The organism is Microbacterium sp. NPDC079356 (assembly GCF_049545465.1).
Classification (GTDB): Bacteria; Actinomycetota; Actinomycetes; order Actinomycetales; family Microbacteriaceae; genus Microbacterium; species Microbacterium gawkjiense.
The window spans coordinates 55,248-169,462 of sequence record NZ_JBMWDN010000002.1; the positions used below are offsets into that span (position 1 = coordinate 55,248).

General features: G+C 70.9%; 99 protein-coding genes, 3 tRNA genes, 1 other RNA gene and 1 pseudogene (1 of these 104 only partly in view). 46 read left to right on the forward strand and 58 right to left on the reverse strand.

Translation table 11 applies throughout. The annotated features are described in order from the left end of the window. Nucleotides 1-40 precede the first annotated feature (40 nt). The 4 genes from ACPEH0_RS05110 (at nt 41) to ACPEH0_RS05125 (ending at nt 4,611) form a co-directional block, all read left to right on the forward strand. A complete protein-coding gene (locus ACPEH0_RS05110; RefSeq protein ID WP_366213912.1) occupies nt 41-2,704 on the forward strand; it encodes a transglycosylase domain-containing protein in 2,664 nt (887 codons plus the stop codon). Next, entirely contained in the window at nt 2,701-3,669 is a 969-nt protein-coding gene (locus tag ACPEH0_RS05115; RefSeq protein WP_366213911.1) for a metallophosphoesterase, read from the forward strand. The genes ACPEH0_RS05110 and ACPEH0_RS05115 overlap by 4 nt, the downstream gene beginning before the upstream one ends. A gap of 16 nt (nt 3,670-3,685) precedes the next feature. Further along, nucleotides 3,686-3,759 (forward strand) — tRNA-Pro (locus ACPEH0_RS05120). 87 nt (nt 3,760-3,846) lie between these two features. Further along, a complete protein-coding gene (locus ACPEH0_RS05125; RefSeq protein WP_366213910.1) occupies nt 3,847-4,611 on the forward strand; it encodes an HAD-IIB family hydrolase in 765 nt (254 codons plus the stop codon). A gap of 6 nt (nt 4,612-4,617) precedes the next feature. Here ACPEH0_RS05125 and ACPEH0_RS05130 read toward each other — a convergent pair whose 3' ends face one another. From ACPEH0_RS05130 to sigJ, 4 genes are all read right to left on the reverse strand, one after another. Further along, nucleotides 4,618-5,256: a thymidine kinase gene (locus tag ACPEH0_RS05130; protein ID WP_366213909.1), complete on the reverse strand. Its 639-nt coding sequence runs from the start codon at nt 5,254-5,256 to the stop codon at nt 4,618-4,620. Nucleotides 5,257-5,265: 9 nt separating this feature from the next. Further along, on the reverse strand, nt 5,266-6,816 hold the full coding sequence (locus tag ACPEH0_RS05135; protein ID WP_366213908.1) for a malate:quinone oxidoreductase: 1,551 nt from the start codon (nt 6,814-6,816) through the stop codon (nt 5,266-5,268). 135 nt (nt 6,817-6,951) lie between these two features. Next, nucleotides 6,952-8,022 (reverse strand): aspartate-semialdehyde dehydrogenase, encoded by a 1,071-nt coding sequence (locus ACPEH0_RS05140; RefSeq protein ID WP_366213907.1) that lies wholly within the window; start codon nt 8,020-8,022, stop codon nt 6,952-6,954. Between the two features lie 121 nt (nt 8,023-8,143). Beyond that, the gene (sigJ, locus tag ACPEH0_RS05145) at nt 8,144-9,046 is read right to left on the reverse strand and encodes an RNA polymerase sigma factor SigJ (protein WP_366213906.1); all 903 of its coding nucleotides are present in this window, start codon (nt 9,044-9,046) and stop codon (nt 8,144-8,146) included. A 64-nt stretch (nt 9,047-9,110) separates the two neighbouring features. Between sigJ and ACPEH0_RS05150 the strand changes: the two genes are divergently transcribed. After that, on the forward strand, nt 9,111-9,854 hold the full coding sequence (locus ACPEH0_RS05150; RefSeq protein WP_366213905.1) for an SDR family oxidoreductase: 744 nt from the start codon (nt 9,111-9,113) through the stop codon (nt 9,852-9,854). 18 nt (nt 9,855-9,872) lie between these two features. Here the strand turns inward: ACPEH0_RS05150 and ACPEH0_RS05155 are convergent, their stop codons facing one another. Continuing rightward, complete coding sequence (locus tag ACPEH0_RS05155) at nt 9,873-11,159, reverse strand: aspartate kinase (protein ID WP_366213903.1); 1,287 nt, start codon at nt 11,157-11,159, stop codon at nt 9,873-9,875. Between the two features lie 141 nt (nt 11,160-11,300). Here ACPEH0_RS05155 and ACPEH0_RS05160 point away from each other — a divergent pair, with 141 nt between their 5' ends. Continuing rightward, complete coding sequence (locus ACPEH0_RS05160) at nt 11,301-12,692, forward strand: threonine/serine ThrE exporter family protein (RefSeq protein ID WP_366213902.1); 1,392 nt, start codon at nt 11,301-11,303, stop codon at nt 12,690-12,692. Between the two features lie 21 nt (nt 12,693-12,713). Further along, complete coding sequence (locus ACPEH0_RS05165; protein ID WP_366213901.1) at nt 12,714-13,112, forward strand: DMP19 family protein; 399 nt, start codon at nt 12,714-12,716, stop codon at nt 13,110-13,112. Here the strand turns inward: ACPEH0_RS05165 and recR are convergent, their stop codons facing one another. Next, nucleotides 13,113-13,706, reverse strand: a complete 594-nt coding sequence (gene recR, locus ACPEH0_RS05170; RefSeq protein WP_064003041.1) for a recombination mediator RecR — start codon at nt 13,704-13,706, stop codon at nt 13,113-13,115. A 3-nt stretch (nt 13,707-13,709) separates the two neighbouring features. Beyond that, nucleotides 13,710-15,848 carry a DNA polymerase III subunit gamma and tau gene (locus tag ACPEH0_RS05175; protein WP_366213899.1) on the reverse strand — a complete coding sequence of 713 codons (2,139 nt, stop codon included), beginning with the start codon at nt 15,846-15,848 and terminating at the stop codon, nt 13,710-13,712. A gap of 93 nt (nt 15,849-15,941) precedes the next feature. On the opposite strand from ACPEH0_RS05175, the gene ACPEH0_RS05180 reads away from it, so the two are divergent. Continuing rightward, a complete protein-coding gene (locus tag ACPEH0_RS05180; RefSeq protein ID WP_366213898.1) occupies nt 15,942-17,048 on the forward strand; it encodes an FAD-dependent oxidoreductase in 1,107 nt (368 codons plus the stop codon). Nucleotides 17,049-17,050: 2 nt separating this feature from the next. Here ACPEH0_RS05180 and ACPEH0_RS05185 read toward each other — a convergent pair whose 3' ends face one another. The 5 genes from ACPEH0_RS05185 to ffs all read right to left on the reverse strand — a co-directional run bounded on the left by ACPEH0_RS05185 (nt 17,051) and on the right by ffs (nt 23,973). Further along, the gene (locus tag ACPEH0_RS05185; RefSeq protein ID WP_366213897.1) at nt 17,051-19,669 is read right to left on the reverse strand and encodes a glycoside hydrolase family 65 protein; all 2,619 of its coding nucleotides are present in this window, start codon (nt 19,667-19,669) and stop codon (nt 17,051-17,053) included. A gap of 46 nt (nt 19,670-19,715) precedes the next feature. After that, a complete protein-coding gene (locus tag ACPEH0_RS05190; RefSeq protein WP_217531024.1) occupies nt 19,716-20,438 on the reverse strand; it encodes an HAD family hydrolase in 723 nt (240 codons plus the stop codon). Between the two features lie 31 nt (nt 20,439-20,469). Further along, a complete protein-coding gene (locus ACPEH0_RS05195; protein ID WP_366213896.1) occupies nt 20,470-21,693 on the reverse strand; it encodes an acetate kinase in 1,224 nt (407 codons plus the stop codon). Next, entirely contained in the window at nt 21,690-23,825 is a 2,136-nt protein-coding gene (gene pta / locus ACPEH0_RS05200; RefSeq protein ID WP_064003032.1) for a phosphate acetyltransferase, read from the reverse strand. The genes ACPEH0_RS05195 and pta overlap by 4 nt, the downstream gene beginning before the upstream one ends. Before the next feature lie 51 nt (nt 23,826-23,876). Next, nucleotides 23,877-23,973, reverse strand: an RNA gene (ffs, locus tag ACPEH0_RS05205) — signal recognition particle sRNA small type. Nucleotides 23,974-24,064: 91 nt separating this feature from the next. Here ffs and ACPEH0_RS05210 point away from each other — a divergent pair. The 3 genes from ACPEH0_RS05210 (at nt 24,065) to ACPEH0_RS05220 (ending at nt 28,587) form a co-directional block, all read left to right on the forward strand. Next, nucleotides 24,065-25,096 (forward strand): AAA family ATPase, encoded by a 1,032-nt coding sequence (locus ACPEH0_RS05210; RefSeq protein ID WP_366213894.1) that lies wholly within the window; start codon nt 24,065-24,067, stop codon nt 25,094-25,096. A gap of 76 nt (nt 25,097-25,172) precedes the next feature. Beyond that, the gene (locus tag ACPEH0_RS05215) at nt 25,173-26,357 is read left to right on the forward strand and encodes a DUF58 domain-containing protein (RefSeq protein WP_366213893.1); all 1,185 of its coding nucleotides are present in this window, start codon (nt 25,173-25,175) and stop codon (nt 26,355-26,357) included. Further along, on the forward strand, nt 26,347-28,587 hold the full coding sequence (locus ACPEH0_RS05220) for a transglutaminase TgpA family protein (RefSeq protein ID WP_366213892.1): 2,241 nt from the start codon (nt 26,347-26,349) through the stop codon (nt 28,585-28,587). The genes ACPEH0_RS05215 and ACPEH0_RS05220 overlap by 11 nt, the downstream gene beginning before the upstream one ends. A 55-nt stretch (nt 28,588-28,642) precedes the next feature. Here the strand turns inward: ACPEH0_RS05220 and ACPEH0_RS05225 are convergent. The 3 genes from ACPEH0_RS05225 to ACPEH0_RS05235 all read right to left on the reverse strand — a co-directional run bounded on the left by ACPEH0_RS05225 (nt 28,643) and on the right by ACPEH0_RS05235 (nt 30,091). After that, a tRNA-Ser gene (locus tag ACPEH0_RS05225) sits at nt 28,643-28,734 on the reverse strand. Between the two features lie 60 nt (nt 28,735-28,794). Beyond that, a complete protein-coding gene (locus ACPEH0_RS05230) occupies nt 28,795-29,571 on the reverse strand; it encodes an isocitrate lyase/PEP mutase family protein (RefSeq protein WP_366213891.1) in 777 nt (258 codons plus the stop codon). Nucleotides 29,572-29,644: 73 nt separating this feature from the next. Beyond that, nucleotides 29,645-30,091 (reverse strand): SRPBCC family protein, encoded by a 447-nt coding sequence (locus tag ACPEH0_RS05235; RefSeq protein WP_064003028.1) that lies wholly within the window; start codon nt 30,089-30,091, stop codon nt 29,645-29,647. Between the two features lie 148 nt (nt 30,092-30,239). Between ACPEH0_RS05235 and ACPEH0_RS05240 the strand changes: the two genes are divergently transcribed. Continuing rightward, nucleotides 30,240-31,040, forward strand: a complete 801-nt coding sequence (locus ACPEH0_RS05240) for a hypothetical protein (protein WP_366213890.1) — start codon at nt 30,240-30,242, stop codon at nt 31,038-31,040. A gap of 19 nt (nt 31,041-31,059) precedes the next feature. On the opposite strand, the gene ACPEH0_RS05245 is transcribed toward ACPEH0_RS05240, so the two are convergent. After that, on the reverse strand, nt 31,060-31,578 hold the full coding sequence (locus ACPEH0_RS05245) for a GNAT family N-acetyltransferase (RefSeq protein ID WP_217530854.1): 519 nt from the start codon (nt 31,576-31,578) through the stop codon (nt 31,060-31,062). A 92-nt stretch (nt 31,579-31,670) separates the two neighbouring features. Between ACPEH0_RS05245 and ACPEH0_RS05250 the strand changes: the two genes are divergently transcribed. The 5 genes from ACPEH0_RS05250 to ACPEH0_RS05270 all read left to right on the forward strand — a co-directional run bounded on the left by ACPEH0_RS05250 (nt 31,671) and on the right by ACPEH0_RS05270 (nt 39,250). Then, on the forward strand, nt 31,671-32,903 hold the full coding sequence (locus ACPEH0_RS05250; RefSeq protein WP_366213889.1) for an ROK family transcriptional regulator: 1,233 nt from the start codon (nt 31,671-31,673) through the stop codon (nt 32,901-32,903). Between the two features lie 109 nt (nt 32,904-33,012). Beyond that, nucleotides 33,013-34,374 (forward strand): extracellular solute-binding protein, encoded by a 1,362-nt coding sequence (locus tag ACPEH0_RS05255; protein ID WP_217530850.1) that lies wholly within the window; start codon nt 33,013-33,015, stop codon nt 34,372-34,374. 4 nt (nt 34,375-34,378) lie between these two features. Continuing rightward, nucleotides 34,379-35,323: a carbohydrate ABC transporter permease gene (locus ACPEH0_RS05260; RefSeq protein WP_359919472.1), complete on the forward strand. Its 945-nt coding sequence runs from the start codon at nt 34,379-34,381 to the stop codon at nt 35,321-35,323. Beyond that, a complete protein-coding gene (locus ACPEH0_RS05265; protein WP_366213888.1) occupies nt 35,320-36,210 on the forward strand; it encodes a carbohydrate ABC transporter permease in 891 nt (296 codons plus the stop codon). The genes ACPEH0_RS05260 and ACPEH0_RS05265 overlap by 4 nt, the downstream gene beginning before the upstream one ends. Nucleotides 36,211-36,253: 43 nt before the next feature. After that, nucleotides 36,254-39,250, forward strand: coding sequence for an alpha-mannosidase (locus ACPEH0_RS05270; protein WP_366213887.1), 2,997 nt, complete (start codon nt 36,254-36,256; stop codon nt 39,248-39,250). Nucleotides 39,251-39,262: 12 nt separating this feature from the next. Here the strand turns inward: ACPEH0_RS05270 and ACPEH0_RS05275 are convergent, their stop codons facing one another. From ACPEH0_RS05275 to ACPEH0_RS05290, 4 genes are read right to left on the reverse strand one after another with little or no spacing between them, the layout of a single operon-like run. Further along, the gene (locus ACPEH0_RS05275; protein ID WP_366213886.1) at nt 39,263-40,342 is read right to left on the reverse strand and encodes a DNA glycosylase AlkZ-like family protein; all 1,080 of its coding nucleotides are present in this window, start codon (nt 40,340-40,342) and stop codon (nt 39,263-39,265) included. Nucleotides 40,343-40,374: 32 nt separating this feature from the next. Next, entirely contained in the window at nt 40,375-41,106 is a 732-nt protein-coding gene (locus tag ACPEH0_RS05280) for a sulfurtransferase (protein ID WP_217530842.1), read from the reverse strand. 41 nt (nt 41,107-41,147) lie between these two features. Continuing rightward, nucleotides 41,148-42,086: an aldo/keto reductase gene (locus ACPEH0_RS05285; RefSeq protein ID WP_217530841.1), complete on the reverse strand. Its 939-nt coding sequence runs from the start codon at nt 42,084-42,086 to the stop codon at nt 41,148-41,150. Between the two features lie 35 nt (nt 42,087-42,121). Then, nucleotides 42,122-42,484 carry a winged helix-turn-helix transcriptional regulator gene (locus ACPEH0_RS05290; RefSeq protein WP_359919481.1) on the reverse strand — a complete coding sequence of 121 codons (363 nt, stop codon included), beginning with the start codon at nt 42,482-42,484 and terminating at the stop codon, nt 42,122-42,124. Between the two features lie 107 nt (nt 42,485-42,591). Between ACPEH0_RS05290 and ACPEH0_RS05295 the strand changes: the two genes are divergently transcribed. The 3 genes from ACPEH0_RS05295 (at nt 42,592) to ACPEH0_RS05305 (ending at nt 45,441) form a co-directional block, all read left to right on the forward strand. Continuing rightward, nucleotides 42,592-43,452 (forward strand): NmrA family NAD(P)-binding protein, encoded by an 861-nt coding sequence (locus ACPEH0_RS05295; RefSeq protein WP_217530839.1) that lies wholly within the window; start codon nt 42,592-42,594, stop codon nt 43,450-43,452. 75 nt (nt 43,453-43,527) lie between these two features. Then, nucleotides 43,528-44,568, forward strand: coding sequence for an LLM class flavin-dependent oxidoreductase (locus ACPEH0_RS05300; protein ID WP_217530836.1), 1,041 nt, complete (start codon nt 43,528-43,530; stop codon nt 44,566-44,568). A gap of 48 nt (nt 44,569-44,616) precedes the next feature. Beyond that, nucleotides 44,617-45,441, forward strand: a complete 825-nt coding sequence (locus tag ACPEH0_RS05305; RefSeq protein WP_217530835.1) for an HAD-IIA family hydrolase — start codon at nt 44,617-44,619, stop codon at nt 45,439-45,441. Nucleotides 45,442-45,454: 13 nt separating this feature from the next. On the opposite strand, the gene ACPEH0_RS05310 is transcribed toward ACPEH0_RS05305, so the two are convergent. After that, a complete protein-coding gene (locus ACPEH0_RS05310) occupies nt 45,455-45,952 on the reverse strand; it encodes a DUF427 domain-containing protein (protein ID WP_217530833.1) in 498 nt (165 codons plus the stop codon). Nucleotides 45,953-46,024: 72 nt separating this feature from the next. Between ACPEH0_RS05310 and ACPEH0_RS05315 the strand changes: the two genes are divergently transcribed. Beyond that, a complete protein-coding gene (locus ACPEH0_RS05315) occupies nt 46,025-46,654 on the forward strand; it encodes a helix-turn-helix transcriptional regulator (protein WP_064003012.1) in 630 nt (209 codons plus the stop codon). Between the two features lie 7 nt (nt 46,655-46,661). On the opposite strand, the gene ACPEH0_RS05320 is transcribed toward ACPEH0_RS05315, so the two are convergent. Then, the gene (locus ACPEH0_RS05320; RefSeq protein WP_366213885.1) at nt 46,662-48,872 is read right to left on the reverse strand and encodes a serine hydrolase; all 2,211 of its coding nucleotides are present in this window, start codon (nt 48,870-48,872) and stop codon (nt 46,662-46,664) included. Between the two features lie 145 nt (nt 48,873-49,017). Between ACPEH0_RS05320 and ACPEH0_RS05325 the strand changes: the two genes are divergently transcribed. The 4 genes from ACPEH0_RS05325 to cydC are packed head-to-tail and all read left to right on the forward strand — an operon-like array spanning nt 49,018 to nt 54,810. After that, nucleotides 49,018-50,445: a cytochrome ubiquinol oxidase subunit I gene (locus ACPEH0_RS05325; RefSeq protein WP_217531018.1), complete on the forward strand. Its 1,428-nt coding sequence runs from the start codon at nt 49,018-49,020 to the stop codon at nt 50,443-50,445. Between the two features lie 9 nt (nt 50,446-50,454). Next, on the forward strand, nt 50,455-51,489 hold the full coding sequence (cydB, locus tag ACPEH0_RS05330) for a cytochrome d ubiquinol oxidase subunit II (protein WP_217530831.1): 1,035 nt from the start codon (nt 50,455-50,457) through the stop codon (nt 51,487-51,489). A gap of 22 nt (nt 51,490-51,511) precedes the next feature. After that, nucleotides 51,512-53,152 carry a thiol reductant ABC exporter subunit CydD gene (gene cydD / locus ACPEH0_RS05335; RefSeq protein ID WP_366213884.1) on the forward strand — a complete coding sequence of 547 codons (1,641 nt, stop codon included), beginning with the start codon at nt 51,512-51,514 and terminating at the stop codon, nt 53,150-53,152. After that, nucleotides 53,149-54,810, forward strand: coding sequence for a thiol reductant ABC exporter subunit CydC (cydC, locus tag ACPEH0_RS05340; RefSeq protein ID WP_366213883.1), 1,662 nt, complete (start codon nt 53,149-53,151; stop codon nt 54,808-54,810). The genes cydD and cydC overlap by 4 nt, the downstream gene beginning before the upstream one ends. A gap of 4 nt (nt 54,811-54,814) precedes the next feature. Here the strand turns inward: cydC and ACPEH0_RS05345 are convergent, their stop codons facing one another. Next, nucleotides 54,815-56,353 carry an SDR family oxidoreductase gene (locus ACPEH0_RS05345; protein ID WP_217530825.1) on the reverse strand — a complete coding sequence of 513 codons (1,539 nt, stop codon included), beginning with the start codon at nt 56,351-56,353 and terminating at the stop codon, nt 54,815-54,817. Between the two features lie 190 nt (nt 56,354-56,543). Here ACPEH0_RS05345 and ACPEH0_RS05350 point away from each other — a divergent pair, with 190 nt between their 5' ends. Then, a complete protein-coding gene (locus ACPEH0_RS05350; protein ID WP_423719440.1) occupies nt 56,544-57,974 on the forward strand; it encodes an MFS transporter in 1,431 nt (476 codons plus the stop codon). Here the strand turns inward: ACPEH0_RS05350 and ACPEH0_RS05355 are convergent. Genes ACPEH0_RS05355 through ACPEH0_RS05365 form a run of 3 tightly spaced genes read right to left on the reverse strand, consistent with a single transcriptional unit; the run spans nt 57,969 to nt 61,152 of the window. Further along, nucleotides 57,969-58,586, reverse strand: coding sequence for a GNAT family N-acetyltransferase (locus ACPEH0_RS05355; protein ID WP_366213881.1), 618 nt, complete (start codon nt 58,584-58,586; stop codon nt 57,969-57,971). The two genes, ACPEH0_RS05350 and ACPEH0_RS05355, sit on opposite strands and share 6 nt — an antisense overlap. After that, complete coding sequence (locus ACPEH0_RS05360; RefSeq protein ID WP_366213880.1) at nt 58,583-60,493, reverse strand: helicase HerA-like domain-containing protein; 1,911 nt, start codon at nt 60,491-60,493, stop codon at nt 58,583-58,585. Before ACPEH0_RS05360 ends, ACPEH0_RS05355 begins: the two co-directional genes overlap by 4 nt. 5 nt (nt 60,494-60,498) lie before the next feature. Next, nucleotides 60,499-61,152: a phosphatase PAP2 family protein gene (locus tag ACPEH0_RS05365; RefSeq protein ID WP_253035417.1), complete on the reverse strand. Its 654-nt coding sequence runs from the start codon at nt 61,150-61,152 to the stop codon at nt 60,499-60,501. 179 nt (nt 61,153-61,331) lie between these two features. Here ACPEH0_RS05365 and ACPEH0_RS05370 point away from each other — a divergent pair, with 179 nt between their 5' ends. After that, nucleotides 61,332-62,042: a DUF3105 domain-containing protein gene (locus tag ACPEH0_RS05370; RefSeq protein ID WP_366213879.1), complete on the forward strand. Its 711-nt coding sequence runs from the start codon at nt 61,332-61,334 to the stop codon at nt 62,040-62,042. Beyond that, a complete protein-coding gene (locus ACPEH0_RS05375) occupies nt 62,039-62,725 on the forward strand; it encodes a DUF305 domain-containing protein (RefSeq protein WP_217530814.1) in 687 nt (228 codons plus the stop codon). Before ACPEH0_RS05370 ends, ACPEH0_RS05375 begins: the two co-directional genes overlap by 4 nt. A gap of 66 nt (nt 62,726-62,791) precedes the next feature. Here ACPEH0_RS05375 and ACPEH0_RS05380 read toward each other — a convergent pair whose 3' ends face one another. The 3 genes from ACPEH0_RS05380 to ACPEH0_RS05390 form a co-directional block, all read right to left on the reverse strand. Next, entirely contained in the window at nt 62,792-63,763 is a 972-nt protein-coding gene (locus ACPEH0_RS05380; RefSeq protein ID WP_217530811.1) for a carbohydrate ABC transporter permease, read from the reverse strand. Beyond that, on the reverse strand, nt 63,763-65,100 hold the full coding sequence (locus ACPEH0_RS05385) for a carbohydrate ABC transporter permease (protein WP_217530809.1): 1,338 nt from the start codon (nt 65,098-65,100) through the stop codon (nt 63,763-63,765). Before ACPEH0_RS05385 ends, ACPEH0_RS05380 begins: the two co-directional genes overlap by 1 nt. 110 nt (nt 65,101-65,210) lie before the next feature. After that, a complete protein-coding gene (locus ACPEH0_RS05390; protein ID WP_217530807.1) occupies nt 65,211-66,545 on the reverse strand; it encodes an ABC transporter substrate-binding protein in 1,335 nt (444 codons plus the stop codon). A gap of 265 nt (nt 66,546-66,810) precedes the next feature. On the opposite strand from ACPEH0_RS05390, the gene ACPEH0_RS05395 reads away from it, so the two are divergent. Next, nucleotides 66,811-67,851 (forward strand): LacI family DNA-binding transcriptional regulator, encoded by a 1,041-nt coding sequence (locus ACPEH0_RS05395; RefSeq protein WP_366213878.1) that lies wholly within the window; start codon nt 66,811-66,813, stop codon nt 67,849-67,851. Between the two features lie 77 nt (nt 67,852-67,928). Here ACPEH0_RS05395 and rplL read toward each other — a convergent pair whose 3' ends face one another. The 3 genes from rplL to ACPEH0_RS05410 form a co-directional block, all read right to left on the reverse strand. Continuing rightward, complete coding sequence (gene rplL, locus ACPEH0_RS05400; RefSeq protein WP_018186979.1) at nt 67,929-68,309, reverse strand: 50S ribosomal protein L7/L12; 381 nt, start codon at nt 68,307-68,309, stop codon at nt 67,929-67,931. 50 nt (nt 68,310-68,359) lie between these two features. Continuing rightward, nucleotides 68,360-68,848 (reverse strand): 50S ribosomal protein L10, encoded by a 489-nt coding sequence (gene rplJ, locus ACPEH0_RS05405; RefSeq protein ID WP_064002996.1) that lies wholly within the window; start codon nt 68,846-68,848, stop codon nt 68,360-68,362. A 324-nt stretch (nt 68,849-69,172) separates the two neighbouring features. After that, nucleotides 69,173-70,267: a hypothetical protein gene (locus ACPEH0_RS05410; RefSeq protein WP_366213877.1), complete on the reverse strand. Its 1,095-nt coding sequence runs from the start codon at nt 70,265-70,267 to the stop codon at nt 69,173-69,175. Between the two features lie 286 nt (nt 70,268-70,553). Between ACPEH0_RS05410 and ACPEH0_RS05415 the strand changes: the two are divergent. From ACPEH0_RS05415 to ACPEH0_RS05440, 6 genes and pseudogenes are all read left to right on the forward strand, one after another. Then, nucleotides 70,554-70,760: pseudogene (locus ACPEH0_RS05415) on the forward strand (sugar kinase); the annotation flags it as partial. 66 nt (nt 70,761-70,826) lie between these two features. Next, nucleotides 70,827-71,504, forward strand: a complete 678-nt coding sequence (locus ACPEH0_RS05420) for a YqaJ viral recombinase family protein (RefSeq protein WP_366213876.1) — start codon at nt 70,827-70,829, stop codon at nt 71,502-71,504. Nucleotides 71,505-71,633: 129 nt separating this feature from the next. After that, nucleotides 71,634-73,313, forward strand: coding sequence for an MDR family MFS transporter (locus tag ACPEH0_RS05425; RefSeq protein ID WP_366213875.1), 1,680 nt, complete (start codon nt 71,634-71,636; stop codon nt 73,311-73,313). Between the two features lie 10 nt (nt 73,314-73,323). Beyond that, nucleotides 73,324-73,800 (forward strand): MarR family winged helix-turn-helix transcriptional regulator, encoded by a 477-nt coding sequence (locus ACPEH0_RS05430; RefSeq protein ID WP_217530797.1) that lies wholly within the window; start codon nt 73,324-73,326, stop codon nt 73,798-73,800. A 125-nt stretch (nt 73,801-73,925) separates the two neighbouring features. Next, nucleotides 73,926-74,957 (forward strand): NADP-dependent oxidoreductase, encoded by a 1,032-nt coding sequence (locus ACPEH0_RS05435; protein WP_366213874.1) that lies wholly within the window; start codon nt 73,926-73,928, stop codon nt 74,955-74,957. Then, nucleotides 74,957-75,235 (forward strand): acylphosphatase, encoded by a 279-nt coding sequence (locus tag ACPEH0_RS05440; protein WP_253035406.1) that lies wholly within the window; start codon nt 74,957-74,959, stop codon nt 75,233-75,235. Before ACPEH0_RS05435 ends, ACPEH0_RS05440 begins: the two co-directional genes overlap by 1 nt. Nucleotides 75,236-75,239: 4 nt before the next feature. Here ACPEH0_RS05440 and ACPEH0_RS05445 read toward each other — a convergent pair whose 3' ends face one another. The 9 genes from ACPEH0_RS05445 to ACPEH0_RS05485 form a co-directional block, all read right to left on the reverse strand. Further along, entirely contained in the window at nt 75,240-76,025 is a 786-nt protein-coding gene (locus tag ACPEH0_RS05445; protein ID WP_366213873.1) for an amino acid ABC transporter ATP-binding protein, read from the reverse strand. Further along, nucleotides 76,012-76,680, reverse strand: coding sequence for an amino acid ABC transporter permease (locus tag ACPEH0_RS05450; protein WP_423719421.1), 669 nt, complete (start codon nt 76,678-76,680; stop codon nt 76,012-76,014). The genes ACPEH0_RS05445 and ACPEH0_RS05450 overlap by 14 nt, the downstream gene beginning before the upstream one ends. A gap of 76 nt (nt 76,681-76,756) precedes the next feature. Further along, the gene (locus tag ACPEH0_RS05455) at nt 76,757-77,551 is read right to left on the reverse strand and encodes an amino acid ABC transporter substrate-binding protein (protein ID WP_064002983.1); all 795 of its coding nucleotides are present in this window, start codon (nt 77,549-77,551) and stop codon (nt 76,757-76,759) included. 112 nt (nt 77,552-77,663) lie between these two features. Beyond that, on the reverse strand, nt 77,664-78,704 hold the full coding sequence (locus tag ACPEH0_RS05460) for an NAD(P)H-dependent flavin oxidoreductase (RefSeq protein ID WP_366213871.1): 1,041 nt from the start codon (nt 78,702-78,704) through the stop codon (nt 77,664-77,666). Nucleotides 78,705-78,778: 74 nt separating this feature from the next. Beyond that, a complete protein-coding gene (rplA, locus tag ACPEH0_RS05465) occupies nt 78,779-79,468 on the reverse strand; it encodes a 50S ribosomal protein L1 (RefSeq protein ID WP_311860121.1) in 690 nt (229 codons plus the stop codon). 13 nt (nt 79,469-79,481) lie between these two features. Beyond that, nucleotides 79,482-79,913, reverse strand: coding sequence for a 50S ribosomal protein L11 (gene rplK, locus ACPEH0_RS05470; protein WP_064002980.1), 432 nt, complete (start codon nt 79,911-79,913; stop codon nt 79,482-79,484). Nucleotides 79,914-80,101: 188 nt separating this feature from the next. After that, on the reverse strand, nt 80,102-81,112 hold the full coding sequence (gene nusG / locus ACPEH0_RS05475) for a transcription termination/antitermination protein NusG (protein ID WP_217530788.1): 1,011 nt from the start codon (nt 81,110-81,112) through the stop codon (nt 80,102-80,104). A 107-nt stretch (nt 81,113-81,219) separates the two neighbouring features. Continuing rightward, the gene (gene secE, locus ACPEH0_RS05480) at nt 81,220-81,486 is read right to left on the reverse strand and encodes a preprotein translocase subunit SecE (RefSeq protein ID WP_366213870.1); all 267 of its coding nucleotides are present in this window, start codon (nt 81,484-81,486) and stop codon (nt 81,220-81,222) included. 44 nt (nt 81,487-81,530) lie between these two features. After that, nucleotides 81,531-81,603 (reverse strand) — tRNA-Trp (locus tag ACPEH0_RS05485). A gap of 216 nt (nt 81,604-81,819) precedes the next feature. On the opposite strand from ACPEH0_RS05485, the gene ACPEH0_RS05490 reads away from it, so the two are divergent. Beyond that, a complete protein-coding gene (locus ACPEH0_RS05490) occupies nt 81,820-82,644 on the forward strand; it encodes an ATP-binding protein (RefSeq protein WP_423719422.1) in 825 nt (274 codons plus the stop codon). Further along, a complete protein-coding gene (locus ACPEH0_RS05495) occupies nt 82,572-82,757 on the forward strand; it encodes a hypothetical protein (protein ID WP_366213869.1) in 186 nt (61 codons plus the stop codon). Before ACPEH0_RS05490 ends, ACPEH0_RS05495 begins: the two co-directional genes overlap by 73 nt. Here ACPEH0_RS05495 and ACPEH0_RS05500 read toward each other — a convergent pair. The 7 genes from ACPEH0_RS05500 to gabT are packed head-to-tail and all read right to left on the reverse strand — an operon-like array spanning nt 82,741 to nt 92,236. After that, nucleotides 82,741-84,105, reverse strand: a complete 1,365-nt coding sequence (locus ACPEH0_RS05500; RefSeq protein ID WP_366213868.1) for an NAD-dependent succinate-semialdehyde dehydrogenase — start codon at nt 84,103-84,105, stop codon at nt 82,741-82,743. The genes ACPEH0_RS05495 and ACPEH0_RS05500 overlap by 17 nt on opposite strands. A 20-nt stretch (nt 84,106-84,125) precedes the next feature. After that, a complete protein-coding gene (locus ACPEH0_RS05505; protein WP_366213867.1) occupies nt 84,126-85,586 on the reverse strand; it encodes an NAD-dependent succinate-semialdehyde dehydrogenase in 1,461 nt (486 codons plus the stop codon). Beyond that, nucleotides 85,583-87,148, reverse strand: coding sequence for an APC family permease (locus tag ACPEH0_RS05510; RefSeq protein ID WP_366213866.1), 1,566 nt, complete (start codon nt 87,146-87,148; stop codon nt 85,583-85,585). Before ACPEH0_RS05510 ends, ACPEH0_RS05505 begins: the two co-directional genes overlap by 4 nt. Before the next feature lie 17 nt (nt 87,149-87,165). After that, a complete protein-coding gene (locus tag ACPEH0_RS05515; RefSeq protein ID WP_217530784.1) occupies nt 87,166-88,050 on the reverse strand; it encodes a universal stress protein in 885 nt (294 codons plus the stop codon). Next, nucleotides 88,047-89,405, reverse strand: a complete 1,359-nt coding sequence (locus tag ACPEH0_RS05520) for a flavin monoamine oxidase family protein (protein ID WP_366213865.1) — start codon at nt 89,403-89,405, stop codon at nt 88,047-88,049. Before ACPEH0_RS05520 ends, ACPEH0_RS05515 begins: the two co-directional genes overlap by 4 nt. After that, nucleotides 89,406-90,875 (reverse strand): amino acid permease, encoded by a 1,470-nt coding sequence (locus ACPEH0_RS05525; protein WP_366213864.1) that lies wholly within the window; start codon nt 90,873-90,875, stop codon nt 89,406-89,408. Between the two features lie 2 nt (nt 90,876-90,877). After that, nucleotides 90,878-92,236 (reverse strand): 4-aminobutyrate--2-oxoglutarate transaminase, encoded by a 1,359-nt coding sequence (gene gabT / locus ACPEH0_RS05530; RefSeq protein WP_366213863.1) that lies wholly within the window; start codon nt 92,234-92,236, stop codon nt 90,878-90,880. A gap of 96 nt (nt 92,237-92,332) precedes the next feature. Here gabT and ACPEH0_RS05535 point away from each other — a divergent pair, with 96 nt between their 5' ends. Next, nucleotides 92,333-93,865 carry a PucR family transcriptional regulator gene (locus ACPEH0_RS05535; RefSeq protein ID WP_366213862.1) on the forward strand — a complete coding sequence of 511 codons (1,533 nt, stop codon included), beginning with the start codon at nt 92,333-92,335 and terminating at the stop codon, nt 93,863-93,865. A gap of 356 nt (nt 93,866-94,221) precedes the next feature. Further along, nucleotides 94,222-94,905, forward strand: a complete 684-nt coding sequence (locus ACPEH0_RS05540; protein WP_366213861.1) for an endonuclease domain-containing protein — start codon at nt 94,222-94,224, stop codon at nt 94,903-94,905. A gap of 18 nt (nt 94,906-94,923) precedes the next feature. Here the strand turns inward: ACPEH0_RS05540 and ACPEH0_RS05545 are convergent, their stop codons facing one another. Then, nucleotides 94,924-96,402, reverse strand: a complete 1,479-nt coding sequence (locus tag ACPEH0_RS05545; protein ID WP_217530776.1) for a helix-turn-helix domain-containing protein — start codon at nt 96,400-96,402, stop codon at nt 94,924-94,926. Between the two features lie 122 nt (nt 96,403-96,524). On the opposite strand from ACPEH0_RS05545, the gene aceA reads away from it, so the two are divergent. Both aceA and aceB read left to right on the forward strand, forming a co-directional pair. Continuing rightward, on the forward strand, nt 96,525-97,841 hold the full coding sequence (gene aceA, locus ACPEH0_RS05550) for an isocitrate lyase (protein ID WP_217530774.1): 1,317 nt from the start codon (nt 96,525-96,527) through the stop codon (nt 97,839-97,841). 42 nt (nt 97,842-97,883) lie between these two features. Further along, entirely contained in the window at nt 97,884-99,536 is a 1,653-nt protein-coding gene (gene aceB, locus ACPEH0_RS05555) for a malate synthase A (RefSeq protein WP_366213860.1), read from the forward strand. A 112-nt stretch (nt 99,537-99,648) separates the two neighbouring features. Here aceB and ACPEH0_RS05560 read toward each other — a convergent pair whose 3' ends face one another. From ACPEH0_RS05560 to ACPEH0_RS05575, 4 genes are read right to left on the reverse strand one after another with little or no spacing between them, the layout of a single operon-like run. After that, on the reverse strand, nt 99,649-100,623 hold the full coding sequence (locus tag ACPEH0_RS05560; protein WP_217530771.1) for a glycoside hydrolase family 43 protein: 975 nt from the start codon (nt 100,621-100,623) through the stop codon (nt 99,649-99,651). Continuing rightward, nucleotides 100,620-101,504, reverse strand: a complete 885-nt coding sequence (locus tag ACPEH0_RS05565) for a carbohydrate ABC transporter permease (RefSeq protein ID WP_366213859.1) — start codon at nt 101,502-101,504, stop codon at nt 100,620-100,622. The genes ACPEH0_RS05560 and ACPEH0_RS05565 overlap by 4 nt, the downstream gene beginning before the upstream one ends. Then, nucleotides 101,501-102,478, reverse strand: a complete 978-nt coding sequence (locus ACPEH0_RS05570) for a carbohydrate ABC transporter permease (protein WP_217530767.1) — start codon at nt 102,476-102,478, stop codon at nt 101,501-101,503. The genes ACPEH0_RS05565 and ACPEH0_RS05570 overlap by 4 nt, the downstream gene beginning before the upstream one ends. Next, complete coding sequence (locus tag ACPEH0_RS05575) at nt 102,468-103,769, reverse strand: ABC transporter substrate-binding protein (RefSeq protein WP_217530765.1); 1,302 nt, start codon at nt 103,767-103,769, stop codon at nt 102,468-102,470. Before ACPEH0_RS05575 ends, ACPEH0_RS05570 begins: the two co-directional genes overlap by 11 nt. Nucleotides 103,770-103,928: 159 nt before the next feature. On the opposite strand from ACPEH0_RS05575, the gene ACPEH0_RS05580 reads away from it, so the two are divergent. Then, nucleotides 103,929-104,948: a LacI family DNA-binding transcriptional regulator gene (locus ACPEH0_RS05580; protein ID WP_366213857.1), complete on the forward strand. Its 1,020-nt coding sequence runs from the start codon at nt 103,929-103,931 to the stop codon at nt 104,946-104,948. Between the two features lie 51 nt (nt 104,949-104,999). Then, nucleotides 105,000-106,811, forward strand: a complete 1,812-nt coding sequence (locus ACPEH0_RS05585) for a glycoside hydrolase family 2 protein (protein ID WP_366213856.1) — start codon at nt 105,000-105,002, stop codon at nt 106,809-106,811. Nucleotides 106,812-106,968: 157 nt separating this feature from the next. Here the strand turns inward: ACPEH0_RS05585 and ACPEH0_RS05590 are convergent, their stop codons facing one another. Next, nucleotides 106,969-108,759 (reverse strand): DEAD/DEAH box helicase, encoded by a 1,791-nt coding sequence (locus ACPEH0_RS05590; RefSeq protein WP_217530759.1) that lies wholly within the window; start codon nt 108,757-108,759, stop codon nt 106,969-106,971. An 87-nt stretch (nt 108,760-108,846) separates the two neighbouring features. Between ACPEH0_RS05590 and map the strand changes: the two genes are divergently transcribed. Beyond that, complete coding sequence (map, locus tag ACPEH0_RS05595; protein ID WP_366213855.1) at nt 108,847-109,620, forward strand: type I methionyl aminopeptidase; 774 nt, start codon at nt 108,847-108,849, stop codon at nt 109,618-109,620. Between the two features lie 62 nt (nt 109,621-109,682). Beyond that, a complete protein-coding gene (locus ACPEH0_RS05600) occupies nt 109,683-110,900 on the forward strand; it encodes a pyridoxal phosphate-dependent aminotransferase (RefSeq protein ID WP_311285420.1) in 1,218 nt (405 codons plus the stop codon). Nucleotides 110,901-110,943: 43 nt separating this feature from the next. Here the strand turns inward: ACPEH0_RS05600 and ACPEH0_RS05605 are convergent, their stop codons facing one another. Genes ACPEH0_RS05605 through ACPEH0_RS05620 form a run of 4 tightly spaced genes read right to left on the reverse strand, consistent with a single transcriptional unit; the run spans nt 110,944 to nt 113,778 of the window. Next, nucleotides 110,944-112,080 carry a UDP-N-acetylmuramate dehydrogenase gene (locus tag ACPEH0_RS05605; RefSeq protein ID WP_359919555.1) on the reverse strand — a complete coding sequence of 379 codons (1,137 nt, stop codon included), beginning with the start codon at nt 112,078-112,080 and terminating at the stop codon, nt 110,944-110,946. Continuing rightward, on the reverse strand, nt 112,080-112,499 hold the full coding sequence (locus ACPEH0_RS05610; RefSeq protein WP_217530752.1) for a MaoC/PaaZ C-terminal domain-containing protein: 420 nt from the start codon (nt 112,497-112,499) through the stop codon (nt 112,080-112,082). The genes ACPEH0_RS05605 and ACPEH0_RS05610 overlap by 1 nt, the downstream gene beginning before the upstream one ends. After that, a complete protein-coding gene (locus ACPEH0_RS05615) occupies nt 112,496-112,942 on the reverse strand; it encodes an FAS1-like dehydratase domain-containing protein (protein WP_217530750.1) in 447 nt (148 codons plus the stop codon). The genes ACPEH0_RS05610 and ACPEH0_RS05615 overlap by 4 nt, the downstream gene beginning before the upstream one ends. A gap of 38 nt (nt 112,943-112,980) precedes the next feature. Next, complete coding sequence (locus tag ACPEH0_RS05620; protein ID WP_217530748.1) at nt 112,981-113,778, reverse strand: sulfite exporter TauE/SafE family protein; 798 nt, start codon at nt 113,776-113,778, stop codon at nt 112,981-112,983. Between the two features lie 87 nt (nt 113,779-113,865). On the opposite strand from ACPEH0_RS05620, the gene ACPEH0_RS05625 reads away from it, so the two are divergent. After that, nucleotides 113,866-114,215: the beginning of a lactonase family protein gene (locus tag ACPEH0_RS05625; RefSeq protein ID WP_217530746.1), read on the forward strand. Its footprint extends 685 nt past the window's final position; only the first 350 of its 1,035 coding nucleotides appear in the window; its start codon is at nt 113,866-113,868; the stop codon falls past the right edge of the window.

Sequence of the window (114,215 nt, forward strand, 5' to 3'; positions counted from 1 at the left end):
CACCGAGGCGTCACCCAGCTATCTCCCTTACGATCAGCCTATGCCCCACTCGAAACGCACGGCCACCGGTGTGCTCGGAGGCCTGTTGGGCCTCATCGGTCTGAGCACTGCGGCCGCTCTCCTCGTCACGGCGACCATCACTCCCGCGATCGCCGTTTCCGGCTACGCCGCGACGAGCGCGATCAAGATGTTCGAGAACATGCCGAGCTATCTCAAGATCGAGAAGCTCATGCTGCCGACGACGATCTACGCGAAGGACGACGAGGGCAAGGACGTCAAGCTCACCGAGTTCTACGATCAGAACCGCATCCCGGTCACCTTCGACCAGGTGAACCCGGTGATGTACGACGCGATCCTCTCGAGTGAGGACAAGAACTTCTACACGCACGGCGGCGTCGACCTGCTCGGCACGCTGAGCGCGCTCGCCCGCAACGCGAGCTCCGGCTCGAACCGCGGTGGATCCTCGATCACTCAGCAGTACGTCAAGAACGTCCTGCAGCAGACCTGCGAGGCGAAGGCCGTCGGTACCGAGCAAGTTCAGGCCTGCTACAAGGAGTCCACCGCAAACCGAGGCACGGCGGGCTACCAGCGCAAGATCCAGGAGATGCGCTACGCCATCCAGCTCGAGAAGGAGTACTCGAAGGACGAGATCCTCCTCGGTTACCTCAACATCGCGCACTTCGGCGGGACTGTCTATGGCATCGGCGCGGCCGCGCGGCACTACTTCGACACCACGCCCGACAAGCTGACCATCGGTCAGGCGGCAGTGATCGCCGGCATGGTGCAGGCGCCCAACACGCTCCGCATCGACCGGCCCGACGGCTCGACGACGACCAGCGACGGCACGCCTGTCAACGGCGCCGGTGACGGTTACAAGCTCAGCAAGGCGCGTCAGGTCTACGTCTTGAACCGCCTGCTCAAGGACAAGAAGATCACGCAGGCGGAGCACGACGAAGCCGTGGCCGCCCCCATCGAGCCGAAGATCACGTCGCGCCCGCAGGGGTGTTCCGAGGCTGAGGGGGCCGAATTCTTCTGCGCGTACGTCACGTCGATCATTCGCGGCGACAAGGCGTTCGGTGAGAGCGAGGCGGACCGCATCGCGGCGCTGCGTCGTGGCGGGCTGAGCGTCTACACGACGCTCGACCTATCCCTGCAGGAGGCCGCGAACAAGGCAATCTCCGTCGTCCCCGCGAGCGTCGATTACATGGACCTCGGTGCCTCGGGCGTCCAGGTCGAAGTCGGCACGGGTCGCGTGCTCTCCATGGTTCAGAACCGCCCGTGGGCGGATCAGGCCGACGACAAGACGACCACCCAGGTCAACTACAACGTCCCCGCGCGCAACGGCGGCGGCGGTCACTCGGCCGGATCGACCTACAAGGTGTTCAGCCTCATCAACTGGATGCAGCAGGGTCACTCGGTCAACGAGATGCTCAACGGACGCGTCGGCACCAAGACGGTGCAGACCTGCGACGGTGCGACGCAGACCGTCTACACCGGTGAGGGGACCGGACCCGACGGCCAGCCCCGCATCGGCAACTTCGAGCGCAACCGGGGCTACACCGGCACCGTCGCCCGCTTCACGAAGGACTCGCTGAACTCGGGCTTCCTGACCATGGCCGAGAAGATCCCGGTCTGCACGACGAACAAGGTGGCTGGCGACCTGGGCGTGACGCTCGGCAACGGCCAGCCGCTCGACCAGAACAACAACCCCTACGACGTCCTCGGCTCGCAGGATGTCGCGCCCATCGACATGGCGAACGCGTACGCCGCGATCGCCTCAAACGGCACGCTCTGCGCCGCGAAGGCCATCGACCGCGTCGTCAACGCGGACGGCGAGGAGCAGCCGATCCCCGACACGAAGTGCGAGCGCAAGCTCAGCGAGGACGTCGCGGCAACTGCGGCCTACGTCCTGCAGAGCGTGATGACCGGGAGCGGAACCGGTAGCGGTGCGCGCACGTTCGACGGTGTTCCGATCTTCGGCAAGACCGGCATCCACCAGTTCCTCCACACCTGGATGATCGGCTCGAGCACCGAGGTCACCACCGCGGTCTGGGTCGGCAACGTCAAGGGCCAGGAGCGCCTCGAGAACCACTACGAGAGCGGCTACCGCCTCTCGCGCATCCGCAACTCGATCTGGCCCGCCATGCAGCGCGCCGCGAACGAGGAGTTCGGTGGCTCGAAGTTCCCCGAGCCCTCCACGGAGCTCACCAAGCGCAGCTACGCGCGGCTGCCGAGCGTCATCGGCCTCGACGTCGACGCCGCGACCGACCGTATCGAGGACGCCGGCTTCAGCGTCGTCGTCGGCGAGCCCGTGTCCTCGCCCGAGGCCGAGGGCACGATCGTGTCGCAGACGCCCGGCGCGGGCCGCGTCGTCTCGGGCACGACGGTCACCATCAACCCGAGTGACGGCGAAGGCGTCGTGGTCCCGGGCGTGAGCGGCACCCCGGAGCAGGCGGCGCGGGCACTGTCCGACGCCGGCTTCCGGAACGTCGCGCAGACGTGCGAGGACGACGACGGCGCACCCGCAGAGGGTGTCGTCACCGGCACGGATCCCGCCGCCGGCGAAACCGTGAGCCGCGACGCCACGATCACCATCGAGTACCAGTCCGCCGACTGCGACGGCAACGGTGACGGTGACGGCGGCGGCAACGGGGGCGGCGGCAACGGCCGCGGCAACGGTCCCGGCAACGGCAACGGTCCGTGAGGCCGGCTGGTCACACCGCCCTCACCGCGCTCGGCGCGGTGGGGGCGGTCGGCGTCGCCGCCGGCGTCTGGGGCGTCGGGATCGAGCGGTATCTCTTCACGCTCCGGCGTCATGAGCTGACCGTCCTGCCGCCGGGGAGCCCCTCGGTCACCCTCCTCCACCTGTCCGACGCCCACATGGCGCCGTGGCAGCACCGAAAGCAGCGCTGGATCGCCGACATCGCGGACCGCATCCAACCCGACCTCGTCGTGAACACGGGCGACAACCTGGGGCACGTCGACGGTCTGCGCGGCATCCGGGCGGCGTTCGCGCCCCTCCGCGGCGTACCCGGGTTCTTCGTGCACGGGTCGAACGACAAGGTCGCCCCCAGCGCCCGCAACCCGATCAAGTACCTCCTCGGCCCGTCGGGACCGCAGAACCACGAGTCCTTCACTCCGTCGCTCGACACCGACGCCCTCGACGACTACCTGACGGGCCTCGGCGAGACGCTCATCGACAACACCGCCGCGAGCATCCGCGTCGGCGGTGTCCGCATCGACGGCTTCGGGGTCGACGACGCGCACCGCGACTTCGACGACCTCGACGCCTCCACCCACGCGCTCCGTGCCCTCGGCGCCGGCGCAGACGTCCGCCTGGGGGTCACGCACGCTCCCTACCGACGGGTGCTGGACGCGTTCACGGATGCCGGTGCCGACCTCCTCATCGGCGGGCACACGCACGGCGGCCAGGTCCGCATCCCCTTCTCGAAGAAGGCGCTCGTGTCGAACTGCGACATCCCGCTCGAGAAGGCGCGCGGGCTCAGCTCGTGGACGCACGACGGACGCACGGTGCCGCTGAACGTCAGCGCCGGCCTCGGCCACTCGATCTACGCACCCGTGCGCTTCGCGTGCCGACCCGAGGCATCCGTCCTCGTCCTCCGCGCCCGACGCGCCGACGATTCGCCCGAGGGGCGGTCGGCAGGGTAAGCTTGGAGGGTTGCCACGGGGTGTGGCGCAGCTTGGTAGCGCGCGTCGTTCGGGACGACGAGGCCGCAGGTTCAAATCCTGTCACCCCGACCGCAGAGAGGCTCCGCCGGATTCCGGCGGGGCCTTTCGCATCCCTCCTCGGAGGGGCCATCGCACCTTCCACGGAACCGGAGCCCCATGACCTCTCCCCGCCTCGTGGCCTTCGACCTCGACGACACGCTCGCGCCCTCCAAGAGCGCCATCGATCCGCGGATCGGCGAGCAGCTGCTGCGCCTCGCGGAGCGCGTCGAGGTCGCGATCATCTCGGGTGGCCAGCTGCAGCAGTTCCGCTCGCAGGTCGTCGAGCGCCTGCCCGAAGCGGATGCCGGCCTGCTGGCGCACATCCACCTGATGCCCACGTGCGGCACGCAGTACTACCGCCTCACCGCGGACGGCATCGAGACGGTCTACGCCCTCTCCCTCACCGACGACGAGAAGCAGCGCGCACTCGCGGCCGTCGAGGAGGAGGCGAAGCGCCTGGGCCTGTGGGCCGAGCAGACGTGGGGACCGATCCTCGAGGACCGCGGGTCGCAGATCACCTTCTCGGCGCTCGGTCAGTCCGCTCCCCTCGACGCCAAGACGGCGTGGGACCCGACCGGGGAGAAGAAGAACACGCTGCGCGACGCGGTGGCCGCCCGCATCCCGGACCTGGAGGTCCGCTCCGGCGGGTCCACCTCGGTCGACATCACGCACCGCGGGATCGACAAGGCCTACGGCATGCGCAAACTCGCCGAGCAGACCGGCATCCCGCTCGACGACATGCTGTTCGTGGGCGACCGCCTCGACGAGCACGGCAACGACTACCCCGTCCTCGCGATGGGCGTGACCTGCCACGCCGTCGAGGGCTGGGAGGACACTGCCGCCTACCTGGACGAGCTGATTCCGACCCTGCGGGCCCGCTGAGCCGCCTCAGCGCAGCCTGCCGCCCGACTCGCGCAGGTAGCACCGGGCGCACATCGACTCGTACGTGACGCGGTCGGCGGACAGTTCGTCGATCGCGACCTGGTCGCCGTCGAAGACGAACCGGCCGCCCACCAGCCGCGCGTTGAACAGCGCCTTACTGCCGCAGCGGCAGATGGTCTTCAGCTCTTCGAGACTGTGGGCGAGCTCCATGAGCCGCGCGGACCCCGGGAAGGCCCGCGTCTGGAAGTCGGTGCGGATGCCGTAGGCGAGGACGGGGATGCCGTCGTTCACCGCGATCCGCAGCAGGTCGTCGATCTGATCGGGCACGAGGAACTGGGCCTCGTCGATCAGCAGGCACGCGACGTCGGTGCGCGTGTCGGGGACGAGCGCCGCATCGGCCTCGAGCTGCACCCGCCGGCGATGCTCCGCGAACAGCGCGCGGGCGTCGTCCTCCGGCCCGATGAGGAAGTCGACCTTGCGCTCGACGCCCAGCCTGCTGGAGATCTGGTCGGCGCCCTTGGTGTCGATCTCGGGCTTGGCCAGCAGCACGTGCTGCCCGCGCTCCTCGTAGTTGAAGGCGGCCTGCAGCAGCGCCGTCGACTTGCCCGAGTTCATCGCGCCGTAGCGGAAGTAGAGCTTCGCCACGGATGCGTCTCAGGCGTTGATCTTGAGGGCAGCCGCGGTCGTCTGCAGGACCTCGTGCGCCGTCTCCGGTGCGTCGTTGAGCGTCCGACCGTACGTGGGGATGAGCTCCTTGAGGGTCGGCTCCCACCCCGGCAGGCGGTCGGCGAAGCAGGTCTTCAGCAGACCCAGCATGATCGACGCGCCGGTGGATGCGCCCGGCGAAGCACCCAGCAGTCCTGCGATGGAGCCGTCCGCGGAGCTGACGACCTCGGTGCCGAACTGCAGCACACCACCCTTCTTCGGGTCCTTCTTCATGACCTGCGCGCGCTGACCGGCCTGCAGGAGCTCCCAGTCCTCATCGCGGGCGCTGGGCATGAAGTCGCGGAGCGAGTCGACCTTCTTCGCGTGACCCTTGAGGAGCTCGCTGACGAGGTACTTGATGAGACCGGGGTTGTCGATGGCCACCTTCAGCATCGGCAGGATGTTGCCGGGGCGCACCTGGGCGATGATGTCGGTCATCCGACCGTTCTTGAGGAACTTCGGGCTGAACGTCGCGAACGGGCCGAACAGCAGCGACGCCTCCCCGTCGACGACGCGCGTGTCGAGGTGCGGCACCGACATGGGCGGCGCGCCCACCGACGCCTGCGAGTACACCTTCGCCTTGTGCTGCGCGACGAGCTCGGGCTTGGAGGTCTTCAGCCACTGGCCGCCGATCGGGAAGACCCCGTAGCCCGAGATCTCGGGGATGCCGGAGCGCTGCAGGAGCTTGATGGCCCAGCCGCCGGCGCCCACGAACACGAACCGCGCACGCACCTTGCCGGGAGTGCGTCCGACGGTGTGGCGGTAGGTGACCTCCCACGTGCCGTCCTTCTGACGCTTCAGGTCGCGCACCTCGCGGTTGGTCTCGACGTCGACGCCCTGCGCGGCGAGGTGCTCGAACAGCTGACGGGTGAGGGACCCGAAGTCGACGTCGGTGCCCGCGGGGACACGCGTGGCCGCGAAGGGCTCACCCTTGCGGCGCTGCTGCATGAGCAGCGGAGCCCACTGGTTGATGACGCGGGAGTCCTCGGAGTACTCGATGCCGGCGAACAGCGGCTGCTCCTTGAGCACCTCGTAGCGCTTCTTGAGGAACGCGACATCCTTCTCGCCGCGGACGAAGGTCATGTGCGGCGTCGCGTTGATGAACGTCGACGGCTCGTCGAGCACGCCGCGCTCGACGAGGGCGCTCCACAGCTGCCGGGACTGCTGGAACTGCTCGTTGATCCCGATCGCCTTCGCCGGGTCGATCGTGCCGTCGGGCCCTTCGGGCGTGTAGTTCAGCTCGCAGAGGGCCGCGTGGCCCGTACCCGCGTTGTTCCACGCGTTGGAGGACTCCTGCGCGACCTCGGAGAGACGCTCGAACACGCCGATCTTCCAGTCCGGCTCGAGCTGCTGCAGCAGGGTGCCGAGCGTGGCGCTCATGATGCCGCCGCCGATCAGCAGGGCGTCGTACACCTCCGTCGGACTCGCCGCGGCGGGGCTGCTCGCGGCGGCGTTCTCTGCGGCGTGATCGTCTGCTCCGGGATTGTCAGTCACGGTCATCCAGTCTACGTCGCCCGACCACCGGCGATCGCCGTCGGGGCGCCCCCGGCGGTGCAGGAATCTCGGTTCTTTCCCCAGGTGAAACACGGATGCCGGGTGCCGCCGCGCGGGGACGGGGGCACCCGGCATCCGCCCTCAGACGCGGGCGGTCAGGTTCGCGGCGACGAGCTCGGCGATCTGGACCGCGTTCAGAGCGGCCCCCTTGCGCAGGTTGTCGTTGCTGATGAACAGGACGAGGCCCTTACCCTCGGGCGCGGACTGGTCGGCACGGATGCGGCCGACGAGGCTCGGGTCGGCGCCGGCGGCGGCGAGGGGGGTCGGCACGTCGGCGAGGGCGACCCCCGCGGCGTCGGCGAGGACCTCTCGCGCACGGGCGGGAGTGATGTCGCGCGCGAACTCGGCGTGGATCGACAGCGAGTGGCCCGTGAAGACGGGAACGCGGACGCAGGTCCCGGCGACGCGGAGGTCGGGAAGCTCGAGGATCTTGCGGCTCTCGTTGCGGAGCTTCTTCTCCTCGTCGGTCTCGCCCTCGCCGTCGTCGACGAGGTTGCCGGCGAAGGGGATGACGTTGAACGCGATGGGGGCGACGTACTTCTGCGGCGCCGGGAACTCGACGGCGGCGCCGTCGTGGACGAGACCGATCGCGCCGCCCTGGCCGACCACCGACTCCACCTGGCCGAGCAGCTCCTCGGCCCCCGCCAGACCCGAGCCCGACACCGCCTGGTAGGTGCTGACGGTCAGGCGGACGAGCCCGGCTTCGACGTGCAGGGGCTTGAGCACGGGCATGGCGGCCATGGTCGTGCAGTTCGGGTTGGCGATGATGCCCTTGGGCAGATCCTCGATCGCGTGCGGGTTGACCTCGCTGACGACGAGCGGGACCTCGGGGTCCATCCGCCAGGCGCTCGAGTTGTCGATGACGACGGCGCCCGCCTCGGCGAACCGCGGCGCGTGGGCGCGCGAGCCCGTCGCGCCGGCCGAGAACAGCGCGATCTGGATGCCGGCGGGGTCGGCCGTCGCGACGTCCTCGACGACGATCTCGCGGCCGTCGACCTCGATCGTCGAGCCGGCCGAGCGGGCCGTCGCGAACAGGCGGAGCTCACGGATCGGGAACGCGCGCTCGACGAGGATGTCGCGCATCACCGTCCCGACCTGGCCGGTGGCGCCGACGACGGCGACGGAGAATCCCGAATCGGAGAAGACGGTCATGGTGCGGTTCCTCGGGGGTGCGGCGCCGCGCGACGAGGCGTCGCGACAGGGCGCAGGAGAGCGGGTTCCGGCGATTCTACCGGCGCCGCGGGTGCCGTGATCCGCATGTGTCGCCCGGGCGTCACACCCAGGCGCGCAGCTTGCCGGGGTGGCGCATCATCCAGACGTCCGTGATCCGCTGGCCGTCGGTCGCGAACGTCACGACCGCGGCGACGGCGCCGCCCAGGCGTATCACGAAACCGAGGCCGTCGCCGGTGACCGCCGGCTCGTACACCGCCGCGGGCTGCTTCTGAGCCAGCCCGAGCAGGAACCGCGCGACGTGGTCGGCACCGCGCACCGGCCGCCTGGCCGCGGAGACGACCCCGCCGCCGTCCGAGACGAGGACGACGTCGGGCGCGAGCACGCGGACGAGGGCGTCGAGCCGCCCCGTCGCACTCGCGGCGGCGAACGCGGCCACGACCTCGTCGTGCCGGCTGCGCGGGACGGTGGCCCCCGGGCGGCGGTCGACGTGACGACGAGCGGATGCCGCCAGCTGTCGGCACGCGGCGGGTGAACGCCCCAGCACCTCGGCGATCTCCCCGAACGGCACCGCGAACACGTCGTGCAGCACGAACGCCACGCGCTCGGCCGGGGTGAGGGTCTCGAGGACGAGCAGGAGCGCCGTCGAGACGCTCTCGGCCCCGGCGGCGGCATCGGCGGGGTCGCCGCCGGCGGACTCGGCGGGGACCGGCTCGGGGAGCCACTCCCCCACGTAGATCTCATGGCGCGCCCGCGCCGAGCCGAGCACGTCGAGGCAGATCCGACCCGTCACCCGCATGAGCCAGCCCGCGGGGTTCGCGATCTCCGTCCGCTCGGTGTCGCTGAGGCGCACCCAGCGGACGTACGCCTCCTGCACGGCGTCCTCGGCCTCGGCGAGCGTCCCGAGCATGCGATGGGCCGCGGCGACGAGGATGCGGCGGTGCGCGTCGGCCTGGCCGACCGCGGCATCCGGTCGCGTCGCGGCATCCGTCATCGCGATCTCCATCCCCGGCCTCACATTCGCGGAGGCTGCGTCGTCACCACAGTGACACACCTTCGGAAGGGGAGAGATGAAGATCGCAGTGGCAGGCGGAACGGGCACCGTCGGACGACTCGTGGTGGAGCGGGTGCGCGCAGCGGGGCACGAGCCCGTCGTCCTCTCGCGGGCGGCGGGGGTCGATCTGCGCGACCGCGCGGCGACCGATCGCGCGCTGGTGGGCGTCGACGCCCTGATCGACGCGGCCAGCGTCGGGACCACCCGCGCGACGACGTCGACGGAGTTCTTTCGCGCCGCCTCCGGCACGCTCCTCGCGGCGGCCCGGGCGGCGGGTGTGGCGCACGCGGTGCTGCTGTCGATCGTCGGGATCGACCGCAACCCGAACGGCTACTACGCCGGCAAGGTCGTGCAGGAGGAGCTGTTCGAACGCGGCACGGTGCCCTGGACGATCCTGCGGGCGACCCAGTTCCACGAGTTCGCCGGGCAGGTGGCGTCGCAGGCACGGCTGGGGCCGCTGCAGCTCGCTCCGCGCGCCCGCGTGCAGCCGGTCGCCGCCGCCGAGGTCGCGGCGCGACTGGTCGCCCTCGCCGTCTCGGGACCGCAGGGACGTGCGGCGGACCTCGCGGGGCCCCGCGAGGAACGCCTCGAGCGCATCATCCGGGCGTGGGTGCGACGGGACGGCTCGCGGACCCCCGTCATCCCCGTCGGCATCCCGGGAGCGCAGATGCGCGGCATGCGCGCCGGGCTGAACCTGCCGACCGCGGGGGCGACACTCGCCGGGCCGACCTTCGACGACTGGCTCGCCGCGCAGGGATGAAGCCCGGCGGGGTCGTCGTCAGCGGCCGGTGCCGGCGTGGACGACGGCCTCGGTGTCGCCGTCGAGACCGTACGCGGTGTGCACGACACGCGCCGCCTCGGCGAGGTCGTCACCGCGGACGACGACCGAGATGCGGATCTCGGAGGTCGAGATCATCTCGATGTTGACACCCGTCGTCGACAGCGCCTCGAACAAGGTCGCCGAGACGCCCGAGTGGGTGCGCATGCCGGCGCCGACGACCGACAGCTTGCCGATCTGGTCGTCGTGGACGAGCTTGTCGAAGCCGACCGAGCCCTGGTCGACCGACAGGGCGCGCAGAGCCGTCGACGCCTCTGCCTTGGGCAGGGTGAACGAGATGTCGGTGCGCCCGGTGGCGGCGGCCGACACGTTCTGGACGATCATGTCGACGTTCGCGCCGGACTTCGCGACGATCTTGAAGATCTCGGCGGCCTTGCCGGGGACGTCGGGCACGCCGACGACCGTGATCTTGGCCTGGCTGAGGTCGGTGGCGACACCGGTGACGATGGGCTCTTCCATCTCTTCTCCCTCTTCGTGGTCGGGGGCGGTCATCCCCGGACCGAGAACGTACGTGCCGACACCCGAGCTGAAGGTCGAGCGGGCGTGGATCATGACGCCGTGACGGCGGGCGAACTCGACGGCGCGGATGTAGAGCACCTTGGCGCCGTTGGCGGCGAGCTCGAGCATCTCCTCGGACTGGACCGTCGCGAGCTTACGGGCCTTCGGCACGACGCGCGGGTCGGCGGTGAAGATGCCGTCGACGTCGCTGTAGATCTCGCAGACGTCGGCGTTCAGGGCGGCGGCCAGCGCGACGGCGGTGGTGTCGGACCCGCCGCGGCCGAGGGTCGTGATGTCGCGGGTGTCGCGGCTGAACCCCTGGAAGCCCGCGACGATGACGATCGCGCCCTCGTCGAGCGCCTCGCGCACGCGCACCGGGGTGACGTCGACGATGCGGGCGGCGCCGTGCGAGCTGTCGGTGATCATGCCGGCCTGGCTGCCCGTGAACGAGCGCGCCTCGAAGCCCATCGAGTTGATCGCCATCGCGAGCAGCGCCATCGAGATGCGCTCACCGCTGGAGAGCAGCATGTCGAGCTCGCGCGGAGCGGGCAGCGGTGAGACCTGCGAGGCGAGGTCGAGCAGTTCGTCGGTCGTGTCGCCCATCGCGCTCACGGCGACGACGACGTCGTGACCGGCGCGGCGGGCGTCGACGATGCGCTTCGCGACGCGGCGGATGCTCTCGGCGTCGGCGACGGACGAACCGCCGTACTTCTGGACGATCAGGGCCATGGTCGGATACTCCCGGGTGGATGCCGGGCGCAGCCGGCGGGCGGAGACTCACGCCCGCCGTCCATCCTACGGAGCGGCCCGTACCGCGACAGCCATGTGACGCGGGCGGACCGCCGGGACGGCTCATTTAGGCTGGATCCCATGGGACGACGCCAGCTCTTCACGTCGCTGCAGGCCCTCGTCCGCACTCCCGAGAACTCGGCTCCGCACACCGAGATGCTGCCCGTCATCGACGACGCGTTCGCGGTCGGGGTGCTCGATCTGGCCATCCGCATCGGCGAGTCCATGCTCGCCTCGGGCGCCCCCGCGAGCGAGGTGACGCTCACGATCGTCCGGGTCGCCGGGGTGTACGGCCTCGACCCCGTGCACGTCGACGTCAGCTACAACTCGATCACCGTCGCGCATCACCGCAGCGGCGCCGACCGCCCGATCACGCTCATGCGCGTCGTGCGGAGCCAGGCCCCCGACCACGCCCGTTTGCAGCGGCTGCAGGCCCTCGTCGCGGCGATCCGGAACGGGATGCCGCTGGAGTCCGCGCGCGCCGAGTTCCGGATCGTGCGCCGCACCCCCTTCGCCTATCACCCGCCGGTCATCGTCGGGGCGCAGGCGCTGCTCGCCGTCGGCGTCGCCCTCATGTTCGGCGCGAACTGGCTGGTCATCCTGCTCTCCTTCATCGCGGCGGCGGGGGCGGCGATCACGCAGTTCCTCCTCGGCCGCGCGCACGTCCCGTTCTTCTTCAGCCAGGTCGCCGGCGCCTTCGTCCTGACCCTCATCGCCGCCGTCGCCCCGCGCCTCGAGGCGACGGGATGGATGGCGGCGCAGGACATCCGACCGTCGGTCATCGTCGCCTCGGGCATCGTGCTCATGCTCGCGGGGCTCACCGTCGTGGGCGCCGCGCAGGACGCGATCGACGGCTTCGCGCTCACGGCGACCGGCCGCATCCTCGAACTCACGACCCAGACCCTGGGTGTCGTCCTGGGCATCCTCGCGGGACTCGAGACGGCGCGCGTCGTCGGGGCGGGGATGGACGCCCCGAACGACCCGCTGCCGTTCGGGCCGATCCCCCTGCAGTTCGCGGGCGCCGCGCTCATCGCCGTCTCGGTCACGATCTACAACGGCGCCGGGCTCCGGGTCGTCGCGGTCAGCGTGGCCCTGAGCGTCGTCGCCTGGGCGGGCTACACCGCGGCATCCGCCCTCAGCTTCGAAACCGCGGCCGCCAGCGGCGTGGGCGCGTTCGTGGGAAGCCTCATCGGCATCCTCGCCGCCTACAAGCTGCACGTGCCGTCGGTGGCGATCACGACGGCGGCGATCCTGCCGATGGTGCCCGGCGCGGCCGTGTTCCGCGGCCTCCTCGGCGTCGTCGAGTCCGGGCAGAGCACCGTGACGCTGCTCATGGGCTTCACGACCCTCGCCTCGGCGGCGACCGTCGGGATCGCCCTGGCCGTCGGCGCGTCGCTCGGCATCTACGTCGGTCAGCCGCTGCGCGCGACGCTCGGCACCGTCATCCGCGCCCGCGCGCGCGAGCGGTCCTGAGCTCTCCCCTAGGCTCTCCGCATGAGCTCTGCGAGCGACGCGATCTGGAACCGGGCCGTCGATTTCGACGTCGCCGCGACGCTGGCGGGCGACCTCGCCGCCCGACGGGTCCTCACCTTCCACGGAATGGTCCAGAACGGCGGATTCTGGTACGCGATCGAGGTGCACTCAACCGATGACGAGTTCCCCCTGAACGCGATCGCCGACGGCTACCGCACCCTCGGACTCGAAGCGACCGCCGAGTCCGTGGACCGAGCAGCGTCCGAGTACGACGAGACGGCGGGGATCGGCGACGAAGAGGCGTGGGGCGAGGCCGAGGAGCGTGTGAACGGCGAGTACCGCATCGAGGACGAGGACATCCTCGCGGCCATCGAGCGCACGCTCGCCCAGGAGCCGGAGCTGTTCGCGCCCACCGACTGACTAGACCGCGCGGCGGCCTTCGAAGGCACGCCCGAGGGTGACCTCGTCGGCGTACTCGAGGTCTCCGCCGACCGGGAGTCCCGACGCGAGCCGGGTCACCCGGATCTCAAGGGTGTGGAGCAGGCGGCTCAGGTAGGTCGCGGTCGCCTCGCCCTCGAGGTTCGGGTTGGTCGCGAGGATCACCTCGGTGACGGTGCCGTCGGCGAGGCGCTGCATGAGCTGCGCGATGCGGAGGTCGTCGGGACCGATACCCGCCATGGGGCTGATCGAGCCGCCGAGCACGTGGTACAGCCCCCGGAACTCGCGGGTGCGCTCGATCGCCGAGACGTCCTTCGCGTCTTCGACGACGCAGATGAAGGTGCGGTCGCGACGGGGGTCACGGCAGATGGAGCACTGCGTCTGCTCCGACACGTTGCCGCAGATCTCGCAGAACCGCACCCGCTCACGCAGCTCGGACAGCAGCTGCGCGAGCCGGGAGACGTCGAAGGACGGCGTCTGCAGGATGTGGAACGCGATGCGCTGCGCCGACTTCGGGCCGATGCCAGGAAGGCGGCCGAACTCGTCGATCAGGTCTTGGACGATGCCGTCGTACATGGGTCAGTTGAACCTCGTCGGCGGCGTGTACGGCTCCTCGCGGATGAACCGGGCGCCGAGCAGTTGTCGGACCGCCGCCTCGCCGACCCGCTCGATGCCGCCCGGACGCGGCGCGCGCGGCGGCTCGGCGGTGAGCCGCGTGGGCGGTGGGGTGTGGACCGGGACGGGCGCGTCGGCATCCACCGGCGGCGGCACGTCGTCCTCGTCGTCGTCGGGCGCCTCGGCGGGAAGGACGTCGCCCTCCCGCGGCGCGGTGAGCGTGCGGACCGGCGCGGGGGCCGCATCCTCGGGCTCCTCGTCGACGGCGAACTGCGCGGCGGGCGCACCGTCGTCGGAGGGGATGGGAGCGACCGCCCACTCGGTGACGGGCGCGGCGGCCGCGGGGGCGGTCCGCGGGGCGGCGGACGGCGGACGGGATGCCGCGGGTGCAGCGGCGCCGCCGGGGCCGGACGAGGGCGTCGCGGCCGGCGGGGCCGTCGGGGCGGGCGGGACGTCGGGTCCGACGCCGCCGGGCGGCGGCGGGGTCGGGTCGGTGTCGTGCCGCGTGAGGTACTTCACCCGCACGCCGAGCACCGACAGGATCGCGGTGCGCAGATCCTCGCTCGGCCCCTTGCCCGCGCTCAGCTTCTTGAACGACTGCACGTCGGCGTGGCTCTGGAACGACAGCGTGAGGATGTCACCCTCCGCATATGCCACCGGCCGGGACGCGCTCGCGATCATCCACGACGTGCGGCTGAGGTCTTCGAGCCGGCGGAGGATCTCGGGCCACGAGTCGCGGATCTGCGCGAACGTCACCGGCCCGGTCGGGACGGGCGGCTCGGGCAGGGCCGCCGGGGCCGGCTCGGGCGCCGACGGGGCGGGCGCCGCGGCGGCCCCTGCGCCGGGAGCGGCGGGAGCGGATACCGGGGGCGTCGCGCGGGGTTCCACCGCGGCGGGTGCCGGCGCCGCAGGTACCGGCGTCGCAGCGACCGGCGCGGAGGAGACCGGCGCGGAGGCGACCGGCGCGGGCGCCGAGGGCGCGGCCGCGGCGGGCGCACCGGCATCCGTCGCGGCGAGGACACGGGCCACGAGAAGCTCGAGCTGCAGGCGGGGCGAGGTCGTGCCGGTCATGTCGTCGAGCGCGGTGACGACGAGGTCGGCGATCCGCGAGAGCCGGTCGGTGCCGAACGCAGCAGCCTGGCGCCCCATGCGCTCGAGCTCGTCGGCCGGCACACCGCGCAGCACGGCGCGGGCGCCCTCGCCGGTCGCCGCCACGATGATGAGGTCGCGCAGGCGCTCGAGCAGGTCGTCGACGAAACGTCGCGGGTCCTGACCGGTCTGGACGACGCGGTCGACGGCACCGAAGGCCGCGGCGGCATCGTGCGACGAGAACGCGTCGACGACCTCGTCGAGCAGTTCGGCGTGCGTGTAGCCGAGCAGGGCGACCGCGCGCTCGTAGCCCACGGCGCCGTCCTCGGAGCCGGCGATGAGCTGGTCGAGGAGCGAGAGGGTGTCGCGCGGCGATCCACCGCCGGCGCGGACGACGAGGGGCAGGACACCGGGCTCGACCGTCACGCCCTCGCTGGCGCAGAGCTGCTCGACGTACTCGAGCATGGCGGCGGGGGCGACGAGGCGAAACGGGTAGTGGTGGGTGCGCGAGCGGATCGTGCCGATGACCTTCTCGGGCTCGGTCGTCGCGAAGATGAACTTCACGTGCGCGGGGGGCTCCTCGACGAGCTTCAGGAGCGCGTTGAAGCCCTGCGCCGTGACCATGTGCGCCTCGTCGAGGATGAAGATCTTGAAGCGGTCGCGCGCGGGGGCGAAGACGGCGCGTTCGCGCAGGTCGCGCGCATCGTCGACACCGTTGTGCGAGGCGGCGTCGATCTCGACGACGTCGAGCGAACCGCCGCCGCCGCGGCTGAGCTCCTTGCAGGAGTCGCACTCGCCGCACGGGATGTCGGTCGGGCCCTGCGCGCAGTTGAGGCAGCGCGCGAGGATGCGGGCCGAGGTGGTCTTGCCGCAGCCGCGGGGACCGGAGAAGAGGTAGGCGTGGCCGACCCGGTCGCTGCGCAGCGCCGTCATGAGCGGCTCGGTCACCTGGCTCTGCCCGATCATCTCGCCGAAGGACTCCGGGCGATAGCGGCGGTACAGAGCGGTGGTCACCACAACAGACTACGGCGTGGCGCCGACATCCGATCCGGCGCCGAGGCTCCGGGCACCGGGAACAGCCGGGGTCGGTCTCACGTTGCAGCCGTCATGTCCCCCGAGCCCGTCGACGTCGCCGTGATCGGCGCGGGGCAGGCCGGGCTCAGCGCCGCTTACCATCTGCGTCGCCGCGGTTTCGTCCCACTCGGGGACGCCGAGGCGGAGGTGCCCACGTTCGTCGTCGTGGACGCCGAAACGCACGCCGGGGGCGCGTGGCAGCACCGGTGGCCGTCGCTGCGGATGGGCACGGTCAACGGGATCCACGAACTGCCCGGCTACGCCGTGCCGCCGGCGGACCCGCGGGCGGCCAGCCGGGAGGTCCTGCCGGAGTACTTCGCTGCTTACGAGGCGCGGTTCGAGCTCGCGGTCCATCGCCCCGTGCAGGTGCGCGCCGTCCGACGGGCCGACGACGACCCGCGCGGCCGGCTGATCGTCGAGGCGGACACCGGCGACGGCGCCCACGCCTGGGCGGCGCGGTACGTCATCAACGCGACGGGCACGTGGCGGAAGCCCTTCTGGCCGACCTACCCCGGGCAGGCGACGTTCACCGGCCGGCAGCTGCACGTGCACGACTACCGCTCGGCGGAGGAGTTCCACGACCGGCGCGTCGCCATCGTGGGCGCCGGGGTCTCGGCGATCCAGTTGCTCGACGAGATCTCCGCCGTCACGGACACGTTCTGGGTCTCACGCACCGAACCGCAGTGGGATGCCGTCGAGTTCGACACCGCCGCGCGCATCCAGGCGATCGCCGGCGTCAAGGAGCGCGTCCGGCAGGGGCTGCCGCCGGGGAGCGTCGTCTCGGTCACCGGCGCGCACTGGTCGCCGTGGGCGCAGGCGGCGAAGGACCGGGGAGCCCTGGTGTGGCATCCGATGTTCCGCGCGATCGAGCCGGATGGGGTGCGGATGCCGGACGGCACCCTCGAGCGCGCGGACGTCATCCTGTGGGCGACCGGCTTCCGCGCCGACATCGCCCACCTCGCGCCGCTGGGCCTGCGCACCCCCGCCGGCGGCGTGAGGGTGCGCGACACCCGCGCGATCGACGAGCCGCGGCTGTTCCTCATCGGCTACGGCCCGTCGCAGTCGACGATCGGCGCGAACCGCGCCGGTCGCGACGCCGTCCGCGCGATCGTCCGCGAGCGCGCCACCGCGACGGTCTGAACTCAGACCGTCGCGGTCACATCACCCGCGTCGATCGCCGGAAACTGCTGCGTCCGGGTGTCGGGATCGGGCGCCGCCTGCTCCCCGGCATCCGTCGGCTGCTCCTCGGCGGTCACGATCGGGATCGTGCCGGTGTGCACCGGGACCGAGGTCGCGGCCGTCGCGTCGGGCACAGACGCGGACAGCAGTGTGCCGTCCTCGCGCAGCTGCTCCCCGATCCGGCGGAGGGTGGGGCGTCCCGGGATCACCGGGCCCTGACCCTCGAGCGGCACCGTGACCGTCTCACCGGCCGCGACCGTGTACCCGGCACCCCGGACCGTGAACGACACGGCGTCGCCGTCGTCGGCGGTGACCGTCATCTCGTCGCGGCGGACCGTGATCCGCAGGCGTGTGCCGTGCCAGTGGAGCGTGTACGACAGCGACGGCCAGTCGGCGGGCAGGCGCGGGTCGAAGCTGAGCGCCCCACGGTGGTCGCGCATGCCGCCGAACCCGGCGACGAGCGCCGTCCAGACGCCGCCGGCGGAGGCGACGTGGACGCCGTCGGACGCGTTGCTGTGCAGGTCACCGAGGTCGACGAACGCCGACTCGCGGAAGTACTCCAGCGCGAGGTCCTGGTACCCGACCTCGGCGGCGAGGATCGCCTGCACGACCGCCGAGAGTGTCGAGTCCCCCGTCGTCAGCGCGTCGTAGTACTCGAAGTCGGCGAGCTTCTCGGCCGGGGTGAACTGGTTGCCCTGCAGGAACAGGGCGAGCACGACGTCGGCCTGCTTGAGGACCTGGTACCGGTAGATCACCAGCGGGTGGAAGTGCAGCAGGAGCGGGCGCTGCTCGGCGGGGGTGTTCTCGAGGTCCCACACCTCGCGCTCGAGGAAGACGGCGTCCTGGGGGTGGATGCCGAGGGCCTCGCTGTACGGGATGTGCATCGCCTCGCCGGCGCTCTGCCACGCGACCGGCTCGGCCTCGTCGAGCTCGAGACGGTCGACCATCGCGCGGTAGGCCTCGGGCTGGTCGACGGCCATCTCGCGCACGACGCGCGCGGCGTAGCGCAGGTTGTACCGCGCCATGACGTTCGTGAACAGGTTGTCGTTGACGACCGTCGTGTACTCGTCGGGACCGGTCACCCCGTGGATGTGGAAGCTCTCGGGCTCGCCCGTCTCGGTGAACCGCCAGAACCCGAGGGTCGCCCACAGCCGCGCCGTCTCGACGAGGATGTCGACGCCCTCGCGGTGCAGGAAGTCGGTGTCCCCCGTCGCGCGGACGTACTTGCCGAGCGCGAAGGCGACGTCGGCGTTGATGTGGTACTGCGCGGTGCCGGCGGCGTAGTAGGCCGAGGCCTCCTCGCCGTTGATCGTGCGCCACGGGAACAGGGCGCCCGCCTCGTTCAACTGCCCCGCGCGCTTCCGGGCCGCGGGGAGCATGAGGTACCGCATCCGCAGCGCGTTCCGCGCCCAGAGCGGCGTCGTGTACGCGAGGAACGGCAGGACGTAGACCTCGGTGTCCCAGAAGTAGTGGCCGCTGTAGCCCGAGCCGGTCAGACCCTTCGCGGGCACGCCGAGCGAGTCGGCGCGCGCGGCCGCCTGGGCGAGCTGGTACAGGCACCACCGGGTCGCCTGCTGCAGGTCGTCGTGCCCCTCGATGAGCACGTCCGACCGCTCCCAGAACGCCTGCACCCAGGCCTCCTGCCGCTCGAACAGCCGCTCGATGCCCTCGTGCTCGACCCGGTCGAGCGTGCGGCGGGCGCGCTCGACGAGCTCGCGCGCGGGGACGCCGCGGGAGGTGTGATACGCGACGGCCTTCGTGATCGTCACCGGCACACCCTGCTTCGCCTGCACCCGGAAGACGTTCTTGGCGACGTCGGGCTCGACGAGCGAGCGCGACGAGTACTCGTTCTCGGTCTCGACGAGGTGGTCGGCGACGACGGCGACCGTCATGCCGGAGTCGGTGACCTTGTACGACAGCGCGGCGCGATTGCCGTCCTGCCAGTGTTCCTCGGGCTGCAGCACCCGGTTCGCGAAACCGTCGGCCTTGCGGGGGTCGAACCCGGCCTCTGCCTGCTTGCCGAGCCCCGGACCGCCGTACACGTCCTGGCCGTCCTGCCGGTTGATCATCTGGCAGTTGACCGTGACCGGGGCATCCGCATTCAGCACCGTGACCGAGACGCGCATGACGGCGACGTGGCGCTCCTCGAAGGAGACCATGCGCTCGTAGTCGATGACGACGTCCTTGCCGCCCGGGGTCATCCACCGGATGTGGCGGGTCAGTACTCCCCGGCGCATGTCGAGGGCGCGCTCGTATTCGCGCAGGTCCGCGATGTCGAGCGAGAGCGGCTCGTCGTCGACGTAGACGCGCATGACCTTGCTGTCGGGCGCGTTGATGATCGTCTGCCCGACCTCGGCGAAGCCGAAGGCGCGCTCGGCGTGCCGGATCGGGAACACCTCGTGGAAGCCGTTCAGGAACGTGCCGTGCTCGTGCGCGTGGCTCCCCTCGGGGTGGTTGCCCCGCAGGCCCAGGTAGCCGTTGCCCTCGGCGAACAGCGTCTCGGTGACGCCGACGTCGTCGATCGAGAACGAGGTCTCGACGAGACGCCACGGGTCCACGGGAAAACGATGACGATCGATCATGCGGGGGTCCTTCTTCGGGTGTCAGGACGACAGGGGATGCCGCGGGTCAGGCGAAGACGGCGAGGTCGTCCACGACAACGTGCGCCCCGGCGTCACGCAGCGCCTGGGCTCCAGCGCCGCGGTCCACACCCACCACGAGACCGTACCCGGCGGAGGCGGCCGATCGCACGCCCGAATGCGCGTCCTCGACGGCGGCGCTGCGCGCGGGGTCCACCCCGAGCAGCTCGGCGGCGCGCGCGAAGACATCGGGCGCGGGCTTGGAGGCGAGGTGCTCGGACTCGGCCACGACGCCGTCCATGATGACCGGGAAGCGGTCGATGATGCCGGCGACCGTGAGGACCTCGCGGGCGTTCTTCGAGCTCGAGACCACGGCGATGGGGACGCCGGCGGCCTGCAGCTTCTCGACGAGGGCGAGCGAGCCCGGGTACGGCGCGATGCCGTCGGCGCGCAGCACGCGCTCGAAGACGACGTTCTTGCGGTTGCCGATCCCGCAGATCGTGTCGACCGACGGGTCGTCGGACGGGTCGCCCCACGGCACCTCGACGTCGCGCGAGCGCAGCAGGCTCGCGACGCCGTCGTACCGCTTCTTGCCGTCGAGGTGCTCGAAGTAGTCGCTCTCGCGGTAGGCGGGCTCGACGCCCCACGAGGCGAACAGCTCCGTGAACATGCTCTGCCAGGCGTGCATGTGGACCTCGGCCGTGGGGGTCAGCACACCGTCGAGGTCGAAGAGGACCCCGTCGAAACGGGTGAGGTCGGGAAGCTCAGCCATCGTCACCGGACCAGCGTAACGGCCGCGCACGTCAGGCCGTCGCGACGGCGTGGGCCTGGCGCGCGATCTCGAGCTCCTCGTCGGTGGGCACGACGAGGACCGTCACAGGAGAGTCGTCGGTGGAGATGACGCGGATGCCGCGTTCGCCCGACGTGTTGCGCTCGGCATCCAGGTGGACACCGGCGAAGCCGAGGGTCTCGAGGGCGGCGGCGCGCACGACGGCGGAGTTCTCGCCCACGCCCGCCGTGAACGAGATGACGTCGACGCCGCCGAGTTGCGCGAGGTAGGCGCCGAGGTAGGCGCGGAGCCGGTGGATGTAGACGTCGAAGGCGAGCTGCGCGTCGGCATCCCCCTCACGTCGGCGGGTGTCGATGTCGCGCATGTCGGACGCGCCGGCGAGTCCCAGGAGGCCGCTGCGCTTGTTGAGGAAGGCGTCGAGCTCACCGGGGCCCATGTCCTCGCGCCGGGCGAGCACCCCGAGCACCGACGGGTCGATGTCGCCGGAGCGCGTGCCCATGACGAGCCCCTCGAGTGGCGTGAGCCCCATCGAGGTGTCGACCGACTCGCCGCCGCGGATGGCCGTCGCCGACGCCCCGTTGCCGAGGTGCAGCACGATCTGCGAGAGCTCAGCGAGCGGTCGCCCGAGGAAGGCCGCAGCCGCTTCGCTCACGAACTTGTGGCTCGTGCCGTGGAAGCCGTACTTGCGGATGCGGTGCTTCTGCGCCGTCTCGCGGTCGATCGCGTAGGTGTATGCCGCGGCAGGCATCGTCTGGTGGAAGGCCGTGTCGAACACCGCGACGTGAGGGACATCGGCGAAGGCGGCGCGCGCCGCGCGGATGCCCTGCAGCGCCCCCGGGTTGTGCAGCGGCGCGAGGGCCGACAGCTCGTCGATGTTGATCTCGACGAGGGGGGTGATGAGGGTCGGCTCGAAGAAGCGGGCGCCGCCCTGGACGACGCGGTGCCCGACGGCGACCGGGCGCGCGTTTTCGAGGGAGGGACCCTGGGCCGCGAAGGCCTCGAGCATGACGGCGAACCCGGCGGTGTGGTCGGGGATCGCGCGCTCGATGCGCGAGGTGGCCTTCGTCGCCGTGACCGCGGTGCCCTCCCCGCCGAGGAAGACCGTGTGGGTCGCGATGCCCGACTCCTCGCCGATCCGCTCGACCAGGCCGGAGGCGAGGGGACGCTCGGTGGCGACGTCGACGAGCTGGTACTTGAACGAGGACGAGCCGCTGTTGATGACGAGGACGGGGGTCATGCGCGGGCCTCCGGGGACGCGGCATCCGCGTTCTGCGCCTGGATCGCGGTGATCGCGATCGTGTTGACGATGTCCTCGACGAGGGCACCGCGGGAGAGGTCGTTGATGGGTTTGTTCAGGCCCTGCAGGACCGGACCCATCGCCACCGCGCCGGCCGAGCGCTGCACGGCCTTGTAGGTGTTGTTGCCCGTGTTGAGGTCGGGGAAGACGAAGACGGTCGCCCGACCGGCGACATCCGACCCGGGCATCTTCGTCGCCGCGACGGCCGCGTCGGTCGCGGCGTCGTACTGGATCGGACCCTCGACGAGGAGCTCCGGAGCACGCTCGCGCACGAGTGCGGTCGCCTCGCGCACCTTCTCGACGTCGGCGCCCGACCCGGACTCGCCGGTCGAGTACGAGAGCATGGCGACGCGCGGCGAGATGCCGAACTGCTCCGCCGTGGCCGCGGACGAGACGGCGATGTCGGCGAGCTGGGCCGCCGTCGGGTCGGGGATGACCGCGCAGTCGCCGTAGACGAGCACGCGGTCGGCGAGCGCCATGAGGAACACGCTCGAGACGACGTCGACGCCGGGTTTGGTCTTGATGATCTCGAACGCCGGACGGATGGTGTGCGCCGTCGTGTGCGCCGCGCCCGACACCATGCCGTCGGCGAGCCCGAGGTGCACCATGAGCGTGCCGAAGTAGGAGACGTCGGTGACCGTGTCGGCGGCTTGCCGGAACGTGACGCCCTTGTGCGCACGGAGGCGCTCGTACTCGCGGGCGAACTTGTCGACGTGGACGGCGTCGAAGGGGCTCAGCACCTCGGCGGCGCGGATGTCGAGACCCAGCTCGAGGGCACGCGCGTGCACCTCGATGGGCTCGCCGAGGATCGTGATGTCGGCGATCCCGCGCGCGAGCGCGGTGGCGGCCGCGCGCAGGATGCGGTCGTCGCCGCCCTCGGGCAGCACGATGCGGCGACGCTCGCGCCGGGCGCGTTCGATCAGCCCGTACTGGAACATGAGGGGCGTGACCACCTGCGAGCTCGCGAGGCCGATGCGTCGGAGGAGGTCGTCGGTGTCGACGTGCTGCTCGAACAGCGCCAGGGCCGTGTCGTACCGGCGCTGCGAGTGCGCGGCCAGCCGGCCGCGGGCGCTCATGATGCCGCGCACGGTCTCGTACGTGCCCTGATCGGTCGCGAGGATCGGGAGGTTCGAGTCGAGGCCGTCGATGAGGCGCTCGACGTGCTCGGGAAGCTCGAACGGGCCGTAGAGGACGATGCCCGACAGCGAGGGGAACGTCCCCGACGCGTTGGCCAGGAGCGCCGCCAGCAGCACCTCGGTGCGATCGGCGGCGACGGCGAGGATCGCGGCCTCCTCGAGCCGCGGAAGGACGTTGTTGAGCGACATGCCCGCGACGACGACGTGCAGCACCTCGCGGTCGAGCAGCGCCTCGTCGCCCTTCACGAGCGTCGCGCCGAGCGAACGGGCGACGTCGCCGACCGACGGGGCCACGAGGTACGCGTCCTCGGGGATCGCCCAGACCCCGATGTCGCCCGCTGCGGCGGGGACGGCGCGGACGGCTGCGACGATGTCGTCGAGGTGCGCCGGGTCGGCGCGGTTGACCACGACGGCGAAGATGCCGGCGCGCTCGTGCGTGATCTCGGACAGCGCGAGGGTCGCGAGGTTACCGACCTGGGCGGGTGTCAGCCCACCGGCATCCGTCTGCCGCTCACCGTCGGCGGCCTGCCCCGACAGCACCACGAGGACGGGCGCCCCCAGGTTGGCCGCGATGCGCGCGTTGTAGCCGAGCTCGGCGGGACTGCCGACATCGGTGTAGTCGCTGCCGACGATGACGACCGCGTCGCACTGGGCCTCGACCGCCTTGTACCGCTCGACGATGCGGCCGAGGGCCGCCTCGGGGTCGGCGCGGACCTCGTCGTAGGTGGCCCCGATGCACTCGTCGTAGCCTAGGTCGACGCCGTCGTGGTCGAGGAGCATCTCGAGCACGTAGTCGCGCTCCTCGGTCGAGCGCGCGATCGCGCGGAACACCCCGACGCGAGGCGACCGGCGGCTGAGGGTGTCGAGCACGCCGAGGGCGATCGTCGACTTGCCCGAGTGACCTTCGGCGGAGGTGATGTAGATGCTCTGAGCCACGCTCCCAGCCTAGGGTCGCGGCCGATGGACGGGCTGGGAGGCGCCGGGCAAAAGAAAGACTCTCCGCGAACCCGGCAGAGCCTGGTTACCCTTGCTACGTTTCCGTCCTGGGGGAGTTGGCCTGGATGCCGTCTCGCGGAGAGCTGCTGCAAGTCTACCCGACGTCGGGCGCCCGCCCGTGACGGGCGGGTTAGCATCGGGTCGGGTGCGCTGATGCGCCGACCGCGTGAGGGGGACGGATGACCGACGACCAGACGACGATGACGGCGCCGGGGGGCGCTTCCACGTCATGGGCAGCGACCGGAGTGGATGCCGCGGTGTTCGCCGAGACCACCGATGCCCTCATCGCCTCGGTGTCGCAGGTCATCGACGGCAAGCCGGACGCCGTCCGCGCCGCGCTCGTGTGCCTGCTCGCCGAGGGGCACCTCCTCATCGAGGACGTCCCGGGCGTCGGCAAGACGATGCTCGCCCGCGCGCTGGGCGCGTCGATCCGGGCGACGGTACGCCGCATCCAGTTCACTCCCGATCTGCTGCCGAGCGACGTCACCGGTGTGAGCGTCTACGACCAGTCCGAGGGCAGGTTCGAGTTCAAGCCGGGGGCGATCTTCGCCCACGTCGTCATCGCGGACGAGATCAACCGCTCGTCGCCCAAGACCCAGTCGGCCCTCCTCGAGGCCATGGAGGAGCGCCAGGTCACGGTCGACGGCACGAGCCGCGTCCTCCCCGACCCGTTCCTCGTCGTCGCGACGCAGAACCCGCTCGAGATGGAGGGCACCTACGCCCTTCCCGAGGCGCAGCGCGACCGCTTCATGATGCGCATCTCGATGGGATACCCGGATGCCGCGAACGAGGCGCTCATGCTCCGCCAGCGCGACAGCGGCAACCCGCTCGAGGCGATACGCCCCGTGATCTCGGCCGAACGCGTCGCCGCCCTCATCGCCTGGGCGCGCTCGGTGCACGTCTCCCCCGCCGTCGAAGAGTACGCCGTCGCGCTCTCGCGGGCGACGCGCGAGCACAGCGACCTGCGGCTGGGGGCGAGCCCGCGCGCGACGCTGCAGCTCGTCCGCGCCGCGAAGGTGTGGGCGGCGCTCGAGGGCCGTGAGTACGTGATCCCCGACGACCTCGTGACGCTGCTCGAACCCGTCTTCGCCCACCGCCTCATCGCCGCCCGCGGCGGTGCGATGGCGCGCGGCCGGGGCGGCGCCGACCTCGTGACGTCGGTGCTCGACTCGGTGGTGCGTTCGGTGCGCGTCCCCGTCGCCGCGCGCTGAGCGGTCCGACGACATGACGCGATGGCCCCTGACCCCTCGGGGCACAGGAACGGTCCTGGTCGGACTCGCTTCGTTCGTGTGCGCCCAGATCTTCTCCGTGCCGGCGCTCGTCTTCTTCGGCGTGCTGCTGCTGGCGGCGGTGGGCGTCTCGTTCGCGTCGCTCTGGCTGGGACACCGCGACGACGGCGTGCGCCGCTCGTTCGCGCCCGCCGTGGCGAGCGTCGGGGGCGACGTCGACGTCCGCGCCCACGTCGAGGCGCGCACCGTCCTCCCGACGGCGGTGGGCACGTGGCGGGACCGACTGCCCCGCGGCGTCGACGGCGAACCGAGCGGCGTCTACCCCGCGCTGCGGTCGGGTCTCGTCTCGGGCGGGCACAGCGTCGACATCTCGTACCGGGTGCAGGCCCGGCGCCGGGGCGTGCGCCCCATCGGCCCCCTCGTCGTCGAGACGACCGATGCGTTCGGACTGAGCCGGCGGCGTCAGCAGCTCGGCGGCACCGTCCCTCTGACCATCGCGCCCGCCGTCGTTCCGCTCGAGGCCTTCGAGGAACTCCCGGGAGCCGCCGGGGGCACGATGCAGTCCGTCACCGACAAGCTCGGGCAGGGCGCCGACAACCTCATCCCGCGCGTGTACGCGCCCGGCGACTCGATGCGCCGCATCCACTGGCGCGCCAGCGCGCACCGCGGTGAGCTCATGGTGCGTCAGGAGGAGCGCGAGTCGAACCCGGAGGCAGTGATCGTCTTCGACCGGAGCGTGACGCGGTGGAGCGGCGACGCCCTGCGCTCCCCCGGCGAGGACGCGGGCTTCGAGGCGGCCGTCTCGATCGTGGTCTCGGCCGCGCACCGCTTCGTGCAGGAGGGGTACAGCGTGACGATCGTCGACGTGGACGGCTCGGAGATGGCCGAGCCGCTCGAGGGCGGCGACACGACGGCGCTCGAGGCGCTCACGACGGGCTTCGCCACGCTCACCGCGCGACGGGACGGGAACCTCCACACCCTCTCGACGCTGTTCGCCGGGACGACCCTCGGCCCCGTGGTCGTCGCGACCGGCGAGATCGACGCGGAGGATGCCGCGGCCCTCCTTCCGATCGTCACCCACAGCAGCCTCCCGGTGCTGTTCGCGCTCGGCGGGTCGGCCGAGGCGATGCGCATCGCCCGCGACGGCGGCTGGCGCGTCCACCGGCTCGAACCCGAGGACGAGATCGACACCCTGTGGTCGGGCATGGCGGGGTTCCCCGAAGGCCGCGGTCATGTCGACTGACCGGATCGAGGCGGAACGGCCCCGCCACGACGGTCCGTCGACGATCGCGCTGCTCCTGGCGATCGTCGCGGCGCTCATCCCGCTGTTCTCGGTGATCGCCGGCGGTGCGTGGGCGGCGCTCGCCTTCGTGCTCTCGGCCCTCCTCCTCGGCGCCGGTTACCTCCTGCGGCGCCTCCGGCTCGTGGCCGGCGTCGTCACCCTCGCCCTCCTGGCGCTGTGGACGGCGATCATGACGGCGGTGTTCTTCTCCGACGTCGCGTGGCTGCTCGTCATCCCGTCCGGTGAGGCGTTCGCGCGGGTGCCGCGGCTGCTCGAGATCGCGAGCTCCGACATCGCCGTCGGCGTCGCGCCCCTCGAGGCCTCGGCGTCGCTGACGTTCCTCATCGTCGGCGCCGTCGGAGTGCTGACCATCGCGCTCGACCACGTCGTCCTGACGGCGCGGATGCCGCTCCTCGGCGGTATCGCACTGATCGCCGTCTGGCTCATCCCGACGATCGCCGTCCCCCGCGCGGTCGACCTGTGGGCGTTCGCGCTCCTCGCCCTCGCGCTCCTGTGGCTCATGCGCACCGAGACGCGCGCGCGGCACCGCGCGCTGCAGCCCGCCGCGCCCCGGGGCGGTGTCGGCGGCGTGGCCGCCGTGATCGCGGCATCCGCTGTCGTCATCGCCGTCATCGTCGCGCCCGTCCTGCCGACGGCCGTCGCCCCCGCGGGCGGGTTCGGCGGCGGCACGAGGATCGACGCGAGCCTCAACCTCGGCGACGATCTGCGGCGCCCGGCCGAGGTCCCCGTCGTGCGCCAGTGGAGTGCGAACGGCGGACCCTCGTACCTGCGGGTCGCCACCCTCACCGAGCTCGAGGGCGGGTCGTGGCGTCCCGACCGCGCCCGCACCGTGCCCGTCGAGGAGTGGGAGCCCGACGACTCCGCCGCGGAGGGCATCGAGATCGTGGAATCGTCGCGGACCGTCGAGGTGCTCGACCTGTCCTCGGCGCAGCTTCCCGTCCCGGCCGATGCGGTGTCGTTCGAGGGCCTGAGCGGCACCTGGCGCATCGCGGCGGAGAACGGCACGGTCGTGTCCCCCTCCTCGGCGGCGCGCGGTCAGCGTTTCGACGTCGTGACCCGCAGCCCCGCGCCCACGATCGAGCAGGCCCGCGCCGCCCAGGCGCGCGGCGGCCCCGACGACGCGCGGGGACTCCCGGCCGAGACGCCCGGCGACATCGGCGCCCTCGCCGCCGAGGTGACCGCCGACGCCGGCACCGACTACGACCGGCTGCTGGCGCTGCAGTCCTGGTTCCGCGGACCGGAGTTCGACTACTCGCTCGAGGCGCCTGTCGAGGACGGGTTCGACGGACCGGGTGTCGAGGCCGTCTCGCGGTTCCTGCAGGTGCGATCGGGCTACTGCGTGCACTTCGCCTCGGCGTTCGCCCTCATGGCCCGGTCGCTCGACATGCCCTCGCGGGTCGTCGTGGGGTTCCTCCCGGGCCTCGCCACGGGCGACGTCGTCGACGGCGAACGGGTCTACCAGGCGACGACGGCGCAGCTGCACGCCTGGCCGGAGGTCTTCTTCGAGGGCATCGGCTGGGTCGGGTTCGAGCCGACGAAGAGCCTCGGCACCGCGCAGCGGTTCGCCTCGGACGACGACGGCTCGAACGAGCCCGAACCCGAGCCGACGGCGAGCTCGACGCCGCAGCCGACCTCGAGTGCCTCGGCGGCACCGCGGCCCGAGGACGACCCCACCGCCGGCACCACGCCCACCTCGACCGCCTCGGTCACGCGAGCGCTGCCCGTCGTCGGCATCGTCGCGGCGATCCTCGTCGTGCTGGCCCTGCCGGCCCTCGTGAGCGCCACGGTCACCCGTCGCCGCGCCGCGCAGGCCCGCGCCGGCAGCGCCGTGGCGGCATGGCGTCTCGTGCAGGATGCCGCGATCGATCTCGGCATCCCGGTGCCGGACTCCGAGTCGCCCCGCGCGTTCGGCTCCCGCCTGCGTCGTCACCACGGCGCCCCCGCCGACGCCATCGAGCGCCTGGTCGACGCGGTCGAACGCGCCAGCTACGCGCCGCCGGGATCATTCGGCGACGAGGGCGCGACGATGGCGACGGATGCCGCCGCCGTCCGCGCCGCGCTGTACTCGGCCGTCGCGGCGTCGCGGCGCCGGATCGCGCGTCTCGTGCCGCGATCGCTGGTCATCCGCCCGGGGTCGACGTTCGCCGAGGAGACACCGGTGCGCCGCTGAGCCGCCCCGGAGGGAACGCCGAAGCCCCGCACCACTCGGGTGCGGGGCTTCGTTGTGGCGGAAGCGACAGGATTTGAACCTGCGAGACGAGTTACCCCGCCTACATGGATTCCAGCCATGCTCCTTCGGCCGCTCGGACACGCTTCCAACGGAAGAGCCTACCACGCGGGGGTCGTCCGGCCCGCGCGCGGGGCGCGGCATCCGTCGTCAGTTCAGGGCGCGGGTGCTCTCGGGGATCACCCCGTCGCGGTAGAGGTCGGCCGCGACGTCCTGGAACGCGGTGAGCGCGACGCGCTGGGTCAGGGGGCCGTACGAGATGCGGGCGACGCCGAGCTTCTCGTACTCGCCGGCGCTGAGGGCACCGGGCAGCCCGATGACGCTGATCCGGCCGATGCCCTCCACGAGGCGGGAGGTGGTCTCGGCGTCGAGGACCCCCGGCACGAAGACGACATCGGCGCCGGCGTCCAGGTAGGCGCGTCCGCGCGCGATCGCGTCGGCGATCGACTCCTCGACGGGGCGGCCGCCGCCGCGGACGAACGCGTCGGTGCGGGCGTTCAGGGCGAAGGGCACACCCTCCGCCTCGGCGGCGGCGACGACGGCCGCGACGCGCGCGACCGACTCGTCGAACGGGCGCAGCCGGTCCTCCATGTTGGCGCCCACGATGCCCGCCCCGATGGCGCGGCGGGTGGTGTCGCCGGTGTCGTCGTAGCCGTCGTCGAGGTCGGCGGTGACGGGGATGTCGCCGGCGACGGCGACGATGCGGCCCACCATATCGAGGGTGGTCTCCAGCGGGATCGTGCCGTCGTCGTAGCCGAAGGATGCCGCGATCGAGTGCCCGGCCGTCGCGATCGCGCGGGTGTCCGGGAGGGCGAGGACGGCCTTGGCCGAGACGACGTCCCACACGTTGACGACACGGAGGATCTCGGGGGCGGCGTGGAGTTCGCGAAGGCGGCGAGCGCGGCCTTCGACGGAGAGGGTGGTCATGCCTCCACCGTGCCACGGCGGCCCGGTGGAATGCACCACCGGGCCGCCGCGAGCGGAAGGACGGGCCGTCCGCTCACCCCACGTCGCCTCGCCAGGCACCGGTCTCGGCGCCGCGGGATTCGATGAACTCTTTGAACTTCTGCAGGTCCTTCTTGACCGCGTGGTCGTCGATTCCGATGGCGGCGCCGACGGTCTCGACGAAGCCCTCGGGCTTCCAGTCGAGCTGCACCGTGACGCGCGTCTCGGTGTCGCTCAGCCGGTGGAAGGTGACGACCCCGGCGTGGTCCTCGTCGACGCTCTTCCACGCGACACGCTCGTCGGGATGCTGCTCGGTGATGTGCGCGGTGAACTCGCGCTCCACTCCGCCGATCTTCACCTTCCAGCGGTTCGTCGTGTCGTCGATCTGCGTGATCGACTCGACGTAGCTCAGGAAGTGCGGGAAGGACTCGAACTGGGTCCACTGGTTGTACGCGGTGGACACCGGCACACTGACATCGACGGTCTCGATGATGCTGGCCACGGTTTTCCTCTCGTCGTGATCGTGCCGCCCATCGTGCTCCCGATGCGCTCGTCCTCTCCAGGGGCTTGCACGAGCGACGGAGGAACGGATAGAAGCGGCGATAGGCTCGTCCGCGACTGCCGACCCGTCCCCCGCAAGGAGCCGCATCGTGCGCACCCCCGCCCTGCCCCTGCTCGCCGCGACCGCCGTGCTCGTTCTCGCGGGGTGCTCGGCCGCCGAGACCCCCGCCCCGAGCACGTCGCCGACCGCCTCGGCATCCGCATCTGCGGCACCGCCCGCCTCCGCGTCCCCCACCCCCAACGCGACGGCCGGCGCGCCCGTCGTCGAGACGCCCGTCGAGTGCGAGACGCTCGACCTCGCCTCCGGGACGGTCGCCGGGTCGGACCTCGGCCCCTGCCTGCAGGCGGTCCTCGTGCGCTACGACACCGGCACGCTCACCATCTCCGGCGACGAGCTCGCCGGAGAGATCTCGTACCACTACGACCCGATGTTCGAGTTCCGTGGCGACCTCGAGACCGGCGGCGGGCCGGTGGCCATCAGCTTCGTCGACGGCGACATGCTCATCGACGAGGGCGACGGGCCCGTCGTCGCCGATCCGGACTCCGCCGATCCCACCGAACAGGCAGCCGGAGCCGCGGCGGAGGCGTACCGCGTGTTCTCGGACCCGGGTTTCATCGGCGACCTCATCGGGGGCGGCGACACCTGGTCGGTCTCGGCCGCGCCCGAGCCGGTCGAGACGCCCGACGGGTCCGTCGAGGCCTACCGCCTGGAGAGCACGGCGGCGTACGACTGGTACGGCATCCCGATCGACGCCTACACGCTGTGGCTGACGGAGGACTTCCGCCCCGTCGCGGCGGAGTCGACCACCGGATTCCTCGGGCGGACGGCGACGCTGACGCAGCAGCTGTCGGGCCTCGGCGAGCCGGTCACGATCTCGCCGCTGAGCTGAGTCGGCGAACGCGTCGCGATCAGCGCCGCGCGAGGGCGGCGAGCGCGTCGCCCGTCATCCGCTGCGTCGTCCACTCGTCCATGGCCTCGGCGCCGATGGACCGGTAGAAGCCGACGGCGGGCGCGTTCCAGTCGAGCACCGTCCACTCCAGTCGCGGATAGCCGCGCTCGACCGCGACGGCGGCAAGGGAGGACAGCAGCGCCGTACCGTACCCGCGGCCCCGGTCCGCTTCATCGACGAAGAGGTCCTCGAGCCAGATGCCGTGGCGTCCGGTCCAGGTCGAGTAGGTGAGGAACCAGACGGCGATGGCGCGGATCCCCCCGTCCCGCTCGACGACGTGGGCGAAGGCCTTCGGGTCGTCGCCGAACAGCGTGGCGGTGAGATCGTCCGTCGTCGTGCGGACGGCATCCGGCTCCCGCTCGTACACGGCGAGCGCGTGGATCGCGGCGAGGATGCCGGCCTCGTCGCCGGGCGCCGCAGCGCGCAGGACGGCGCCGTCGTCGAGCGTGCGGGCAGGGAGCGCGGAGGGAGATGCCATGCCTCGAATGTAGCGGCGGCGTCGGATCGCCGCCGTGGACGCGGCGCGCTACGCTCAAGCCACCGCACACCCGGAGCAAAGCAGGTTCACCCATGGCCAGACGCGGCGCCAATCAACCCAGCGTCGGTGGTTACAACGAGGCTGTCGTCCTGGACCAGATCCGCCGGGCCCACGGACACAGCCGCGTCGAGCTCGCCGACGCCACCGGGCTGTCCGCACAGACCGTGTCCAACATCGTCCAGCGCCTGCTGGATGCGGGGATCGTCGAGGAGGCCGGCCGCACGAGCTCGGGGCGCGGCAAGCCGCGTACGACCCTGCGATTGGTCGGAAGCAGCCGCTACGCCGTCGGCGTCCACCTGGATCCCGGACTCATCACGGTCGTCGTCCTGTCGATCGACGGCGAGGTCGTCGCCCGCCACGCCCGCGCCACGCCGCGCGCACAGGACCCGGTCGACACGGTGGCCGTCCTCATCGAGGACATCCACGCCGTGCTGTCCGAGTCGGGGATCGACCGCAGCCGGATCGTCGGCCTCGGGATCGCCGCGCCCGGACCGATCGACGCCGACCGCGGCATCGTCGTCGACCCGCCCAACCTGCTCGGCTGGGACCGCGTCCCCCTCCGTGACGCGATCGCCGAGGCCACCGGGCTGGCAGTCGTGCTCGACAAGGACGTGACGGCGGCGGCCGTCGCCGAGAAGTGGGTCGCCGCTCCCGGTGGGGCCCCGAACTTCGCGTTCCTGTACCTCGGCACCGGGCTCGGCGTGGGACTCGTCGTCGGCGACGAGGTCGTCCGCGGCGGGTCGGGCAACGCCGGCGAGATCGGACACATCGTCGTCGACCCCGAGGGTCCGTCGTGCGCGTGCGGACTGCGCGGATGCATCGCGGTCACGTGCGCGCCGCTCCCCCTCGTCGAGGAGGCCGAGCGCCGCGGCGTGCTCGAGGCGGACCGCGAGTCCGACGACCCGACGCGGGTGGATGCCGCGCTCACCCGGCTCGTCCGCATGGCCGAGGACGGCGATGAGCGCGCCCGCGACCTGCTGCAGCGGTGCACGGTGCACGTCGCCCGCGCCCTCGCCGTCGTCTCCAACCTGCTCGACGTCGACCGCATCGTCATGGGCGGTCCGCTCTGGGACCGCGTCGGACCGACCTTCACCGAGGCGATCCCCCCGCTCCTCGACGAGATGCGCGTCGCACGCGGGGTCCATCCCCTCTCGATCGCGGGCACCGCACTCGGGTCGGATGTCGGGGCGATCGGCGCCGCGTGCCTCATCCTCGACGAGGCCCTGACGCCCCGGCCGACCTCGCTTCTGGTGCCGTCTGCGTGAGCCCGGCGCCCGACGCCGCAAGGCGTCTTGACTCCGCTATGTCCATCGGTTTGACTTACCGTGTCCCGCCGTCGCGCGTGGACGCCACGATCCGGAGCAAGGGGGCACCGTGAAAGCTCGCACCGTCGTCACATCCATCGCCGCAGCGACCGCTGCCGCCCTCCTCCTCGGCGGGTGCTCCGCTGAGGGAGGTGAAAGCAACGGTGACACCGTCACGGTCGTCTACGCGAAGACCGACTCGTTCGAGGTGCTCGACACCCTGATGAAGACGGCGAAGGAGGAGTTCGAGGCATCCCACGAGGGGATCACCGTCGACCTGCAGCCGATCACCGCCACGGACGACGACTACAAGACCCGGTTGCAGCTCTCGCTCGCCTCGCCCGACACCGCCCCCGACGTCTTCTACGAGGACACCTTCACCGTCCGCAGCGACGCCGAGGCCGGCTACCTCCTGAAGCTCGACGACAAGCTCGCAGACTGGGCCGATTGGGAGATGTTCGACGAGGCCGGCCGGAACGCCGGCAAGGGCGAGGACGGCGGGACCTACGCCCTGCCGCTCGGCACCGACACGCGGGTCATCTGGTACAACAAGGACGTCCTCGAGAAGGCCGGGATCGCCACGCCCTGGCAGCCCGAGAGCTGGGACGACATCCTCGCCACCGCCGCCGCGATCAAGGAGAGCCAGCCGGACGTCGTGCCGTTCAACATGTACGCGGGCACCGGGACCGGCGAGGGCACCGTGATGCAGAGTTTCTACGAGCTGCTCTACGGCACCGGCGAGGGCACCGGCCTGTACGACGACGACGCGGGCAAGTGGGTCGTCGGATCGCAGGGCTTCATCGACTCGCTGACGTTCCTGCAGACCCTCTACGACGAGGGCTACGCCGTGAGCGCCGATCAGGCCCTCGACCCGAACGTGTGGCAGGCCGTCTTCGGCGAGTGGTTCCCGAAGGGCACCCTCGGGGCGACCGTCGAGGGCTCGTACACCCCGTCGTTCTGGGCCGAGGGCGGTCAGTACCCGTGGCCCGAGTACACCGACACGATGGGGGTCGCCCTCTTCCCGACGCAGGACGGACAGGCGCCCGGCGGCGTCAGCATGTCGGGCGGGTGGACCCTCGCGGCATCGGCGCAGACGGACGTTCCCGACCTCGCCTTCGACTTCATGACGACGGTCCTCAACAAGGAGAACGCGCTCTGGTACGCGATCAACAATGCGCAGATCGCGGTGCGCTCCGACGTCGCCGAGGACCCGACGTATCTCGAGGCCAACCCGTTCGTCGGCGCTGTGACGGATGCCGTCTCGGTGACGCACTTCCGACCCGCGAACAGCGACTACCCCAAGATCTCGGTCGCGGCGCAGCAGGCCACGGAGGCGGTCATCACGGGACAGCAGTCGCCCGCCGAAGCAGCCGCCGCCTACGACGACGCCGTCCGCGAGATCGTCGGCGACGACGGGGTCATCACCGGATGACCCCGTGAGCACGACGCTCGCGCCGCAGCAGGACCGCCGCGCGTCGCCCCGCCGCCGCGGCCACGGTCGGGTCGACATGCGCCTCTCCCCGACGCGCGCGCTCCCGCTCCTCCCCGCCGTCGGCCTCCTCCTCGTCTTCCTGGCCGGCCCCATCGTCTGGGCGACGGTCGGTTCCTTCACCGACCGCGCCCTGACGGGAGTGGGGGCGGCGAAGCCGGAGTTCATCGGCCTCGACAATTACGCCCGGCTGTTCACCGATCCGGTGCTGCCGTTGTCGGTCCTGCTGACCGTCGTCTTCGTCATCGGCTCGGCCATCGTCGGGCAGAACGTCCTCGGGCTGCTGCTCGCGGTCCTGTTCCGCGCCGGCAGCAGGGTCGTCGCGGGCACGGTGGGCGTCCTGGTGGTGACGGCGTGGGTCCTGCCCGAGATCGTGGCCGCCTTCGTGGGCTACGCGTTCCTCTCCGCGGACGGGACGCTCAACGGCGCGCTGTCGCTCGTCGGGATCGAGGGACCCAACTGGCTCTACGCCCTGCCGCTGCTGGCGGTCATCCTCGCGAACACCTGGCGGGGCACCGCGTTCTCGATGATGATCTACCGCGCGGCGCTCGACGACGTGCCGCCCGAGGTCACCGAGTCGGCGATGATCGACGGCGCCGGTACATGGCAGCGGCTGCGCTACATCACGCTGCCGATGATCTCGGGGACGATTTTCACGAACCTGCTGCTCACGACGCTGCAGACCCTGTCGGTGTTCACCCTCATCTGGGTCATGACCAAGGGCGGCCCGGGCGACCTGTCGCGCACCCTCCCCGTGCTCGCCTACAGCGAGGCCTTCTCGTTCGGCGACATCGGGTACGGCAACGCGATCGCGATCGTCATGCTCGCCCTGGGCGCCGTCTTCTCGATCGCGTACGTCGTGTCGCTGCGGCGCCGAGGGGGTGTCGCGTGACCACCGCCACCGCGACCGTCGCCACCGCGACCCGGCGCACCCCCCATGCGCCCAGCGTCGCCTCACCGCGACGCGGCGCGACGCGGTTCTGGGCGAACCTCGTGCTCGTGATCATCGGGATCGTGTTCGCCGCGCCGCTCGCGTGGGTCGTCCTCGCCTCGATCGACTCGGCGGCGACCTATCGCGTGGCGTGGCCGACCGACCCGACCCTCGACAACTTCGCCGACGTCCTCACCCCCGAGCTGACGCTCCGCCCGCTCGTGAACAGCCTGCTGCTCTCGACGGGTGCGGCCGCGGTGACGGTCGTGGCATCCGTCCTCGCCGCCTACCCGCTCTCGCGGTACCGGTCGCGGTTCCACGCACCGTTCCTCTACTCCGTGCTCTTCGCGAGCTGCCTGCCGATCACCGCGATCATGGTGCCCGTCTACAGCCTGTTCGTGCAGGTCCGGCTGATCAACCAGCCGTGGGCGGTGGCGCTGTTCCTCGCCGCGAGCGCCCTTCCGATGGCGCTGTGGATGACGAAGAACTTCATGGACTCGGTGCCGGTGAGCCTCGAAGAGGCCGCCTGGGTCGACGGGGCGAGCGCGATGCGCGCGCTGTGGACGATCGTCGTGCCGCTCATGCGCCCCGCCCTGAGCGTCGTCTTCGTCTTCGTCTTCCTGCAGGCCTGGGGCAACTTCTTCGTGCCGTTCGTCCTCCTGCTGACGCCCGACTGGCAGCCGGCCGCGGTATCGATCTACGCCTTCTTCGGGCAGTACGGCACCGTCGCCTACGGACGCCTGGCCGCCTACTCCCTGCTCTACTCGCTCCCCGTCCTCGGGCTCTACCTCCTCGTCACCCGCGGCCTCGGGGGCTCGTTCGCCCTCTCGGGCGCCGTGAAGGGCTGACCCGTCCCGGCTCCCGCGCCGCACCGACCTCGAAGGAACCCGCATGCACCGCAACGACCACCTGGCCCTGCAGCGCATCGACCGGCTCGTGCGCGACCGGCTGCCCCCGGCCCTCCACCGCGAGACCGCCCCCGTGACGATCGAGGCGTGGGAGGTCCCCGACGAGCCCGTGCCCTTCGCCGAGGCGATCCGGCAGGAGTACGCCCCGTTCGCCGTCGGCACCGAATGGGGCAAGCCGTGGGGCACGGTGTGGTTCCACGTCACCGGCCGCGTGCCCGACTCCTGGCGAGACGTGCCGGGCACCCGTTCCGAGATCGTCGTCGACCTCGGCTTCGACGGCTCCGGTCCGGGGTTCCAGGCCGAGGCGCTCGTGTTCCGCCCCGATGGGTCGATCGTGAAGGCGATCGAGCCGCGCAACACCGCCGTCCCCGTCGAGGGCGACGAGATCGACCTCTGGATCGAGGCGGCGGGCAATCCCAGCGTCGCCGGGACGTTCACCTTCGCCGCGACCCCGCTCGGCGACAAGCGGACCGCGGGCGCGGAGCCCATCTACCGACTGCGGCGCCTGGAGCTGGGGCTGCTCGACCAGACGGTGTGGGAGCTGCAGCAGGACATCTGGACCCTGCGCGGACTCGTCGAGCAGCTCGACCCCGACCGCACCCGTCACGCCCGCGTCCTGGCGGCGCTCGGCCGCGCGGTCGACGCGGTGGACCCCGACGACGTCGCCGGTACGGTCGCCGCGGGGCGCGCCGAACTGCGCGACGCCCTCGACGCCCCGGCATCCGCCACCTCGCATCAGCTGACCGCCGTGGGGCACGCCCACATCGACTCGGCTTGGCTGTGGCCGGTCCGCGAGACCGTGCGCAAGGTCGCGCGGACGTTCTCGAACGTGCTCGACCTCATGCGTACCGAGGACGACTTCGTCTTCGCGGCGTCGTCGGCGCAGCAGTACGCGTGGATGAAGCAGCACTACCCCGAGCTGTTCGAGCGGATGCGGCGGGCCGTCGCCGAGGGCCGGTTCGCGCCCGTGGGCGGCATGTGGGTTGAATCCGACACGAACATGCCGGGATCGGAGGCCCTCGCCCGCCAGTTCGTCGAGGGCAAGCGGTTCTTCCTCGAGGAGTTCGGCGTCGAGCCGCTCGAGGTCTGGCTGCCGGACTCGTTCGGGTACTCGGCCGCGCTCCCCCAGATCATCGCCGCGGCGGGCTCGCGCTGGTTCCTCACGCAGAAGATCTCGTGGAACGAGACGAACCGGATGCCGCACCACACGTTCCTGTGGGAGGGCATCGACGGCACCCGCGTGTTCACCCACTTCCCTCCCGTCGACACGTACAACTCCGACCTGTCGGCGGCAGAGCTCGCCCGCGCCGAGCGTCAGTTCGCCGAGAAGGCGCACGCGACGCACTCGCTCGTGCCGTTCGGCTGGGGCGACGGCGGCGGCGGACCCACCCGCGAGATGATCGCCGCCGCGCGCCGCACCGCCGACCTCGAGGGGTCCCCCAAGGTGCGCCTGGGCTCGCCGGCGCAGTTCTTCGCCGACGCCGAGGCGGAGTACGCGGCGCCGCCGGTGTGGTCCGGGGAGCTCTACCTCGAGTACCACCGGGGCACCTACAGCGCGCAGGCGCGCACGAAGCGCGGCAACCGCGAGAGCGAGCACCTGCTGCGGGCGGCCGAGCTCTGGGCGACGCTCGACACGGTCCGCACCGGCGCAACCTACCCCGCCGAGCGGCTGCGCGCCCTGTGGCAGACGGTCCTGCTGCACCAGTTCCACGACATCCTGCCCGGCACCTCGATCGCGTGGGTCCACCAGGAGGCCGAGGCGACGTACGCCCGCGTCGCGGACGACCTGCGGGAGATCATCGACACCGCCCTGCGCTCGCTCGTGGGCGAGGGCGAGCGGGCGCTCGCGGCCAACGCCGCGGCGGTGGCGCTCGGCGGCGCACCTGCGCTCGGCGTCGGGGCCGCGGCATCCGCTCCCGTCGTCTTGCCCGAAACGGACGGCGACGGCTGGCGGTTCCGGCATTCCCGGTTCGACTGGGCGATCGACGCGCGAGGACTCGTCGTGGGCGCCGTCGACCTCGCCACGGGCCGCGAGCTCATCGACCCCGCGCACCCCGGTGGCGCGCTGCACCTGTTCCGCGACACCCCGCGGGACTGGGATGCATGGAACATCGACGTCGAGGACGGCGCGCTCGGGACCGTCCTCGACGCGGCCGACGAGATCAGGGTCGAGGGGGCTGACCTCGTGGTCCGGCGCCGGTTCGGGTCGTCGTCGGCCGAGCAGCGCTACCGCGTCGACCCCGCGTCCGGCGCGCTCGAGGTGGCGCTGCGGCTCGACTGGCGCGAGCGGCAGAAGATGCTGAAGATCGCCTTCCCGCTGCGGGTGCGGGCCGAGCGCGCGGAGTCCGAGATCCAGTTCGGCCACGTGTCGCGGCCCGTCCACATGAACACGACGTGGGATGCCGCCCGGTTCGAGACCGTCGCGCACCGCTGGATCCGCGTGGCCGAGGGCGAGTACGGCGTGGCGATCGCCAACGACGCGATGTACGGCCACGACGTGCAGCGCGCGCCCGGCTCGGACGGGGGCGCGCGGACGGTCGCGCGGATCACCCTCGTGCGGGCGCCCCTGTTCCCGGACCCCGAAGCCGACCAGGGCGCGCACACCTTCCGCCTGTCCGTGCTGCCGGGCGCCACCGTCGCGGCGGCCGTCGCGGAAGGGCTGCGCCTGAACCTTCCGACCGTCGCCCTGCAGGGGGCGCGCGAGGTCGACCCGTTCCTCGAGCTCGACGACCCGGGCGTCGTCGTCGAGGCCGTCAAGCTCGCCGACGACGGGTCGGGCGACGTCATCGTGCGGCTCTACGAGGCGCTCGGCTCGAGCCGGACCGCGCACCTCGTCCCGGGCTTCCGGGCGACCGGCGTCGTGCAGACGGACCTGCTCGAACGCCCGATCGCGGCGACGGCGCTGCGGGATGCCGCCGGCGACGCGGTCCGCCTCGAGCTGTCGCCGTTCCAGCTGGTCACGCTGCGCCTGGCGCGCTGAGCGTCGCCGGACTCAGTCGAGTCCGCGGACCGGGACCCCGAGCCACTCGCCGAGGTCCCGGACCTCGGCGTGCACCATCTCGCGCTCGTCGTCGTCCAGCGGGACGAGCTCGTGCACGGCGGAAACCACGAGGTTCTCCTTCTCCTTGTCGAGCGCGGCGTCGAGCAGACCCACGAAGCGGTCGCCGACGAGGATCGGATGCGCGAAGTAGCCGTAGACCCGCTGATGCTTCGGTTTGAACTGCTCCAGGACGTAGGTGAACTCGAACAGCTCGGTCAGGCGCGGGCGGTCGAACAGCATGCGGTCGTACGGGTTGAGGATCGCCGCCCGCCCGCCCGGATCATCGCCCAGCGCGGCGAGCGCCTCGGGGTCGACCCGCCAGCGCCACGCGCTGCCCTCGACCTCGGCCGGCTCGCCCGCCGTGCCGACACCCGACCACGACGACTTCTCGCGCGCGATGCCGAGCGCCTGCAGCTGCCGTGCTGCCAGAACGTCCTCGGCGTCGGCCGGGTCCATCTCGGCATCCCGTGCACCGTAGACACGGTCGGGCAGGTCCCACACGCGCTGGCGGCCGATCCGCCCGCTGATGGCGACGTCGCCGAGGTAGGACAGGAGCTCGAGCATGCGCGGCACCTGGTTCGCGCCGTACCAGCCGCTCTCGTTCTTCGCCTGGACGACGCTCGTGTCGGGGATCTCCGAGGCCGGCAGCGGCCCCTCCCGCTCGAGGCGTCGCAGGATCTCGGCGCGGAAGGCGGCGTTGGCCTCGAGGTACTGGCGCGTCGAACCGCCGAGGCGGCGCCCCGGCATGACCGCCCGCAGGGCGGGGAGGAGGGATGCCGGGCGGAAGTGCCCGTCGTACTCGAACAGCAGCCGGTCCCCCTCGACCGCCTTCGACAGCTGCCCCGGCTCGTAGGCCCAGCCGATGCGCGACCAGCAGATCGACTGCTCACTGGGGGCGATGACGGCCGTCGGGTCGATCTTGATCGCGGCGATCTGCTCGGCGACCTCGACGACGTCGCCGGGTCGGTCCGCATCGAGCAGCTGCGCGCGCACCGCGATGCGGCGGGCCTCGTCCCTCGTGAGCCGGTGCATGGGTCGAGGCTAGCGCCCGCCTCGGACGCTGCTCAGCCGGTGGGCTGCAGTCGCGCGTCGACGGTGCGCCGCTCGTCGAAGACGAAGCAGTCGCCGTCGAATCCGTCGCCGCCGACGTGCTCGAAATACCCGAGGATGCCGCCGTCGAGCTGACGCGCGTCGATGCCGTCCTCCCGCAGGACGAGAGCCGCCTTCTCGCAGCGGATGCCGCCGGTGCAGAAGCTCACGACGGTCTTGCCGACGAGCTCATCGCGGTGCGCGGCGGCGGCGTCCGGGAACTCGGTGAACTTCTCCAGGCGCCAGTCCAGTGCACCGGCGAACGTCCCGTGGTCGACCTCGAAGGCGTTGCGCGTGTCGAGCAGGACGACCTCGCGGCCGTCGTCGTCGCGGCCGGATTCGAGCCACCGTCGGAGCGTCACGGGGTCGACCGCAGGGGCGCGTCCGTCCGTCGGTCGGATGGCGGGACGGTCCATCCGGATGATCTCGCGCTTGTGCTTGACGAGCATCTTGCGGAACGGCTGCTCGGCCGACCAGCTCTCCTTCGTCGTGAGCGCGGCGAACCGCTCCTCGGCCCGCAGCTCGTCGACGAACCCGCGGACGTCCTCCGCCGGTCCCGCGAGGAAGAGGTTGATGCCCTCCTCGGCGACCAGGATCGTGCCGTGCAGCGAGCGTGCGTCGGCCCGCTCCTGCAGCTCGGAGCGCAGCGACGCGGGGTCGTCGATCGGCGTGAAGAGGTAGGCGGAGATGTTCAGGACGGATGCCACCGGTCCAGGCTAGGCGACCGGCGGCATCCGTCCCGGGTCGGTCAGCCGACGAACGGTGCCGAGGCGTCGTCGAGCGCGGCGACCTCGTCGGGTGCCAGCTCGAGCGTCGCGCCGGCGATGAGGCCCTCGACCTGGTCGACGCGCGAGGCCGAGGCGATCGGGACGGCACCCTTCGCCCGCAGCCACCCGAGGGCGGCGGAGGCGACCGAGACGCCGTGGGCGGCCGCGACGTCATCGAGCGCGGAGAGCACGGCGAGCCCGTCGGGCGTCGCGTACTTCGCCGCCGATCCCGCACGGGGCGAGGACTGCCCCGAGGTGTCGGCGGAGCGGTACTTGCCGGTGAGGAATCCACTCGCGAGGGCGTAGTACGGCACGACGGTCAGTCCGAGCTCGGCCGCCATCGGGACGACGTCGCGCTCGACGGCGCGGTCGACGAGGTTGTAGGCGGGCTGGGTCGCGATGGGTTCGGCGACCCCCTGCTCGCGGGCCAGGCGCACCCACTCGCGGGTGCGCTCGACGGAGAAGTTCGACACGGCCGGGTAGCGGATGAGTCCGTCGGCGACGAGGGAGCCGAAGGCGGCGACGGTCTCCTCGAGCGGGGTGTCGGGGTCTTCGGCGTGCGCGTAGTACACGTCGATGGTGTCGACGCCCAGCCGGGCGAGCGACGCCTCGGCGGCCGCGCGCACGTTGTCCGCCGACAGGCCGGGGAACTCGGGGTGCTTCGACACCTTGGTCGCCACGACGACCCGCTCGGGCCGCCGCGAGGCGATCCACTCGCCGATGATGCGCTCGCTCTCGCCGCCCGAGTTGCCGGGGACCCACGCGCTGTAGACGTCCGCCGTGTCGATGAAGTCGCCGCCGGCGCCGGTGAAGGCGTCGAGGACGGCGAAGGACGTGTCGCGGTCGGCCGTCCAGCCGAAGACGTTGCCGCCGAGCGACAGGGGGAACACGGTCAGATCGCTGGTACCGAGAACAGTCATGATCTCGATCCTGACACGGCCGCGGATGCCGGGGCTCAGCGCGCGACGATCTCGTCGGCGTTCGCCTGGATCCACGTCATGAGGGGCGTCATCCGCTCCATCAGCTCGACGCCGCGCGGGGTCAGGGAGTACTCGACGCGGGGCGGGACCTCGGGGTAGGACGTGCGCGCCACGATCCCGTCGGCGGCGAGGGTGCGCAGCGTCGTGGCCAGCATCTTCTCGCTGATCCCGTCGACGCTGCGACGCAGCTCGCCCCACCGGCGTGTGCCATCGGTGAGCGCGAGGAGGACGAGGACGCCCCACTTGCTCATGACGTGGTCGAGGACGACACGCGACGGGCACGCCTCGCCGAAGATCCCGGGCGACTCCTGCCGCATCCGCTCGAAACTCACCGACACGTCAGCAGCTTACCTGAAAGTGGGTACCCTCCGCTCGGAATGCATGGGGGTCCGGTGGGGTTGTCCCGGCTGTCGCACGCATCGCGCGATCATCGAAAGGACTCGCCATGACCATCCTCGTCACCGCCGCCGGCGGCCAGCTCGGACACCTCGTCGTCGACGCACTGCTCGCCCGCGGCGCCGCCCCGGAGAGCATCGTCGCCGGAGCCCGCACCGTCTCGAAGGCCGCCGACCTCGCCGGCAGGGGCGTCCGCGTCGTGCCGCTCGACTACACCGTGCCCGAGTCGGTCGACGCCGCCCTCGAGGGCGTCGACAGCGTGCTGCTCATCTCGGGCTCGGAGCCGGGCGGGCGCCTCGCCGGCCACCTGACCGTCATCGACGCCGCCGCCCGCGCCGGTGTCACGAAGCTCGTCTACACGAGCGTCTCGCACGCCGACACCGTCGACCTCGTCCTCGCCCCCGACCACAAGGCGACCGAGGAGGCGATCGCGGCCAGCGGCATCCCCGCCGTGATCCTTCGCAACAACTGGTACATGGAGAACTACGCCGGCGACCTGGCCGGCGCGGCGCAGACGGGCGTCTTGTCGGCCGCCGTCGGCGACGCCGCCGTGGCCGCCGCCGCGCGGGCGGACTACGCCGAGGCCGCCGCGGTCGTCCTGCTCGAGGACGGGCACCTCGGCCGCACGTATGAGCTCGCGGGACCCCGCGCCACCTACGCCGACATCGCCGCCGCCATGGGCGAGGTGCTCGGGCGCGAGGTCGTGTACGCGCCGGCGACCCCCGACGAGCTGGCGGCGCGGCTGGCGTCGTTCGGGCTCGACGAGGGCACCGTCGGGTTCGTCGTCGCCCTCGACGGCGGCATCGCCCGCGGCGCCCTCGACGTCACCTCGTCCGACCTGACCGACCTCATCGGGCGTTCCGTGACCCCTTGGAAGGACGCGCTGCGCGCCGTGGCTCCTGCGAGCTGATCCCTCGCACGCTCCCGCGGCCGCGGCATCCATATTCATCGGAATGGATGCCGCGGCCGCGGCGTTGTGACCGGTATGCAACGCTTCGGAACGCTGTCCTTCGGCCATTACGGTCCCCTCGGCGGGGGTCGCGAACTCACCGCCGGCGACTCGATGCTGCAGGCGATCGACCTCGCGCAGGGCATGGACGAGCTCGGGGTGAACGGCGCCTACTTCCGCGTGCACCACTTCGCCCGCCAGCAGGCCTCCCCCATGCCGCTGCTCGCCGCGATCGCGGCGCGCACCTCGCGCATCGAGGTCGGCACGGGCGTCATCGACATGCGCTACGAGAACCCGCTCTACCTCGCGGAGGAGGCGGCCGCGGTCGACCTCATCAGCGACGGACGGCTCGCGCTCGGCGTGAGCCGCGGGTCACCCGAGAGCGTCATCCGCGGCTACGAGACCTTCGGCTACACCGGGTCGACGGACCCGCGCGGCGCCGACATCGCCCGCGAGCACTTCGAGCTGTTCCTGCGCGCCGTCGAGGGCGACGGGCTCGCCGAGAGCGACCCGCACAGCCCGTTCGGCGGCGGCCACGGGTTGCAGCGCATTGAACCGCACTCCCCCGGGCTGCGCTCGCGCATCTGGTGGGGCGCTGGCAACCGCGACTCGGCCGAATGGGCGGGACGCATGGGGGTTAACCTCATGTCGTCGACGCTGTTGACCTCGGCCGACGGTCGCCCCTTCGACATCCTGCAGGCCGAGCAGATCGACGCGTTCCGCGCGGCGTGGCGCGAGGCCGGTCACGCGGGGACCCCGCGCGTCTCGGTGAGCCGCAGCATCTTCCCCATCACGACCGCGGAGGACGCCATGTACTTCGGCGGCCGCTCCGACGGTGACCAGATCGGGATCATCGACGGCATGCGGTCCACCTTCGGCAAGACGTATGCCGGCACCCCCGACGAGCTCGTCGAGCAGCTGCAGCACGACGCCGCGGTCCGCGAGGCCGACACGCTCATGCTCACGATCCCGAGCCAGCTCGGGGTGGCATTCAACCTGCGTCTCGTCGAGTCCTTCGCCCGCTACGTCGCCCCGTCGCTGGGGTGGACGCCGACGCACGAGATCGCCAAGGCGTAGCGCTCGGGTGCGCCGGGCGAGCGGCGCACGCGGGCATAGGGTGGACCCATGCGGACCCGCGCGGACATCGAGTGCTGGCTGACCGACATGGACGGCGTGCTCGTGCACGAGAACACACCGATCCCCGGCGCTGCGGAGCTGCTCGAGCAGTGGCGCGACGAGGGCACCCCGTTCCTCGTGCTCACGAACAACTCGATCTTCACGCCGCGCGACCTCAGCGCCCGGCTGCGCGCGTCGGGACTCGTCGTGCCGGAGGAGTCGATCTGGACCTCGGCCCTGGCGACCGCGGACTTCCTCGCCTCGCAGATGCCGGGCGGCACCGCGTTCGTGATCGGTGAGGCCGGTCTCACGACGGCCCTCCACGAGGCGGGCTTCATCATGACCGAGACCCGCCCTGACTACGTCGTCGTCGGCGAGACCCGCAACTACTCGTTCGAGGCGATCACCAAGGCGATCCGCTTCATCGGCGCCGGCTCCCGTTTCATCGCCACCAACCCCGACGCGACCGGCCCCTCGACCGAGGGCGTCCTGCCGGCGACGGGCGCCATCTCGGCGCTCATCACGAAGGCCACCGGCAAAGAGCCCTACGTCGTCGGCAAGCCCAACCCGATGATGTTCCGCTCGGCACTCAACCGCATCGGCGCGCACTCCGAGAACACCGGCATGATCGGCGACCGCATGGACACGGACGTCGTCGCCGGGATCGAAGCGGGCCTGCACACCGTGCTCGTGCTCACCGGCATCAGCGACACCGCCGAGATAGAGCGCTACCCGTTCCGCCCCGACGAGATCCTCGGCTCGGTCGCCGACCTGGTGCGCACCGAACCGCGCGAGAGCGACTCCCCCGACGTGCAGGCGGCGCTCGGCCTCTGACGGTCGGCGCCGGTCACCACCCCATCGAGCCCGGCACGCCCTTGAACGGTCCCACGACCTGAGAGGTGACCCACCCGCCGTAGAAGCGACCCGGCTGCGGGGTCACGACCTCACCGGCGACGGTGCACTCGTCCATCTGCTGCGCGTACACCGCCACCCGGTCCGCCAGCTCCTCAAAGCCCGGTTCGGGGTGCGGGTAGTTCCACGCCGCCGCAGGGCGGGGCACGCCGCCACCGTGGACGTCGAGGTAGCGCGCGGCGCCCTTGAACTCGCAGAACGACGACCCCTGACCGGGCGTCAGCGCACCGGGGACGAAGTCGTCGATCGGCAGGTAGTAGACGGGCGGGTGGCTCGTCTCGAGCACGCGCAGGGCACGGCTCGTCGAGGCGATGCGTTCGCCGCCGAGGGTGATCGTGACGGTGCCGGCGACCGGTTCGACGCGGGGAGGCCGGGGGTAGTCCCAGACGCTCTCCTGACCCGGTCCGACGGGGTCGGGGGTGGGATGCCGCATGGTCTCAGATTACGGGCGGAATCATAGGCCAGGGCCGCCCCGCGGCATCCGTCATCCCCCGATAATGAAGTCATGACGGCCCGGCGCCCGACCGCCTACAACGCGATCTCCACGTCATCGCGCGTGGAGATCCTCCACCTGCTGCAGACGACCCCGCAGCAGACCGTCGGCGAGCTCGTCGCGGCGACGAAGCTGCATCCGAACACGGTCCGGGAGCACCTGCAGCGGCTCATCGAGCGCGGGTTCGTCGCCACCGAGGTCGAGAAGCGCACGACGCGCGGCCGACCCCGGGTGTTCTACCGCGCCGTCGACGGCGTGAGCGTCTCGAGTCCGGAGCACCGCCGCAAGGTGCAGGCCGCTGCCGAGCGCGGCGACCTCATGCGCCGGGTCATGCCCGAGACCGCCGGGTCGCTGACGGGCGAGGAACAGCATCAGCTCGACGCGCTCGTCGAGCAGCTTCTCGACGGCGGCTTCGACCCCGACATCGACGAGGACGCCCTCACGATCGACCTGACGCCCTGCGCGCACGCGGCCGATCAGGCGGACAACCGCGAGACGCTCTGCGACGTGCACCTCGGGCTCATGCAGGGCGCCCTCAGCGAGGCGGGCGGGCCCTTGGCGGTCGACGGCATGCGCTCGTCGTGCGATCCGCAGCAGTGCGTCATCCACCTCCTGCGGCGGCGCCCGGACGCCTCCGCGTGAACCCGCCTCAGTAGGCGAGGTTGGTGCGCAGGGACGAGTACCAGACCCAGGCGTATCCGCCCCGGTAGTGGAGCTTGTACCAGTGACGCTTCGAATCCGAGACCCGCAGCGGCGTGCCCTTCGGGATCGTCCCGCCGACCGCGCCGCCTGCGGACTTCCGCCACGTCGCGTTCTTCGTGGTCCGCACGTGCAGGTCGGAGTGCTTCGCCGCCGCCCCGAACGAGCCGTTGAAGTGCGTGTAGACGGTGCGCGCGATGTCGCGGATACCGGCCTTGGACGACCCGGCGTCGCCGATCACGGTAAGCACGAAGGTCGCCTTCGGCCCGCGGATGATCGCGGTGTCGGCCTGAAGCAGACCGCCCTTGACCCAGAGCGAGCCCGGCTTGGAGGCCTGGTAGGCGGAGGCCGGGATGCCGTTGGGAATGCGGGAGCGGAACAACTGCGTGTGCATGAGATCCCGCAGCAGCGTCGTGTGCGTCTTGTTGAGGATCTGCCCCTTCTCGAGGCGTGCCACGAGCAGGCTCAGATCGTTCGAGGTGGTGCGGTTGCCGGCGTAGAGGACGTCCTGTCCCTTCAGCACGCGCCCGTAGGAGGTCTGCGAGTAGCCGGCGGCGGCGATCTGCTTGTTGAGGTTCGAGACGCCGATCCAGTGCACGAGGTCGGTGTGGCAGTAGTTGTCGGACATCCAGATGAGCTCGCGCAGGCATTCCTTGACGGTGAGACCCGACGACAGCTTCGTCGACAGCGACGCCTGCTTCTTCTCCACCCGCTTGAGCGCCGCCCAGGCGACGAAGAGCTTCATCATGCTGGCGGGTTCGCGTCGCGTGGCGCCCGTCTTGCCCGTCAGCACCTCGAGACCGCCGATCTGCCGCACGGTGACGGCGTACGACGAGGAGGGATGCCGCTTCATGGTGGCCGTGATCTTGTCGCGCAGCGTGTTCGCCGCCGCGGTGCGGACGACGGTGCAGCCGTCGCCCGTCAGCACGGCCGCCTGCAACCGGCTGGTCGGACCGACGGCGAGGACGGTGTCCTTTCGCGTGTCGAGGAGGGCGGCCGTGGCATCCGACACGCACTCGGTGCGTGAGTAGAGGAAGGGCTGGCGGAGGGCGCCGGCGACCGCGGCCGCCGTGCCGGTCTCGTGGTTGGGGATCGCGACGCCGGAGACCACGACACCGCGGGTGGTCGTGCTCGGGTAGTCGGCGGCCGTGGAGATCGCCACGGCCTCGCTGGTGCCGCCCGCCATGCGACGCACGCTGATCCCGGCGGAGCGGATGCGGTCGACGAACCCCTTCCCCATCATCGAGGCGATGTTCATCATGACCACCTCCTTCGCACCGACGTCCTTCAGCGCCGCCATCGTGGCGTCGGAGGCCGTGCCGCGACCGTCGACGGCCATGAAGCCGCCTCCCGTCGCGGCGGCGGCCGCCGCGGCGATCGGAGCAGTGTCCATCGTGCGCCCGTCGGCGACGTACACGCGGTCGACGGGGCCCAGGAAGCGCAGGACCGCGCGCGAGAGCGCGTAGGTGTCGGCGCCGGAGATCCGCTCGACGGGGGCCGTCTGACCGAGCACCCGCGCGACCGTACTGTTCACCGACGCCGTCGAGCCGACGACGAGGATGCGCGTCGGCTTCAGCCGGGCGAGTTCGGTCTTGACCGCGGCGGGGATCGAGTCTGGTGCGACGTACAGCATCGGCGCCCGGCGGGCGCCCGCGAGCCCCGCAGCGATCTGCGCGTCGTGGCGTTTGGCGGCGGCGATCACGACCTCGGCGCTTCCGTTCGGGAAGAGGGCGCGGCTCACGGCGATGGTCTGGTCGGCGGCGGTCGCGGCGCTGAGGCGACCCGTCGACGGCATCCGCGGGGCGGGCGGGGCCGCCAGGCGCGCCCCGGCATCCGGCGTCGGAGCGGGTGTCGGGGCCGGCGTGGGTGTCGGGGTGGGCGTCGGAGTCGGGGTAGCCGTGGGCGTAGGCGTCGGCGTCGGCGTGGGCTTCGATGTCGCCGTCGGTGTCGGAGTCGGGGTAGCCGTCGGCGTCGGCGTGCGAGTCGCCGTCGGGGTCGGCGAGACGGTCGGCGACGGTGACACGGCCGGCGTCGGCGAGGGCGTCGTGCCGGCTGAGGCGGGCCCCGCGGTCAGGACGAGGACCGTCGCCAGCCACGCCGCGGTGAAGGCTGTGGTCCGCCGCACCATCGCGGGAACCCGGGACGAATCACCGCGAGTCATGAGCCCCACCGTAGGCGGCGGAGACCGCTCCCACCATGGGGGGCGTCCGGCGCGGCGGCATCCGGGTATTTTGCACGGCCCGATCGGATGCCGCGATCAGCCGGCTGTCGTAGCGTCGGAGCATACCCGTGGAAGGACCAAGCCCGTGGACTTTCTGGACCCGCTCATCCTGGCTCGCCTGCAGTTCGGACTGACGACGCTCTACCACTATCTGTTCGTGCCGTTGACGCTCGGCATGGCGCTCACGGTGGCGATCTTCCAGACGATCTGGCACCGCACCGGCGACGTGAGGTGGCTGCACCTGACCCGCCTCTTCGGCAAGATCTTCCTCATCAACTTCGCGATGGGCGTCGTCACCGGCATCGTGCAGGAGTTCCAGTTCGGCATGAACTGGTCCGCATACTCCCGCTTCGTCGGCGACGTGTTCGGCGCCCCGCTCGCCTTCGAGGGCCTCATGGCGTTCTTCTTCGAGGCGACCTTCATCGGCCTGTGGATCTTCGGCTGGGACAAGCTGCCCCGCCGCATCCACCTGCTCACCATCTGGGCGACGGCGTTCGGGTCGATCCTGTCGGCGTACTTCATCCTGACGGCCAACGCGTTCATGCAGAACCCGGTCGGCTACACGCTGAACCCCGACACCGGCCGCGCCGAGCTCACGGACTTCTTCGCGCTGCTGACCAACCCGGTCGCCCTCGCTGCCTTCCCGCACACGATCTTCTCGGCGTTCATGTTCGCCGCGGCGGTCATCATCGCCGTCGCCGCCTGGCACCTGCGCCGCGGGCAGCACGTCGAGACGATGCGTCCGGCCCTCCGCTACGGCATGTGGTTCATGATCATCTCCTTCGCCGGCACCGCCATCAGCGGCGACCAGCTCGGGCTCGTCATGGTGCAGACGCAGCCGATGAAGATGGCGGCCGCCGAAGCCCTGTACGAGAACGCGTGCGGCGCCGACGCATCCTTCTCCATCTTCTCGATCGGCACACCCGACGGCTCGGAGGAGATCTGGTCGCTGCGCGTTCCCTACCTGCTCTCCTTCCTGTCCACCCAGACGCTCGACGGCTGCGTCGAAGGACTGAACGATCTGCAGGACCTCTACACGCAGCGCTTCGGCGCCGGCGTCGACTACCGTCCCGAGATCTGGGTCACCTACTGGTCTTTCCGCTGGATGATCGGCTTCGGCGGTCTCGCCACCCTCATCTCGGTCGCCGGCCTCTGGGTCACACGGAAGAAGGCGACCCGTCCCGTCGCCGACTGGATGTGGCGCATCGCGATCTGGTCCGCCCCGCTCCCCCTGCTCGGCAGCCTCGTCGGCTGGGTGTTCACCGAGATGGGCCGCCAGCCCTGGATCGTGTTCAGCCTCATGCTCACCGAGGACGGCGTCTCGCCCAGTGTCCCCGGCTGGACGGTGCTCATCTCCCTCGTCGCGTTCACCGCGATCTACGCCTCGCTCGCCGTCGTCGAGTTCCGCCTCATCCTGAAGGCCGCGCAGAAGGGTCCCGACCCCCTGCCCGGGCCCGACGACCCCGACCCACGCGACCTGCCGGTCGACCAGACCCCCTCGACGGTCTACTAGGAGCACGCCATGGATCTCGCCTACCTCTGGTTCTTCGTCGTCGGTGTGTTCTTCGTCGGCTACTTCGTGCTCGACGGCTTCGACTTCGGCGTCGGGATGAGCCTGCCGTTCCTCGGCCGCGACGAGGTGTCGCGGCGCCAGGTCATCAACACCATCGGGCCGGTGTGGGACCTCAACGAGACGTGGGTCATCGTCGCGGGCGCCTGCCTGTTCGCCGCGTTCCCGGAGTGGTACGCGACCCTGTTCAGCGGGTTCTACCTGCCGCTGCTGCTGATCCTGCTCGCCCTCATCCTCCGCGGCGTCTCGTTCGAGTACCGCCACCAGCGCGAGGGGCTCGCGTGGAAGCGCGGCTTCGACCGGATGATCGTCATCGGCTCGGTCGTCCCGGCCCTGCTCTGGGGGGTCGCGTTCGGCAACATCGTCCAGGGGGTGCCGATCGACGCCGACAAGGAGTTCACCGGGTCGCTCCTCACCCTCCTGAACCCCTACGGACTGTGGGTCGGCGTCACCACCCTGCTGCTCTTCTTCCTGCACGGTCTGTACTTCGTGGGGCTGAAGGCCGACGGCCGGGTGAAGGAGGACGCTCACGCCCTGGCCCGTCGCGTGGCGATCCCGACGATCCTCTTCGCGGCCGGGACGGTCGTCTGGACCACGGCGATCGCGATGGACCGCGACGCCCCCGCACTGGCGGCGGTGATCGGATGCGGCGTCGCCGCCGCGCTCGCCCTGATCGGCTCCGCCGTGGCCAACCTGCGGGAGCGCGACGGGTGGGCCTTCGCGCTGGGCGCCGTCACGATCGTCACGGCCGTCCTCACCCTGTGGTTCGCGCTGTTCCCCTTCGTCATGCCGTCCTCGACCGACCCGGCGTTCTCCCTCACGATCGAGAACGCGTCCAGCACCGACTACACGCTCGGGGTCATGACGTGGGCGGCGGTCATCTTCCTGCCGGGCATCCTGGCCTACCAGGCCTGGACGTACTGGGTCTTCCGCAAGCGCATCTCGCGTGCGCAGATCGAGAAGGCGGATGCCGCGCCCGCCCACTGAGACGGCGGAGGAGGATCGACCCATGGCCCCCGAGCTCGAACGGCGGCAGCCGCCGCCGGTGGACCCCCGGCTGTGGCGGTACGCGACGGCATCCCGATCCTTCCTCCTGCTCATCGGACTGCTCGCGCTGGCGCAGACGGCGGTGGTCGTCGGCTTCGCCTTCCTGACGACGCGAGCGGTCGTCGATGCGATCGCGGGACGCGAGATCGCGGGAACCCTCCTCGCCCTGGCGGCCGTCGTCCTCCTCCGCTCGGTGCTCTCGTTCGCGCGCGAGCGGGTGGCCGCCCGCGCGTCGGCGCGCGTCGAGTCGCAGCTGCGGGCTTCCGTGCTCGACGCGATCGGCCGCCTCGGGCCGGGGTGGACCGCGGCCCGCAGCACGGCGCAGCTCGCCCTCGTCGCCGGGCGCGGCCTCGACGCGCTCGAACCCTACGTCGGCCGCTATCTGCCCCAGCTCGTGCAGACCGTGGTCGCCACGCCGATCCTGCTCGCGGTGATGGGGACCGCGGACGCGGTCTCGGGCCTCACCGTCCTGCTCACCCTGCCGCTCATCCCGATCTTCATGGTGCTGATCGGACTCGCGACCCGCAGCGTCCAGCGCCGCCAGTGGGACACGCTCACCCACCTCGCCACCCGCTTCGCCGAAACGGTGCAGGGACTGTCCACCCTCACCGTCTTCGGGCGGCAGCATCGCGCCGCGGACTCGATCGAGCGGGTCACCGACGACTATCGGCGCGAGACGATGACCGTGTTGCGGGTGTCGTTCCTGTCGGGGTTCGCCCTCGAGTTCCTCGCGTCGATCTCGGTCGCCATCGTCGCCGTGACGATCGGCTTCCGGCTACTCGACGGGTCGCTCAGCCTGACGGTCGGGCTCTTCGTCCTCCTGCTCGCGCCCGAGGCGTTCCTGCCGATCCGCCAGGTCGGGGTGCAGTTCCACGCGTCGAGCGAGGGCGTCGCGGCGACCCGCGACGTGTTCGCCGTCCTCGACGAGGCCGCCGCGGCGACGCCGTCGGCACCTGCGGCGGCAACGGTGGACCGGGGGACGCACGTGCTGCGGCTGACGGACGTCCGGGTGCGCGACCTGACGCCGGTGGACCTCGAGGCGCGGTCGGGCGAGATCGTCCTCATCGAGGGGCCGAGCGGCGCGGGCAAGTCGAGCCTGCTGCACGCCCTCCTGGGCTTCGCGCCCGCGACGGGCCGCATCGAGCTCGACGGCCGCGACGTCCGCACCCTCCCGCCGTCGTCGTGGCTCGCGTGGGCGGGGCAGCGCCCGGGGCTCGCGGCGGGGACGGTCGCGTCGAACGTCTCGCTGGGGGACGCCACCCTGCCCGCCGCGACGGTCGCCGAGGCGCTGTCGCTCGTGGGGCTCTCCGACGTCGATCCGGAGCAGGTCCTGGGCATTCAGGGTGCCGGACTCTCGGGTGGGCAGGCGCAGCGGGTCGCCGTCGCCCGCGCGATCGCGCGCCACCTGCGCGGGCACGCCCCCGTCCTCGCCCTCGACGAGCCGTCGGCCGCGCTCGACGCCGCCGCGGAGGCGCACCTCTGGCGGTCCCTCCGATCGATCGCGGATACCGGGGCCCTCATCCTGCTCGTCTCGCACCGCACGACCGCCCGCGCGATCGCGGATCGCGTCGTGCGGCTGACCGGTGCGGGGGTGTCGGTGTGACGACGACCCGTGACGTGCTGCGCGGCGCCGTGCCGCCTGTCCGCCGCCTCTGGCCCGCCCTGGCCTCGGGCTTCCTCTCGGAAGCCTCGGCGGTGGCCCTGCTCGCCGTGAGCGCCTGGCTGATCGTGCGCGCCGCCGAGCAACCGCTCGTCCTCTACATCACGACCGCGGTCGTGGGAGTCCGGGCCTTCGCCCTCTCCCGCGCCGTGTTCCGCTACACCGAGCGCCTCGCGGGCCACGACGCGGTGCTGCGCCAACTGGCCCGCACGCGGACCGACCTCGTGCGCCGCCTTCTCCCCCACGCGCCCGCGGGGCTCGCCTCGGCCGGCCGGGGCGATGCGGCGACGGCCCTCGTCGACGACGTCGACGAACTGCAGAACCTGCCGCTGCGCGTCGTCCTGCCGCTCGTGTCGTCGGCCGCCGTCGCGGTCGGCGCCGTCGTGCTCGTCGCCGTCGTGTGGTGGCCCGCCGCCCTCACCCTCGCGGCGTGCCTCGTCGGCGCGGGGGTCGCGGCGACCGCGTGGGGCTGGACGGCGGGCGCCCGCGCCGAGCGCTCGATCGCCCCCCTGCGCGCACGACTGCGCGGTGCGATCCTCGACCACCTCTCGCGCCTCGACGTCCTCGTCGCCTACGGCGCGGAGCACGACTCGCGTGCCGACGTCCGCGCCGCGGACGCGGCACTGCGGCGCGCCCTGCTCCGGCGCGCCGCGGCGCAGGCGGGGACGGCGGCCCTCGTGTCGCTCGCCGCCGGCGCCGCGACCGTCCTCGCGCTCGTCGCCGCCGCCCCGGCCGCGGCCGAGGGTGCGCTCTCGGGCCCGTCCCTCGCCGTGGTCGTGCTCGTGCCGATGGCGGTGTTCGAGGTCTACACGTCCGTGCCGCTCGCGGCGTCCGCGTGGCGGCAGGTCCGCGCGGCCGCGACGCGTGTCGCGGGCGTCGTCCCCGCCGCGGTGCCGGCGGAGATCCCACCCGCAGGCGCGCCGACGGGGCAGGCACCGCCGCTCGGCGACGGCCTCCGCCTGCGCGGCGTCACGGTCCGCTGGCCGGGCGCCGACCGCCCCGCGTTGACCGACGTGGACCTCGACGTCCGCCCCGGCGAGCGGATCCACGTCGTCGGTCCGAGCGGCGCGGGCAAGTCGACCCTCGCCGCCGCCCTCGTCCGCTTCCTCGCCGCCTCCGGCGAGTACACGATCGGCGCACGCCCCGTCGAGGCGATCGCCCCCGACGACCTGCGACAGACCGTGGGACTGTGCGAGCAGCATCCGATGCTCTTCGACGAGGACATCCGCCAGAACCTGCTCTTCGCCCGCGACACCGCGACCGACGACGAGCTCGTGCGCGTCCTCGAGCGCGTGGGCCTCGGCGACTGGCTCCGCGCGCGCGGCGGACTCGACGCGCGGGTCGGCGAGCGCGGCGCGCTCGTCTCGGGCGGTCAGGCCCAGCGCATCTCGCTCGCGCGCGCCCTGCTGCGCGGCTTTCCCGTGCTGATCCTCGACGAACCGACCGCCGGCGTCGACCCGTCCGCCGCCGATGCGCTGCTGACCGACTTGCTCGGCGCGGTCGACGGGTCGCACGCGGTCGTGCTCATCTCGCACGCCGAGGTCCCGGCATCCCTCGTCGACCGCACCGTCCGCGTCGCGAACGGTCGCCTCACGGCCTGAGACCTCAAGCGACGGGCGCCTCGCGCTCGGCGGCGGCCGCGATGCGGTTCGCCATGCCCTGGAAGATGAAGCCGTGGAAGGGCAGCACGGCGAACCAGTAGAGCCGTCCGGCGAGCCCCTTCGGGAAGAAGACGGCGCGCTGGTCGTACCGTGAGCCCGACCCCTCGGGGCTCGCGCGCAGTTCGAGCCACGCGAGGCCCGGCACCTTCATCTCCGCACGCAGGCGCAGCAGTCGCCCTTCCTCGACGGCCTCGACGCGCCAGAAGTCGATCGCGTCGCCCGCCGCGACCTTGCCGCGGCTGCGGCGCCCGCGCTGCAGGCCCACACCGCCCACGAGTCGGTCCATCCAGCCGCGGACGGCCCACAGGAACGGCGACGAGTACCAGCCGTTCTCGCCGCCGATCCCGACGATGACGCGCCAGAGCTGCTCGGTGCTCGCCGACGTCGTCGCGCTCTGCTCGTCGGTGAACACGAGCCGGCCGGCCCACTCGGGGTCGCTCGGCAGCGGGTCGCTCGGCACCGACGAGACCTCGGCGTCCTGCCAGCTCGTCTCGACGGCGTCGGCCTCGACCTTGCGCAGCGCCAGCCGCACCGCCTCGCGGTAGGGCGTGAGGCCGCCCTCGGGCCGCGGCAGCAGCTCGTCGACGGCGTGGTCGTCCATGATGCACTCGTTCTGCAGCGACGCGATGAGCGGCCGGGCGATCGCACGCGGAACGGGTGTCACGAGGTTCACCCAGTGCGACGCGAGACCGGGGGTGAGCACGGGCAGCGCGGCGATCGCGCGCTGGCGCAGACCCGCCTCGACGGCGTACCCGTTCATCATCTGGCCGTAGCGGAGCACGTCCGGCCCGCCGATGTCGACGGCCCGGTTGACGTCCGAGTCGACCCGCGCCGCCGCGAGCAGGTAGTGCAGCACATCGCGCACCGCGATCGGCTGGATGCGGTTGCGCACCCACTTCGGCGCCGGCATGTACGGCAGCACGTCGGTGAGGTGACGCACCATCTCGAACGAGGCGGACCCCGACCCGATGACGACACCGGCCTGCAGGACGAGGGTGGGGACGCCGCTGTGCAGCAGCACCTCGCCCACCTCGACGCGCGAGCGCAGGTGCGGGCTCAGCTCCACACCGGCCGGGTGCAGACCCCCGAGGTAGACGATGCGACCGACGGATGCCTCGGCCGCCGCATCCGCCACTGTCTCCGCCGCCCGCAGGTCCTTCGTCTCGAAGTCGTCGCCGCCGCCCATCGAGTGGACGAGGTAGTAGAGCACGTCGACGTCGTCGACGGCGCGGGCGACGGCGTCGGCGTCCTCGGCGGCGCCCTCGACGACCTCGACCTCGCTCCCCCACACGAACGCCCTCACCCGGGCGGGCGTGCGGACGAGCACCCGCACCCGGTACCCCGCCGACAGGAGTCGCGGGACGAGGCGTCCGCCGAGGTATCCGGTCGATCCGAGCACCAGCGCGCGCGGCGCGGAGCCGTCGGCGCGGGGCTGGGCGACGAGGGCGGATTCGCGGCCGGTGGGGGCGGAGAGCTCGCTCATGTCGCCACGATAGACCGGCCGCGGAGGGGTGCGGCCCCCGCTCGACGGACGGGTTTTGTCAAGGGACAGCCGCACGGATGCGGGCCGCGGACCACGCGCGTACCGTGGAGAGATGGCCAGGTCATCCCGTCAGCCGATACCCCCGTCCTCCGATCCGATCACCCGCCCGACGCCCCCGCCACGCCTCGACGTGGACGATGTGGTGGTCGTCGACACGAAGCGCGTCCGCACCGCGATCAGCGGCACGGTCGTCGGCAACTTCATGGAGTGGTTCGACTTCGGCATATACGGCTACCTCGCCGTCACGATCTCCGTCGTCTTCGCGGACGATCTGCCCGAGCCGTGGAACCTGCTCGTCACCCTCCTCGGGTTCGCGATCTCATTCCTCGTGCGCCCCATCGGCGGCCTCGTCCTCGGCCCGCTCGGCGATCGCATCGGTCGGCAGAAGGTCCTCTTCTTCACGATGGCGATGATGGCCGTCGCGACCGCCCTGATCGGCGTCCTGCCCACGAGCGCGCAGATCGGGCTCTGGGCGATCGTGCCGCTGTACCTGCTCAAGATGGTGCAGGGGTTCTCCACCGGCGGCGAGTACGCCGGCGCCACCACGTACGTCGCGGAGTTCTCCCCCGACAAGCGACGCGGCTTCTGGTCGTCGTGGCTCGACCTGGGCTCCTATGTCGGCTTCGCCGCCGGCGCCTCGGTCGTCGCCCTCACCACCGTCATCACCGAGTCGGTGTGGGGCGAGACCGCGATGACCGACTTCGGGTGGCGGATCCCGTTCCTCGTCGCGATCCCCCTCGGCATCGTCGCCATCTGGTTCCGCCTCAAGATCCCCGAGACCCCCGCCTACGAGAACGCCGCCGAGACCGAGAACGAGCCGGACCGCGACGACCCCCTCGCACGCCACGGGATCGGCGGCATCCTCCGTCACCACTGGCGCGAGGTGCTCATCGGCATCGCGATCGTCGCGGCGACGAACACCGCCGGCTACGCCCTCACAAGCTACATGCCGACCTACCTCGAGACCGAGGTCGGGATCTCGAACCTCGGCGCGGCCGTGGCGACCGTGCCGGTGCTGCTCGTGATGTCGGCCTGTCTGCCGTTCATCGGGATGCTGAGCGACCGGATCGGCCGGCGGCCGGTCTACATGATCGCCGCCGGCTCGACGATCGTGCTCATGATCCCGGCGTTCGCGATCATGCAGATCGGGCAGGAGTGGGCGGTCTTCGTCGCCCTCGGGATGGTGGCGATCCCCGTCGCCTTCTACGTCGCCGTGTCGGCGTCCACACTGCCGGCCCTGTTCCCGACCGCGTCGCGGTTCGGCGCGATGGCGATCGCCTACAACGTCTCGGTCTCGCTCTTCGGCGGCACGACTCCGCTGTTCAGTCAGGCCCTCATCGACGCCACCGGCAACACCTACATGCCCGCGTTCTACATCATGATCTTCGCGCTGCTGGGCGGGATCGCGCTGCTGTCGATGAAGGAGACCGCGAAGCGACCGCTGCTCGGCTCGGTGCCGACCGTCGAGACGCGCGCGGAGGCGGTCGAGGTCGTGGAGCGTCAGGACGACGACCCGCTCATCGACACGTCGACGATGCCGATCCCGGTGCACCGCTCATAGCTTGACGCCGTAGGCGCGGGACCCCGGCGACGAGGGCAGTGGAGCGAGCCCGAGGCGGGTGTAGAACGCCATCGCGTCGGTGTTCCCCGCCGACGCCACGAGGTGCAGTCCGGGGACGCTTCGCTCGCGGAGCGCGTGGAAGAGCGTCTCGATGAGGCGGCGCCCCGCGCCCTTGCCCTGAGCCTGCGGCAGCAGGTCGATGTGCAGGTGCGCGGGGAACTCCTCGGCGTACCGCTCGGTCTTCTCCCCGCGGCTGTAGGCGTAGAGCAGGGTGGCGTCCTGACGCGTGATCTCGCGCTCGGGCTTCGGCCAGCGGTGCGCGTGGCGCGGCCACCACTCGTCGTGGAACCACCGCTCGAACGCGTCGGTGTCGGGCGTCGCGACGACGTATCCCGTGACGGTGCCGTCCTCGTCCTCGTCCTCGTCCTCGACGAGGAAAGCCAAGTCGGGGTGGCGTTCGACGTAGGGCAGGACCCAGATGTGGGCCCAGATCGCGTCGTCCTCGAAGATCCCGGTCGCGTCGCCGCCGCCGTCGGCGGTCCGCAGGCAGATCTCGGCGAGGGCGGGTTCGTCCCCGGGACGGAACGGACGGATGCGGGATGCCGCACTCACCGCCGACCGTTCCCGAACACGCCGCGGATGACGCTGCCGATGATCGACTGCGTCGCCTTCGATCCGAGGATCTGCTCGAGCGGCGAGGACTCGGCGCGACGCGAGGTCCGGGTGCGGCCGCCGGTGCTGCGGAGGATCCGGTCGTACTCCCGCTGCGCGTCGGCTTCGGCCTTCTTCTGCGCCTTGTCCATCGCGGCCTTCTGCTTCGCGTACTCCGCGTCGGCCTTCGCCTTGTCGGCGGCGGCCTTGGCGGCATCCGCCTCGGCGTCCGCCGCCGCCATCTTCGCGGCGAGGATCTCGCGCGCCGACTCCCGGTCGACCGGGGTGCCGTAGGTCGCGAGCAGCGGCGACGCCGCGACGGCGGCCTGCACGGCGGCCGCCGGGGTCGGGGACATGAGCCCCTGCGGCGCACGCAACCGCGTCCAGGCGACGGGCGTGGGCGCGCCCTTCTCGTTCATGACGGTCACGATCGCCTCGCCGATGCCGAGCTCCTGCAGCACGCGTTCGAGGTCGTAGCCCGAGGTCGGGTACGTGCCCACCGTCGCGCGCAGGGCCTTCGCGTCGTCGGGCGTGAAGGCGCGGAGCGCATGCTGGATGCGCGAGCCGAGCTGGCCGAGGACGTCGCCCGGCACGTCCTTCGGGGTCTGCGTCACGAAGAAGACTCCGACCCCCTTCGAGCGGATGAGGCGCACGGTCTGCACGATCGCCGCGGTGAACGCCTTCGACGCGTCGCGGAACAGCAGGTGCGCCTCGTCGAAGAAGAACACGAGCTTGGGCTTGGCGGCATCCCCCACCTCGGGGAGGATCTCGAACAGCTCCGCGAGCAGGTACATGAGGAACGTCGAGAACAGTTCGGGCTTGTCGGCGATGCCGGGCACCTCGAGGAGCGAGATGATCCCGCGTCCGTCGGGGGTGGTGCGCAGGAAGTCGCGGACGTCGAACTCCGGCTCGCCGAAGAACACGTCGGCGCCGCCGTCGGCGAAGGTGATGAGCTCACGCAGGATGACACCGGCCGTGGCGGAGGACAGCCCGCCGAGGTCCTTCAGCTCGGGCTTGCCGGCGTCGCTGGTCAGGTGGGTGAGGACGGCGCGCAGGTCCGCCAGGTCGACGAGCGGCAGCCCGTGCGCGTCGGCGTAGTGGAAGACGAGGCCGAGGCTCGACTCCTGCGTCTCGTTGAGACCGAGCACGCGGCTCAGCAGCAGCGGACCGAACCCGGTGACGGTGGCCCTGACCGGGACGCCGGTACCAATGCCGCCGAGCGCGAAGTACTCCGTGACGGATGCCGCCGGTTCCCACGCCTGGCCGATCGCCTCGGTGCGGGCCAGGAGCTTCGGGCTCGATTCGCCGGCCGTGGCGACCCCCGTGAGGTCCCCCTTGATGTCGGCCGCGAAGACCGGCACGCCCTTGGCCGCGAGCTGCTCGGCGAGCCCCTGCAGGGTGCGGGTCTTGCCCGTGCCGGTGGCCCCGGCGACCAGCCCGTGTCTGTTGGTCATCGCGATCGGGATTCGGATCTGCGCTTCGCGGACCGCGTCGCCGTTGACGAGCGCGCCGAGGTCGAGCGTCTCCTCTTCGAACGTGTACCCCGTGACGATCCGCGCGACCTCCTCCGCGTCGAGCGGGCCGGTGGGCGCGTCGGGAGCGGGCGCGTCGGCCGGAGTGGGTGCGTCGGCCGGAGTGGGTGCGTCGGCAGGAGCGGGCGCGGCGGGCGGCGGAGGGTCGGCGGCCGGGGCGGGATCGCCGTCCGGGCCGGCCGCGGTCGGAGGCGCGGCATCCGTCTGTGTCCGTGCGGCCGCCGCACGTGCGGCGGCCAGGGCGGCCTGCGCCTTCGCGAGCTTCAGCTCCGCCTCTGCGGCGGCGGCCTCGGCTTCGAGACGGGCGAGTTCGGCAGCGGCTTCCTCGGCGCTCATGCCGCTCAGCCTAGCGAGAACCGGCGCTCGCGTTCCCGGACGACGGGGATCGTCAGCGCCGCCGCGACCAGCAGCGTCGTGGCGACACCGAGCACGGTCCCGCCCAGGGTGTCGGTCAACCAGTGCGCATGGACCTGCGTGCGACTGAACGCCATGAGCAGGGTCCACGCGACCCCGACGACGAGCACCCAGACGCGCGGGAAGAGAATGACCGCGACGGTGGCGATCACCGCGGCGTTCGCCGTGTGGCCGGACGGGAACGACCCGTGGTCGGAGATGACGAGCATCTCCTCCGGCCGCACGCGGCCGAAGATCCCTTTGAGCAGCTGCACGACGAGCGCGCCCACGATCGACGCGGCGAGGAAGAAGACCGCACCCCACGGCCGCCGGGCCAGCAGCAGCAACCCCGCGCCGACGAGGGGCACGACGTAGGTCCCGATGACCCCCGCGCCCAGGACGTTCATGAGCAGCGACACGGGTCGGATGCCGGGGAGGAACGTCGCGACGTAGGCGTTCCACCAGGAATCGAGGTCGATGAGTTCGGAGTCGGTCGACTCGACGGCGATCCCGGTGGCGACGGCCGCGACGAGGAGCACTGCGCCGATCACCGCCAGCCGCAGGCCGATACCGATCTCGTGTTCGTGCGTGGGCACTGTCATCGTCCCATCCTGCTCGACGCGGGGCGCCGTCAGGCACCCCTTGCGCAGCCGCGCGGGATGCCTCCCACGTCACGAGACCCTATGAAACGCTCACCGCCCAGGGCCCGTGCAGATGCCGGCGAATAAAATCGAAGCGGCGCACCTGCGCCCTCCCCACCCCGACCGACGAGGCCACTCCCATGACCCCGAACGATCCCACCGGTAAGCGCACGAGCGGCAACCCTGCCACGCAGGCGCAGCTGAACCTCACCGTGAAGCAGCAGCGCGAGCAGCAGAAGCAGCAGAAGCTCGCCGAGTACCAGCGCCAGCTCGCCAAGCGCCGCCGCACGAAGACCACCTGGTGGATCGTCGGCGTCACCGCCGCCGTGCTTATCGTCGGCCTCGTCGTGGCCTCCGTCGTTCTCACCCCGCGCCCCGTGACCGTCGCCCGCGGCGACGGCGACGGCTCGGGCATCGCGGGGGTGCAGACCTTCGAGCACACCGCGAACCACGTCGAGGGTGTCGTCGACTACGAGCAGACCCCTCCCGCCGGCGGCGACCACAACGCGGTGTGGCTGAACTGCGGTGTCTACGACCAGCCCGTCCCGAACGAGAACGCCGTCCACACCCTCGAGCACGGCGCCATCTGGATCACGTACGACCCGGCGCAGGTCGACCAGGCCGGCATCGACGCCCTCGACGCGCAGCTGCCCTCGGACCACACCGTGCTCTCGCCCTACGAGGACATGGACACTCCCATCGCCGTCAGCGCGTGGAACGCGCAGCTGAAGGTCGACTCCCCCGACGATGAGCGCATCGGCGAGTTCATCAAGGCCTACTGGCGCAACGTGAACGGTCCCGAGCCGGGCGCCGCGTGCACCGGCGCTCTGGACGCGCCCGGCAAGCAGTGACCGACGGCACCGTCGGCGACGAGCCGGGCACCGAGCGCACCCTGCCCCCGTGGTGGGTCGTGCTGCTCGTGGGCCTCGCCATCGCCGCGGTGGCGTTCGCGATCGGCCGCTTCTCGACGTTCGGCATCGCCGGCTCCACCCCGGGTGAAGGCTCCGCCGACGCCGGCTTCGCCCGCGACATGCAGATGCACCACGCGCAGGCGGTCGACATGGCGATGACCATCTACGCCGAGACCGACGACGACGAGCTCCGCGCCCTCGCGTACGACATCGCGACCGGGCAGTCGTCGCAGCGCGGCGAGATGCTGGACTGGCTGGTCCGCTGGGGGCTGCCGCAGTACGACGACCAGCCGATGGCGTGGATGGCGGCATCCGATTCCGGGCATGCGCACGGCGGCACCGACGGCGAGCCCCTCTCGGACGAAGAGATGCGCGAGCAGATGGGCATGGCCTCGGACGCCGAGCTGGCAGCTCTCAAGGCGGCCACCGGTCAGCAGGCGGACTGCTCGTTCCTCACCCTGATGATCCGCCACCACGAGGGCGCGATCCCGATGGCCGAGGCCGCCGTCGACCTCGCCTCCGACGAGCGGGTCCGGACGGTCGCTCAGACCATGATCAAGGGTCAGTCCTTCGAGATCCAGGCGATGACCTCGATGCAGCAGCGCCTCGGCTGCAGCGGTTGACCCGCAGACGAACGAAGAGGGGGATGCCGGTGGCCACCGGCATCCCCCTCTCTCGTCGTTCCGGGCTCAGCCCTTCGTCGCACCCGCGAGCAGGCCGCGGACGAAGAAGCGCTGCAGCGCGAAGAACACGATGAGCGGGACGATGATCGAGATGAACGTGCCCGCCGACTGCAGGAACCAGCGGTTGCCCCAGGTTCCCGACAGCGAGTTCAGCGCCTGCGTGATCGGCAGGGCGCCCGGCGAGGCGAAGATCGTCGCGACCAGCAGGTCGTTCCACACCCACAGGAACTGGAAGATCGCGAACGACGCGATCGCCGGAGCGGCCAGCGGCAGGATGATCCGGAAGAAGACCTGACCGTGGCCGGCGCCGTCCACCCGCGCCGCCTCGATGACCTCACCCGGGATCTCCGCGATGAAGTTGTGCAGCATGAACGTCGCCAGCGGCAGCGCGAAAATGGCGTGCGCGATCCAGACGCGCGCGAAGCTGTACTGCACGTCGTTCAGACCGAAGCCCGGGAAGATCGGCACCTCGTTGATGGTGAGCCCCTCCGAGAAGAGGGATAGCAGCGGCACGAGGGCCATCTGCAGCGGCACGATCTGCAGGGCGAACACGAAGACGAACAGCGCGCTGCGCCCCTTGAAGTCGATCCACGCGAACGCGTAGGCCGCCAGCGCCGCCATGACGATCGGGAAGACCGTCGCGGGGATGGTGATCGCGAGCGAGTTCACGAACGCCGAGGCGAGTGTCGTCGACGTACCGCCCGAGTTCAGCGCCTCGAAGTAGTTGTCGAGGGTGAAGTCGGGGTTCGTGAACACCGTCCACCACCCGGTCGACTGCGTGTCGGCGCCGGGTCGGAACGAGGTGACGAAGAGGCCGAACGTCGGGATCGTCCAGAAGATGGCGATGATGACGGCCGCGATCGTCGCGCCCTTCGACGTCAGCTTCTTGTGGGCGATCGCCTCGTTCTTGCGGGTGTCGCGCGCGACCTGGCGGGCCGTGCGGTTGTCGACCGGTGTGGTGGGTGCTGCGACGGTCATCAGCGGATCTCCCTCTGCTTGGCCATCGATCGGGCGTTGTAGATGATCAGCGGCAGGACGAACAGGAACAGGACGACGGCCAGAGCGGACGAGTGACCGTAGCTCTGGAACCGCTGCTGCTGGTTGACCATCTCGAAGCCGAGGACGGTCGTCTCGTCGCGACCGCCGGTCATGACGGCGACGATGTCGTACACCTTCAGCGAGGCGATCGTGATGGTCGTGAGCACGACGATCAGCGACGAGCGGATGCCGGGGACCGTGACGTTGCGGAACCGCTGCCACGCGTTGGTGCCGTCCAGTTGTGCCGCCTCCATCTGCTCGACGGGGACCGCCTTGATGGCCGCCGACAGGATCACCATCGCGAAACCGGTCTGCGTCCAGACGAAGACGACGAGGAGCATGAGCGTGTTGATGACCGGCTTGATCGCCAGCCACTGCACCGGGTCGCCCCCGAAGGCGGTGACGATGGCGTTCAGCAGACCGACCTGGTCGCCCTGGCGGGCGTCGTACATGAACTTCCAGATGATGCCGGCGCCGACGAACGAGATCGCGACGGGCATGAACACGAGCACCTTCAGGATCTTCTCGCCGCGGGCGCGATCGATGAAGACGGCGTAGGCGAGACCGATCACGACCGAGATCGTCGGTGCCAGAAGCGCCCACAGCAGCGTGTTGACCACCGACGCCGTACCGGTCGGGTTCGTGAACACCCAGATGTAGTTCTCCATGCCGACGAACTGCTCGCCCGACTTGTCGAAGAACGACTTGAAGATCGTCGAGATCGCCGGGTAGATCAGGCCGAGGATCAGCATGATGCTGGCCGGCGCCATGAAGAGGATCAGCTGGAACAGGTAGCCGGCGCCCTGACGGGAACGGAAGTCCGCGAAGAAGAGCAGTCCACCGACCAGCAGGGCGATCGCGACGACGTACACCACCGCGTTCGCGTAGGGACGCAGCAGGAGGAAGGCCAGCAGCGGGATCAGCAGGCAGGCCGCCAACCGCATGATGAAGTAGCCGCGGCCGGGCCGCGGGGCGAACTCGATCAGCACGAGGATGATGCCGACCACGATCCCGAACACCACCAGGATGACGGGGATCTGGATCAGCGGGTTCAGACCGCCGAGCCAGAGGAAGAAGCTGTTGAGCGAGAACCCGATGGTGATGCGTGCCGACTCCTCGCTGGAGGCCGTGAAGGCCAGCAGGAAGAAGAGCAGGACGATCAGGGCGAAGCCGGCGGCGACGACGATTCGGGTGATCGATCGTCCCTTGGGGTCCTGCGCGTGAGTGGTCACGGCGGGTTCGGTGTCGACCGGCCTGTCGACGGTGGTCTGCGACATGGGTGTCCCCTTCTGAGTAGGACGACGTACTCGGGCGGTGCGGATGGGAGAAGCGGGGTCGGGCTGGTGCAGCCCGACCCCGCTCGGCTCAGCCGATCGTCAGGCGACGATCAGTTCTCGTAACCGGCCTGGATGTCCGAGAGCACCGTGTCGGTGTCCTTGCCGTCGATCCAGTCGACCATGCCCTTCCAGAACGAGCCCGAGCCCACCGTGGAGGGCATCAGGTCGGAGGCGTCGAAACGGAAGACCGTCGACTCGTCCTGGAGCGTCGTCATCGCTTCCTTGAGGAACTCGCTGGAGGCGAGGCTGGGGTCGGCGTTCTTGTTCGCGGAGATCACACCGCCGAGCTCGACACGAGCGTCGGCGAACTCCGGCGAGGCCATGAACTCCAGCACCTTCTGAGTGGACTCGTCGTCCGAGAAGCCGGCGACGAACTCGCCGCCACCCTCGACCTGGAGCTCGCCCTCGGTGTAGCCCGGCATGATGAACGCGTAGACGTCACCGTCGGGGGCGACCTCGGGGGTCTCGCCGTCGGCGGTCTGCACGTCGAGGAAGTTCGCCGAGAGGAACGACGCCTGGTGCGTGAGCGCGCAGTCGCCGCTCGCGACGGCCGCAGCCACGTCGCCGAACGCCGTCGAGTTGATGCTCTTGACGTCGCCGTAGCCGGCGTTGACGTAGTCCGGGTTGAGCAGGATGTCGCCGACCGCGTCGAACGCTTCCTTGATCTGCGGGTCGGTGAACTTCACGTCACCGGCCACCCACTGGTCGTAGACGTCGGGGCCGGACTGGCGCAGGACGAGGTCCTCGATCCAGTCGGTGCCCGGCCATCCCGACGCGGCGTCGGAGGCGAATCCGGCGCACCACGCGGGGCCGCCGGTGGTCTCGACGATCTTGTCGGTGAGGGCGATCATCTCGTCCCACGTCTTGGGGATCTCGACGCCCCACTCGGCGAACTGCTTCGGGGAGTACCAGACGTACCCCTTCAGGTTCGCGAGCATGGGGGCGGCGTAGAACTCGTCGTCGAACGTGCCGTAGTTCTTCCAGTCGGGCGACCAGTTCTCGTCGACGGCACTCTCGACCGCGTCGGAGGCGGGCAGCACCTTGCCGGTGTCGACGAGCGTCTTCAGCAGACCGGGCTGCGGGACGATCGCGATGTCCGGGGCGTCACCACCGGTGACCTTCGTGACGATGTTTCCTTCGAACGACTTGTCGCCGGTGTACTCGACCGTGATGCCGGTGTCGGCGGTGAACTTCTCGAACGACTTGTTGAGGGCGTCGGCCTCACCGCCGGTGATGCCTCCGGCGATGCGGACGGTCTTCTTCGCCTCGCCGCCCGTGCCGCCTTCGCCCTCGGTGCCACCTTCTGCACACCCGGCGAGCACCAGTGCTGCCGCGCCCAGGAGGGCGACCGGGGCAAGAAGACGGTATCGCTGTGACAATGCCATGTACTTCTCCTCTTTCGGGATCATCGTCCGCCCAGAGGAGCCTTGGCCGCATCCTTGGGGAACCGATTCCAAGACAACCTACTTGGCGGTAGCGCTTCGACACAACAGCGAAATATCAAGGTTCTGCATCCATTAGAGTGCCTGGGCCCTCGAGCCGTGAGACCGCTCTCACGGCCGGCCCACGGAACCGGTTCCGGAGTGCCGTTCCAGGCACTACGCTGAGTCCTCGACCGAGGGGACGGTCGGACGGGGTCGAGGAGGACCGATGAGCACCATCGCCGACGTCGCACGTGAGGCCGGCGTATCGAAGGCGACCGCCAGTCGCGCGCTGACCGGCAGCACGCAGGTGTCGGCCGATGCCCGACGACGTGTGCACGAGGCCGCGCGCCGGCTCGGATACACACCGTCGACGAGCGCCGTCAGCCTCGCGACGGGGCGCACCCGCAACGTCGGCGTCGTGATGCCGCACGTCAACCGATGGTTCTTCGCCGAAGTCCTCGAGGGCATCCAGCAGGCGCTCCTGGAACGCGGACTGGACCTCACCCTGTACGACGCCGATCCGGGCAGCGAAACCCGCCGTCGCGTGTTCGACGAGTTCCTCACCCGCAAGAGATTCGACGGGCTCATCGCGGTCGGGCTGGAGCCCGCCGAAAGCGAGCTCGAGACCCTGCTGTCCCTCAGCCGCCCCGTCGTCAGCATCATCGGCACCGAGCGCACGACGAGCGTCGTGACCCTCGACGACGCGCACGCGGCCGCCCTGGCGACTGCGCACCTCGTCTCGCTGGGACACCGCCGCATCGCGTTCCTCGGCGGCACGGCGGCGACATTGTGGCCCCACGTCGAGTCCGCGCGCTACGAGGGTTACGAACGCGAGATGCGCGAGTCGAGGCTCGGCGACCACATCAGCCGCACGCCCGCGGAGCTCACGATGTCCGCCGGCTACGCCGCCGCGGTCGATCTGCTCAGCGACCCCTCGCAGCGACCCACGGGACTGGTGGCGGCGTGCGACGAGGTCGCGATCGGCGCCATCATCGCGGCGCGGCGCCTCGGCATCCTGGTCCCCTCCGATCTCAGCGTCATCGGCATCGACGACCATGAGAACGCGGAGATGTTCGCCCTGACGACGCTGCGGCAGATCCCGCGCGAGCAGGGCGCGACGGCCGTGGAACTGCTCATGCGGCACATCGAGGATCCGACGGCCGAACCGACCAGCGTCATCATCCGACCCCGGCTGGTGGTGCGGAACTCGACGTCCACACCGACCGGGTCATCGAGCGCCGCCGTCCGCGACGCGGCCTGGTCCTGACCCCCGGCATCCACCCCGGAAACGGCCGAAGGCCCCGGATGCCGAAGCATCCGAGGCCTTCGGAAAGGTGCGGAACCTTACTTGACGGACACCGTCGCGCCGGCGGCCTCGAGGGCCTCCTTCGCCTTGTCGGCGGCTTCCTTGTTCGCGCCCTCGAGCACGGCCTTGGGAGCACCGTCGACGACGGCCTTGGCCTCGCCGAGGCCGAGCGAGGTGAGCTCGCGGACGACCTTGATGACCTGGATCTTCTTGTCGCCGGCAGCCTCGAGGATGACGTCGAAGGAGTCCTTCTCCTCAACCTCTTCAGCAGCAGCGCCACCACCGGCACCGGCAACGGCGACGGGGGCAGCAGCGGTGACGTCGAACTTCTCCTCGAACGCCTTCACGAACTCGCTGAGCTCGACGAGGGTGAGGCCGGCGAACTGCTCGAGCAGCTCCTCGGTGGAAAGCTTCGCCATGATGTATCTCCTAGATAGATGGGGTGTGTGTAAAAGAGCTCGCTCGTCGCTTACGCGGCGTCAGCGGTCTCCAGCTTTTCGCGAAGCGCGTCGATGGTGGCGGCAGCCTTGCCCATCGTCGCCTTCATCATGCCCGCAGCCTTCGCCAGCAGAACCTCGCGGCTCTCGAGCGAGGCGTACTTGTTGACCTCGTCGGCCGAGAGCGCGTTGCCCTCGAAGATGCCGCCCTTGATCACGAGAAGCGGGTTGGCCTTGGCGAAGTCACGCAGAGCCTTGGCAGTGGCGACGAAGTCGCCGTGCACGAAAGCGACGGCCGAGGGACCCTTGAGGTCCTCGTCCAGCGCCGTGATCCCCGCGTTGTTCGCGGCGATCTTGGTCAGCGTGTTCTTCACCACGGCGTACTGCGCGTCCTGACGGATCGCGTTGCGCAGCTGCTTGAGCTGGGCAACCGTCAGACCGCGGTACTCGGTCAGCAAGACGGCGTTCGAGTCCTCGAAGTTCTTCGTGAGCTCGGCGACCGATGCATCCTTCTGCGCCATGGTCACTCCTTGATGTGTACGAGACGCCCCGCGGTGGCGGGACGTCGACCTCGACGGTCGGGCTGCATGAGAAAAGCTCCGGCGCATGCGCACGGAGCTTCGGCCCGGTTTCCCGGAAGTCTGTCGTACACCTGCGCGGGCCCCTGCGATGCAGAGCTTCGATCGTGTGCGCGGGCGCACACGATGACCGACGGTCTTTGGCTTGTCCCCCAGTGTACGCCGCGCTCGCGCACCCGCCAAATCCCGGCATCCGGTCCGTGCGTTCGCGCGAAAGCGCGCCCGCGTGCCGAGAGGTGCGGGCGAGGCGCCGCCGCGTCGTCCACATCATGTGCTCCCGACGAGAGCACACGATGCGGACGGTTCAGGAGATGTGCAGTCGTTCAGAGCACATGATGTGCACGACGGAGGAGGCAGGGGATGCCGCGTTCGCCGCGCTCGTGGGCGGGGTGAGATCCGGAAGGCAGCCATCCGGGCGGCGAGCACCTGCGGTGTGTCGAGGTCCGTCCACCCGATGCGCACCAGTCGCTTCTGTGTCACGCCTCGGATCCAATCCTCACGCTGCTTCTCCAGGAGCAGGATGTCGTCCAGGTGTCGACCGGCGCGGAGCTCATCGTCGCGGTACTTGACCGCGCCGTCGAACTCGACGAGAACGTTCTCGTCCTCCAGCTCGATGTCGACGCGGTAGTCCGAGCCGGCGGGCCCGCGCACCGGGACTTGGAGCCGGAATCGGGCGAACCCGATCTCCGCCAGCATCCAGCGCGCGATGCTTTCGCCCGTACTCTCGGCGAGACCGTTCGCGAAGGCGATGACCGTCCCTGCACGAGCCGCTCCGCGTGAACCGCGCTTTCGCCGGCCGATGTCGAGCACACTCTGACGCCAGCGCTCGACCGCCTCGGGATCGCCGCCGGATGTGGACGCCACGATGCGCAATGCCGCGTCGGCGGCCGCGACACCGCTGGACGGCGGCAGAACTCGACACACATCCCAGAGCGTCCGGGCCAAGGTCGTGCAGGGCACATCGAACGGGTTCGTGATCTCGGACGGCTCGAGCCGATCCGCGTGTCGGCGCAGCGCCGCGCGACTGACCAGCCGGCCATCCGCCGGCAAGCTCACGTGAACCGCATCGGGTACGTGCCGTGCAAGCGGCAGTCCCCACAGCACCGCTGCGGACTGATAGGAGAACACGCTCGTCCCGTCCTTCCGCTCAGCATCGGCGGCGGCGATCTCGACGAGGTGGCGCGCTTCGGGCCATAGGTCGTCGAACTGCTCGGCGAGGACGTATCGATTGCGTTGGATCCGCAGCATCCGACCCTCTCTCACCGCGTCCGTGATGTCACGCGCCCGCCACCCGGAGCGTTCCAGATCGGCACGATCGAGAATCAGCCGGCGCGCTTCGGCGAACGAGATGTGTCGAGGCATGCAGCGAGCCTCCCCAGGGCGACCCGGCCCAGAGGGGTTCGCGCGCCGAACCGGGGAAGCCTCCGCAATCCGTCGTCCAGTGGAGGAAGCGACGGATGTTCACATCATGTCGTCCGCACGAGAACACACGTTCCGCGCAGCTCACGACGTGTGATGTCGACCAGACGACATGATGTGGACAGAAGGGCGGATGCCGGGCGGCAGCGCACGGGCGGCAGCGCAGCGCGCGGGCGACGCAGCGCACGCCCTCGCGCGCCGGCACCGGCGCGGGTCAGTGCGAGGAGAAGGCGGATCGATGGCGCGGGTGGGCGAGCACCTGATCGCCGGGGTGCGCGAGGTCGTGTACTCCCGTTCCGCGCCGCTCGCGACGGCGCACCTGTCGATCGTGCAGTCCGCGACGGGTGCGGAGGCGGGCGTCCTGGGCGCCAGCATCCTCGCCGTCGAGCATGCGCTCTCCCGGGACGTCCTCGCCGCGGGGGTCGAGACCGTCTGATCGGGCGAGGGCCGCGCGCGGCGGGTCGGGACAGCCCGTGCGGGAGGGTCGACTTAGGATCGACGGGTGACTCCCGAACTCGCCGCCCGGATCGTCGCGGACTCCCGCGACCGGGTCGCGTGGATGCGGGCCCGCTCCCGCGGGATCACGGCCACGGACGTCGCCGCGCTCACCAGCGAGAAGGCGATCGCCCGGGCGGCCGAGGCGAAACTGAACGGCTCCGGATTCAGCGGCAACGCCTACACCGACCACGGCCGACGGCGTGAGCCCGAGATCGCCGCCTGGGTCGCGGCGACCCACGGCATCCGTCCGTCGTCGGCGCTGTTCCACGCCGAGATCGAGAAGCGGCACCTCGCCACCCCCGACGGAATCATGGTGGATGCCTCGGGCCGCGTCACGCTCGCCGAGATCAAGACGACCAACAAGACGTGGAAGTCGATCCCCCGTACGTACCTGCGTCAGGTGTGGTGGCAGCAGCACGTCCTCGGCGCCGAGCGCACGCTCGTCGTGTGGGAGGAGCACCAGGACTTCGTCCCGCTCCGGGACGAGCCGCGGTGCGCCTGGATCGATCGCGACGAGGCCGAGATCGGGTCGCTCGTGCGCCTGGCGACCGCCTTGATCGACGAGCTCTACCACCGCACGACCGGTAAGACGCCGCCGGTGCGCGAGACGGCCGCGCCGGTCAGCCGCCGCGAGCAGCTGCGCGAACGCGACATCTTCCGCGCGCTCGCCCTCGCCGACTGATCCCCCCGCGATGAGGCCGCCTCCGGGGGGTGTTCCGTCGCGCGTCGGGGAGATAGTTGACGTGGATCAAATGACGGAATATAGTTGACGTCTATCAAATGTTGACCTGAATCATCTAACAGGAGTTGCATGTCCACCTCGACCCCCACCGCGCCGCGCCGGGTCCTCGCCCCGCTCTCGGGGCTGCTTCTCGGCATGTTCGTGTCGATGATCGCGTCGACGGTCGTCTCGACGTCGCTGCCCGTGATCATCCACGACCTCCAGGGCGACCAGGGCGCGTTCACCTGGGTGGTGACCGCCACCCTGCTCACCACGGCCATCTCGACGCCTATCTGGGGCAAGCTCGCGGACCTCGTGAACCGCAAGGCGCTCTACCAGATCGCGCTCGTCATCTTCGTCCTCGCGACCGCCGCCGCCGGGTTCGCGCAGGACCCCGGCACGCTGATCGCGTTCCGCGCCGTGCAGGGTCTCGGCGCAGGAGGCCTCGCGGCCCTCAGCCAGGTGCTCATGGCCGACATCATCAGCCCGCGTGAGCGCGGCCGCTACATGGGCCTGTTCGGCGCCGTCATGGCCGTCGCGACCGTCGGCGGACCGCTGCTGGGTGGCGTCATCACCGACGCGTTCGGCTGGCGCTGGAACTTCTTCGTGTCGCTCCCGATCGCCGTCGCCGCGCTCATCATGGTGCAGCGCACCCTGCCTCACTCGAGCGTGAGCAGTCGCCGTCCGAAGATCGACTACCCCGGCATCGTGCTGCTGTCCACCGCCGTCTCGCTGCTGCTCATCTGGGTCACCAGCGCCGGCTCCAGCTTCGATTGGTGGGGCACCGAGACCATCCTCATGGTCGGTGGCGCTCTCGTCGCCGCCGTGCTGTTCGTCGTCGTCGAACTGCGCACCAGCGAGCCGCTCGTGCCGCTCACCCTCTTCCGCGACCGCACCTTCACCCTCGCGGTCGTCGCCTCGATCGCCACGGGCATCGCGATGTTCGGTGCGTCGGTCTTCCTCGGCCAGTACATGCAGATGGCCCGCGGCGCCACGCCGACCGAGGCCGGCCTCATGACGATCCCGATGATCGCGGGGCTCCTGCTGTCGTCGGTCGGTGTCGGTGCGCTCATCACGCGCTTCGGCCACTGGAAGCCGTACCTCGTCGTGGGCAGCATCCTGCTGACCGCCGGCGCGACCCTCCTGTCGACCATCCACTACGACACCGACTTCTTCCTCGTCTCGGTCTACATGTTCCTGCTGGGCGCGGGCGTCGGCATGACGATGCAGAACCTCGTCCTGGCGGTGCAGAACACCGCGAAGCCGTCGGAGATCGGCGTCGCGAGTTCGGGTGTGACCTTCTTCCGCAGCCTCGGCGGCACCGTCGGCGTCTCGCTCATGGGCGCGGCGCTCGCCACGCGCGTCACCGACCTGTTCGGCGGAGCGCAGGAGAAGATCGTCGCCGCCCTCACCGCCCTCGGGCCCGAGGGGGCGACCTGGGCCAAGCAGCTCGCCTCCGGCGCACTCCCCCGCGTCGCCACCATGCCCGAGAGCCTCCGCGTGATCGTCGAGGACATCTACGCGCAGGGCATCTCGTCCGCGTTCCTCATCGCGGTGCCGTTCGGTGTGATCAGCATCCTGGCCGTGATCTTCCTGCCCAACCGCAGCCTCAGCACCATGACGACCTCCGAGCGTCGCCACGCGTCGGAGGCCGACCTGGCCACCGTGTCGGTGCCCGCCGGAATGGACGCCGTCACCGCGACGGGCACGGTTCCCGTGGTCGCCCCCGACGCCCGGGCGGACGACGCCGCGAGCGAGGCACGCCGATAACATGGACACGATGTCCGCAGCGACCGACCGAGAGGCCCGCACCCGCGCCGTGCGGGCCCTCGAGGGCGAGTTCAGCGACCTGATCACCCTCTTCCGGCGCAAGATCACCGAGAACGCCAACCGTGTGAGCCCGGGGATGCTGCCGGGCGCCTACAAGGTCTTCACGACGATCGTGCGTCACGAGCCGGTCACCCAGTCCGCCCTCGCCGAGATGCTCCTGCTCGACAAGGGCCAACTCAGCCGGAGCGTGCGCGAGCTCACGGAGCTCGGACTCATCGAACGCACCCCCGACCCCAACGACGGCCGGTCGAGCCTGCTGAGCGCCACCGCGCACGGCCGCGACCGCCTCGCGGATGCCCGCGGCCCCCAGGAGGGCGCGCTGCTCGCCGCGCTGGAGGACTGGCGGGTCGAGGACATCGAGAACCTCGCCCGACTGCTGCACGCCCTCGTCGCCGGATCCCGACCCGACGGCGGCCCCACCACGTAGGCCGCCGCCGGGATTCTCGCTCCGGTGACGCCGACGTAACACCGTCGAGACAATGTCGCGATTGACTGGTCTTCCACCGAGCACCCCCGCGCTCGCCGTCGAGCGCAGGTGAGAAGGAGCAGCCGATGCGATTCCGGCCGCTGCGATCCGCAGCCCCCACCGCGAGCGAGGCCGTCGAGGTGACCGCTCCTCCCCCGGACATGCGCGGCGTGGTCTACGACGCCCCGGGCGACGCCGAGGCCCTCCGTGTCGCCCGCCTGCCCGTCCCGAAGCCCGCACTCAGCGAACTGCTCGTGCGCGTCGTCGCCGCCGGCGTGAATCCGATCGACGCCAAGACCCGCGCGGGTCGCGGCCTGAACGGTCTCCTCGACGGTGACCCCACGCCCCTCGGCTTCGACTTCAGCGGAGTCGTCGTCGCGAGCCCGTTCGAGGCCCACCCCTTGCAGCCGGGCGACCCGGTGTTCGGGATGGCGGCCTTCCCCCGGACGGGCGGGAGCTACGCCGACTACCTCGTCGTGCCCACCCTGTCAGTGGCGCGCAAGCCCGCCTCGCTGTCGCACGTCGAGGCGGCGGGCGTGCCGGTCGCGGCGCTCACCGCCTGGGGACTCGTCGTCGAGACCGCTCACGCGCACGAGGGCCAGCGCGTCCTCATCCACGCCGGCTCCGGCGGCGTCGGTCACTTCGCCGTGCAGCTCGCGGCCTACTTCGGTGCCCACGTGACGGCGACCAGTTCGGAGCGCAACCTCGGTTGGCTGCGCGAGCTCGGGGCATCCGTCGCCATCGACTACACGACGACCTGCTTCGAGGAGGTCGTCGGCGAGGTGGACGTCGTCATCGACCTCGTGGGCAACGTCCACGGCGACACCGGTACGCGGTCCCTGACCGTCCTGCGCCCGGGCGGTCTGTACGTCATGGTGCCTACGGGAGCCTGGGACGGATACGCGGATGCCGCCGCGGCGGCCGGCGTGCGCGCGACCTCCTACAAGACGATCCCCGACGGTGCCGTGCTCGCGACGCTCGGACGCCTGCTCGACTCGGGTGCCGTGCAGGTCTACATCGACCGGGTGTTCGATCTCGCCGACGCCGCCGAGGCGCACCGCGAGCTCGAACGCGGCCACACGCGCGGCAAGATCGTGCTGAGCGTGGCGGACGCCTGATGCGCCGCATCCGCCTCGTCGTCCGAGGCATCGTCCAGGGTGTCGGGTTCCGGTTCGCGATGCAGCACACCGCGCGTGCGGCCGGTGCCACCGGATGGGTGCGCAACCTCTCGAACGGCACGGTCGAGGCCGAGGTGCAGGGCGACGCGGCCGCCGTCGAGGCGGTCGTCGACTGGGCGGCGAAGGGGCCGCGCGGGGGCGTCGTCGACGACGTCGTGCTGACCGAGGTCACGCCGCAGGACGAGGAGGCGGACTTCGAGATCCGCCGCGACGCCTGACGCGTCAGTCCTCGAGCGGTCGCAGGATGCGGTCGAGGAAGCGCCGGGTGCGCTCGTTCGTCGGCGCGGTGAAGAGGTCGCGGGGGTGACCGCGCTCGACGATCATGCCGCCGTCGAAGAAGACCACCTCGTCGGCGACCTGTCGCGCGAAGCCGAGCTCGTGCGTAACGATGACCATCGTCCAGCCCTCGTCGGCGAGCTCCTTGAGCACCAGCAGCACCTCGCCCACGAGCTCCGGGTCGAGGGCGCTGGTCGGCTCGTCGAAGAGAAGGACGTCGGGAGCGAGCGCGAGCGCCCGTACGATGCCGACCCGCTGCTGCTGTCCGCCGGACAGCTCGTGCGGATAGGCATCGCGCTTCTCAGCGAGTCCGACGCGCGCCAGCAGCCGCTCGGCGTCGGCGACGGCGGCATCCCGCGCGACTCCTCGTGCGTGGACGGGACCCTCGATGACGTTCTCGAGGACCGTCAGGTGCGGGAACAGGTTGTGATGCTGGAAGACCATCGCGGAGCGGTCCCGCAGCGCGGCGCGCTGCTGCCTCGCCTCCTTGCCCTTCGCGGGGGCGGCGAAGTCCTGCGTCTGGCCGTCGGAGAAGGTCACCACGCCGGCGTCGGGGGCTTCCAGGCCGTTGAGGCACCGGAGCACCGTGGTCTTGCCGGACCCGCTCGGACCGATGAGGCAGACGACCTCGCCGCGACCGACGGCGAAGTCCACGCCGTCGAGGACGAGGTTGTCGCCGAAGGACTTCCGCAGTCCGGTCACGGCCAGCAGGGGGGCGTCAGTGTGCGACACGGCGATCGAGCCTCCGTTCGATGCGGTCCTGACCGAAGGAGAGGACGAGGCAGAAGAGCCAGTAGATGACGGCGGCCTCGATGTAGACGACGAGGAACTCCGAGCTGAAGGCGGCGATGCGCTGCGCCGCGAGGAACAGCTCGGCGACCGTGATCTGGGCGACGAGCGAGGTGTCCTTTACGAGCGAGATGAACGTGTTCGACAGCGGCGGGACGGACACGCGGGCCGCCTGGGGCAGGATGATGCGCCGGAGCGCCGTCGCCCGGGGCAGCCCGACCGTGAACGCGGCCTCCCACTGCCCCTTGGGGACCGAGAGGATCGCGGCGCGGATGACCTCCGCGGCATACCCACCGACGTTGAGCGACAGCGCGATGACCGCGGCCGGCCAGGCCTCGAGGCGGATGTCGATCTGCGGCAGACCGTAGTAGACGACGAAGATCTGGACGAGCAGCGGCGTCCCCCGGATGACGGAGATGTACGCGCGGGCGAGACCCGACAGCACCCGGTTGCCCGAGATGCGCATCAGCGCCGCCGCGATCGCCAGCACGAGACCGATCACGAACGAGACGAGGGCGAGCGGGATCGTGACCGTCACTCCGGCCAGGAGCATCGGCCAGAACGAGCTCAGGACCAGTTGCCACGTATCGGCGTCCACCGGCATCCTTTCTCAGAACGGGCGACGGGCCCGACGGACGCCTCGCAGCGTCGCGCCGAGCCCGTCGGGGCCGGGATCACTCGGTGACGTCGGCTCCGAAGTAGGTCTCGCTGATCTTCGCGAGGGTTCCATCTTCGCGCAGCTCGTCGAGCGCGTCGTCGATCTTCTCGATCAGCGCCGTCTTGTCCTTGGCGGCGACGACGGCGCTCTGGGCGGGGTCGGTCTCGGCCGCGATCTTCAGGCCCGTGGGTCCGTTGGTCTTCTCGTAGTCGAGGAAGGTGAGCTTGTCGTTGACGGTCGCGTCGACGCGGCCCTGACGCAGCAGCTCGACGGCCTGTGCCCAGCCCTCGATCGGGGTGACGTCGGCGCCGGCCTCCTCGGCCAGCTGGAAGAAGTTGCTTGTGAGCGACTGCGCCGTCTTCTTGCCCTTCAGATCGGCGAAGCTCGAGATCGAGTCGTCGCCCTCCTGGACCACGACGACGCTCGGCGACACGGTGTACGGCTCGCTGAAGAGGTACTTCTCCTCGCGCTCGGGGTTGATCGAGACCTGGTTGGCGATGACGTCGACGCGGCCCGCATCGAGACCGGCGAAGATGCCGTCCCACTGGGTCTCCTGGAACTCCACCTTCAGGTCGAGCTTCTCGGCGACGGCCTCGATGATCTCGACGTCGTAGCCGACGAGCTTGCCGGTCTCGTCGTGGTACGTGAACGGGCGGTAGGTGCCCTCGGTCGCGACCGTGAGCGTGCCCGCCTTGGCGAGACCGAGGTCCTCGCCGCCGGCACCGGGCTGCCCCGAACTCGTGGAGCAGGCGGTCAGCGCCAGGACGGTGCTGAGGGCGAGGGCTCCGAGGGCAGCGGTACGACGGGACATGGATCTCCTTGGTGAGCGGGTGTCGGGATGCGGTCGCACAGCAGCGGTGGCCGGCGCGACCCTTCAGTACAACACGCAGCGGCCCGAGATCTTCCCCGGGTGACGGACTGTGTCAGCGCGGCAGCCCGCGGACCAGCTCCGCGAACACTGCGGCGGCGTCGTCCGACCGCGACAGGGCGGCCGCCTGACCCGCCCACAGCGACACGAGGTCGCCGTTGTGCGGTGCGGCGGAGCGGAATCCGCCGGTCAGCCAGTTCTGCGCCGGGAACGGCGCGATCGCCCCGCCGTCCTCGATCGTCCGCACCGCTCGATTCGGGATGCCGCGGGCCAGGCGCCCGCTCATCGCCCGGGTCAGCACCGTGTCGGTGTCCGCCGCCGCCGCGAGTGCGGCTCGGTGCGCCTCGGCGGCCGCCGACTGCCGCGTCCGCAGGAACGCGCTCCCCACCTGCACGCCGGCCGCCCCGAGCGCGAACGCCGCCGCAACACCCCGACGATCGGCCACGCCGCCCGCGGCAATGATCGGGACGTCGACGGCGTCGACGACCTGCGGCACGAGGGCGAACGTCCCCACGAGGGACTCCTCGGCCGGTCGCAGGAAGCTCACCCGGTGACCGGCTGCCTCGGCACCGCTCGCGACGACCGCGTCGACGCCGCCCTCCTCCAGCGCGACGGCCTCGGCGACGGAGGTCGCGGTGCCGATGACGCGGATGCCGCGACGATGCGCCTCGGCGACGACCTCCGGCGCGGGCACCCCGAACACGACGCTCAGGACGGCGGGCGCGGCATCCCACACCGCATCGAGCTGCTCCGACGGGGGAGGGAGGAACGCGGCGGGCAGCGGCGGGACGGCCGCACCGGCCGCCTCGAACAGCGGCGCGACGGCCGCCTGCGCGGCGGTCAGGTCGACCTCGTCGGGCGCGACCTCGTCGCCCAGCGGCAGCCACAGATTGAGCGCGAAGGGGCGCCCGGTCGCGGCGCGCAGCGCCGTCGCGGTGTCACGGATCCGGTCGCCCGAATAGCCGTACAGTCCGAAGGATCCGAGGCCGCCGCAGTCGCTCACGCTCGCCGTCAGAGCGATCGAGGAGAGTCCGCCGAAGGGACCCAGCACGATCGGGGCGTCGATTCCCAGGAGCGTCTGCAGATCACCGGCCATGATCCCGACGTTACCAATGCCGGGAACGACGAAGGGGCCCCACCCGGAGGTGGAGCCCCTTGCTGTCGGTAACCTCAGACGAGAGCGTTGACGTCCAGCGGGATGCCGGGACCGAACGTGGTCGAGATGGCACCCTTCTGGATGTAGCGGCCCTTCGCGCTCGAGGGCTTCAGACGCACGATCTCTTCGAGAGCGGCGGTGAAGTTCTCGTTGAGCTGCTCGGCCGAGAACGACGCCTTGCCGACCACGAAGTGGACGTTGGCGTGCTTGTCGACGCGGAACTCGATCTTTCCGCCCTTGATCTCCTCGACGGCCTTGGCCGGGTTGGGGGTCACGGTGCCGGTCTTCGGGTTCGGCATGAGGCCGCGGGGTCCGAGGACCTTACCGAGGCGACCGACCTGGCCCATGAGCTCGGGGGTGGAGACCGCCGAGTCGAACGCGGTGTAGCCACCGGCGACCTTCTCGATGAGCTCGGCGCCGCCGACCTCGTCCGCACCTGCGGCGATGGCCGCTTCGGCGGCGGGACCGGTCGCGAACACGATGACGCGGGCGGTCTTGCCGGTGCCGTGGGGCAGGATGACCGTGCCACGGACCATCTGGTCCGCCTTGCGCGGGTCGACGGCGAGCTTCAGCGCGACCTCGACGGTCGAGTCGAACTTCGCGGAGCCGGTCTCCTTCGCGAGGGCGACGGCCTCCTCGGAGGAGTAGAACGTGGAGCGGTCGATCTTCGCCGCTGCTGCTTCGTAAGCCTTGGACTTAGCCATGATGTTCTTCCCCTCAGTCCTCGACCGTGATGCCCATGGAGCGGGCGGTGCCGGCGATGATCAGCGAGGCGGCCTCGATGTCGTTCGCGTTCAGGTCGGGCATCTTCGTCTCGGCGATCTGACGGACCTGGTCCTTCGTGAGCTTCGCGACCTTGACGGTGTGCGGGGTCTTCGAGCCCTTCGCGACGCCGGCGGCCTTCTTGATGAGCTCCGCGGCGGGCGGGGTCTTCAGGACGAAGGTGAAGCTGCGGTCCTCGTAGACGGTGATCTCGACGGGGATGACGTTGCCGCGCTGCGACTCGGTCGCGGCGTTGTACGCCTTGCAGAACTCCATGATGTTGACGCCATGCTGACCGAGCGCGGGGCCGATCGGCGGCGCCGGGTTGGCGGCACCGGCGTTGATCTGAAGCTTGATCAGGCCGGTCACCTTCTTCTTCGGTGCCATTCCTCTTCCTTTCACGAGCGGGACGGATGCCCCGTTCTCCCACGGTCCCGGCGGTTCCGGGTCGTGGTGGTGTCCGTGCGCGCGACGAAGCGACGCACAAACCACATGAGTCTACCGCATCCGGCATCCTCCGGCAGTACGGCGAAGGCCCCGCCGGAGCGGGGCCCTCGCGTCGCGCGGTGCGGCGCTTACTGCTTGGTGACCTGGTCGAAACTGAGCTCGACCGGCGTCTCGCGCTCGAAGAGCGAGACGAGGACGGTGAGCTTGCCGCTCTCGGGCTTGATCTCGGAGATCGATCCGGGCAGACCCGCGAACGAACCCTCCTTGATCGTGATCGTCTCGCCGATCTCGAAGTCGACCTCGGTGACGACCGAGCGCGCCTGCGTGGCGGAGCCCTTGGCGGCACCGGCCTTGGCGGGGGCGACCTCCTTGGCCTCGACGAGGGGCTTCAGCATGTTGAAGGCCTCTTCGAAGCGCAGCGGCGTGGGGTTGTGGGCGTTGCCGACGAAGCCGGTGACACCGGGCGTGTGACGCACGACCGACCAGGTGTCCTCGTTGAGCTCCATGCGGACCAGCACGTAGCCGGGGATCCGCACGCGGTTGACCATCTTGCGCTGGCCGTTCTTGATCTCGACGACGTCCTCCATGGGGACCTCGACCTGGTAGATGTCGTCCTCGACCTCGAGCGTCGACTTGCGCTGCTCGATGTTCGCCTTCACCTTGCGCTCGAAGCCGGCGTAGGAGTGGATGACGTACCACTTGCCCTCGAGCGAGCGCAGCTCCTGACGGAACGCCTCGTACGGGTCCTCGGGGGTCTCGTCCTCGTCCTCGTCGTCGCCGAGTTCGGGACCGTCGTAGGGGGCGACCTCGTCGGCGGCGGCCGCAGCGCGCTCGGCCTCCTCGTCGGCGAGCGACTCGGTCAGCACCTCGGCGGCGGCCTCGGCCTCGTCGGCCTGGTCGATCTCGAGCGCGTCGTTCACGATGCGGTCGGCCTCGGGGTCTTCGATCACGACGGCGTCCTCTCCCGTGGGCTCGTCATCGGAGGGCTCGTCGTCCTCGATGTGCAGGGCGGCGTGCTCGGCGGACTCGGCGGAACGCTCCTGGTCGGCCAGGACGTTGCCCTCCTGGGCCTCGTCGTCCTCGCTGGACTGCTCCGCGGCGGTCGACCAGTCGGCGTCGTCGACATATCTTTCGGTCACGTCATTCACTTCCCTGCAGGTTCGGCTTCGATGTTCAGCGGCGCGTCGGCGGGTGATCCCGTGGTCCGGGATGCCGTCCGTCACCGCGACGGATGGTCGTCCGTTCGTCAGCTCGGCACGTCGAAGACGATGTCCGTGACCCAGGTGAAGAGCAGGTCGAGCCCGTAGACGATCGCCATCACGACGACGACGAATCCGAGGACCACGAGCGTGAACTTGACGAGCTCCTGCCGGGTCGGCGTGACGACCTTGCGGAGTTCGGCGATCACCTGACGGATGAAGACGGCGATCCGCTGGAAGAAGTTGAGCTTCTTCTCACGGGTGGCGCCGCTGCTGGCAGCGACGACCTCGCCGTTCGGCTCATCCTGGACCATTCAACCCACCTGTTGCTCGGTTCGAGTCAGCTGACGCTGACGCGCAGGGCGGACAGGAATCGAACCTGCAACCTGCGGTTTTGGAGACCGCTGCTCTGCCAATTGAGCTACCGCCCTAAGGTCTTGCGACCCGGGGATCCACATCCTCGCCGACCCCATGGGCACGGCAAAAGAATGCAGACAACTGCGCGCACAAGCATACGGCATGCCTCGCGGGCTGGCGAACGCGCGGCATCCCTCCCCCTCCCGGAAGGGCCTCGCTAGGCTTGTCCGGCCGTCCCGTCGCGGCAGCGCCGGAGGGGGTCCGGCGCGCGGACGATCACGAGGAGCCCGGTGACCGACAGTTCCGCCGCCCACCAGTTCCAGGTCGACCTCCGGGGTGTCATCGACCTCCTCAGTCGCCACATCTACTCGAGCCCCCGCGTGTTCCTGCGCGAACTCCTCCAGAACGCCGTCGACGCGATCGCCGCTCGACGTGCGCTCGACGGCGGGGGCGGCCGCATCCGGATCACGCCCGTGAGCGCCGCGTCGGACGAGTTCGTCCTGCGCGACGACGGCATCGGGCTCACCGAGGCCGAGGTCGCGGATCTGCTCGCGACGGTGGGACGCAGCTCGAAGCGCGACATCTTCGATCTGCCGCGCGGCGACTTCCTCGGCCAGTTCGGCATCGGGATGCTGTCGTGCTTCATGGTGTGCGACACGATCGTCATCCGTTCGCGCAGCGCCGCGGGGGACGGCGCCGTGGAATGGACCGGCCACGCCGACGGCACCTTCACGGTGTCGCCGTACGCGGGCGACCTCCCCGTCGGGACGAGCGTGCACCTGACCCCGCGCGCCGACACGCGGTCGCTGCTCGAAACGAGCACCGTCCTCGACCTCGCCGAGACGTTCGGGCGCTACCTGCCCCACACCGTCGTGGTCGACCTCCCCGGCGGCGGCGAGACGACCGTCACCGAGCCGGCGGCCAGGCGCAGGCGCTCGTGCAGCAGGGCCGGCACCTCGGCAACTTCGGGGAGTTCGACGACGCCGTGCTCGCGTTCGACACCGCGATCGGCCTCATCCGGGACCGCGAGGACCAGGTCGGCGTGCTCACCGAGGCGCTGCACCTGCTCGCGCAGGCCAAGATGCAGCGCGGCGACGAGGACGCCTCCGACGTGATCGACCAGGCGCTGGCGCTCGGCCGGGCCAACGAGGCGCACTGGTACGTCGCCGACGTGCTCGACACGCGCGCGCGCCTGCTGGCCGGCCGTTCGTTCAGCCGATGCGGATGAGCTTCTTGTTGACGAACTCGTCGGCCGCCAGGAGCCCCAGCTCGCGGCCGGTGCCGCTGCGCTTGATGCCGCCGAAGGGCAGGCCCGGCTCGTCGGCGAGCACGAGGTTGACGTAGACCATGCCCGCCTCGATCCTGTCGGCGACCCGCTTCGCCTGTTCGGGGTCGGTCGTGTACACGTACGATCCGAGGCCGAACGGGGTGTCGTTGGCGAGGCGGACCGCCTCGTCCTCGTTCGCGACGCGGTAGACGACGCCCGCCGGACCGAACAGCTCCTCGCGGTAAACGTCCATCTCGGGGGTGACGCCCGTGAGGACGGTCGGGGTGAAGAAGGCACCGTCGCGGGTGCCGCCGGTGACGATCGTGGCGCCCTGGGCCGCAGCATCCCGGATCTGCTTCTCGAGACGCTCGGCGGCCGCGACCGACGAGAGCGGGCCGAGGACCGTGTCCGAGCTCCACGGGTCGCCGACGCTCGCCGCGGCCATCTTGGCGGTGAACGCCTCGAGGAACGCGTCGTAGAGCCCGTCGACGACGATGAACCGCTTCGCGCCGTTGCAGGACTGCCCGGTGTTGTCGAGGCGCGCGTCGACCGCCGCCTGCGCGACCGCGTCGATGTCATCGGCCGACAGCACGATGAACGGGTCGGACCCGCCGAGCTCGAGGGCGACCTTCTTGAGGTTGCGCCCGGCGACCTCGGCGACCGCCGCGCCGGCACGCTCGGAACCCGTCACCGAGGCGCCCTGCACCCGCGGGTCGGCGATGACGTCGGCGGCCTGCTCGTTCGTCAGGTAGACGTTCGTGTACGCGCCCTCGGGGAAGCCCGCGTCGCGGTAGATCGCCTCGATCGCCGCCGCGGACTCGGGGCACTGCGGCGCGTGCTTGAGGAGGATCGTGTTGCCGACCGCCAGGTTCGGGGCCGCGAAACGGGCCACCTGGTAGTAGGGGAAGTTCCACGGCATGACGCCCAGCAGCACGCCCAGGGGCGCCTTGCGGATGACGGCGGTGCCGTCGCCGTCGATCGGGACGGGCGCGTCCGCGGTGATCTCCTCGATGTGGTCGGCGTAGTACTCGGTGATGTCGGCGGCGAAGTCGACCTCGCCGAGCGCGCCGTCGATCTGCTTGCCCATCTCGCGGACGATGATCTTCGCGAGCTCGTCGCGGCGCTCGCGGTGCAGCTGCGCGGCGCGGCGCAGCAGGTCGGCCCGCTCAGCGGGCGTGGAGGTGCGCCCCCACCCGCGGGCGGCCTCGTCGGCGGTGGCCAGGGCGCGCTCCACCTCGTCGGCGGTGGCGGTCGGGTAGGTGGCGTGGGTCTCCCCCGTGGCGGGGTCGATGACGGCGTAGTCGCTCATGATGCTCCTCTTCGTCCCGCTCAGGCGGGGATCAGGGTGTACTTCACGTTCAGGTATTCGTGGATGCCTTCCAGGCCGCCTTCGCGCCCCATGCCCGACTGCTTGACCCCGCCGAACGGGGCGGCGGCGTTGGACACGACGCCGACGTTCAGGCCCATCATGCCCGTCTCGAGACGGTCGATCATGCGGTGGCCGCGGGCGAGGTCCTGTGTGAAGACGTAGGACACGAGCCCGTACTCGGTGTCGTTGGCCAGGCGCACGGCCTCGTCCTCGTCGGAGAAGGTGGAGATCGCCAGCACCGGCCCGAAGATCTCCTCGCGGAGGATCGCGCTGCCGGGGACGACACCCTCGACGACCGTCGGCTCGTAGAAGGTGCCGGGACCTTCGAGGGCGTTGCCGCCGGCCAGGATGCGGGCGCCCCGTTCGACGGCGTCGCCGACGAGCTCCTGCGCCTTCGCGACCGCGCGGTCGTCGATGAGCGGACCGATCTGCACGCCGTCCTCGGTGCCGCGTCCCACGTTCATGGCGCGCACGCGGTCGGCGACGCGCTGCGAGAACTCGGCCGCGACCGACTCGTGCACGATGAAGCGGTTGGCCGCCGTGCAGGCCTGTCCGACGTTGCGGAACTTGGCGAGCATCGCGCCGTCGACGGCCTTGTCGAGGTCGGCGTCCTCGAAGACGACGAACGGCGCGTTGCCGCCCAGCTCCATCGAGACGCGCAGGACGCCCTCGGCCGCCTGGGCGATGAGCTTCTGACCGACGGGCGTGGACCCCGTGAAGGAGAGCTTCCGCAGCCGCGGGTCGGAGATGATCGGCCCCGACACCGCGCTCGACGACGAGGTCGTGATCACGTTGACGACGCCCTCGGGGACGCCGGCCTCGGCGAGCAGCTGCGCGAAGAACAGGGTCGTCAGCGGCGTCAGCTCGGCGGGCTTCACGACCACGGTGCAGCCCGCGGCGAGCGCGGGGGCGATCTTGCGAGTCGCCATCGCGAGCGGGAAGTTCCACGGCGTGATGAAGAAGGACGGACCCACGGGGCGCTGCGAGACGACCATGCGCCCCGTGCCCTCGGGATTCATGCCGTAGCGGCCCGAGATGCGCACGGCCTCCTCGCTGAACCAGCGCAGGAACTCGCCCCCGTAGGCCACCTCTCCCCGGGACTCGGCGAGGGGCTTGCCCATCTCGAGGGTCATGAGAAGGGCGAGGTCCTCCTTGCGGGCCTGCACGAGGTCGAACGCGCGGCGGAGGATGTCGCTCCGCTCCCTGGGCGCGGTCGCCGCCCACGCCTCCTGCGCTGCGACGGCCGCGTCGAGGGCCCGGATACCGTCGCCCGGCGAGGCGTCGGCGATCCGCCGGATCACGTCTCCCGTCGACGGGTCGAACACGTCGAGGGTCTTTCCCTCCTCGGCATCCACCCACCGGCCTCCGATGAAGAGCTGGTTCGGGATCTGGGCGAGGAAGTCGGACTCGCGGGAGGTCATCGGTTGTTCTCGCTTTCTGCGCGCAGCTTCCGCGCACTGGGGGGTGCGTCCATCGCGAGCGTCTGCCCGCGGAAGAACGCCGGACGGCGGACGGACTGCCAGATCATGGTGACGATCCCGACGACGATGATCAGCATCCCGAGGATGAACACGAGGCCGACGCCGAACACCTCGGAGCCGGACCCGTAGGCCGGGTCCATCGAGTCGACGAGGGTCGTGACGAAGATGACGGCGAGGATCACCCCGCCGACGAGCGGCGAGAGGAATGTGAACAGGAACGACCGGACGGAATCGAACCACTGCTTGCGGAAGTACCAGACGCACGCGAAGGCGGTGAGCCCGTAGTAGAAGCAGATCATCATCCCGAGCGACAGGATCGTGTCGGTGAGGACGTTCTCGCTGAGCAGCCGCATGACCGCGTAGAACACCGCGGCGACGACGGAGGACACGATCGTCGCGAAGCCGGGCGTGAAGAACCGCGGGCTGACGGCGGCGAACCGACGCGGCAACGCGCCGTAGTGCCCCATCGCCAGCAGCGTCCGGGCCGGTCCCACCGCGGTGGACTGGAGGGATGCCGCCGAGCTCGAGAGCACGGCCAGCGAGACGAGGAACGCCAACGGTCCGAGCACGGGGCCCGAGAGCGCGAAGAAGACGTTCGCCGAGATGTCCTCGTTGCCGAGCCCGAGTTCCCCGGTCCCGACGCCGGCGAACATCATCAGACTGACGGACAGGGCGAGGTAGAGCGCCATCACGACCACGACGGTCACCATCGCGGCGCGTCCGGGCGTGCGGTCGGGGTCCTTCGTCTCCTCGTTCATCGTCAGGACGACGTCCCAGCCCCAGAAGATGAAGATCGACAGCGAGATGCCCGCGGCGAAGGCGCTGAAGCTCGACACCTCGAACGGGTTGACCCACGACCAGTCGAAGGCGAGGTGGTCGATGCCGTCCCCGCTGAAGCTCTTCACGAAGGCGGCGACCGCGAAGAGGACGAGCACGATGACCTGGAAACCAACGAGGACGTACTGGAACTTCTGCGTGGTCTGCATGTCGCGGTAGGACACGAGCGTCGCGCCCAGGAGGAACAGGAGACACACCCCGACGTTGATGAACGGGTTGAAGGCGAGCTCGGCGATGCCCTCGTTGCCGCTGATCTGCGCGATCAGCAGGAAGAGGAACTCGACGGCGATGCCGGCGAGGTTCGACAGCACGATGACGGTCGCCGCGATCAGGCCCCAGCCCGTCATCCATCCGATCCACGGGCCGAAGGCGCGGACGCCCCACGTGAAGCTCGTTCCGGAGTCGGGCATGACCCGGTTCAGCTCGCGGTAGCCCAGAGCGACGAGCAGCATCGGGATGAACCCGACGAGGATCACGGCGGGCACCTGCACGCCCACCGCCGAGACTGTCGGCCCCAGGGAGGCGGTGAGCGTGTAGGCGGGGGCGATCGTCGAGACACCGATCACGACGGCGCCGACCAGGCCCACCGTTCCGGCGCTGAGGCCCTTGGCGGAGATCGCGGCGTCTTTCGCGCCGGGGATCTTCTCTGCGGCGTGCTGGCGCATCGTCGAGCTCCTTCGGATCAGCGGGACTGTTCGGGGGTGCGGGTGCGAGGCACGACGACCATCGGCACCGGGATCTCGCTCAGCAGCTTCGCCGCGACCGATCCCAGGAAGAGGCGCCGCGGCTGCGCGAGGCGGCTCGAGCCGACGAGGATCATCTCGCCCGGCAGCCAGTCGAGGTGGGCCACGGCATCCTCGATGCTGTCGCCCTTCGCGGTCACGATGTCGGCGCGGACCCCCTCGGGGATGGCCGTCAGGACGTCGTCGAGGACCTTCTCGGCGTGGGCGGCCCCGGCGAGGCGGATGACCCCCGTGTCGACCGAGGCGGGCAGGTCGACCGTCACGAGCGAGACGAGGCGCAGCGACGCCCCCGTCGCCGACGCGAGCGCGACGGCCTCCTCGAGGAGGACGTCGGCACCGGCACGCGTGCCGACCGCGACGGTCAGGCGCGGAACACCGGCATCCGTCACCCGCTTGCGCGCACCGCGCGGCACGAGCACAACCGGAACGTCGGAGGAGTGGAGCAGCTGGCTCGTCGTGGAGCCCAGCCGGTGACGGCCCCGCGAGCCGCCGTCGGCGGCGCCCACCACGAGGTGCGAGGCGCCGAACTCGTCGGCGGCCTCGACGAGACCCTCGGCGAACGACTCGGCGTAGCGGGCGTGCTCGCGGTGGACCACGCCGTTCGGCACATCCGCGGCCGCCTCGGCGAGCCAGGACTCGGCCTGGCCGAGCAGGTAGCGGTCGTACGACGCGTCGGGAGGGGTGATGACGCTGCGCCCCTCCCCCGGCAGGACCAGGACGATGTCGAGCTCGGCACCGGATGCCGCGGCGAGCCCGCCCGCGACGGCCACCGCGTCGCGGCCTGCCTTCGTCGCGGTGTACCCGACGACGATCCGGCCGCTCATGCCCGGCCGTCCGCGAGGACGTTCCGGGCGGCCAGGCGACCCATGCGGATCGCGCCGTCGACGTGCTGGTAGCCGGCGCCCGCGATGTCGCTGCAGGCGAAGTGGATGGGCCCGACGGGCGTGCGCACATCCGCGCCGTAGCGGTGCAGGCCGCCCATGTCGAAGCTCGCCGCGTAGGCGCCGCGGGTCCACTCCTCGGTGCCCCAGTCGCTCTCGTAGTAGACGACCGGGTCCTTCGCCTCGGGGCCGTAGTAGTGCGACAGCGACTCGAGGATGCGTTCCTTGCGCTCCTCGGCGGTGAGGCGGAACATGTCGTCGGCGTTGCGGTCCGACACGAAGCCGACGAGCGTGCCGCGCGGGTCCTCGTGGTTCGTGTTGTCGTAGGCCTCGTGGCAGATCTCGTAGGGGCTGAAGGCGGTGCCCGACAGGCCCTTCTCGCGCCAGAACGGCGTCTCGTAGACGGCGTGCACCTTGATGACGAACCCCATCGACAGGTGCTGGTGCATCTGATGCTGCAGACGCGGCATCGGCGGCTCGAACGAGATCCGGTGGTACAGCACCGGCGCGAGGGCGAGGATCGCGCTGCGCGCGCGGACGGTGAGGCCCTCGGCGTGCGCCGTGACCCCGGCATCCGACCATTCCAGGGTGCGCACCGGACGGTTCAGGAAGACGTCGTCGCCGAGGCGCTCCGCCAGGAGCACCGGCACCTGCTGCAGGCCGCCCACGACGCGCTTGTCGAGGATGAAGTCCGCGTCGACGAGGTGCGAGTAGCTGCCGGCGCTCGCGGCCATGAGCAGGGACTGCAGCAGCGAGAAGGCGTGCGTCGGCTTCGTGAGCATCGCCGACCCGGTCGCGAAGGCGAGGTTGCGGACCGCCTCGTCGTCGTCGGTCTGCTGGCGGAGCCACGCGTCCCACGTGATCGTGTCCCACTCGGCGGCCTTCGGGTGCGCGTAGGGACGGTCGGGGTCGATCTCGGCGACCATCGCGTCCAGCCGGCGGGTGATCTCGTCGATCGTCCGCTCGGTCTCGGGGCTCACGGGGAACATCTCGCCCGTGAAACGCGACACGGTGCCGTCGGGCCCGACGTAGACGCTGTCGCCATCGCGGTAGCGGCTGAAGGTCTCGAGACCCAGTTCGGCGACCGTCTCGATGAGGGCGTCCTGGTCGGGCGAGACCCACTGGCCGCCGAGCTCGAGCATCGCGCCGTCGACGACGTCGGTCCACAGGCGACCGCCGACGCGCTCGCGCGCCTCGAGGACGGCGACCGACAGACCGGCCTTGCGCAGCTCGTTCGCGGCGGTGAGACCGGCGGCACCGGCTCCCACGATCACGACGTCACGGGTGATCTCGGTCATTCACGACTCCTTCGTCAGAGAGTTGGTCGTCGGCGCGTGGTCGGGCCGGCGACGGAGGTTGCGCCGCACGAGCGGCCAGAACACGAGCAGCACGGCGGTCGCGATGAGGCTCGTCCACACCTGCGCGCGCCCGGACTCGGACGTCAGCATGATGGCGACGACGGCGGTGATCGCGGCGATCAGCAGGATGTTGAGCCACGGGTGCAGCCATACCTTGAGCTTCAACGCGGCGACCTCGTCGGGCGTCATCTTCTGCCGCAGCCGCATCTGCGTGAGCGCGATGAAGACGTAGACGAAGAGGGCGACGAGGCCCGCCGAGTTCATGATGAAGTCGAAGATCCCCGAGCTGGGGGCGACGAAGTTCACGAGCGTCGCGATGAGCCCGCCGATCGTCGAGGCGAGCAGGGCGAACACCGGCACCCCGGTGCGGGAGCGGCGGGCGACGACCTTCGGGGCGAACCCCTTGTCGGCGAGCGCGGCGAACATGCGCGAGGCCGAGTACAGCCCGGAGTTCAGCACCGAGATGACGGCCGTGAAGATGACGAGCTGCATGATCACGTCGGCGAACGGGATGCCGAAGCGCGACAGCGCGATCGTGAAGGGCGCGTTGGCGACGTCGGTCGGCACGGGCAGTTCGTCCCAGGGGACGACGGTGACGATGACGAGGACCGACCCCACGAAGAACAGCAGGATGCGCCAGATGATCGTGCTCGTCGCCTGCCGGATGCCCTTGGCGGGGTCGACGGACTCGGCCGAGGCCATGACGGCGATCTCGGTGCCGAAGTAGGAGAAGATCACGAGCGCGACGCCGGTGAAGGCGACGCCGATGCCGTTAGGAGCGAACCCGCCGTGCTCCCACAGGTTCGGGACGGCGAAGGTCGCATTCGGCCAGAGTCCGAGGGCGAAGAGGATGCCGGCGCCCAAAAACACGACGATGGCGAGCACCTTGATGCTCGCGAGCCAGAACTCGACCTCGCCGAAGGTGCGAACCGAGATGACGTTGGTGCCGACGAAGATCGCGATGAGGATGAGCGACCAGGCCCAGGACGGCAGCGCCGGGAGCCACGTGTGGAGCGTCTCGCCGCCGAGCACCGCCTCGTAGGCGAGGACTCCGACCCAGAAGTACCAGTACAGCCAGCCCACGAGGTACGCCGCCCAGTCGCCGAGACCGACGCGGGCGTACTCCATGAACGAGCCGATCGCGGGACGGGATGCCGCCATCTCGCCCAGCATGCGCATGGCGAAGAAGACGAGCAGACCGCCGATCAGGTACGAGACGATCGCGGCGGGTCCGACCTCGCGGATGACGTTGCCGGACCCGACGAACAGGCTCGCCCCGATGATCCCGCCGAGGGTGATCATCGTCACGTGCCGCGAGCGCAGCTTGCTGGAACGCGCCTGCGTCACCGCGCCGAGCCCCGCCGACGTCTCGGGAGAGACCGGCTGCGACCAGTTGTCGGACCCCGCCATACTCAGACCGTCTTCAGCGCCTGCGCGAGGACGTCGAGGCCCTCGGTCAGCAGGTCGTCGCTGATCGACAGCGGGGGCAGGAAGCGGATCACGTTGCCGTAGGTGCCGCACGTGAGCACGATGACGCCTTCGGCGATACAGGCCTTCGCGACCGCGGACGTGAGCGCACCGTCCGGCGCTCCGGTCGTCGGGTCGACGAACTCGATCGCGATCATGGCGCCGAGCCCACGCACCTCGGCGATGCGGGGGTCGGATGCCGCCATCGCGCCGAGCCGAGCCGTCAGCAGCGCCTCGATCCGCTGCGCGCGCTCGATGAGACCGTCGTTCTCGAACGCGTCCATCGCGGCGAGCGCGGCCGCGCATGCGACGGGGTTGCCGCCGTACGTGCCGCCGAGGCCGCCGGTGTGCGTCGCGTCCATGATGTCGGCGCGTCCCGTGACCGCGGCCAAGGGCATTCCCCCAGCGATGCCCTTGGCCGTGGTGATCAGGTCCGGAACGATGCCGAAGTGCTCGCTCGCGAACATGGCGCCGGTGCGGGCGAAGCCCGACTGCACCTCGTCGGCGATGAAGACGACGCCGTTGTCCCGGCACCAGTCGACGACGGCCGGCAGGAAGCCGTCGGCCGGGACGACGAAGCCGCCCTCGCCCTGGATGGGCTCGATGATGACGGCGGCGAGGTTGTCGGCACCGACCTGCTTCTCGATCATCGAGATCGCGCGGGCCGCGGCATCCGCCCCCGACAGTCCGTCGCGGAGCGGGTACGAACCGGGCACGCGGTAGATCTCGGAGGCGAACGGGCCGAAGCCGCTCTTGTAGGGCATGGACTTGGCGGTGAGCGCCATCGTGAGGTTGGTGCGGCCGTGGTAGGCGTGGTCGAAGGCGACGACGGCCTGCTTGCCGGTGAACTTGCGGGCGATCTTGACGGCGTTCTCGACCGCCTCGGCGCCGGAGTTGAACAGGGCGCTCTTCTTCGCGTGGTCGCCGGGGGTGAGCCGGTTGAGGTTCTCGGCCACCTCCACGTAGGACTCGTACGGCGAGATCATGAAGCAGGTGTGCGTCAGCTGCGCGGCCTGGGCGGCGATCGCCTCGACGACCTTCGGGTGCGCGACACCCACCGTCGTGACGGCGATGCCCGAGCCGAGGTCGATGAGCGAGTTGCCGTCGGCGTCGACCACGACGCCACCGCCGGCGGCGACGGCCGCGATAGGGACGGTGTGCCCGACGCCCGCGGCGACGGCCTCGGCCTTGCGCGAAAGGAGCTCCTGCGAGCGGGGCCCGGGGATGGCGGTCTCGAGGCGGCGCTCCTGCGGGAGGGACGGTCCGCCGAGGGGCGTGGTGACGGCTGCGGTCGAGGTGCTCATGCGGCGAGCGTAGAGGGGCGCGGGCGAGCGGTCACTCGCCGTTGCGTCTATCCTCAACGCAGAGGTGTACATCGTGTACACGCCGGAGGAAGCGACATGGTCACGCGCGAGGCCGAGCCGACCCTGCGGGCGCTGCTCTCTCGCCGCGAGCTGGCCCTCCGCCTCGCCGCTGACGAGTCGAACTTCCGGCCGGGGGCGCTCGACCGACCGACCCGGTGGGTGCACAGCTCCGACCTCGACGATCCGACCCCGTTCCTCGCCGAGGACCTCGTCCTCCTGACGACCGGCACCCAGTTCCCGACCGACGGCGACTACCCCTTCGACGCGTACGTCCGGCGGCTCGTGGACCGCGGCGTGGCGGCGCTCGGTTTCGGCACGGAGGTGGTGCGCGACGGCATCCCGCCCGACCTCGCGGCGGCGTGCCGGGCCGCCGGGCTCCCCCTGTTCGAGGTCCCCTACAGCACACCCTTCATCGCCGTCGCCCGCGCCAACGCCGAAGCCGTCGCCGCGCAGGCCTACGCACGGCGCACGTGGGCGCTGTCGGCGCAGCGCGCCCTCGCCCTCGCGGCGCTCCGCCCCGACGGGCTCGACGCGACGATCGCCGAGCTCGCCAAGCAGCTCGACACGTGGGTCGGGATGTACGACGCCGCCGGCGAGCTCGTCCGAGAACACCCCGCCGGCGCGCTCTCGCCCACGGCGGCGGACACCCTGCGCGCCGAGGTCGGCGCGGTGCTGCGGCGCGGTGCGCGCGCCGGCTCGTCGCTGCACTCGGACGCCGCCGCCTTCACGCTGCAGACCCTCGGGCGCGGCGGCGAGCTGCGCGGCGTCCTCGCGATCGCCGCCGGCGAGCTCGACCGCGCCGGGCGCGACGTCGTCACCGCGGTGATCGCGATGGCGGGGCTCGCCCTCGAGCAGCACCAGCGACTGTCGCGGGCGCGCAAGGCGCTGCGCTCGGGGATGGTGCGCTCGCTCCTCACCGGGGATCCGGCCCTCGCCCGGCAGATCTCAAGGGACGTCTGGGGCCCCCTGCCGCCCGCGCCGGTCGTCGTGGCGGTGACGGATGCCGCCGGTCGCCGCGCGGACGCACTGCTCGACCTGCTGGAGCTGCGCGCCGAGGAGCGCCACGGCGGGCTGTTCTTCGGGAGCGTCGACGTCGACGTCGTGATCGTGGTCCCGGCATCCGCGTCACCGGTCCTCGACGAGTTCGCCGAACGCTTCGACGCGCGGCTGGGGGTGTCGGATCCGACGCCCTACGCCGGCTTCGCGAAGGCGCTGGACCAGGCCCGCGTGGCGCGCGGACGCGCCGGGGGCGCGGGCGTGATGGGATTCGCGGAGGTGCAGGCCGGCGGCATCCTGTCGGCGCTGTCGGCGGGGACCGCGCCGACGGTGGCCGCCGCATTCCTCGAGCCGCTGCGCCGGCACGACCGCGAGCAGGGCGGCCGGCTCGAACAGACCCTGCGCGCGTGGGTGGCCGCCGACGGGTCGAACGACGGCGCCGCATCCGCGCTCGGTGTGCACCGCCACACCGTGCGCACGCGCCTCGCCGCCGCGGAACGCGTGCTCGGCGTGGACCTCTCGTCGTTCGCCGGGCGCGCCGAGCTGTGGGCGGCGCTGCAGCTCGGGGGGTAAGGCCGGGGGCGTGCCGTGCCGCACCGTGCCGTGCCGAACGGCGGAGATTCCCGCGACACGCCGGGCACAGGGGCGGCCCGAACGGCGTGTCGCGGCGGATCTCCGCTGTTCGGTCAAGGACCCCTCCACCGGCGCGGCACCGCGCCCGGGGTCCACGGATCCCCGGGCCGGGCAGGCAGCTGCGGCGGGGTCCGCGAGAGGGTGCCGTCGTGTGCGACGACGGTGCGGGGCTGATGACGACAGCGGACCTCCGGCGATCGGGGCTGCGCCGCTCCGCGATCGCAGCCGCGGCGCGGTCCGGATCGATCGCCCGGGTGCCCCGCGGGACGTATGCCGCCCGCGGAACGTGCAGGGCCGTGAGGGACGCCGCCGCGCACGGCGGTGTCCTCGGCTGCGTCAGCGCGGCGCGCCATCTGGGCTTGTGGACCCTCGCCCCCACGACGGAAACGCATGTCTGGCTGCGCGCCGACCGCCACCGCCTTCCCCATGACGGATGCCGGTGCGTCGACCACTGGGATGCGGCGCCGTCGCGCGGGCGGCTCGCCGCGGCATCCGTTCCCCGCATCCTCCGGCAGATCTGGCTCTGCCGCGGTGTCGAGGAGTTCTTCGTGGCGGTCGAGTCGGCGCTGCATCTCGGGATGCTGACGCCCGAGGGCCGCGCGTGGCTGCAGCGCACCTGCGGGGACGATGCCCGCGAGGCGCTGGATGTGGCCGGCGAGGACTCGGAGAGCGGTCCCGAGTCGCTTCTGCGCTGGCGACTGCGGGACGTCGGGGTCTCCCTGCGCGCCCAGGTCGACGTCACGGGGGTCGGTCGGGTCGATTTCCTGCTCGGCGATCGCGTGATCATCGAGGCCGACGGGGCGGAGCACCACGCCTCGGGGAGCGCTCGGCACCCCGATCTGCTGCGCGACGCGAATGCCGCCGCCTGGGGGTACGTCACGCTCCGGTTCGAGGACGCGACGATCGTGCACGACGGAGACACGGTGCGCGCCGCCATCGACGGGCTGGTGGCCGCCGGCATCCACCGCGACCGCCCCTGACGCGAGCCGGCGGCGGCCTCACTCCGGCGCGTGCGCCTCGAGGAACTCGTACAGATCGGTCGTGTCGACGCCGGGGAAGGCCCCGGTGGGGAGGGTCGCGAGCAGGGTGCGCGGCGTCCGGACGTTCGGCCAGGCCTGGTCGCGCCACGTGCGTTCGAGTTCGGTGGGGGGACGGCGGCAGCAGACCTCGACGCCGTGGCGCGACACCCCGCGGTTCGGGGTCTCGCGGCCGATGAACCACTTCGTGTCGTCGAAGCGCACGCCGACGCTCACCGAGTGGGCGCCGTCGCTCGAGGGTTCCACCCGCGCGGTGCACCAGTACGTGCCGTTGCCGGTGTCGGTGTACTGGTAGTACGGGTTGAACTTGTCGGGGATGTCGAAGACGACGCGGCTCGTCCACCGCCGGCAGCACAGCTGCCCCTCGATCGAGCCGAACCGGTCGGCGGGGAAGTTCACGTCGTCGTTCTCGTACGCCTTCGTGATCGTCCCCGACTCGTGCACCTTCAGAAAGTGCACCGGGATGCCGAGATGCCGCGTCGCGAGGTTGGTGAAGCGGTGCGCGGCGGTCTCATACGAGACGGAGTATGCATCGCGGAGGTCCTCGATGGAGATCGCCCGGCGCGACTTGGCGTCCTGCAGGAACGCCGCGGCGTGCGACTCGGGCACCATGAGCGCCCCGACCAGGTAGTTCGTTTCGACCCGCTGCCGCAGGAATTCCGCGTACGACCGCGGCTCGGCGTGCCCGAGGATCCGACCGGCGAGCGCCTGCAGCACGGGCGTGCGCGAATCCCCGCGCCCCGGGATGCTGCTCGAGAGGTAGAGCCGGCCGGTGCGGTTGTCGGCGACCGATCGGGTCGATGCTGGCAGGTCCGACACGTAGTGCAGCGAGTAGCCGAGGTGCGCGGCGATCTCGGACGCGGTGCGCTGGGTGAGCGGCCCGCCGGGGTGGTCGACGGCGGCGAGGATGCGCTCGGCGTGCGCTTCGAGGTCGCCGAAGTAGTTGTCCTGCCGGCGCATCAGATGCCGCAGTTCGACGTTCGCGCGCCGAGCCTCTTCGGGGGTCGCCGAGCGCTCGTCGTTCAGCCGCTCGATCTCGCCGTGCAGGGCGAGCAGCGTCTCGAGCACGCCGTCGGGCACCGACTTGCCGATGCGGAACGGCGGGATGCCGAGGGCCTGGAACGTCGGCCCCTTCATGGCGCGCTCGAGGGAGATCTCGAGGATCGCGCGCTCGTCGAGCGGTTCGGCGGCGAGGAGCGCGTCGATCGTCGTGCCGAGCGCGCGGGCGATCGCCTGCAGCAGCGAGAGTTTCGGCTCGCGCTTGCCCGTCTCGATCATCGAGAGCTGGCTCGGTGCCCGCGAGACGGCGGCGGCGAGCTCGTCGAGCGTCATGCCGCGAGCGGTGCGCACCTGGCGGATCCGGCGGCCGATGCTGAGCGCGTCGGGCGCCGTCGAGAGAGGGTCGGATGCCGCATCCGCCCGATCTTCATCGATCGTCATGTCCGGGAGTGTGTCACGAGAGCAGAAGAACGCGCAATCTTCACCTCGAAAACCTTGACCGGGGGCCCGCTTCTTCTCGCACAGTGGTGTCACGACCCGCCTCGACCCCTCAGGAGGATGCCATGACCTTCCCCACCACCCCCTCGGCCCAGCCGATGCGCGCCGGCGACCAGACCCAGACCGCGGCCGAACTGCAGGCCGAGTGGGATGCCGACCCGCGCTGGGACGGCATCGAACGCACGTACTCCGCCGAGGACGTCATCCGCCTGCGCGGCTCCGTCCGAGAAGAGGCGACTCTCGCCCGGCGCGGCGCCGAGAACCTCTGGAACCTGCTGCACACCGAGGACTACATCAACGCGCTCGGCGCCTACACGGGCGGCCAGGCCGTGCAGCAGGTGCGCGCCGGCCTCAGGGCGATCTACCTCTCGGGGTGGCAGGTCGCCGCCGACGGCAATCTGGCAGGGCACACCTACCCCGACCAGAGCCTCTACCCCGCCAACTCGGTGCCCTCGGTGGTCCGACGGATCAACAACGCACTCGCGCGGCAGGACCAGATCGAGCACGCCGAGGGCGGCGCGACGCGCGACTGGCTCGCCCCGATCGTCGCCGACGCCGAAGCCGGTTTCGGCGGACCCCTCAACGCCTACGAGCTGGCGCTGTCGATGATCCAGGCGGGGGCCGCCGGCATCCACTGGGAGGACCAACTGGCGAGTGAGAAGAAGTGCGGCCACCTCGGCGGCAAGGTGCTCGTGCCGACGCAGCAGCACATCCGCACTCTGAACGCGGCACGCCTCGCCGCGGACGTCGCGGGCGTGCCGACCGTCATCATCGCTCGCACCGACGCCCTCGCCGCCGACCTGCTCACGAGCGACGTCGACCCGCGCGACCAGGAGTTCACGACCGGCGAGCGCACGAGCGAGGGGTTCTACCGGGTGCGGCCGGGGCTCGAGGCTGTCATCAGCCGCGGTCTCGCCTTCGCGCCGTACGCGGACCTGCTGTGGGTCGAGACCGGCGAGCCCGACATCGAGCTGGCCCGCGCCTTCGCCGAGGCGATCCACGAGCGCTTCCCGGGCAAGCTGCTCGCCTACAACTGCTCGCCGAGCTTCAACTGGAAGCGCCACCTCGACGATGCGCAGATCGCGACCTTCCAGCGCGACCTCGGCGAGCTGGGCTACGCGTTCCAGTTCATCACCCTCGCGGGCTTCCACGCCCTCAACCACTCGATGTTCGATCTCGCGAAGGGCTACGCCGAGAGCGGCATGACCGCCTACGTGGCCCTGCAGGAGGCGGAGTTCGCCGCCGAGAAGGACGGCTACACCGCCACCAAGCACCAGCGGGAAGCCGGAACCGGCTACTTCGACCTCGTGTCCACGGCGCTCAACCCCGACAGCGCCACCCTCGCCCTGGTCGGATCGACCGAGACGGCGCAGTTCCACTGACATGACCGGATGCCCCGGCATCCCCTTCCTCAGGAGTACGACATGACCCTCATCGACACCCCTCCCCCGACGACCACGACCACGACCACGACCACGACCACGACGCTCACGATCCGCGGACCGCTCCGCGAGCGCTACGACGAGATCCTCACCCCCGCAGCCCTCGACTTCGTCGCGCAGCTGCACGAGCGCTTCGGCGGGCGACGCCACGACCGCCTCGCCGACCGGATGCGGCGGCGCTTCGAGATCGGCAACGGTCAGGACCCGACGTTCCGCTCCGACACGGCACACATCCGCGAGGACCCGGACTGGCGGGTGGCCGGCGCCGGCCCAGGCCTCGAGGACCGCCGCGTCGAGATCACCGGCCCCACCGACCCGAAGATGACGATCAACGCGCTGAACTCCGGTGCGCGGGTCTGGCTCGCCGACCAGGAGGACGCCACGAGCCCGACCTGGCGCAACGTCATCGAGGGGCAGCTGTCGCTGCGCGACGCGATCCGCGGCGAGCTGCGGTACACGAGCCCCGAGGGCAAGGTCTACGAGGTCACCGCCGAGCGGACGCCGACGATCGTGATGCGCCCGCGCGGCTGGCATCTGATGGAGAAGCACCTCGACGTCACCGACCGGCACGGGCGGACCCTCGCGGCATCCGGTTCGCTCGTCGACTTCGGTCTCTACTTCTTCCACAACGCCGAGCGCCTGATCGCCGACGGTCGCGGCCCCTACTTCTACCTGCCGAAGATCGAGTCGGCCGAGGAGGCGAAGCTGTGGGACGACGTCTTCACCTTCAGCGAGCGGTTCCTCGGGATCCCGCACGGGACGATCCGGGCGACGGTGCTGATCGAGACGCTGCCGGCGGCGTTCGAGATGGAGGAGATCCTGTTCGAACTGCGCGACCACGCCGCAGGCCTGAACGCCGGGCGGTGGGACTACATCTTCTCGATGATCAAGAACTACCGGGGGCGCGGCGCGCGCTTCGTCCTGCCCGACCGCAGCCAGGTGACGATGACGGTCCCCTTCATGCGCGCCTACACCGAGCTGCTCGTGCAGACCTGCCACAAGCGGGGCGCGTTCGCGATCGGCGGCATGAGCGCCTTCATCCCGAACCGCCGCGACGAGGGCGCGACGCGCACCGCGTTCGAGAAGGTGGCCGCCGACAAGCGGCGCGAGGCGGGCGACGGCTTCGACGGCACGTGGGTCGCGCACCCCGACCTGATCCCGGTGGCGCAGGCCGAGTTCGACGCCGTGCTCGGCGAGCGGCCGAACCAGGTCGACCGGCTCCGCGAGGACGTCGCCGTGACCCCCGCGCAGCTCATCGACTGCCACATCGGGCTGCCCATCACGGCGGAGGGCGTCCACGGCAACGTGTCGGTCGGCATCCGCTACATCGAGGCGTGGTTGCGGGGCATCGGCGCCGTCGCGATCGACGGACTGATGGAAGACGCCGCGACCGCCGAGATCAGCCGGTCGCAGATCTGGCAGTGGATCCATCAGGACCGCACGACCGAGGACGGCACCCGCATCACCCGCGAGTACGTCGAGGGCCTCATCGCGCAGGTGCTGGACGAGGTCCCCCGCCACGACCGGGACCGGTTCGACGACGCGGCGGAGGTGTTCCGCGAGGTCGCCCTCGGAGCCGACTTCCCGACATTCCTCACGCTCGGCGCGTACGCGCGCTTCCTCGTGGAGGACTGAGCCCCCGGCATCCACCCGTCACGGATTGCAACAGATCCCCGCCGACACGCCGCCCGCGACCCACCGCGGGCGGCGTGTCGCGCGGCATCCATTGCAATCTCGCACGCGTGCGTCAGTCGAGATCGACCGTCACCTCGCCGGCTTCGAGCCGGATCGAGGCGGTGTGGAGTCCGCGATAGATGTACTGCTCGTCCCAGCCATGGAAGACGAGCACGTCGCCGTGGCGGGTGGGCACCACGTCCTGTCCGCCCGGTCCTCGGAAGGCACCGTCGCTGCCGGCGGTCGACAGGATCGGCTCGGACTGCTTCTCGTACGGCCCCTCCAGCTCGGCCGACCACGCGGCGCCGACGGCGTACGCATCCCCGCCGTAGTCGTTGGCGGAGTAGAGGAGGGCGTACCCGCCGTCCCGGGCCACGAGCGTCGGAGCTTCGACGAGCGTCCCCTCCCACGCCTGATCCTGCCGCAGCAGCTCCACCGCGTCGCCGTCCAGCGACAGACCGTCCGCGGTCAGCGGCGCCATCATGATGCGGGTCGGCAGGGCGCAGCAGTTGCCGTCGGTCTTCCACAGCAGAAAGCGCGTGCCGCTCTCGTCGTCGAAGGTGGCGGCGTCGATCGCACCGCCGTCGTCGACGGGGCACACCAAGGGTTCGTCGGATGCCGGGGTGAACGCATCGTCGAGCGTCGCCGCGGTCGCGACACCGATGCACTGCCGCCCGGAGGCGGTGTGCTCGGCCGTCACATACATGACGTAGCCGTCGCCGAGGGCCGTCACCTCGGGTGCCCAGGTCCGCCCGGGCGACGCCCACGCCGGCAGGGTCGGCAGCGCATCGCGTCGCTCGACGGTCCATGCGTCGAGATCGGGAGATGTCGCCACGCGGATGTTGAGCCCGTGGCTTCCGGTCGCAAAGGCGACGTACCCGGCATCCGTCGACACCACGTCCGGATCGGGGAAGTCCTCGTCGAGCACGAAGGCGGCGGATGCCGGCGCGGATGCCGCCGGCGACGCCGCCGGTTCCGCGGCGCCGCATCCCACCGCCCCGGCGACGCCCGCGAGCAGGACGGCAATCAGTGCCGCGGCGCGCCTCATCCCTTGACCGCCGCCCCGGCGACGGAGTCCACGATCTGGCGCTGCGCGAAGGCGAAGAGGACGAGCACCGGGATCGACGCGATCGCCGCACCCGCCATCACGATGCCGAAGTGCGTGCGATACGCGCCCTGCAGCATGGCGAGGCCCGGCTGCAGCGTCATGTTCTCGGGCGACAGCAGCACGTACACCGGCCACAGGAAGTCGTTCCAGTTGCCCAGGAACGACAGCACCGCGAGTGTCGCGAGCGCCGGCTTCGCCAGCGGGAGCGCCACCTGGAAGAAGATGCGGAACTCCCCCGCTCCGTCGATGCGGGCCGCCTCCTCGATCTCGACCGGGACACCGAGGAAGAACTGCCGCAGGAAGAACACGCCGAAGGCGCTGGCCGCGCCCGGAACGGTGATCGCGAGGACGGTGTCGAGCCAGCCGAAGTTCTCGACGATGAGGTAGTTCGGGATGAGGAAGACGACCGGCGGCACGAGCAGCGTCGCGATGATCAGCCCGAAGACGACGTTCCGTCCCGCGAACTCGAGGCGCGCGAGCGCGTATGCCGCCATCGAGGCGGTCACGAGGATGAGCACCGTCTGCAGCGTCGCCGCGGCGAAGCTGTTCCACAGCCACAGGAAGATCGGCTGCTGCCCGCTCAGCAGCAGCGTCTGGTAAGCCTCGAGCGAGGCCGGGTCGGGCAGCGCGTAGGGGTTGCGGACGGCATCCGCATCGGTTTTCACCGACGTGAGCAGCATCCACACCAGCGGGAAGATGACGACCAGCGCGAGCGCGCCGAGGATGGCGTAGACGACGATGTTCCCGGGACGCCGCGGCGGTCGGCGGCGGTGCTCGCCAGGAGCCTGGGGCGGGGCGGGACGGACGGCGGTGTCGGTCATGAGGCGGCTTTCTCGCTGCGCTCGCGCTGCAGACGGAAGTTGACGACGCTGATGATCGCGAGGAACGCGAACAGGACGTAGCTCATGGCGGATGCCGGGGCCATGTTGTTCTGCGAGAGCCCTTGATCGGCGATGTACATGATCGCGGTGCGCGTCTCGTTGCCCGGCCCGCCGTTGGTCAGCAGGAACGACTGCCCGAACATGTTCGCCGACGCGAGGATCGTCGTGGTCGTGATGAAGAGCATGACGGGACGCAGACCCGGGAGCGTCACGCTGAAGAAGGTGCGTGCGGCGCCCGCGCCGTCGAGAGCGGCGGCCTCGTAGAGGTCGGTGTTGATGCCCTTGAGCCCGGCGAGGAAGATCACGGTGTTCAGTCCCGCGGTCCACCACACCGTCACGCCGACCAACGACACCCAGACCCACGGCGTGTCCACCACCCAGGGCGTGTCGCCTGGGAGCCCCAGCAGGCTCAGCAGATGGTTCAGGATGCCGGACTGCGTGTCGAAGACGTAGCTCCAGATGACACCGACGATCGCGACGCCCAGGACGTAGGGCGCGAAGAAGACGGTGCGGAAGAACGTCGCACCCCGCAGCCTGCGGTTCAGCAGGACCGCGATGAAGAGCGGGATCACGACGAGGAACGGGACGCTCAGCACGACGAAGAGCCCCGTCGCGCGCATCGCGTTCCAGAAGTCCGCCGAGGTCGTCGACCCGGGCGTGAAGAGGTCGAGGTAGTTCTTCAGCCCGATGAAGTCCTGGCTGTCGCGGAACGGGCTCCAGTTCGTCAGGCTGATCCAGACCCCGAACACAGCCGGGACGATGACGAAGGTGACGAACAGCACCAGGAACGGCGCCAGGAACAGGTAGGCGATGAGCGTCCGACGCCGGCGCGCGGGGCGCCCGGCGCGACCGCCCGGCCGACCGCCGGAGCGGTCGGCCGGGACGGCCGTCTTGGCGGCGAGGTCAATCGCCATACTTCTGCTGGTTCTGCTCGATGATGGCGTCGGCCTTCGCCTTCGCGTCGTCGAGGGCCTGCTGCGGCGACTTCTTGCCCGTCAGCGCCTCGTTGATGGCGGTGGTGATGAGGGCGTTGGCCTCGTTGATGCCGGGCGAGACCGTCTCGTAGTGCGCGTACTCCAGCTCCTCCATGAACGGCTCGAGGTTGGGGTAGTCCTCGAGGATCGCCGGGTCCTCGCGGACCGTGTTCGCGGCGGGGAGCTCCCCGGTCTCCGCCCATCCGGCGGAATTGTCGTTCATCCACTTCACGAAGGTCGCCGCGGCCGCGGTCTTGTCCTCGTCCTGGCCCTTGTTGGCGGGGAAGACCCAGTGGGTCGAGCTCGACCAGACGGCCTTCTCGTCGCCGATCTGCGGGACCGGCGCCGCTTCCCACTCGAGGTCGCCGAAGGCGGTGTTGGTGGTCTGCCAGACGCCGTTCCAGTTGAACGCGGTGTCGCCGGCCAGGAGCGCCTTGATGTTGCCGTCCTGGGCGACGTTCTTCGGACTGTAGCCCTTGTCGACGAGATCGGTCATCCAGGTGAGCGCCTCGACACCGGCATCCGAGTTGAAGGTCGCCTCGGTGACGTCGTCGTTGTAGAGGTCTCCGCCGAACTGCCACAGCAGACTCTGGAACTCGAACGTGCCGGTGAAGACGTAGCCGTCGACCCACTCCCCCTGGACACCGGCCTGCTTCAGCTTCTCGAGCGCGTCGAGATACCCCTCGCGGTCGGTCGGGATCTCGGTGAGGTCGGCCTTGGCCATGACGTCCTTGTTCGCGAACAGGCCGAGGGGCGTCACGCTCCACGGGACGGCGTACTGGGCGTCGCGGAAGTCGCCCATCTCGAACACGTCCGGCGGGAAGTCGTCCTCGCCGTAGCCGAGTCCGTCGATGATCTCGTCGGCGGGCTGCAGCAGGTTCTGGGCAGCATAGGTGGCGAGGTCGTCGCCGTGGAGGACCGCGACGTCGGGGCCCTTGCCGGCCTTCACCGCCAGCGGCATCTTCGAGGCGATGTCGGCCCACTCCTGGGGGACGTTCTTGACCGTGATGTTCTCGTGCTCGGCGTTGAACTGGTCGATGAGCTTCGGCACGATCGTCGGCGCCGCACCGCCCGTCCAGCCGTGCCAGAAGGTGACCTCGACGGCAGGACCGTCGTAGTCCTCGCCCGACACCCCTCCCTCGCCGGATCCGGACGCGCCGCAGGCGCTGAGTGTGACGGCCAGGGCCGCCGCGACGCCGAGACCGAGGCCCCGCGTGAGTCGCGTAGTCATGTGATTGCTCTCCTTTGAGTACGCCCTGCTCAGTCGCCTGAGCGCGCTGTGGTGGGTGCGGTCGAATGTACAGCGCTGGAAATTGACTGTCAACGGGGTCGGCGACGCCCCGCACGTTCGGCGCTGTACTCTGTCCCGCGAACCCTTGGAGGAAGCCTCATGCGAGGACCGCGCCTGCAGGACGTCGCCGAACGCGCCGGCGTCTCGATGAAGACCGTCTCGAACGTCGTCCGCGACTACCCGCATGTGTCGGCGGCCATGCGCGAGAAGGTGCAGCGGGCGATCGACGAGCTGGGCTACCGACCGAACGTCTCGGCCCGCCGCCTTGCCACCGGCCGGACCGGCCTCATCGCCGTCGCCTTCGCCGACGTCGCCATCCCCTACTTCGCCGAGCTGGCCCACGTCGCCTCGCGTCGCGCACCGGACTTCGACTACCGCGTGCTCCTCGAGGAGACGGACGCGACGATCGACGGCGAACGCGCGCTCATCGCGAGCTCCGAGGCGGGCCTCGTCGACGGGATGCTGTTCCAACCCTCCCGGATGAGTGCCGCCGAGATCGCGAGGCATCGCTCGGAGATCCCGATCGTCCTCCTCGGCGAGACCCCGGCGCCGCTCACGATGGACCACGTCATGATCGACAACGTGGCCGCAGCCCGCGAGATCACCGAGCACCTGCTCGCCCTCGGGCGGCGCCGGATCGGGTTCGTCGGACACGAGTCCACGGCGCTCAGCGAGACCTCCCGCCTGCGGCTGCTGGGGTACCAGGAGGCGCTGACCGGGGCGGGGATCACAGCGGATCCGCGGATGCTGGTGGCCACGGCATCCATCGACGCCACCGACACCGCGGCCGCGGTGCGCACCGCGCTGGCGGGCGGCTGGGAGGTCGACGCCATCGTCTGCCGCGACGATCTCGCCGCCCTCGGGACGCTGCGGGCCCTGCAGGAGCGCGGCATCCGGGTCCCCGAGGACGTCGCCGTCACCGGGTGGGACGACACGCGGCTGAGCGCCGTCACCTTCCCGAGCCTCACGAGCGTCAGCCCGGACGTCGACGCCCTCTTCGTCCGCGCCATGGCACTCCTCCTCGAGCGCATCGGCGGGTACGACGGCGTGGGACGGCACGAGATCGCGCCGCACCGTATCGCGGTGCGCGAGAGCGCCCCGCGCGCAGCCCGCAGCTGACGCGCAACATCCCTCGGCATTGCAGGTTTACAGCGCTGCACAACCTGAGGCATGCTGGACGCCATGATCGACGACGACCACGGTCCGCTGCGCGCGAGCGCGCAGGACGGCAGCCACCCCCGCCCGCAGATGATCCGTCCGACCTGGACCGACCTCAGCGGCGTCTGGTCGTTCGCGCACGACGACGACGATCGCGGCATCGCCGCGGGCTGGCCCGCCTCGGGGGTGTCCGAACGGGAAATCGTGGTCCCCTACCCGCCGGAGTCAGCCGCCTCGGGGGTCGGCGACACGGGCTCCCACCGTGTCGTCTGGTACTCGCGGGAGCTGACGCCCGCCGACCTCGCCGCGGCAGGGCATGCGGGCGGCCGGCGCCTGCTGCTGCACTTCGGCGCCGTCGACTACCGCTGCGACGTGTGGATCGGCGGGATGCGCGTCGGAGCGCACGAGGGCGGTCACACGCCCTTCACGCTCGATGTCACCGAGTCCGCCGCGCCGGGCGCGCAGATCGTCGTGCGCGTCGAAGACGACCCGTACGACATCGCCCAGCCCCGAGGCAAGCAGGACTGGCGCGAGGACCCGCACGTCATCTGGTACCACCGCACCTCGGGCATCTGGCAGCCGGTGTGGCTCGAGAGCGTGCCGCCCGTGCACGTCACCGCGCTGCGGTGGACCGCCGACCCCCGTGCGGGCGTCGTCCGCGCCGACATCGAACTGTCGGCGACGCCCGCGGGAGCCGTCGACATCGAGGTGGAGATCTCCTTCGAGGGGCGTCCTCTGGCCGCCGTCCGCACGGTCGCCGCGGCCGACGAGGTGTCGGTCATCCTCCCCGTCGGAGCGCTCGGCAACGGGCAGGCGTACGAGGAGCTCCTCTGGTCACCCGAGCACCCGCGCCTGATCGACGCCGACGTGCGGATCGGCGACGACACCGTCGCGTCGTACCTCGGCATCCGCACCGCCGACGTCGGCCGCGGCCGCTTCTGGCTGAACGATCGGCCGTACTTCGTCCGCTCGGTGCTCAGCCAGGGCTACTGGCCGGACACGCACCTGGCCGCCCGCTCGGCGTCGGCGCTGCGCGACGAGGTCGAGCTGATCAAGTCGCTCGGGTTCAACGCCGCGCGCGTCCACCAGAAATTCGAGGATCCGCGGTTCCTGTTCGCGGCCGACTCGCTCGGGCTGCTCGTGTGGGGCGAAGCGCCCGCGACGTTCACCTTCACGACGAAGTCGGTCGAGCGGACCACGCGGGAGTGGCTCGAGGTCGTCCGCCGCGACGTCTCGCACCCCTCGATCGTGACCTGGGTACCGCTCAACGAGAGCTGGGGCGTGCAGCACATCGCCTCGGATGAGCGGATGCAGCACTTCGCGCGCTCGCTCGTGGCGCTGACCAAGGCGCTCGACCCGACACGGCCGGTCGTCTCGAACGACGGCTGGGAGCAGGTCGACACCGACATCGTCGCGATCCACGACTATGAGTGGCGCCCCGAGGTGGTGCGGCAGCGCTACGCGACGGATGCCGACGTCCGGCGTCTCGTCGACGGCGTCGGCCCCGCGGGGCGCAGGCTGATCCTCAGCGGCGACGTCGACGGCGCACCGGTGATGCTGACCGAGTTCGGCGGCATCTCGTTCGACACCGCGTCGGCCGACGGCGCGTGGGGGTACTCCGCGGCCGCATCCGCTGAGGACTTCGACGAGCGGCTCACCGGACTGATGGATGCCGTGCGCGCCAGCGAAGCCCTGGCGGGCTTCTGCTACACGCAGCTGACCGACACCCTGCAGGAGACGAACGGGCTCGTCACCGCCGACCGCACCCCGAAGATCCCGATCGACCGGATCCGCGCGGCGATCACGGGCGAGCCGGCCGGGTAGCGGCATCCGCTCGGCCCGGCCGTGCCGCCGGGCGCGTCAACCGATGCAATGGATCCGAGCCGACACGCCGCGTGCGCGCCTCAAGGGTCAGCGTGTCGCGCCGGATCCATCGCATCCGCGAACGCCGCGGTGCGGACGCGAACGAGAGCGGATGCCGTCAGTCGCGGCTGTGGCGCGGCTTGCGCTCGGGCCGGTCGTCGTACGAGCGCTTGGGGCGGTCGTCGAAGGATCGCTTCGGGCGCTCTCCGCCGGGGCGGCCGCGGTCAGGACGGATCTCGATGAGCTGCCCCGAGATGCGGGTGCCCTTGAGGCGTTCGAGCACGGAGGCATCCATCGACGTCGGCAGCTCGACGAGCGAGAAGTCGGGGCGGATGGTGATGGCCCCGAAGTCGTCGCGGCCCAGGCCGCCCTCGTTGGCGAGGGCGCCGACGATCTGACGCGGCTCGACGCGCTGCCGGCGCCCGACCGCGATGCGGTACGTCGTGAAGTCGCCCTTGCCGCGACGCTCCCGGGGGCCGTCGGCGCGCGCCGGACGGTCCTTGCGCGTGCCGCGCTCGGCGTCGGCGGCGACCGCCTTCGCGAGTTCGTCGCGCTCGGGGTCGAGCAGCAGCGGTGTCTCGCCCTGCGCCACGACGGCGAGCGCGGCGGCGACATCCTGCTCGGGCACGTCGTGGTTGCGGACGTAGTGCGCGATGACGTCACGGAAGCCGGCGATGCGGTCGGTCTCGCCCAGCGCGGCGGTGATCGCATCGTCGAAGCGCGCGAGACGGGTCGAGTTGATGTCCTCGGTCGTCGGCAGCTGCATCTGCGTGGGCGCCTGACGCGTCGCGCGCTCGATGTGGGCGAGCAGGTAGCGCTCGCGCGGGGTGACGAAGCTGATCGCGTCGCCGGTGCGGCCGGCGCGACCGGTGCGGCCGATGCGGTGCACGTACGACTCGGTGTCGGTCGGGATGTCGAAGTTCACGACGTGGCTGATGCGCTCCACGTCGAGGCCGCGCGCGGCGACGTCGGTCGCGACGAGGATGTCGAGTTTGCCGTCCTTCAGCTGCTGGATGCTGCGCTCGCGCTGCGGCTGCGGGATGTCGCCGTTGATGGGGGCGGCGCTGAACCCGCGGGCGCGGAGCTTCTCGGCGAGGGTCTCGGTCTCGTTCTTCGTGCGGACGAAGATGATCATCCCGTCGAAGTCCTCGACCTCGAGGATGCGGGTGAGGGCGTCGACCTTCTGCTGGTACGACACGATCAGATACCGCTGCGTGATGTTCGTGTTCGTGGAGGTCTTGGTCTTGACCGTGATCTCCTCCGGGTCGCGCAGGTACTGCTGCGCGAGACGGCGGATGGATGCCGGCATGGTCGCCGAGAACAGCGCGACCTGCTTCTCAGCGGGCGTCTGCGCGAGGATCTGCTCGACGTCCTCGGCGAAGCCCATCTTCAGCATCTCGTCGGCCTCGTCGAGGACGAGGTTCTTCAGCGCCGAGAGGTCGAGGGTGCCCTTCTCGAGGTGGTCCATGATGCGACCGGGCGTGCCGACGACGATGTGCACGCCGCGACGGAGCGCCGACAGCTGCACGCCGTAGCCCTGACCGCCGTAGACGGGGAGGACGTGGACGCCCTTCATGCGCGCGGCGTAGGACTCGAACGCTTCGCACACCTGGAGCGCGAGCTCACGGGTCGGGGCCAGGACGAGTGCTTGCGGCGTCTTCTGCGTCAGGTCGAGGTTCTCCATGATCGGCAGTGCGAACGCGGCGGTCTTGCCGGTGCCGGTCTGGGCCATGCCGACGACGTCGCGGCCGCCGAGAAGGACGGGGATGGTCGCGGCCTGGATCGCGGAGGGCGTCTCGTAGCCGAGGTCTTTGATGGCGGCGAGGACGGGACCGGTGAGGCCCAGCTCGTCGAAGCCGGGGAGGGCGGGGGTGTCTGCGGGCTCGGTCGGGGTCTGGGGGTCACTCACCTATCCACCGTAGTGGAGCCGGGCTGGGAACCATCCGGGCGGGCGTAGGATGAGAGGTCGCGCCTGACGACCGGAACGGACTGCCTCGTGATCGAGATCCTCACCCCCGACCAGATCGACCGCGCCCGCACGACGGGCGGCCTCGTCGGCGACATCCTGCACGGCATCAAGGAGCGCGTGAAGCCGGGCACGAACCTGCTCGAGATCGATGCATGGGCGAAGGACATGATCCTCGACGCCGGCGCCGAGTCCTGCTACGTCGACTACGCGCCGTCGTTCGGCCGCGGCCCGTTCGGCCATTACATCTGCACCGCCGTCAACGACGCCGTGCTGCACGGCCGTCCGCGGGACCAGCGTGTCGCCGCCGGTGACCTGCTGACGCTGGACCTCGCGATCAAGACGGGCGGGGTCGCCGCCGATGCCGCGATCAGCTTCACCGTCGGCGGCGCGCCCCACGCCGAGAACGATGCCCTCATCCGTGCGACCGAGGAGGCCCTCGCCGCCGGCATCGAAGCCGCCCAGCCGGGCGCGCGCATCGGTGACATCTCCGCCGCGATCGGCGACGTGCTGACCGGCGCCGGCTACCCCGTGAACACCGAGTTCGGCGGGCACGGCATCGGCACGACGATGCACCAGGACCCGCACGTCTCGAACATCGGCCGCGCCGGCCGCGGGTACCGCCTGCGCCCCGGACTCATGCTCGCGATCGAGCCGTGGGTCATGGTCGACACCGACGAGCTGAAGGTCGACGAGGACGGCTGGACGCTGCGCAGCGCGACCGGATGCCGGACCGCCCACACCGAGCACACGGTCGCGATCCTCGAATCCGGCAACGAGATCCTGACGCGCCCGACGCGCTGAACCGGCCGGACAGGGTGCCGGTCGGCATCCCGCGACAACGCGCCCGACGGTACGCTCGGAGGGTGACCGAACACGCTGCCGCCCCCCGCACGCCCGCCGTCTCCACGAAGCTCAGCGCGATCGCCGAGTCCGCGACCCTGAAGGTCGACGCGAAGGCGAAGGCGCTGCAGGCCGCGGGACGACCGGTGGTCTCGTACGCGGCCGGCGAGCCCGATTTCGCGACCCCGCAGTTCGTGGTGGATGCCGCGGCCGAGGCGCTGCGTGACCCCGCCAACTTCCGGTACACCCCCGCGGCCGGCCTGCCCGTGCTGCGTGAGGCGATCGCCGCGAAGACGCTGCGCGACTCGGGGCTGGAGGTCGCCCCCTCGCAGGTGATCGTCACCAACGGCGGCAAGCAGGCCGTCTACCAGGCCTTCCAGGCGGTCGTGAACCCGGGCGACGAGGTGCTGCTGCCCGCGCCGTACTGGACCACCTACCCCGAGGCGATCGCCCTGGCCGACGGTGTTCCCGTCGAGGTGTTCGCCGGCGCCGACCAGGAGTACAAGGTCACCGTCGACCAGCTCGAGGCCGCGCGCACCGACAAGACGACCGCGCTCGTGTTCGTGTCGCCGTCGAACCCGACGGGCGCCGTCTACACCGCCGACGAGACGAAGGCGATCGGCGAGTGGGCCCTCGCCCACGGCATCTGGGTCATCAGCGACGAGATCTACCAGAACCTCGTCTACGAAGGCGCTCGCGCGGTGTCGATCGTGGAGGCCGTGCCCGAGCTCGCCGGCCAGACGATCCTCGTCAACGGCGTCGCGAAGACGTACGCCATGACCGGCTGGCGCGTGGGCTGGATGGTGGGCCCCGCCGCCGCGATCAAGGTCGCCGGCAACCTGCAGTCGCACCTCAGCTCGAACGTCAACAACATCGCGCAGCGCGCGGCCCTCGCCGCCCTCACCGGCCCGCAGGACGAGGCCGAGAAGATGCGCCAGGCCTTCGACCGCCGTCGCGGACTGATCGTCTCGGAGCTCGCGAAGATCCCCGGCGTCACGGTGCCGAACCCGCTCGGCGCGTTCTACGTCTACCCGGACGTCACGGGACTGCTGGGGCGCGAGTGGGACGGTGTGCGCATCGACACGTCGCTCGAGCTGGCGGACTACATCCTCGAGCGCGCCGAGGTCGCCGTCGTCCCGGGCGAGGCCTTCGGCCCGTCCGGCTACCTGCGCCTGTCGTACGCGCTCGGCGAGGAGCAGCTGCTCGAGGGCGTCCAGCGCCTGCAGCGCCTCTTCGGCTGACGCGCACCCGCCGGCCGACGACCACCGAGGTCGACGGCTCGGGTCAGAGCTCGACGTCGAAGAGCACCGGCTCGGGCTGCAGCAGCACCCCGAACTCGGACTGCACGCGCTGCTGGATGAGTCGCGCCAGCGCGGCGACCTCCTCTGCGGTCGCGCGTCCGCGGTTCGTGAGGGCGAGCGCGTGCTTCGTCGACAGCGACGCGCGCGAGCCCGGCAGGCGGAAGCCCTTGCGCATCCCCGCCTGCTCGATGAGCCACGCGGCGCTGATCTTGACCGGCGCGGGTCCGTCCGCCCGCGGCGGGATGAACCCGTCGAACCGGTCGAGCGGGATCACCCGGTCGGCCTCGGGCTCGGGCGCCATCGACCAGCGCGGCGCCTCGGGCGGGAGCGTCGCGGCGAACTGCGCCGAGACGATCGGGTTCTGGAAGAACGACCCCGCACTCCAGGTGTCGTGGTCGTCCTCGTCGAGCACCATGCCCTTGCGGGAGCGGATGTCGAGCACCGTCTCGCGGATCCACGCGAGCGAGACCGCGGCATCCGGTTCGAGGCCCAGCGCCGAACGCAGCTGCGCGCCGCGCACGGGGACGTCGCCGTGACCGACCTGCGTGAGCTCCAGCGTGACCGAGAGGATGACGGCGGAGCGCTCGGGGACCGACCCGTAGTGCTTCTTCAGCACCGAGGTGCGGAGCCCCAGTCCCAGATCGGATGCCGGGACCACCGACACCTCGCCGGTCGCCTCGTCGATGAGCTCGACCTCGACGAGCGTCTCGACGATCTCCTGACCGTAGGCGCCGACGTTCTGGATGGGGGCGGCGCCGGTGGTGCCGGGGATCCCCGACATGGCTTCGATGCCGCTGAGTCCTGCGGCCACGGTCTGCGCGACGAGGTCGTCCCAGTTGTGACCGGCCTGCACCTTCAGCCGCACGCGGCCGGGGTGCGGCGACGGCAGGCGCTCGATGCCGCTCGTCCGCACGAGGACGGCGGTGCCGTCGAACTCGTCGTCGCCGAACAGCAGATTCGACCCGCCGCCGACGACGAGCCAGCGGTCGCCGTCGTCCCACACGTCACGGAGGGCGGCGACGAGCTCGTCGGTCGTCGCGGCCTCGATCATGCGGCGCGGCATCCCTCCGACGCGGAGCGTCGTGAGCTGCGACAGCGGGACGGGGGCGATCTCGGGCATCAGGATGCCGCGCGCACGCGCACCTGCGCCTTGCCGAGAACGGTCGTGCCGTCGTGCGAGACGGTCAGGTCGATGCGCACGGCGTCGTCCTCGATCGCGCCGACCTTGGCGACGACGGAGACGTCGGCCCCCGCATCGGTGTCGACGACGACGGGGCGCGTGAAGCGGACGCCGTAGTCGAGGATGCGGCCGGAGTCCCCCAGCCACGACACGATCGTCTCGACGGCGAGGCCCATCGTGAGCATGCCGTGGGCGAGGACGCCCGGCAGCCCCACGCGCTCGGCGACGGCGTCGTTGTAGTGGATCGGGTTGAAGTCCCCCGACGCGCCCGCGTAGCGCACGAGCGCGGCGCGGGTCAGGTGCACGGTGCGCTCGGCGACAACAGCGCCGAGCTCGAAGGCCGGGCCCACGGCGGTCATTCGTCGCCTCCCACCAGCAGGACGGAGGTCGCGGTGACGACGTGGTCACCGGCGGCATCCGTGATCTCGGCCTCACTGGTCACCATCGCACCCTTCCCGAAGGCGCGGATGCCGGTGACCGTCAGGCGTCCCGTCAGCTCGTCACCGGCGACGATGGGCCGCGTGTAGCGGAAGCGCTGCTCGGCGTGCACGACGCGCTCGAGCACGATGCCGGAGTCCGGCTCGCTCAGCAGCTGCTGCAGCGTGGCGTCCTGGATCACCATCGCGAAGGTCGGCGGCGCGACGACGTCGGCGTAGCCGAGGGAACGCGCGACCTCGGGGTCGTCGTGCTGCGGGTCGGTCGCGAACACCGCGCGGGCGAACTCGCGCACCTTCTCGCGGCCGACGAGGTACGGGGCGGTCGGCGGGAAAACACGACCTTGCAACTCGGGATTCACGGGCACCGGTCGATCCTACCGTCCGGGTCCGGCGCCGGCCCGGTTCAGCGGGCGCGGTGGGCCCGCACGGCCTTGATCGACAGCTGCACGGCGATGAAGGTCAGGTAGACCGCGAAGAGGACGTTCGCCGTGAACGGGTCGACGAGGGTCGCAAGCCACGCGCCGAGGGCGGTGGTCGTGCACGCGGCGACACCGATCACGCCGGCGGCGACGAGGTCGACGTTGTGGCGGCGGAGGTTGCCGATCGTGCCCGAGATCGCGGTCGGGATCATCATGAGCAGCGAGGTGCCCTTGGCCACCAGATCGCTCGTGCCGAAGAGGAACATGAGCGCGGGCACGACGATGACGCCTCCGCCCACCCCGAGGAGCCCCGCCATCACGCCGGTGAAGACACCGAGGACGGCCAGGCCCGTTCCCGTGAGCCAGTTCAGCGGCAACTCGGCCTCGCGGGACGGCACGACGATGAAGAGCATCACGATGACGACGACGAGGAAGGCGATGAAGCCCCAGCGGATCGCGTTCTGCGGCAGCCGGGCGAGGAGCCACGTACCGATCTGCGCGCCGACGACCGCGGCGCCGGCGAGGATCAGCGCAGGCACCCAGGCGACGGCCCCGACGGCCGCGTACGACACGACGCCGACCGCGGCGGTGGGCACGATGGCGGCGAGCGAGGTGCCGGCGGCGCGCTTCTGATCGAAGACCAGCAGCGTCAGCAGAAGGGGCACGATGACCGTTCCGCCGCCCACGCCGAACATGCCCGACATGAGCCCGGCGAGCAGGCCGATGCCCAGTGCGCCCAGGTAGTAGCGGGGGGTGCGGGCGACGGGGGGTGTCGTGGTCACGAGGCGGGGTCCGACACGAAACGCATGCCTCGACCCTACTCCCGGCCCGGCGGACGCCCGCGCGGAGCCTCGGCCTACGATCGAAGCATGTCCCCTTCGCTCGTCCTCGTGGCCAATGCCGGTGAATCCTCGATCAGCACGTTCCGTGTGACGGATGCGGGGCTCGAGCGCCTGTCGGTCACGACCGGCACCACCGGATGCTCGAACTTCGCCGTCGACCCCGAGCGCGGCCTCGTCTACGCGTCGGTCAAGGCCGACGACGAGAACGCGGATGCCGGCATCCTCACCCTCTCCCTCGACCGTGAGACGGGCGACCTCACCCCGCTGACCCGCGTGCCGCTGCCCGGCGGCGCGATGAACTACCTCTCGCTCACGCGGGACGGCTCGGTGCTGCTGGGCGCGGCGTACTCCGGCGGGTACGGGATCGTCTGCGCCGT

What these genes read in the sequence shown, in the direction of transcription:
- ACPEH0_RS05110 (WP_366213912.1), top strand. Translation starts at nt 41, where the DNA reads ATGCCCCACTCGAAACGCACGGCCACCGGTGTGCTCGGAGGCCTGTTG.
- ACPEH0_RS05125 (WP_366213910.1), top strand. Translation starts at nt 3,847, where the DNA reads ATGACCTCTCCCCGCCTCGTGGCCTTCGACCTCGACGACACGCTCGCG.
- ACPEH0_RS05135 (WP_366213908.1), bottom strand. Translation starts at nt 6,816, where the DNA reads ATGACCGTGACTGACAATCCCGGAGCAGACGATCACGCCGCAGAGAAC.
- ACPEH0_RS05140 (WP_366213907.1), bottom strand. Translation starts at nt 8,022, where the DNA reads ATGACCGTCTTCTCCGATTCGGGATTCTCCGTCGCCGTCGTCGGCGCC.
- sigJ (WP_366213906.1), bottom strand. Translation starts at nt 9,046, where the DNA reads ATGGAGATCGCGATGACGGATGCCGCGACGCGACCGGATGCCGCGGTC.
- ACPEH0_RS05150 (WP_366213905.1), top strand. Translation starts at nt 9,111, where the DNA reads ATGAAGATCGCAGTGGCAGGCGGAACGGGCACCGTCGGACGACTCGTG.
- ACPEH0_RS05155 (WP_366213903.1), bottom strand. Translation starts at nt 11,159, where the DNA reads ATGGCCCTGATCGTCCAGAAGTACGGCGGTTCGTCCGTCGCCGACGCC.
- ACPEH0_RS05160 (WP_366213902.1), top strand. Translation starts at nt 11,301, where the DNA reads ATGGGACGACGCCAGCTCTTCACGTCGCTGCAGGCCCTCGTCCGCACT.
- ACPEH0_RS05165 (WP_366213901.1), top strand. Translation starts at nt 12,714, where the DNA reads ATGAGCTCTGCGAGCGACGCGATCTGGAACCGGGCCGTCGATTTCGAC.
- recR (WP_064003041.1), bottom strand. Translation starts at nt 13,706, where the DNA reads ATGTACGACGGCATCGTCCAAGACCTGATCGACGAGTTCGGCCGCCTT.
- ACPEH0_RS05180 (WP_366213898.1), top strand. Translation starts at nt 15,942, where the DNA reads ATGTCCCCCGAGCCCGTCGACGTCGCCGTGATCGGCGCGGGGCAGGCC.
- ACPEH0_RS05185 (WP_366213897.1), bottom strand. Translation starts at nt 19,669, where the DNA reads ATGATCGATCGTCATCGTTTTCCCGTGGACCCGTGGCGTCTCGTCGAG.
- ACPEH0_RS05190 (WP_217531024.1), bottom strand. Translation starts at nt 20,438, where the DNA reads ATGGCTGAGCTTCCCGACCTCACCCGTTTCGACGGGGTCCTCTTCGAC.
- ACPEH0_RS05195 (WP_366213896.1), bottom strand. Translation starts at nt 21,693, where the DNA reads ATGACCCCCGTCCTCGTCATCAACAGCGGCTCGTCCTCGTTCAAGTAC.
- ACPEH0_RS05210 (WP_366213894.1), top strand. Translation starts at nt 24,065, where the DNA reads ATGACCGACGACCAGACGACGATGACGGCGCCGGGGGGCGCTTCCACG.
- ACPEH0_RS05220 (WP_366213892.1), top strand. Translation starts at nt 26,347, where the DNA reads ATGTCGACTGACCGGATCGAGGCGGAACGGCCCCGCCACGACGGTCCG.
- ACPEH0_RS05230 (WP_366213891.1), bottom strand. Translation starts at nt 29,571, where the DNA reads ATGACCACCCTCTCCGTCGAAGGCCGCGCTCGCCGCCTTCGCGAACTC.
- ACPEH0_RS05245 (WP_217530854.1), bottom strand. Translation starts at nt 31,578, where the DNA reads ATGGCATCTCCCTCCGCGCTCCCTGCCCGCACGCTCGACGACGGCGCC.
- ACPEH0_RS05250 (WP_366213889.1), top strand. Translation starts at nt 31,671, where the DNA reads ATGGCCAGACGCGGCGCCAATCAACCCAGCGTCGGTGGTTACAACGAG.
- ACPEH0_RS05270 (WP_366213887.1), top strand. Translation starts at nt 36,254, where the DNA reads ATGCACCGCAACGACCACCTGGCCCTGCAGCGCATCGACCGGCTCGTG.
- ACPEH0_RS05275 (WP_366213886.1), bottom strand. Translation starts at nt 40,342, where the DNA reads ATGCACCGGCTCACGAGGGACGAGGCCCGCCGCATCGCGGTGCGCGCG.
- ACPEH0_RS05285 (WP_217530841.1), bottom strand. Translation starts at nt 42,086, where the DNA reads ATGACTGTTCTCGGTACCAGCGATCTGACCGTGTTCCCCCTGTCGCTC.
- ACPEH0_RS05295 (WP_217530839.1), top strand. Translation starts at nt 42,592, where the DNA reads ATGACCATCCTCGTCACCGCCGCCGGCGGCCAGCTCGGACACCTCGTC.
- ACPEH0_RS05300 (WP_217530836.1), top strand. Translation starts at nt 43,528, where the DNA reads ATGCAACGCTTCGGAACGCTGTCCTTCGGCCATTACGGTCCCCTCGGC.
- ACPEH0_RS05305 (WP_217530835.1), top strand. Translation starts at nt 44,617, where the DNA reads ATGCGGACCCGCGCGGACATCGAGTGCTGGCTGACCGACATGGACGGC.
- ACPEH0_RS05310 (WP_217530833.1), bottom strand. Translation starts at nt 45,952, where the DNA reads ATGCGGCATCCCACCCCCGACCCCGTCGGACCGGGTCAGGAGAGCGTC.
- ACPEH0_RS05315 (WP_064003012.1), top strand. Translation starts at nt 46,025, where the DNA reads ATGACGGCCCGGCGCCCGACCGCCTACAACGCGATCTCCACGTCATCG.
- ACPEH0_RS05320 (WP_366213885.1), bottom strand. Translation starts at nt 48,872, where the DNA reads ATGACTCGCGGTGATTCGTCCCGGGTTCCCGCGATGGTGCGGCGGACC.
- cydB (WP_217530831.1), top strand. Translation starts at nt 50,455, where the DNA reads ATGGATCTCGCCTACCTCTGGTTCTTCGTCGTCGGTGTGTTCTTCGTC.
- cydD (WP_366213884.1), top strand. Translation starts at nt 51,512, where the DNA reads ATGGCCCCCGAGCTCGAACGGCGGCAGCCGCCGCCGGTGGACCCCCGG.
- ACPEH0_RS05345 (WP_217530825.1), bottom strand. Translation starts at nt 56,353, where the DNA reads ATGAGCGAGCTCTCCGCCCCCACCGGCCGCGAATCCGCCCTCGTCGCC.
- ACPEH0_RS05360 (WP_366213880.1), bottom strand. Translation starts at nt 60,493, where the DNA reads ATGAGCGCCGAGGAAGCCGCTGCCGAACTCGCCCGTCTCGAAGCCGAG.
- ACPEH0_RS05365 (WP_253035417.1), bottom strand. Translation starts at nt 61,152, where the DNA reads ATGACAGTGCCCACGCACGAACACGAGATCGGTATCGGCCTGCGGCTG.
- ACPEH0_RS05370 (WP_366213879.1), top strand. Translation starts at nt 61,332, where the DNA reads ATGACCCCGAACGATCCCACCGGTAAGCGCACGAGCGGCAACCCTGCC.
- ACPEH0_RS05380 (WP_217530811.1), bottom strand. Translation starts at nt 63,763, where the DNA reads ATGACCGTCGCAGCACCCACCACACCGGTCGACAACCGCACGGCCCGC.
- ACPEH0_RS05385 (WP_217530809.1), bottom strand. Translation starts at nt 65,100, where the DNA reads ATGTCGCAGACCACCGTCGACAGGCCGGTCGACACCGAACCCGCCGTG.
- ACPEH0_RS05390 (WP_217530807.1), bottom strand. Translation starts at nt 66,545, where the DNA reads ATGGCATTGTCACAGCGATACCGTCTTCTTGCCCCGGTCGCCCTCCTG.
- ACPEH0_RS05395 (WP_366213878.1), top strand. Translation starts at nt 66,811, where the DNA reads ATGAGCACCATCGCCGACGTCGCACGTGAGGCCGGCGTATCGAAGGCG.
- rplL (WP_018186979.1), bottom strand. Translation starts at nt 68,309, where the DNA reads ATGGCGAAGCTTTCCACCGAGGAGCTGCTCGAGCAGTTCGCCGGCCTC.
- rplJ (WP_064002996.1), bottom strand. Translation starts at nt 68,848, where the DNA reads ATGGCGCAGAAGGATGCATCGGTCGCCGAGCTCACGAAGAACTTCGAG.
- ACPEH0_RS05410 (WP_366213877.1), bottom strand. Translation starts at nt 70,267, where the DNA reads ATGCCTCGACACATCTCGTTCGCCGAAGCGCGCCGGCTGATTCTCGAT.
- ACPEH0_RS05425 (WP_366213875.1), top strand. Translation starts at nt 71,634, where the DNA reads ATGTCCACCTCGACCCCCACCGCGCCGCGCCGGGTCCTCGCCCCGCTC.
- ACPEH0_RS05430 (WP_217530797.1), top strand. Translation starts at nt 73,324, where the DNA reads ATGTCCGCAGCGACCGACCGAGAGGCCCGCACCCGCGCCGTGCGGGCC.
- ACPEH0_RS05435 (WP_366213874.1), top strand. Translation starts at nt 73,926, where the DNA reads ATGCGATTCCGGCCGCTGCGATCCGCAGCCCCCACCGCGAGCGAGGCC.
- ACPEH0_RS05440 (WP_253035406.1), top strand. Translation starts at nt 74,957, where the DNA reads ATGCGCCGCATCCGCCTCGTCGTCCGAGGCATCGTCCAGGGTGTCGGG.
- ACPEH0_RS05455 (WP_064002983.1), bottom strand. Translation starts at nt 77,551, where the DNA reads ATGTCCCGTCGTACCGCTGCCCTCGGAGCCCTCGCCCTCAGCACCGTC.
- ACPEH0_RS05460 (WP_366213871.1), bottom strand. Translation starts at nt 78,704, where the DNA reads ATGGCCGGTGATCTGCAGACGCTCCTGGGAATCGACGCCCCGATCGTG.
- rplA (WP_311860121.1), bottom strand. Translation starts at nt 79,468, where the DNA reads ATGGCTAAGTCCAAGGCTTACGAAGCAGCAGCGGCGAAGATCGACCGC.
- rplK (WP_064002980.1), bottom strand. Translation starts at nt 79,913, where the DNA reads ATGGCACCGAAGAAGAAGGTGACCGGCCTGATCAAGCTTCAGATCAAC.
- secE (WP_366213870.1), bottom strand. Translation starts at nt 81,486, where the DNA reads ATGGTCCAGGATGAGCCGAACGGCGAGGTCGTCGCTGCCAGCAGCGGC.
- ACPEH0_RS05500 (WP_366213868.1), bottom strand. Translation starts at nt 84,105, where the DNA reads ATGAGCGACTACGCCGTCATCGACCCCGCCACGGGGGAGACCCACGCC.
- ACPEH0_RS05505 (WP_366213867.1), bottom strand. Translation starts at nt 85,586, where the DNA reads ATGACCTCCCGCGAGTCCGACTTCCTCGCCCAGATCCCGAACCAGCTC.
- ACPEH0_RS05510 (WP_366213866.1), bottom strand. Translation starts at nt 87,148, where the DNA reads ATGCGCCAGCACGCCGCAGAGAAGATCCCCGGCGCGAAAGACGCCGCG.
- ACPEH0_RS05515 (WP_217530784.1), bottom strand. Translation starts at nt 88,050, where the DNA reads ATGAGCGGCCGGATCGTCGTCGGGTACACCGCGACGAAGGCAGGCCGC.
- ACPEH0_RS05520 (WP_366213865.1), bottom strand. Translation starts at nt 89,405, where the DNA reads ATGACCGAGATCACCCGTGACGTCGTGATCGTGGGAGCCGGTGCCGCC.
- ACPEH0_RS05525 (WP_366213864.1), bottom strand. Translation starts at nt 90,875, where the DNA reads ATGGCGGGGTCCGACAACTGGTCGCAGCCGGTCTCTCCCGAGACGTCG.
- gabT (WP_366213863.1), bottom strand. Translation starts at nt 92,236, where the DNA reads ATGAGCACCTCGACCGCAGCCGTCACCACGCCCCTCGGCGGACCGTCC.
- ACPEH0_RS05535 (WP_366213862.1), top strand. Translation starts at nt 92,333, where the DNA reads ATGGTCACGCGCGAGGCCGAGCCGACCCTGCGGGCGCTGCTCTCTCGC.
- ACPEH0_RS05545 (WP_217530776.1), bottom strand. Translation starts at nt 96,402, where the DNA reads ATGACGATCGATGAAGATCGGGCGGATGCGGCATCCGACCCTCTCTCG.
- aceA (WP_217530774.1), top strand. Translation starts at nt 96,525, where the DNA reads ATGACCTTCCCCACCACCCCCTCGGCCCAGCCGATGCGCGCCGGCGAC.
- aceB (WP_366213860.1), top strand. Translation starts at nt 97,884, where the DNA reads ATGACCCTCATCGACACCCCTCCCCCGACGACCACGACCACGACCACG.
- ACPEH0_RS05560 (WP_217530771.1), bottom strand. Translation starts at nt 100,623, where the DNA reads ATGAGGCGCGCCGCGGCACTGATTGCCGTCCTGCTCGCGGGCGTCGCC.
- ACPEH0_RS05565 (WP_366213859.1), bottom strand. Translation starts at nt 101,504, where the DNA reads ATGACCGACACCGCCGTCCGTCCCGCCCCGCCCCAGGCTCCTGGCGAG.
- ACPEH0_RS05570 (WP_217530767.1), bottom strand. Translation starts at nt 102,478, where the DNA reads ATGGCGATTGACCTCGCCGCCAAGACGGCCGTCCCGGCCGACCGCTCC.
- ACPEH0_RS05575 (WP_217530765.1), bottom strand. Translation starts at nt 103,769, where the DNA reads ATGACTACGCGACTCACGCGGGGCCTCGGTCTCGGCGTCGCGGCGGCC.
- ACPEH0_RS05580 (WP_366213857.1), top strand. Translation starts at nt 103,929, where the DNA reads ATGCGAGGACCGCGCCTGCAGGACGTCGCCGAACGCGCCGGCGTCTCG.
- ACPEH0_RS05585 (WP_366213856.1), top strand. Translation starts at nt 105,000, where the DNA reads ATGCTGGACGCCATGATCGACGACGACCACGGTCCGCTGCGCGCGAGC.
- ACPEH0_RS05605 (WP_359919555.1), bottom strand. Translation starts at nt 112,080, where the DNA reads ATGCCCGAGATCGCCCCCGTCCCGCTGTCGCAGCTCACGACGCTCCGC.
- ACPEH0_RS05610 (WP_217530752.1), bottom strand. Translation starts at nt 112,499, where the DNA reads ATGACCGCCGTGGGCCCGGCCTTCGAGCTCGGCGCTGTTGTCGCCGAG.